The organism is Pseudomonas sp. 008, from assembly GCF_016861935.1.
Lineage (GTDB): Bacteria > Pseudomonadota > Gammaproteobacteria > Pseudomonadales > Pseudomonadaceae > Aquipseudomonas.
The window spans coordinates 1-114,730 of sequence record NZ_BOMA01000006.1 but is presented as its reverse complement, the minus strand read 5'-3'; the positions used below and the strand labels follow the sequence as shown (position 1 = coordinate 114,730).

Genomic DNA, 114,730 nt, shown 5'->3' with positions numbered 1-114,730 from the left:
TAAATCCAGACAACTCGGTCCGTCTGGACGGGCGCCGGGGGCCGCTTCGCGACCCAACGGGGGCAAGCCCCCTCGCCACACAAGCCCGCTCCCACAACATCCACAGATTCCAAACCATCGCGGCCTGGAAAGAGTTAAAACGCCGTAACCCCACCATCCACCGCCAGCGAATGACCGGTGGTGAACGCCGCGCCGTCGCTGCACAGGTACAGCACCGCGCTGGCAATCTCCTCGACCTTGCCGATACGTCCGACAGGGTGCATGGCATTGGCGAACTCGCCCTTCTTCGGGTCCGCTTCATAGGCACGACGGAACATGTCGGTGTCGATCACCGCCGGGCATACCGCATTCACGCGAATCTTTTTCTTGGCGTATTCGATGGCCGCCGATTTGGTCAGGCCGATCACCGCATGTTTCGAGGCGGCGTAGATGCTCATCTTCGGCGCAGCCCCCAGGCCGGCGACCGAAGCGGTATTGACGATCGCGCCGCCACCCTGGGCCAGCAGCAATGGCAACTGGTACTTCATGCACAGCCAGACGCCTTTGACGTTGACGCCCATGATCGCGTCGAACTCATCGAGCGTGCCCTCGGCCAGTTTGCCTTTCTCGATTTCGATGCCGGCATTGTTGAAGGCATAGTCGAGACGGCCGTAGGCATTCACTACCTCGTCCATCAGATTTTTTACATCGCTTTCCACAGTGACATTGCAGCGCACGAAGGTCGCTTCACCGCCGGCAGCGCGAATCAGCGCCACAGTGCCTTCACCACCGGCCACGTCCAGATCGGCCACCACCACTTTCAACCCTTCGGCGGCGAACGCCAAAGCGGTTGCGCGGCCAATCCCATTGGCCGCGCCCGTCACAACGGCGACCTGGCCGGAAAACGTCATGCTCATTGTTATGTCCTCGAAGAGAAGAATGTGGGGAGTCACGTGTTTTCAGTTAGCCACAGTGCCCTGTGACACGGCAGCACTATCAGAAGGCCGGTTGGGCGCCCATGAGTGGCAGTGATGGAACCACCGCCCTGACTATCACTGCACTGGATCGATGTGCATTCGCCGTGTCAGCCAACCTTGCAGCATCGTCAATGAAGGTCTATCAACAAGACTTCATTCACCTTGAGTGCCTGTCATGACTACCCAGACCAATCGCCAGTTCCTGCTCGCCAAACGCCCCGTGGGGCCAGCTACCCGCGAGACGTTCACCTATCAAGAAGTACCGGTCGGTGAGCCTGCGGCAGGTCAGATCCTGGTCAAAAACGAATACCTGTCCCTGGACCCGGCCATGCGTGGCTGGATGAACGAGGGCAAGTCCTACATCCCGCCGGTCGGCATTGGCGAAGTCATGCGCGCACTGGGCGTAGGCAAAGTCATCGCCTCGAACAATCCGGGCTTTGCTGTCGGGGACTACGTCAACGGCGCCTTGGGTGTGCAGGATTACTTCCTTGGCGAGCCGCGAGGTTTCTACAAGGTCGATCCGAAACTGGCGCCGCTGCCGCGTTATTTATCCGCACTGGGCATGACCGGAATGACCGCCTACTTCGCCCTGCTCGATGTCGGCGCGCCGAAAGCCGGTGACACCGTGGTGTTGTCGGGTGCGGCTGGCGCGGTGGGCAGCATTGCCGGGCAAATCGCCAAGATCAAAGGTTGCCGGGTGGTCGGCATCGCCGGCGGCGCGGACAAGTGCAAGTTCCTGATCGATGAGCTGGGTTTTGATGGTGCCATCGATTACAAGAACGAAGACGTGATCGCCGGCCTCAAGCGTGAATGCCCGAAAGGCGTCGACGTGTATTTCGATAACGTCGGCGGCGATATTCTCGACGCCGTGCTGAGCCGCCTGAACATGAAGGCACGGGTGGTGATTTGCGGTGCCATCAGCCAGTACAACAACAAGGAAGCGGTCAAAGGCCCGGCCAACTACCTGGCGTTGCTGGTCAACCGCGCGCGGATGGAAGGCTTCGTGGTGATGGATTACGCTGCGCAGTTCGCCGCTGCCGGGCAGGAAATGGCCGGCTGGATGGCCAAGGGGCAGCTCAAGAGCAAGGAAGACATCGTCGAGGGACTGGAAACATTCCCGGAGACGCTGATGAAGTTGTTCAGCGGCGAGAATTTCGGGAAGTTGGTGTTGAAGGTTTAACCCAATATCTGAAAAGAGCACAAAACCCTGTGGGAGCGGGCAAGCCCGCTCCCACAGGGTCCGTGACGCTTAAGCGATTTCTGCGACGACCGCCGCCAACGCCTTGGCCGGATCCACCGCCTGGCTGATCGGACGGCCGATCACCAGGTAATCGGAACCGGCATCCAGCGCCTGACGCGGCGTCAGGATGCGGCGCTGATCGTCCAGGGCACTGCCCGCCGGACGAATCCCCGGCGTCACCAGTTGCAACGACGGGTGGGCTGCTTTCAAGGCCTGGGCTTCCTGGGCAGAGCAAACCAGACCGTCCATCCCGGCCTTTTCCGCCAACGCAGCCAGGCGCAGCACCTGCTCCTGCGGCTCGATGTCCAGGCCGATACCCGCCAGATCCTCACGCTCCATGCTGGTCAGCACGGTCACGCCGATCAACAGCGGTTTCGGGCCGCTGCGCTGATCGAGCACTTCACGGCAGGCGGCCATCATGCGCAGGCCGCCGGAGCAGTGCACATTGACCATCCATACGCCCATTTCCGCAGCCGCCTTGACGGCCATGGCGGTGGTGTTCGGAATGTCGTGGAACTTGAGGTCCAGGAACACTTCAAAGCCCTTGTCGCGCAAGGTGCCGACGATTTCCGAAGCGCAACTGGTAAACAGTTCTTTACCGACTTTGACCCGGCACAGTTTCGGGTCCAGTTGATCGGCCAGCTTCAGTGCGGCGTCACGGGTGGGGAAATCCAGGGCGACGATGATAGGCGTCTGGCAGGCGGACATGAGTGGGCTCTCAGGCAAGTCGAAATCGGCGCGCATTGTAGCGGAACCAGCGCCGCTGCGGGACCCGATGATCGGTAATTCGTCGTCGCGGCTCAGGCAAGACTAGCTGCTGCAGCAATTGTGTCGACCCCGATACACACACGACACGCCCACAACACCCTTCAACGCTACCCTCGTCAGCCGCAACAAGTCCTACAGCACTTCCCGCCTCACGGCCGGACGCCTATGCTGAAGCCACAACCTCGCAGCCTATCTTTGTGGTTGGCAGCCTACCTGGCAGATGAACGCACGCATGCACAACTCCCCAGCACCTCTGAACGACGATCAAAAAGCGCCGGCCGATGACAAACGCTGGAGCATTCGCGCCCTGATCGTCGACGATGACGTTCCGATCCGCGAACTGATGATCGACTACCTGGCCCGTTTCAATATCCACGCCAGCGGCGTCTCCGATGGCGCCGCCATGCGTCAGGCGCTGCAAGCCGAGCATTTCGATGTGGTGGTGCTCGATCTGATGCTGCCGGGCGAAGATGGTTTGTCGCTGTGCCGCTGGCTGCGCGCCGAATCGGACATCCCGATTCTGATGCTCACCGCCCGCTGCGAACCCACCGACCGGATCATCGGCCTGGAACTGGGTGCCGACGACTACATGGCCAAACCGTTCGAACCACGGGAACTGGTCGCCCGAATTCAGACCATTCTGCGTCGGGTGCGTGACGACCGCACCGAACAGCGTGCGAATATTCGCTTCGACAACTGGCGATTGAACAGCGTGTTGCGCCAGTTGATCGCCGCCGATGGCCTGGTGGTGCCGCTGTCCAACGCCGAATTCCGTTTGCTTTGGGTGTTCATCGAACGGCCGCGCCGGGTGCTCAGCCGCGAACAACTGCTGGACGCAGCGCGCGGTCGCTCGATCGAAGCGTTTGATCGCAGCATCGATCTGCTGGTGTCGCGTCTGCGCCAGAAACTGGGCGACGACCCGAAAGCCCCGCAGTTGATCAAGACCGTTCGTGGTGAGGGTTATCTGTTCGACGCACGAGACATCAGCTGATGCGTGCGCGCTTCGATACGCTGTTCGGCCGCCTGTTCGGCGTGCTGTTGGTGGCGATCGTACTGGCGCACTTGTTAGCTTTTTTATGGTTCAAACATTACGGGCCGCCCCCTCCTCCCCCTCCGCCGCCGGGGTTTTCCGAGCACTTCGAGGGCCCTCCCCCACCAATGGACCCGCGTTTCGGCAATCGACCACCGCGGCCATGGTTCGGCGGGCCGCTGGTGCCACTGACCTTTCAGTTTGTCTCGCTGATCATCGCCGCCTGGTACGGCGCCAAGCTATTGACCCGCCCGATTCAGCGCCTGAGCGACGCCGCTGAGCGCCTGAGTGAAAATCTCGACAGTCCGCCGCTGGATGAGTCCGGCCCACGGGAAGCGCGGCAAGCGGCGCACACTTTCAACCTGATGCAGAAACGCATTCTTGAACAAATGCAGCAACGTTCGCGCATGCTCGGCGCGGTGTCCCATGACCTGCGCACACCGCTGTCGCGGCTCAAGCTGCGGCTGGAACAGATCGACGATGAGAAGCTGCAAGGCCAGATGCGTCAGGACCTGGACGACATGATCGGCATGCTCGATTCCACCCTCACTTACCTGCACGAACAGCGCACCAGCGAGGCGCCACAATGGATGGACGTGCAAGCGCTGGTGGAGTCCCTGAGCGAAAACGCCCAGGATCAGGGCGCCGACGTCCAGGCCCGCGGCCATTGCGCCCCGCTGCAGGTTCAACCGATGGCTTTGCGCTCGTGCATCAACAACCTGCTGGACAACGCCTTGCGTTATGCCGGGGACGCGCTGATCACGCTTGAGGACAGTCGCGAACAACTGGTGATCCGAGTCATTGACCATGGCCCGGGTATCGCGGCGGATAAACGTGAAGCGGTGTTTGAACCGTTCTTTCGCCTGGAAGGTTCGCGTAATCGCAATTCCGGCGGCGTCGGCCTGGGCATGACCATCGCCCGGGAAGCCGCGGAGCGTTTGGGCGGACAGTTGAGCCTGGAAGAAACCCCCGGCGGTGGTCTGACCGCCGTCATCCGCCTGCCCCGCGTCTAAGCCTGCCCCCACAGGATCGGGGGGCTAACTCGATAAGCTGTGTGTACCCATCGGTACAAATCCCACATACCCACGACAACTTGCCCCTTGAGGCTGCATAAACCGGTGCACCCACCGGTTTCCCATTCCAAGGAGTGAGCACAATGATCGGTAGTGTCAGCAGCTACACGAGCTATACCAGCACCAGCAGTACCGCCACCAACAGCGCCCGCAGCCAGCAATTCCAGAAAGAACTGCTCGCCAAACTCGACAACAACAGCGACGGTGCGGTGGATCAGGATGAGCTCAAGAGCGCCCTGTCGCAGAAATCCGACGATGGTCTGCTGGTCAGCCTGAGCAAGAACTTCAGCGACCTGGACAGCGACGAAAGCGGCAGCCTGAGCAGCGAAGAAATGGCCGCGATGGCCCCTCCGCCGCCACCGCCGCACGATCAGGCACCGAACACCGAGCTGGCCGATGCGCTGATCAGCGCGCTGGACACAGACGGCGACGGCGCCATCAACAGCGATGAGCTGAGCAATGGCCTGACCAGCACTGGCAGCACGGCCGACAGTTCGGAAATTTTCTCGGCCCTGGACAAGAATGAAGACGGCACCGTCAGCCAGGAAGAACTCGCCGCCAGCCTGACCCCGCCGCCACCGCCACCTCAGCAGATGTCCAGCGAAGAGCTGTTCAGCCAACTCGATACCGACAGCGATGGCAGTGTCACGGCCACGGAACTGAGCAGCGCGTTGCAGGCGAGCGACAGCACTTCATCGACCGCCACCGACACCAGCGCCGCGTTGCTCAAAGTACTCGATAGCGACAGCAGCGGTGGCGTCAGCAGCGATGAACTGAAAGCCGTCCTGCAAGCCGGCCGCGAGCAGAACTCCGACAGCTCCACCCATCAGTTCAACGTGACCGAAGCCCTGAACAAAATGATCGCCAACCTGAGCAAGCAGTATTCGCTCGACAACGTGGCGACCGTGGGCAAACACCTGAACGTGGCGACCTGAGTCAAAAAACTTCGCGGCCCTAAGACCCAACAAAAAACTTAGGGCCGGCGATCTTCAACCCGAGCCTGGCTCTTGCTCCAATCGGTCAACAGGCTGTAAGCCACTGCCAACAACGTCGGGCCGATGAACAGGCCGATAAACCCGAACGCAATCAACCCGCCAAACACCCCAAGCAGCACAATTACCAACGGTAAATTCCCGCCCCGGCTGATCAGGTACGGCTTAAGCACGTTATCGACCCCGCTGATAATGAACATGCCCCAGATCCCGAGGAACACCGCCATTCCGTACTCACCCTTCCAGGCCAGCCACGCCGTGGCCGGAATCCACACCAATGGCGGCCCCATCGGAATCAGGCTCAACAAGAAAGTCACGATCCCCAGTACCAGCGCCCCAGGCACGCCGGCAATCAGGAAGCCAATCAACGCCAGCACCGCCTGCGCCGCCGCTGTACCGATCACCCCGTTGACCACCCGTTGCACGGTGCCCGCCACCAGTTCGATGTAATACCCGGCGCGGTCGCCAATCAGCCGCTCCAGCAACCCATGGACAAACACCGCCAAACGCGGCCCGTCCCGGTAGAAAAAGAACACAAACACGATACTCAGCGTCAACTCGAGGATCCCGCCACCAATCTGCGCACTGCGTGCCAGCAACCAGTTACCGACCTGACCCAGATAGGGCTTGATCGCCAACATCATCGCCGCACCCTGCTGATCAATGCTGTTCCAGATCCCTACCAGCCGCTCGCCGACCAAAGGAATACTGCCAACCCAGGCCGGCGCTTCGGGCAGACCATCGACCTGCACATCCTTGATGAACGCCGTGGCATCTCGCACGTGATCCGCCAGGTTGAACCCCAGCCACACCAGCGGCACCGCCACCAGCAGCATCCAGCCGAGGGTCAGTAACAGCGCCGCCAGGGATTCACGACCATTGAGCCAACGAGTCAACAGACGCATCAACGGCCAACTGGCAAACGCCAGCACCGCGCCCCAGAACAGTGCCGACCAGAACGGCGCCATTACCCATAAACTCGCGCCAAACAGCACCAGCAGCAGGATCTGCACCAACAGCCGATCGTTATTGACCATGTAAGATCCCGAAAAAAGTCAGTCCGTAAAGAGTAGGCAAATGCGCAGAACGCATTTGCCAAATGAAGCTTATCGCAACAGTTCGAAGTGCAGGCCAGAGCCTTCGACGCTGCCGGTTTCCATCCGCGCCGTGCGCACGCCCTGGCCGATCAGCGCCTGGCGCCAGGCTTCGGCACTGGCTCCGGAAATGCTGACTCGCAGTGTGGTGTCCAGGTTCAGGCCTCGGGAAATCAAACGCAGCCAGGTGTCGTCAGGGTCGCCGTCGAGTTTGGGGAAATCGAGTTTCCCGGTGCTTTTGAGCTGGCGCAGCAACGTCGCGGATGTCGGCAGCAAATCACCCAACGGCGCCGAAGAATCGAACTGTTCGACGTGCAGATAAGCCCTGCGATTACCGCGAGTGATGCTGTAAAGCGCCACCAGGGTGTTGTCTTGAGGGGCCGCCAGACGCAGCAGCAAATAAGCCTGCTGATTATCGGCGCCATAGAGCTTGGCGTTACCGAAGACTTCATTGGCCCACAGGCTGCTTTCCCCACAATCCCGGGCCTGACACCAGAACAACAGCTCGGCGCCCTGCTTCTGCAAGGCTTCGCGGGCGGCGGTGAAGGCATCGGTGGAGGAATGCTCCGGTGGCAATTCGTAGGTGACCGAGGTGGTTTGACCGCGAGCGGTGACCTGGCCGTCGAAACGCAATTGGCCGCTGATCTTGCGGATCGAACCCAGCGGGTAAATCCGCTCGAGTTCCACCGTCGGGCGATAGTCGACGATCTGCGCATCGGTTATGCGCGGCACGATAGGCAGGTCCTGACTGCCAGGAATGTCAGCGGCCAATAACCAGGGACTGAAACTGCACAGCGCCAGCAGAGTGAGTGAACGCATGGATAGGTTCATCGGATCAACATGGCCTGGGCACCCTTGATGACACTGGCATCATCGATGCGCTCCGGCACCCGCAAACCGCGCTGCACCGCAGGGCGTGCTTCCATGGCGGCCAGCCAGCGTTGCAAGGCAGGCAAGCCGTCCACCGAGACACCGGACCAGTCATGGCCACGGACCCACGGAAAGGTCGCGATATCGGCGATGCTGTACTCGCCCGCCAGGAATTCCACGGTTTGCAGACGCGTGTCTAGCACTTCATACAAGCGTCGGGTTTCATGTTGATAGCGATCGATGGCGCCCTGGAGCTTTTCCGGGAAGTAGCGGAAAAATACGTTGGCCTGGCCCTGCATCGGGCCGATGCCGCCCATCTGGAACATCAGCCACTGCAACACCACCGAGCGCCCTTTCGGATCCTGGGGCAGCAGTTTGCCGGTCATCTCGGCGAGGTAAATCAGAATCGCGCCGGACTCGAACACGGCGAAATCGCCATTGGCGCGGTCGACAATCGCCGGAATCCGGCCATTGGGGTTGATCTTGAGGAACTCCTCGGACTTCTGTTCCTTTTTGTCGAAACTCAAGGCATGCACCGTGTAGGGCAGGCCGAGTTCCTCGAGCACGATAGAGACCTTGTGGCCATTCGGGGTCGCAGCGGTGTACAGATCTATCATGGTTGTCTCCCATTTCAACCCGCCCAGCCTCGACAGTTGCCCGACGCAAGTCAAGGAACGGCGAAGAACCGATTGAAACAGTCTGCGACAAGACCGGCACCGGGTTCGTCATTGAGGTGCAAGTGATGGCCGCCAGGCAACTGTTCATGGCTAAAGGGTAGACGTTCCAGCAACTCGGGATGTTTGGCGAGCATGCCGTCAGCCGCGACCACCAAGTGTGCAGGACAACTGACGCGCTGGACGAAAGCCATCGCCTGCTCAGTGGTCAGACGCAGCGGCGATGGCAGCGTCAGGCGGCTGTCGGTGCGCCAGGTATAACCACCCGGCACCGGCATCAAGCCGCGCTGGGCCAGCAGTTCGGCGGCTTCGCGACTGACCGCCACCAAGCCTTTCATGCGCGCTTCGATGGCCCGGTCGAGGGTGTTGTAGACCGGTTTGCGTTTTTCCCGCAGGTCCAGCTGCGCTTGCAGGGCCATGCCCATGCGTTCGGCAGCGTTTTCGCCTTTGTCTGTAGGAGGAATGATGCCGTCGATCAACGCCAGGTGAGTCACCCGCTCCGGCAACGACCCGGCCAGCACCAGCGAGACGATCGCTCCCAGGGAATGCCCCAGCAGCGCAAAACGTTTCCATCCCAACTGCTCGGCCACTTGCAGCACGTCGTGGGCGTAGTCCCACAGCGCATAACCGGCGCCGCTCGGCCGATGCCCCGAGTGACCGTGCCCGGCCATGTCCAGCGCGATGATGCGCAAGCCGTTGAGCTTCGGCGCCAACCGGGCAAAGCTGTTGGCGTTGTCCAGCCAGCCGTGCAAGGCAATCACCGGCAAACCGTCCTCAGGACCGAACAGGTGCGCCGCCAACTCGATATGCGGCAGGCTCAGGCGAACTTCTTCGACGACGCTACTCATGCGCAATCCTGTTGGCGGCGACCATCCCAGCGACTGAACAGGTTCTTCAGCAGCGTGGCCGTGTCGTGTGGACGTTCGAGGGGAAACATGTGGCCGCCGGGTACGGTCAAGGACTCGCCCAGTGGCATGCGCCCGACGGAGCGGGCGTGATGGCGCATCACCACGCGGCTCTTGTGCCCGCGAACCACTGCCAGCGGCACTTTCAACTGCCGCGCGCGGCCAGGGCTGGTGTGCGGTACGCCACGGTAGATGCTGATTTCCGTGGCCGGGTCGAAGCGCAGGCGCAGCTTGTCGCCGACCTTTTGCAAACCATGTTGAAGATAGGCTTCGAAGCATTCCGGGTCGAAGCCACGAAACAGGGTTTTACCGGCGAAATACAGGCGGGCCGCTTCCAGATCGGCGAACTCTTCCCGTCGTCCCAACGTGCGACCGGCCGGGGTCAGGCGATCGATGAATCCGAAGCGTTTGGCGGCACGGATTACCCATTGATCGGTGCGGGTCAGCACTGGTGAATCGAGCATGACCACACCGCGATACAACTCAGGGCAACGCAACGCGGCGTGCAGGTGCAGCACGCCGCCGAAAGAGTGGCCGACGCCCCAGACCGGCTCCGGCTGCTGCTGGAGGTGATGAATCAGCTCATCCACCAGATTGTTCCAGTTGTCGTCCGCCGGAAAACGCGGGTCATGGGCGTGCTGCTCCAGATGCGCCACCTGGTACTCGGGCGCCAGCGCCGCGAACAACTTGCTGTAGGTCCCCGAAGGGAAGCCATTGGCGTGGGCGAAAAATATCTGTTGCGGCATACCGGCGGATCCATGTGCGAAAAACAGACGTTGATTGTCCGTAAGACGGCGTCCTACAGCAATGACCGTAACTGACAGGAATGATGACAGTCGGGTCAGGGCTATGGCGGGGGAGCAAGAATGCCCCCTCGCCTTGCTACACAGAGCATGCCGAAACTCATCGCGCCGGCGGATTCTCCCCCAACGGCACCACCGCCATGGTCAGCCGCGACACACAACTGGCCTTGCCCTCATCACTGGTCAAGCGAATATCCCAGACATGGGTGGTGCGCCCGATGTGAATCGCCTTGGCCACCGCCGTCACCCGCCCGCTGCGCAGACCGCGCAAATGGTTGGCGTTGATTTCCAGGCCCACGCAATAAAACTTGCCGGCGTCTATGCACAGGAAACTGGCCATCGAGCCAACGGTTTCGGCCAGCACCACCGAAGCGCCGCCGTGCAGCAAGCCATAAGGCTGGTGCGTACGGTGGTCGATGACCATGCTCGCGGTCAGCGACTCGTCATCGAAGGCTTCGAAGCGAATATCCAGCACTTCGCCGATGGTGTTTTTCTGGATAGCGTTCAACTGCTCGATGTTGGGAGTGGTGCGCCACAGAGTCATCGTTGCGTTCCTTTGTTGGTGTTGTTCGTGACTCAATCCTGCCACAGCACCGCCTCGCTGCGCGCGCTCCATTCTTCGAAGCGCGCACCGTAAGCCGCTTCGATCATGTTGCGCTTGATCTTCAGGGTCGGTGTCAGGAAGCCGTTTTCCACCGCCCAACTGTCCTTGACCACCACCAGCCGATGCAAGCGTTCATGCCTGTCGAGGACGCCGTTGACCTCCTCCAGCAGTTGTTCCAGGCTTGAATGCAAACCCGCCCTCGCCGTCCCGCTGGCGTCCTGCTGACCGACCGCCGACAACACGCACAACCCCAGTGGCGCGCTCAAACCATCGCCGACCACGCACACTTGTTCGATCCGCGAATGCACCGCCAGACGATTCTCGATTGGCGCCGGGGCCACGTATTTGCCTTTGCTGGTCTTGAAGATTTCCTTCAGGCGCCCGGTCAGGCGCAGGTTGCCCTCGGCGTCTTCCTCGCCCTTGTCACCGGTGCGCAGGAAGCCGTCCTCGGTGAGGGTTTCGGCGGTTTTCAAAGGCTCCTTGAAATAGCCGAGCATGGTCGCGCCACTGCGCACCAGCACTTCACCTGATGGCTCAACCCGTACTTCGACCTCCGGGCATGGCTTGCCGATCCAGCCGGGGTTGTTTTGACCGGGCAGGCCGATGTGGGAGTAACCGCAGCTTTCGGTCATGCCGTACACCTCCAGCACGTCCAGCCCCAGTTTTTGGTACCAATGCAACAAGGTCTGCGGCACTGGCGCCGCGCCGGACAAGGCGATGCGCAAAGCGTCCAGCCCCAGCCCGGCGAGGACTTTGTGCCCTACCCGTTTGCCGATGAAAGGCAGGCCGAGCAGGAAGTCGAGGCGTTTTGCCGGGATCTTGCCGTACACGCCCATCTGGAATTTGGTCCAGATGCGTGGCACGCCGAACAGCGCGGTCGGTCGGGCACGCTGCAAATCGGTGAGGAAGGTGTCGAGGCTCTCGGCGAAAAACACCGTTTGCCCGGTGTAGATCGCTGCCAGCTCGACGAACATCCGCTCGGCGACATGGCACAGCGGCAGGTAGGACAGCAGGCGATCCGACTCATTCAGGCCAAACAACCGGGTGCCATGGGTGGTGGCAAATCCCAGCGTGCCGAAACTGTGCATCACGCCTTTGGGCTGGCCCGTGGTGCCAGAGGTGTAAATGATGGTCGCCAGTTGATCGGCGGCGGGTTTGGGGTCGTCCTGAATCGGTGAGCTGCGTTGCAGGTCGGCCCAGCTGAAATCGAAAGTGCCCGCCGGGCACAGCGGCAGGCTGATGGTCGGCAGGCCAGGCCTAATCCCGACGGACATGCCCGGCCAGTCATCCAGCTTGCCGATGAACGCCAGTGCAGCTTCAGAATGATCGAGCACCTGGGCCACGGATTCGGCGGTCAGATTGGGGTACAGCGGCACCGAGACATGCCCGGCCATCCAGATCGCCAGGTCGGCGATGATCCAGTGGGCACAGTTTTTCGAGATCAATGCGATGTGGCTGCCTTGCGGCAATTCACGAGCCCGCAGCCAGTGGGCGGCACAGCGCGCCTGATGACCGACGTCGGCCCAGGTCAGCGTCTCGACCTGGCCACCCCCTGTCGGCTGAACCAGAAAGCGCTGGCGTGGATGACGGGCTTCGCGCTCGTAGAAGACGTCCAGTGGCAAACGAAAAGCAGCAGACATGCGACTTGCTCCCATATTTCTGGTCTGGAGCAAGCGTAGTCAACCAAGCAAGTGCTTGGTTGACTATTTCACACAAAAATCAGCGTCCTGTGGGAGCCGGTTACGGGGTTTTGATGCCGTTGAGCTTCATCGCCCCAACCAGCAGTTCGTCGCCCTCAAGCTCCGCCAGCCCGGCGGTGCCGACTCTCTCAGGGTCTTGCACGTGACCATGCTGCAAATAGCCCAGCAGGTTACCGACCAACGGGTTGTGGCTGACCAGCAGCGCGTGATCCACGGAAACCAACTGCTCCGCCACCGCTTGCGGATTATTGTCGGGCGTCAGCCATTCGACGGTGCGAATCTCCGGTGCAAAACCCAGTTCCTTACGCACCAGCATTGCGGTCTCCTGTGCTCGCAGGTAAGGGCTGGCATAAATGGCTGTCAGGTGTTTGCCCTTCAATTTAGCCGCGATGCGCTTCACCTCTTTGCGCCCCTTGTCGGTCAGGGCCCGCTCGGAGTCCGGGCGGGTACCGTGAGGTTCGGCTTCACCATGACGCAATACCCAGAGTTTCATAGTTTCGGTTCCTCATCTCGGGCCGGATGCGGCGCCGGCGCCACAACGTGCGGGGCTTCACCTTCCGGTGTACGCGGCGCTGGCCAGTCGGCGAACGGCCAGGGCTTCTGGTCGCTGTGAAAGCTGCCGAAACGACCGATCTGCGCCAGAAACTGGCTCAGGCTGTCGCCGAAATTCATCAGGCTGGCGCTCGGTGCGCCATATATCAAACGATAGATCAGCTGCACCAGCACCACCGCGCCGAGGATCAATTGCGCCACTTGCCAGACCAGCACATAGACAATCATCCACAGCACTCGCAGCAGGATGGATTCGTACTTGCCTTCTACTTTCGGATCGTTCATGTCTGTCTCGCTCCCTGCTCGTATCGGTTAAGTGCTTAGAAACCACTGGGGGAAATAAAGTCCACGTCGGTTTTCGGTTCGCCACGCATCAACAACCCAATCACCTGATCAAGCGTGCGCCCTTCGAACAGAATCGCGTGCAATCCGGCGACCAGCGGCATATATACACCTACTTCCTGAGCCTTGGCCTTGAGCACCTTAAGGGTATTCACGCCTTCGGCCACTTCGCCCAGACGCGTCACCGCGTCCTCCAGGCTCAAGCCCTGGCCGAGGGCAAACCCGACCTGATAATTGCGGCTTTTCGGCGATGAGCAGGTGACGATCAAATCGCCGACGCCCGCCAGCCCCAGGAACGTCATCGGGTTGGCACCCTGACTGACCGCGAAGCGGGTCATTTCCGCCAGCGCCCGGGTAATCAGCATGCTCTTGGTGTTTTCGCCCATGCCCAACGCCACTGCCATGCCGGCGATGATGGCGTAAACGTTTTTCAGCGCCCCGCCCAGCTCCACGCCAAAGCGGTCGGCGCTGGCGTATACACGAAAGGTCCGGCCATGCAGCGCGGCCTGGACCTGCTGGCAAAGGTCTTCGTCTTCGCTGGCGACCACCGTGGCGGTCAGCGCGTGTTCGGCGATTTCACGGGCCAGGTTCGGCCCCGACAGCACGCCGATGCGCGCTTGCGGGGCGATGTCTTCAAGAATCTGGCTCATCAGCTTGAACGTATGGGCTTCGATGCCTTTGGTCAGGCTCACCAGCATTTTGCCGCTCAAAAGCTGAGCGTAAGGCGCCAGCACCGAGCGCAGCGCGCTGGAGGGCAACGCGACGAAGCACAGGTCGCAGGCTTCCAGCGTGGCTTGCAGGTCTGTGACTGCCTCCACCGCCGGAAGAATCTTGATGCCTTTGAGGTAACGCGGGTTTTCGCGATTGACCCGAATGGCCTCGGCCTGCTCGGGGTCACGCATCCACAGTCGCACCTGATGCCCGTTCTCGGCCAGCAGATTAGCCACGGCGGTACCAAAACTTCCGCCTCCCAGGACCGCAATTGGGCGCTGTTCAGTCATATGCAATCCGTTAATCCATACCAGTGGCGATGCCCGCATTATACGGAGCGGCCCAGTGGCGGCCAGCCCCGACATCAATTACCGGCACTTGTAGGAAGAAGACCAAGAAAACCGAGGAAAATGCCCACAACGTGACTGGAAAAGTCATTGCGCTCGGTTAACATGCGCGCCAATTAATCGCTATCAAGGCCGTGCCGTGTCTTTTGGCTCTCCCTCTCCTCGCTCGCCACTGGTGCTGGCGCTGATGTTCAGCTCGCCATTGCTGGCCGACGACCTGTTCCTGGACAACGATCCGTTGCCGCAAGTGCTCACCGCGACGCGCCTGAAGCAGTCGCCGGCGGCCGTGCCGGGCAGCATGACGGTGATCGACAGCGAACTGATCAACGCCAGCGGCGCGCGGGATATCAGCGAGTTGCTGCGGCTGGTGCCGGGGATGATGGTCGGCAATATCAGCGGCAACCAGGCGGCGGTGAACTACCACGGCACCAACGCCAGCGAAGCGCGGCGCATGCAAGTGCTGATCGACGGCCGCTCGGTGTACCGCGCGGGCCTGGCCACGGTGGACTGGAGTGATATTCCGGTGGCCATGGAAGACATCGAGCGCATCGAGGTTTTCCGTGGGCCGAACACCGTCAGCTACGGCGCCAACGCGCTGATGGCGGTGGTCAATATCATCACCCGCAAACCGGCCGACAGCCACGGCACGCGGCTGAAAATCACCCGAGGCCAACGCGGCATCAACGATTTCTACGCCAGCCAGGGTATGGGCTGGGACAGCGGCGACTTGCGCCTGTCGTTGTCCGGGCAACAAGACGATGGCTTCGACTCGGACCGCACCGGCGCCGATTACCGCGACAGCCGTCGCTTGAACCGCTTCAGCCTGGCCGTCAGCCAGACACTCAATGAAAACCAGAGCATCGACTGGCAACTGAACGCCAAGGACGGGAGCAACCAGCGGCCCTATACCTACCGCCCGGTGTTCTCAGGGATTACCGCCGCTGGGAACAATTCCGACGTCATCGCCAAGGACTACGCCGGCTCGCTACGCTGGAACCTGGACATCAACCCTGATCACAGCCTTTATATTCAAGGCTCGGCGCAACACTGGGATCGTCAGCAGACTTGGCGTGCCTGCGATGCCGAGATCTCGTTCAGCCCGGAGCTGACCCAACTTTGGCAGCTCAATCCCAATTACACCGAACGCCTGGCGCGCAACATCGCTCGTTTCACCGGCGCGCCCCCCGGTACAGCGGCAGAACAAGACTTGGCCAATCAGGTTCTGGCGCAATGGCGAAACGGCGCGAACAAAACGCTGTGCGGCGACATCGACCAGAGTGCCCGAGAGTCGCGCTACGACCTCGAACTGCAAGACACCCTCAGCCTGTCCGACACGCTGCGGCTGGTCAGCGGCATGAACTATCGTTACGACCGGGCCGATTCCGAGACCTACTTCAATGGCACGCTCGACGACACCACCTGGCGGGCGTTCGGCCAACTCGAGTGGCGCGCCACCGAGCACTGGTTGCTGCAAGGCGGGGCGATGTTCGAAGACACACAATTGACCGGCAGTTCGCTGACCCCGCGGGTGGCGGTCAACTATCTGATCACTCCGCGTCACGGTTTGCGCGCGGTGTATTCAGAAGCCGTCCGCTCGCCGGACATGTTCGAGAACAGCGTCAACTGGAGTTACCAGGTGACCAACCTGCAACCCAGTGCCTATGGCCAGACCAGCGTCCGCTATTTCGTCAGGACCCGTGGCCCGGGTGACCTCGAACAGGAACGCATGCGCTCCCGGGAATTGGGCTACAACGGCTACTTCACAGACTGGGGGCTGACGGTCGATGTAAAGCTGTTCTACGACGAAATCAACGGCATGATCAGCGAACCGCTGCGCAACAATCAGTACATTGCCAGCAACTCGAACAGCTCACGATTCTCAGGGACGGAAACCCAACTGGACTGGCGCGTCAGCAGCACCGATCGTCTGCGCCTGACGTACGCCTATGTCGATGCCGAGGCGAGCAACCCGCTGGATGCACAACAAACGGCGCGCAACAGCGGCTCCGCCGGTTGGCTGCGCAACTGGGGCCAGGGCTGGAACAGTGCGCTCTTCTACTATGGCGCCGATGCCCTCAACGGTTACCGCTTCGAACGGGTCGACACCCGCATCGCCAAACGCATCGGCCTGGGCAAGGCCAATCTGGAGCTGGCCGGGATCCTCCAGCAACGCCTCGACAATCAGCCCACCACTTTCGTCGACAACAACTACGACGAGCGTCGGGTGCTCTACTTCAGCGCGGAGCTGGAGTTTTAAGATGCCGTATTGCCTGCCACGGAAGACGCCAACCCTTGGCCGCCTGCTGGCCGGGCTGTGCCTGGTGCTTGCCGGGCTGCTGTGCAATCTGCCGGCCCGGGCCGCCGACATTCTGCTGACCGGCGCCGACGACAGCCCTGGCGTGCAGTCTTTCGTCCAGGCCCTGAGCGAGTTGCGCCCTACCGACAGCGTGCGCTTCCAGCCGGTCGCCAGCTTGCCGGCACCCGGCCAACTGCCCGCGGGCACCCGCCTGATTCTGCTCGATTTGCAAAGCCTCGACTGGCGCCTGCAAGACGCCCAAGGCCCGGCAACGCTGGTGCTGCGCATCAGCCGTCTGCAAGCCCACCAACGCTTTGGCGATGTTTCGCCACCGCACCTGAGCCTGCTCTGGAGCGATCCGCCGCTGGATCGACAATTGCGCCTGACCCGACTCGTCCTGCCCGAGGCTCGACGTGTCGGCGTGCTATTCGACAGCCACAGCGAATTCCTGCTGAAGGAACTGCATCAGGCTGCCCTGCCCCTGGGCCTTGAAGTGGTCACCGAGCGTTGGGACAACACCAATGACAGCCGCCCGTTGCAGGCCCTGCTGAAAAACAGCGATGTGCTGCTGGGCCTGGATGATCCTGATCTGTACAACCCCAAAACCGTGAAAAACCTACTGCTCAGCAGCTACGCACGGCAGTTGCCGCTGATCGGTCCCAATGCCGCCTTCGTCAGGGCGGGCAGCCTCGCCAGCACCTACAGCGATCAGAGCGATTGGCTGAAGATTCTCGACGAACTGCTCGACCGCCCCTCCAGCACCTGGCCGCGCACCCTTTATCCGCAGCACTTCAAGGTCTTGAGCAACCCGCAAGTGGCTCGTTCATTAAGCATTGAACCGATGAATGAAGCTTCTGTCGCAACACAGCTGGCCGAAGGAGAACATCGCCCATGACCTTCCATAGCGGTTGGGACATCAATACCCGTACCCAGATCATCAGCCTCGGCCCGGCGCTGCTGCTGACGTTGCTGCTGATCAGTTTTTTCACCTTCGTGCGAATCCAGGACCTGCGCCAGGAACTCAACCACACCGGTCAACTGATCGCCAACCAACTGGCGCCGGCCACCGAATACGGGGTGATCTCGGGTAATAACGACGTGCTCGAGAGTTTGCTCAAAGCCACCCTGGCCACGCCCAATGTGCGTTTTCTGGAGGTTCAGGACCGCACCAACCGGGTTCTGGTGTACGTCGAACAACCGTCGGAAACCCACAATCGTTCGCACCAGGTCGAAGTGTTCCAGGCACCTGTGCGGCTGCAACGCATCGCGCTCAACAATGACTTCTTCCAGAACAGCCGCACCGCCCCCACGAAGCCGGGAGAGGATTACCTGGGCCGGGTGATCGTCGGTCTGTCCAATGACGCCTTCAACCAGCGCCAGCAGGAAATCCTGTTCAAGGCCGGGATCCTGGCCCTGTTCGCCCTGCTGTTTACCTTTCTGCTGGCTCGGCGCCTGGCCAGCAGCCTGTCGCAACCGATCCACGACATCGGCAATGCGGTCAAGGCGATCCAGAAAGGCGACTACAAAACGCCCCTGCCGATTGTCGATGACACCGAACTGGGCGCCCTGTCGCAACACATCAACAACCTTGCCCAGGGCCTTGAACAAGCCAGCCGCGAACAGCATCAGGCCATGGCGCAATTGATCCAGACCCGCGAGGAAGCGGAAAAGGCCAACAACGCCAAATCCGAATTCCTGGCGATGATGAGTCATGAGCTGCGCACGCCGATGAATGGCGTGCTGGGCATGCTGCAACTGCTGGAAACCACCGCGATGACCGAGGAACAGATCGAGTACGCCGCGCTGGCTTCTGAATCGACTGAACACCTGCTCAAAGTGATCAACGACATTCTCGACTTCTCGCGCATCGAACGCTCGGAACTGGAGCTGGAGCACATTGCATTCAACCTCGCGGACCTGATCACCAGTTGCGCCCAGTCGTTCCAGCACAGCGCAGTGCAACGCGGGCTTGACCTGCAACTGCAGATCCCCGAGGACATGCGCGCCCTGCAGGTTCAGGGCGACCCGACGCGGATCCGGCAGATACTGGTCAACCTGGTCGGCAATGCGCTGAAATTCACCGAACGGGGCCGCGTCACGATCGAACCGCAGTGGCAGTCGCTGGATCACGAATTGCTGTGGTTCACCTGCACCGTGCGCGACAGCGGGATCGGCATCCCGGCCGAAAGCCTGGAATTGATGTTCAACGCGTTCCAACAGGCCGACAGTACTATTTCAAGACGTTACGGTGGCACCGGGCTGGGGCTGCCGATTGCCCGCACCCTGGCAGAACGAATGGGCGGCACCTTGCGTGCTCAGAGCGAAGAAGGCGTCGGCTCGGTGTTCACTCTGGAAATTCCTTTGGCGCTGTATAAGCAGTCGTTGCCGGTGCTGGCGCCGCGAGTACATACCGGCAATGGCCACGGCGAAGGTCGCAATGTGTTGCTGGTGGAAGACAACCCGGTCAACCGCACCGTCGTCGAAGCAATGTTGCGCAGCCTGGGCTTTACTGTCAGCGTCGTCACCGATGGCGCACAAGCGGTGCGCAGCGCCGAGAGCCTGATTTTCGAAGCGATACTGATGGATTGCCGACTGCCGGTCATTGACGGCTACGAGGCCACCCGACAGATTCGCCAACTGCCCGGCTGCGCTGACGTGCCGATCATTGCCCTGACGGCCAACGCCTTGCAGGGCGATCGTGAAGCCTGTTTGTCCGCGGGAATGAACGATTACCTGGCCAAGCCCTTTAAACGCACTGATCTGCAGCAAATTCTGCAGCGTTGGGTGCAGTAGTGCAGGCCTTTCGACGATCTGCGACTGGCGTGAAAGACGAAAGTGCGGCAGTCTTAGGCACCCGAACAGGCCCTAAAAGGGGCTTGAATAATAATTTCAGTGCACAAGTGTACATTCATGTCCTTGGTGCTGTGACTTTCACTACAACGCAATAGTCTATGAGTAGGCTGCTGACTCGAGGCATGAACGCTTCGATCGGCCGGGAAGATTCGCCCCCCTGCCGCATGGACTATTGAGGAGCTCGCATGACCAAACAAAACGCCTTTACTCGGGAAGACCTGCTGCGCTGCAGTCGTGGTGAGCTGTTCGGCCCGGGTAACGCGCAACTGCCCGCCCCGAACATGCTGATGGTCGATCGCATCACCCTGATCTCCGAAGAGGGTGGCAAGTACGGCAAAGGTGAATTGGTCGCCGAGCTGGATATCACTCCAGACCTGTGGTTCTTCGCCTGCCACTTCGAAGGTGATCCGGTGATGCCGGGCTGCCTGGGCCTCGATGCCATGTGGCAACTGGTCGGTTTCTTCCTCGGCTGGCAAGGCCTGCCGGGCCGCGGTCGCGCCCTGGGTTCGGGCGAAGTGAAATTCTTTGGCCAGGTACTGCCGACCGCCAAGAAAGTCACCTATAACATCCATATCAAACGCGTCCTCAAAGGCAAGCTGAACATGGCCATCGCCGATGGTTCCGTGACTGTCGACGGCCGCGAAATCTATACCGCCGAAGGCCTTCGGGTCGGCGTTTTCACCTCCACTGACAACTTCTAAGGGTTATCCGCATGCGCCGCGTCGTTATCACTGGTCTGGGCATCGTTTCGTGCCTGGGCAATGACAAAGAGACCGTCTCCGCTAACCTGCGTGCAAGCCGCCCTGGCATCCGGTTCAACCCGGAATATGCCGAAATGGGTCTGCGTAGCCAGGTTTCCGGCTCCATTGACCTTCCCCTCGAAGAGCTGATCGATCGCAAGATCTATCGCTTCGTCGGCCACGCGGCGGCTTACGCCTACCTGGCCATGAAAGATGCCATCGCAGACTCCGGCCTGACCGAAGAGCAAGTTTCCAACCCGCGTACCGGCCTGATCGCCGGTTCCGGTGGCGCCTCCACGCTGAACCAGATGGAAGCGCTGGACATCCTGCGCGAGAAAGGCGTCAAGCGTGTCGGCCCATACCGCGTAACGCGGACCATGAGCAGCACTGTCTCCGCTTGCCTGGCCACCCCGTTCAAGATCAAGGGCCTGAACTACTCCATCGCTTCTGCCTGCGCCACCAGTGCTCACTGCATCGGTACCGCCATGGAACAGATCCAGATGGGCAAGCAGGACATCGTATTCGCCGGCGGCGGTGAAGAAGAGCATTGGAGCCAGTCGTTCCTGTTCGACGCCATGGGCGCCCTGTCCAGCCAGTACAACGAAACCCCGGAAAAAGCTTCCCGTGCCTACGACGCCAAGCGTGACGGTTTCGTCATCGCCGGCGGTGGCGGCATGGTCGTGGTCGAAGAGCTGGAACACGCTCTGGCCCGCGGCGCGAAGATCTACGCGGAAATCGTTGGCTACGGCGCGACCTCCGACGGCTACGACATGGTCGCCCCAAGCGGCGAAGGCGCCATCCGCTGCATGCAGATGGCCATGTCCACCGTTGACGCACCGATCGACTACCTGAACACCCACGGCACCTCGACTCCGGTCGGCGACGTGATGGAAATGAAAGGTGTGCGTGAAGTGTTCGGCGACAACGCTCCGGCCATCAGCTCCACCAAGAGCCTGTCGGGTCACTCCCTGGGCGCCGCCGGCGTTCACGAAGCGATCTACTGCATGCTGATGATGGAAGGCAACTTCATGGCGGGTTCCGCCAACATCGACGAACTGGACCCGGAAGTGGCAGACATGCCAATCCTGACCAAGACTCGCGAAGACGCCACCATCAACACCGTGATGAGCAACAGCTTCGGCTTCGGCGGCACCAACGCCACGCTGGTACTGAAGCGCTGGCAGGGTAAGTAATACCCCGCCTACGCCACACATAAAAACGCCCCGACTGGTTCGGGGCGTTTTTTTTTGCCAGGTTTTATCTACGGCCAGACAGCCCTTGAAACATGAAACATTTGTCATGGAACTCAACAGCCTGCGACTGAATGTCGCGTATTTCGCGGGCTGCAGCACTTTCTCCGTTTTTGCAAAAATCCGTTACCGATTTCAGTCGTTTACTTAGCCAGCTAACAAAACTTATAACAAAGGCCTGCACACGCCTTGCTGCAGATAACAGAGATTGGAGCTAGCAGATGACTGTAAAAGTAACTGAACGCGACGATTCACATATGTCCCATGAAGGCATCGCCGCCGGTATCCGCATCTGGGATGTACATCAACAAGACCTGTTGGTCGGGATGTTCCACTCCGAGACCGAAGCCCACCAATACAAGGCCGAACTGGAATCACTGGAGCAGCAACGCGAAGCGCGTTCTGCATAACCACCGCATTGAAAATGACAAACCCCGCCATGAGCGGGGTTTGTCGTTGTTGCAGCAGCTAACGGCTTACCACATCAGATCGTCAGGAATCTGATAGGCCGCGTACGGATCGTCTTCGGTGCTGACTTCTTCTGTCTTCACATTCAGCTGCACGATGCGCTGTGGGTCGCGCTCCTGAATCTTCAGGGCTGCCTCACGAGGGATCACTTCGTAACCGCCAGCGTGATGCACGATCGCCAGGGAACCGCTGCTGAGCTTGTTGCGCATCAGGGTGTTGACGCTGATGCGCTTGACCTTCTTGTCGTCAACGAAGTTGTAGTAGTCCTCGGTGTTCAGCTTGGGCAGGCGCGAGACTTCGATCAATTGCTTGACCTGGGCGGCTCGGGCCTTCTGCTCGGCCTTCTCCTGCTGCTGACGGTTGAGCTCCTGGTCGCGCTTGACCTTCTCGGCCATGGCTTCCTGAGCCGCACGCTGCTGGGAGTCATCGAGTTCGATCTGGCCTTTGTGGGCCAGACGCTGTTGTTTCTGTTTTTCTTTGCCGACCTGTTTGGCCTGCTTTTGGTTGACCAGCCCTGCTTTGAGCAACTGGTCGCGAAGGGAAAGGCTCATGGTGCTTACTCACTTAGGCAACAGCTCAGCCGCAGCTGGGCAAATTCTTTTCCTGACGTTTGGCTTCGCCCCACAAGGCGTCCAACTCTTCGAGGGTGCAATCTTCTATGGGACGGTGGGTGTCGCGCAATGCCTGTTCGATAAATCGGAAGCGTCTTTCAAATTTTGTGTTCGCTCCACGCAGTGCGGTTTCCGGATCGACCTTGAGGTGACGCGCCAGATTGACCACGGAAAACAGCAGGTCGCCGACTTCATCGGCAATCGCCGCCGAGTCATTGTCGGCCATGGCTTCGAGCACTTCATCGAGCTCTTCGCGAACCTTGTCGAGCACCGGCAAGGCGTCCGGCCAATCGAAACCGACCTGCCCTGCGCGCTTCTGCAGTTTCGCCGAACGGGACAACGCCGGCAGCGCCGCGGGTACGTCATCGAGCAAGGACAACTGCTCCGGCGCCGAAGACTTCTCGGCGCGTTCTTCGGCCTTGATCTCTTCCCAGCGTTGCTTGACCTGCTCTTCATTCAGACGCGGGACGTCCAGCGGCGCGTACAGATCACCGGTGGGAAATACGTGAGGATGACGGCGGATCAACTTGCGCGTGATGCTGTCGACCACGCCAGCGAATTCGAAGCGCCCTTCTTCCCGAGCCAGTTGGCTGTAATAAACCACCTGGAACAACAAGTCGCCCAACTCACCCTGCAAGTGATCGAAATCGCCGCGTTCAATAGCATCGGCGACTTCGTAGGCTTCTTCCAGGGTGTGCGGGACGATGGTGGCGTAGGTTTGCTTGATGTCCCACGGACAGCCGTACTGCGGGTCGCGCAGACGGTTCATCAGGTGCAGCAGGTCTTCAAGTGAATACATCTTTTATCAATCTCTACACCATCAATTTCCGTGAAGGTTTCTCACGGTGTGCGGTTACGGCGGGTTTCGATGATGTTCGGCAACTGGGAGATCCGCCCCAGCAACCGCCCCAGCGCATCCAGCCCCGGAATCTCGATGGTCAGGGACATCAACGCAGTGTTGTCCTCTTTGTTCGAGCGGGTGTTGACCGCCAGCACGTTGATCCGCTCGTTGAGCAGCACCTGCGACACGTCACGCAGCAGACCGGAACGGTCGTAAGCGCGAATGATGATGTCCACCGGATAGGTGAGCACCGGCACCGGGCCCCAGCTGACCTGGATGATCCGCTCCGGCTCGCGCCCGGCCAGTTGCAGCACCGAGGCGCAGTCCTGACGGTGGATGCTCACGCCACGGCCCTGAGTGATGTAACCGACGATGGCGTCCCCGGGCAACGGCTGGCAGCAGCCGGCCATCTGGGTCATCAGGTTGCCGACGCCCTGGATCTGGATATCGCCGCGCTTGCCCGGTTTATAGCCGGTGGCTTTGCGCGGGATCAGCTCCAGCTGTTCGTTGCCGCGTTCCGGCTCGACCAGTTGCTGCGCCAGGTTCACCAGTTGCGCCAGGCGCAAATCGCCTGCGCCCAACGCAGCGAACATGTCTTCGGCGGTCTTCATGTTGGCCTTTTCGGCCAGCTTGTCGAAATCCACCTGCGGCAGACCGAGGCGACTGAGTTCGCGTTCAAGCAAGGTTTTACCGGCCGCGACGTTCTGATCGCGGGCCTGCAACTTGAACCAGTGAACGATCTTCGCCCGCGCCCGCGACGTGGTGATGTAACCCAGGTTCGGGTTCAGCCAGTCGCGGCTTGGGGTGCCGTGCTTGCTGGTGATGATCTCGACCTGTTCACCGGTTTGCAGGCTGTAGTTGAGCGGTACGATGCGCCCGTTGATCTTGGCGCCGCGGCAGTTGTGACCGATTTCGGTGTGCACGCGGTAGGCGAAGTCCAGCGGCGTCGCGCCCTTCGGCAAGTCGATGGCGTGACCGTCGGGAGTGAAGATATAAACCCGGTCCGGCTCGATATCGACCCGCAGCTGTTCGGCAAGGCCGCCGATATCGCCCAGCTCTTCGTGCCACTCGAGAACCTGACGCAGCCAGGAGATTTTCTCTTCGTAGTGGTTCGAGCCGGACTTGACGTCGGTGCCCTTGTAACGCCAGTGCGCGCAGACACCCAACTCGGCTTCTTCGTGCATGGCGTGAGTGCGTATCTGCACTTCCAGCACCTTGCCTTCAGGGCCGATTACCGCGGTGTGCAGCGAGCGGTAGCCGTTCTCTTTCGGGTTGGCGATGTAGTCGTCGAACTCTTTCGGGATATGCCGCCACAAGGTGTGGACGATGCCGAGCGCGGTGTAGCAGTCACGCATTTCCGGCACCAGCACGCGAACGGCGCGCACGTCGTAGATCTGGCTGAACTCCAGACCCTTGCGCTGCATTTTGCGCCAGATCGAATAGATGTGTTTGGCCCGGCCACTGATGTCGGCCTCGACGCCGGTGGCCTGCAACTCGTTCTTGAGCTGGGTCATCACATCGCTGATGAAACGCTCGCGATCCAGCCGTCGCTCATGGAGCAACTTGGCGATCTGCTTGTACTGGTCGGGCTCGAGGTAACGGAAGGACAAGTCCTCCAGCTCCCACTTGATGTGACCGATACCGAGGCGGTGAGCCAGCGGCGCGTAGATGTCGAAGACTTCACGGGCGACGCGGTTGCGCTTCTCGTCATCGGCGGTTTTTACCGCACGGATCGCACAGGTGCGCTCGGCCAGTTTGATCAGCGCGACGCGCACGTCGTCGACCATGGCCACGAGCATCTTGCGCAGGTTTTCCACCTGGCCTTGGGTGCCCATCACCATGGATTTACGCGGACTCAGACTGTCGCTGATCGCCGCCATGCGTTGCACGCCGTCAATCAGTTTGGCGACCACCGGGCCGAAGCGCTGGCTGACCGCCGGCAACTGGATCTGGCCTTCGCGCACGCCGCGGTACAAGACTGCCGCGACCAACGAATCCTGATCGAGTTTGAGGTCGGCGAGAATCTCGGCGATCTCAAGGCCGGTGCGGAAACTCGAGGTCCCTTCGGACCACAGGTTTTTCGCCGCATTGGCTTGTTGTTCGGCCTCGCGAGCGAACTCGCAGGCTTCTTTCAAGGCTTCGCGATCCAGTGCCGTATCGATACTGACCGCGTGATCGAGCCAAGCCTCGAGATTGATACTGCCGTCAGTGTTGATCGGCTGGTGTGCTCTCACCTGTACCATCTTGCTTTACCTTCCCTACGACGCAGATTCAATGCGTCAAATCGCTGACCTTCATTGTCCGGGCGCCCCGCCGGGCTGATGCGTGGCGGCACGGACGGTCAGTCGGACCAGACGAGCCATCCTAGCTCGCTTCAAATAACGCCATGGCCTCGACATGCGCCGTTTGAGGAAACATATCGAGAATCCCGGCACGTTTTAACCGGTAGCCCTGCTTGATCAATTCGACCGTGTCGCGCGCCAGAGTTGCAGGGTTGCACGACACATAAACCAATCGTTCGGCACCCAGGGACGCAAGCTTGCGCACCACCTCGAAAGCACCGTCGCGAGGTGGGTCCAAGAGTACCGCACAAAAGCCTTCGCTGGCCCATTCGGCATCAGCCAAAGGCTGGGATAAATCGGCCTGAAAAAATTTTGCGTTATGCAAATTATTACTAGCGGCGTTCGCGGCGGCCCGCTCGACCATGGCCTGCACACCTTCCACCGCCACCACTTCACGAACGGTTCTGGCCAGCGGCAAGGCAAAGTTGCCCAACCCGCAGAACAGGTCCAGAACCCGCTCATCGGCTTTCGGCGCCAACCATTCCAGCGCCTGAGCGATCATCGCTTCGTTGACCCCGGCGTTGACCTGGATGAAATCTCCAGGCCGATACGCCAGATTCAAGTCCCACGGTTCAAGGCGATAGCCCAGGGTCTGATCGGCGTCGACCGGTTGCGGCTCGCCGTCGCCATGCAGCCACAACTGGGCCTCATGGAGCGCGCAGAATTCCTTGAGGATCGTCATGTCGGCTTCGGACAACGGCGCCATGTGCCGCAGCAATACCGCCAATGACGAACCGCTGAACAATTCCACATGCCCCAGTGCCTGAGGTTTGCTCAAGCGCCGCAGCATATCCGGCAAGCCGGTCATGATCGGTTGCAAGGGCTGTACCAGCACCGGGCACTCGTTGATGGCGACGATGTCCTGGCTGCCAGCTGCGCGGAAACCGACTTCGAGTTTTTTCGCCTTCATGTCCCAACGCACCGCCACCCGGGCACGACGCCGGTAGCCGAATTCCGGACCGCTCAATGGCGCAGCCCACTCTTCGGGTTCGACGCCCGCAACCCGCGACAATTGCTCGGCGAGCATGCGCTGTTTCAGGGCGAGTTGTTCGTTGTGGGGCAGATGCTGCACGCTGCAACCACCGCAGCGACCGGCATGGGCGCACGGTGCCGGGCGGCGCAATTGGCTGGCCTGGAACACCCGCTCGGTACGCGCCTCGACCACTTTACCGTGGGCACCCAAGACCCGCGCCTCGACTTCTTCACCGGCCAAGGCGCCGATGACGAACCAGGTGCGACCTTCAAAAAACGCGATACCGCGACCGTCATTAGCCAGGCGCTCGATGGTCAAACGCTGCTTTTTGCCGGTCGGGACTTGCGGGGCCTTGCTACCGCCCGTGGGCTGGAAGCGCAGGCCTCTCTCTTGCTTGGCCATCAGTTGGGCGCGTCGAAAATGCCGGTCGACAAGTAACGGTCGCCACGGTCACAGATGATCGCGACAATCACCGCGTTTTCAACTTCTTTGGACAGGCGCAGCATCGCCGCCACGGCTCCGCCCGAAGACACGCCGCAGAAAATGCCTTCTTCGCGCGCCAGACGACGGGTCACGTCCTCGGCCTCGCTTTGCGCCATGTCGACGATCCGGTCCACGCGATCAGCCTGATAAATCTTTGGCAGGTATTCCTGGGGCCAGCGGCGGATGCCCGGAATTGCCGAGCCTTCCATGGGTTGCAGACCGATGATCTGCACGTTCTCGTTCTGTTCTTTCAGGTAGCGCGAGACACCCATAATGGTGCCGGTGGTGCCCATCGAGCTGACGAAATGCGTGATGGTGCCCTGGGTCTGACGCCAGATTTCCGGACCGGTGGTGGTGTAGTGCGCCTCGGGGTTGTCACCGTTGGCGAACTGATCGAGCACCTTGCCACGGCCTTCGGCTTCCATTCGCTGGGCGAGGTCGCGCGCGCCTTCCATGCCTTCTTCCTGGCTGACCAGAATCAGCTCGGCACCATAGGCCGTCATCGCGGCTTTACGCTCGGCGCTGGAGTTGTCCGGCATGATCAGGATCATCTTGTAACCCTTGATCGCGGCGGCCATGGCCAGGGCGATCCCGGTGTTGCCCGAAGTCGCTTCGATCAGCGTGTCGCCGACGTGGATCTGCCCGCGCAATTCGGCGCGGGTGATCATCGACAGCGCCGGACGATCCTTGACCGAACCCGCCGGGTTGTTCCCTTCGAGCTTGAGCAAAAGAGTGTTGCTGGTGACGCCAGGCAGGCGCTGCAAACGGACCAGCGGAGTGTTGCCGACGCAATCGGCGATGGTTGGGTACTGCAAGGTCATGGCGTATTCGCAATCCGAACTGCGGGGGCGCCTATCATACCGGCAAACGTGCGCAGGCCATATCACGCAAAGTAAGGGGCTTATGGCTTATGGGAATAAGCAGTTCACTCCTCTTCTCCTTGTGCAATATTCAATGCATAAAACTCATGCAATTTGGCCTGCAGCAGCTGTTTGTCCGGAAGCTGGACCTGGTATTCAGCGATCAACGCTGGCGACAGGCTGCGGTTAAGGGCGTATTCGACCACTTCGTCATCCTTACTGGCGCAGAGCAACACACCGATGGCCGGGTTTTCGTGGGGTTTGCGCTCCTTGCGATCCAGCGCTTCCAAATAGAAGTTCAGCTTGCCCAAATACTCCGGCTTAAAACGACCGACCTTAAGCTCAATGGCTACAAGACAATTAAGACCACGGTGGAAGAACAGCAGGTCCAGGGAAAAATCACACCCACCCACTTGAAGCGGATACTCGGAACCGACAAAGCAGAAATCGCGGCCAAGCTCGCTCAGGAATTCTTTGAGGCGCGCCATCAACCCTTTATGCAGATCAGTTTCGGCATGGCCACCCGGCAGGTCGAGAAACTCGAGCATGTAGGCGTCGCGGAAGATCTCAAGCGCTGCCGGGTGGGCTTGTCTCAGCACTGCTGAGATTTTTGCTGGTTGGGTCACGCTTCGTTCAAACAGTGCGGTTTTGAACTGACGCTCTAGTTCGCGCTTCGACCATTTTTCCTGAACTGCCAAACGCACGTAGAACTCCCGCTCTTCCGGCCGTTTACTCTGGCTGAAAATGATCAGGTTATGCGACCAGGACAATTGTCGCACCAGTGGTGCGACTTTCTCTTCAGCGTGATAAGTCTCATAGAACTGGCGCATGCGAAACAAGTTCGACCGGGTAAACCCGCGCAACCCCGGTTGAGTCTGAGCCAGATGCTCAGCCAGTTGGCTGACCACAGAATCGCCCCACTCAGCCTGTTCCAGCTTGCGGCTGATGTAAGCACCGACCTGCCAATACAGCTCGATCAACTGGGTATTCACCGCCTGCATGGCCTGCTGTTTGGCATTTTGAATCAGCGCAAGCACTTCATTGAAACGGTCGTCGTGTGCGTTGCCGGGGACGCTGGATGCATTCATACCGAACTCCTGGAGGACGAGGAAAAACGCGAGTCTATTCCGTCAAGTCAGGCTTAAGGTGTCGGCGATACCCTTTAAGAAAGGTCGTACAAAATAACGGGAACGCTCCGGCAAAATCAGCAAGCCTCTTCGCGGCCGGGGTTGATCACGCAATTTGTGGTCGACACATATCAATTGTGGGAGCGGGGGCGTCATCATTGTCGCCATGGAGATCAGCCAATAACAGCATATTCAGCCGTAAGCCCCGCCCTGCATTCTCCGCCCAAAGCCGCCCGCCCTGCCGCTGCACCGCATTCCTCGCAATGCTCAACCCCAACCCGAACCCACCCTCCCCCGGCCGTGAACCGTCGAGCCGGATGAACGGCGAGAAGATCCGCTCAAGATCCTCGTCAGCCACCCCACCGCCCTCGTCCTCCAGCCACAGGTGCCAAAAGTCGCCATCGCGCCTGCCATCGAGCGTCACGACAGCTCCCTTCGGTGAATGACGAATGGCATTGCGCAGAATGTTTTCCAGCGCCTGGGCCAGGGTATTGAGATGGCCGCGCACCCAGCAGGAGGCATCCACCGCACAGTGCAACTGACTCGCCGGCCAGTTGCTTTCATAGCAAGCGTTTTCCGTGAGCATTTCCCAGAAGGCCTGGACCTGGATCGCTTCATCGGGCAACGGTGTGCGCTCGGTGTCGAGCCAGGCCAGTTGCAGCGCATCCTCGACCAGGCGCTGCATGCCATCGACTTCCCGGCTAATGCGCTCGCGCAATTGCTCCAGGTCCTGCTCGCTTTCGCAGGCCACCCGTAACCGGCTGAGCGGCGTGCGCAATTCGTGGGACAGATCGCGCAGCAGTTGCTGTTGCAGGACCACCGTGCGGCCCGGCGCGTCAGACCACTTCATCGACCGCACTCAATACGTACCCTTTGCCCCAAACCGTGCGCACTTCACGCTCGGCGTAACCGATGGCCTTGAGCTTGCGGCGAATCTGGCTGATGTGCATGTCGAGGCTGCGGTCATGGGGCGCATAACCGCGCTGCAATACCTGCTGATAAAGGAACGCCTTGCTCAACACTTCATCGTCGTTGCGGTTCAGCGTGTCCAGTAAACGGTACTCGCTGCGGGTCAGGCCGGCCGCGTACTCGCCCCAAAAGACCTCGCCCAGTTCATCGTCAAAACGCAGGCAGTCCGTCGCAGGGGGCGTCGGTATCGGCACTGGTCGACGGTCGAACGCCACCCGCCGCAGGATCGCTTCGATGCGCACCCGCAACTCGGCCATGCTGAAAGGCTTGGGCAGGTAATCGTCGGCCCCGAGGCGAAAACCACTGATGCGATCCGCCTCGGCACCCAGCGCCGACATCAGCACCACTGGCGTGGAATGGCTCTGGCGCAATTGGGTCAACACCGCCAGGCCATCGAGCCCCGGCAACAGAATATCCATCAACACCACATCGAAGGCCTGCTGGCGCGCAATCGCCAGGCCTTCCTGCCCGTTCTGGCACCAGGTCACCTGAAAACCGCAGCGCCCCAGATGCTCATGAACATAAGCACCGAGCACTGGATCGTCTTCGATAGAGAGGATGCGAGGATGGCCAATCGCGATGGGAGTCATGAGTATCTGCAAATAATTCTCAATTGCTGATTATTCAAGATTGCCTCTCCAGGGGCAACCCAAGGTTTGTCTCCCTGGGCCAAAGCATTGAACTGACCGACGAATGACGACATCAATTTTACGAAGATTGCCCGCATGCAAATCGCTACACTGCGCAGGTGGCGCGTGCCGGACGCATGTGCAGGTCAATAAACAGCTGGATGCAGGAGAGATGCGTGCTCAAGAAACTGGGAATTAAAGGCCGCGTGCTGTTACTGACCCTGTTGCCGACCACCCTGATGGCGTTGGTCCTGGGCGGCTATTTCACCTGGATGCAGCAATCGGACCTGCAAGCCCAGCTCATGCAACGCGGCGAAATGATCGCCGAACAGCTGGCACCGTTGGTGGCCCCGGCCATGGGTCGCAAAGACAACGAGCTGCTGGAGCGCATCGCCACCCAGTCCCTGGAACAGACCGACGTGCGCGCGGTGACCTTCCTCGCCCCCGACCGCACGCCGCTGGCCCATGCCGGCCCGACCATGCTCAATCAGGCGCCCCTGGGCAACGGTTCACAGTTGCTGCGCCGCAGTGGCAATGACGCCACGCGTTACCTGCTGCCGGTGTTCGGCAAGCACCGCAACCTGGCCGGCGACCTGATCCCCGATGAAGCCGACCGCCTGCTGGGCTGGGTCGAACTCGAACTGTCCCACAACGGCATGCTGCTGCGCGGTTACCGCAGCCTGTTCGCCAGCCTGCTGCTGATCGGCGGAGGCCTGGCCGGTGCGGCGCTGCTGGCGTTGCGCATGGGCCGAACCATCAACCGACCACTGAGCCAGATCAAACAAGCCGTGGCGCAACTCAAGGACGGCCATCTGGAAACCCGCCTGCCGCCCCTCGGCAGCCAGGAACTGGATGAACTGGCGTCCGGCATCAACCGCATGGCCGGGACGCTGCAGAACGCTCAGGAAGAATTGCAAAACAGCGTCGACCAGGCCACCGAAGACGTGCGTCAGAATCTGGAAACCATCGAAATCCAGAACATCGAGCTGGACCTGGCGCGCAAGGAAGCCCTGGAGGCGAGCCGGATCAAGTCCGAGTTCCTGGCCAACATGAGCCATGAAATCCGCACGCCGCTCAACGGCATTCTCGGCTTCACGCACCTGCTGCAAAAAAGCGAACTGACGCCGCGCCAGCTCGATTACCTGGGCACCATCGAAAAGTCCGCCGACAGCCTGCTGGGGATCATCAACGAGATTCTCGATTTCTCGAAAATCGAGGCCGGCAAACTGGTGCTCGACCATATTCCGTTCAACCTGCGCGACCTGCTGCAAGACACCCTGAACATCCTCGCCCCGGCCGCCCACGCCAAAGAGCTTGAGCTGGTGAGCCTGGTTTATCGCGATACGCCACTGTCGCTGGTGGGCGATCCGTTGCGACTCAAGCAGATCCTCACCAACCTTGTGAGCAATGCGATCAAGTTCACCCGCGAAGGCACCATCGTCGCCCGGGCGATGCTCGAAGAAGAGCATGAAGACAGCGTGCAACTGCGCATCAGCATTCAGGACACCGGCATCGGTCTGTCGAACCAGGACGTGCGCGCCCTGTTCCAGGCCTTCAGCCAGGCCGATAACTCGCTCTCCCGACAACCCGGCGGCACCGGCCTCGGATTGGTGATTTCCAAACGGCTGATCGAACAAATGGGCGGCGAGATCGGCGTCGACAGCACGCCGGGCGAAGGCTCGGAATTCTGGATCAGCCTGAGCCTGCCCAAAACCCGCGACGACGCCGAAGACCTGCCCGGCCCACCGTTGCTCGGGCAGCGGGTGGCTGTCCTGGAAAACCATGAACTGGCCCGTCAGGCATTGCAGCATCAACTGGAAGACTGCGGCCTGAGCGTCACGCCGTTCAATACCCTGGAAAGCCTGGCCAATGGCGTGACCGGCGCTCACCAGACCGATCAGGCAATCGGCTTGGCGGTGCTCGGCATCACCAGCAACGACATGCCGCCGGAGCGCCTCAACCAGCACATCTGGGACCTTGAACACCTGGGCTGCAGAGTGTTGGTGCTGTGCCCGACCACCGAACTGACGCTGTTCCATCTCTCGGTGCCCAACCCCCACAGCCAGCTCCAGTCCAAACCCGCTTGCACCCGCAAGCTGCGTCGGGCCCTGTCTGATCTGGTCAACCCGCGCCAGCAGCGCAGCGACCCCGCCGAACCGGTTTCCAGCCGCGCGCCGAAGGTCCTTTGCGTGGACGACAACCCGGCCAACCTGCTGCTGGTGCAAACCCTGCTCGAAGACATGGGCGCCAAGGTGCTCGCGGTAGAAAGCGGTTACGCCGCGGTCAAGGCCGTACAGAACGAGACTTTCGATCTGGTGCTGATGGACGTGCAAATGCCCGGCATGGATGGGCGCCAAAGCACCGAAGCCATTCGCCAATGGGAAAGCGAGCGGCATTGCACGCCACTGCCGGTCGTGGCCCTCACCGCCCATGCGATGGCCAATGAAAAACGCGCATTGCTGCAAAGCGGCATGGACGACTACCTGACCAAACCCATCAGCGAACGGCAACTGGCGCAAGTGGTGTTGAAATGGACGGGCCTGGCGCTGCGCAATCAGGGTCCGGAGCGTAATAGCGATAACAACAGCGGTCATGAATTGCAGGTGCTCGACCACGAAGAAGGCCTGCGCCTGGCGGCCGGCAAGGCCGATCTGGCGGCGGACATGCTGGCCATGCTGCTGGCCTCCCTGGAAGCCGACCGCGAGGCCATCCGCGTGGCCCGTGAAGCCAACGATCAGAATGCCCTGATCGAGCGGGTCCATCGCCTGCACGGGGCAACCCGTTATTGCGGCGTCCCGCAACTGCGCGCCGCCTGCCAGCGCAGCGAAACCCTGCTCAAGCAACAGGACCCGAAAGCCCCCGTCGCGCTGGAAGAACTCGAACGCGCCATCAATCGCCTCGCGGCCCATGCGCGCATCAATGCCTGATGCAGCGCAATAACGCAGGAAGGCCTGAACGCTAAACTTAAACCCTGTAGCAGCTGCCGAAGGCTGCTACGGGGTTTGAGACTTCCAGGAGGACAGCATGCGCACGATTCTTTTCAGCAGCCAGACCTACGACCGCGAGAGTTTTCTCGCCGCCGACCTGCCCGTCGGCATCGAACTGCATTTCCAGCCGGCACGACTGAGCCTCGACACGGCGGCGCTGGCCGAGCATCACGAGGTGGTCTGCGCCTTCATCAACGATGACCTCAGCGCCCCGGTGCTTGAACGCCTGGCAGCAGGCGGCACACGCCTGATCGCCCTGCGCTCGGCCGGTTACAACCATGTCGACCTCGCGGCGGCGAAGCGCCTGGGGCTGACGGTTGTGCGGGTCCCGGCCTACTCGCCCCACGCCGTGGCCGAACACGCGGTGGCGTTGATCCTGGCGCTCAACCGCCGTCTGCACCGCGCCTACAACCGTACCCGCGAGGGCGATTTCAGCCTGCACGGGTTGACCGGTTTCGATCTGGTGAACAAGACCGTCGGCGTGGTCGGCACCGGGCAGATCGGCGCGACCTTTGCGAAAATCATGCACGGCTTCGGCTGCCAATTGCTGGCCTATGACCCCTATCCGAACCCTCAGGTCGAAGCCCTCGGCGCGCGCTACCTGAGCTTGCAGCAATTGCTGGCCGAGTCTCAGATCATCAGCCTGCATTGCCCGCTCAACGAGCAGAGCAAACATTTGATCAACCGCGAGTCACTGGCGCACATGCAGCCCGGCGCGATGTTGATCAACACCGGGCGTGGCGGTCTGGTGGACACGCCGGCGTTGATCGACGCATTGAAAAACGGCCAATTGGGCTATCTGGGGCTGGATGTCTATGAAGAAGAGGCGCAGTTGTTCTTCGAGGACCGCTCCGACCTGCCACTGCAAGACGATGTGCTGGCGCGCCTGCTGACCTTTCCGAACGTGATCATCACCGCACACCAGGCCTTCCTCACTCGCGAAGCCCTGGGCGCGATTGCCGCGACAACTTTGCAGAACATCGCGGCCTGGGCGGCCGGTTCGCCACAGAATCAGGTCGAGCGCTGAACGGCTCAGGCCTTGGACAAGAGGATCATCAGGCCCAGCCAGCCGAAGCCCAGCAAGCGCTGCCCCGTTGAATGCCCGCGACGCAGCAGGAACCAGACAAAAAACGGCGGCAGAAAGAAAATCATCAGTTTCAGCCAGAGTTCCACCGGACGCGGCCCATTGAGCACCGGTGCCGGGACCTCAGCCTGGATTTCGGTTTTTCGTTTATGCCCGAATGCAGCCGGGGTCACCCGAGGCACACTCTCATTGCTTGGCAAACGCCCGAAAGAAAGCGGTGCTTCCACAGGCGCTGCCGTCGAAGTGGCCGCGTGCACCGTTGCCGCAGGCGCACCGCAATGAATGCAAGCAGGCGCCACGGAACTGATGCGTTGCTTGCACTCGTAACATTCGATCAACGCCATTTCTGTTCCTTAGAGATGCAAAAGTGGCAGTTTGCCATGGTTCAGCAGTCAATTTGAACCTGATCGAAGGTCACATGCCCGCGCCATGCTGCGTTGATGCCCGTGCTAGCATATCGCGCATATTTGGAGGACCCATGGTCGAACACGATTTCCGCTACAGCCTGATGAACCCACAACACACCCTCACTGAATGCCGCGCCCTGGTGCCGGGGCGTTATCAAGTCACCGGCAACGGCGGTTCGATTCGCAATAACGACGTGCTGGTAGTGACCCTCAAAGGCAGCAAGGACTTGTCCATGCGCCTGACCGTCGAAACGGTTCGCCACCTGATCAACCCGCCCGGCCAATGGGTCGCGGTGGCCAGTGGTCCGGTGTTCGGCGAACTGGCGATCCACACCTGGAAAGTCAACTGCGACAGCTGCGCCAAAGAGCTGAGCTTCGAGTTCGCGGTCGACGCCAAGCTGGGCAACAAGGCTGAAAAACCGGCCGCCACCGCACGGATTGCCGAACTGGGCTGGACCGCAGCCGGCGAAAAACACCTGTGCCCGAAGTGCCAGGAGCCTGCGTGATGAAACGCCTTGCTCTGACCACGATGGTCGGTGCCAGCCTGCTGGGCTGCGCCGCCGAGCCGGTAAAGTTGCAACAGAACCGCAGTTACATTCTGGAGTGGATCGGCGAACGTCCGCTGATGGACTACAGCCACCTGACCATCACGCTCGGTGACGATGGCCGGGCCTACGGTAACGGCGGCTGCAACCACTGGTTCGCGCCGTATTCCCTGGAAGGTGAAAAGCTCAGCTTCGGCAAGATCGGCAGTACCCGCAAACTCTGCGCGCCGGCGTTGATGGAGCAGGAAAAGCGCTTCCTGCAGGCGCTGGAAAACGTCCAGCGCTGGGACGTCTCACCGATTGATCAGATGCGCTTCTGGCCGGCCGAAGGCAAGCCATTGCGTTGGTGGCTTGAAGAGGGGTGATTGCCCCTCAGTTGTAGCCAAGTGACTTGTGGCGAGGGGGCTTGCCCCCGTTCGGCTGCGCAGCAGTCGCAAAACGTACACGCGCAATGTTGTGATGAAACGAGGTTTCAGGGTTTAGGGCTGCTTCGCAGCCCAGCGGGGGCAAGCCCCCTCGCCACAAAGCTCCCTTGCCACAGGCGGTGCTCAGTCAGTTGGTCGCCTGCAACGCCTCAAGCTTCGCCATCACCCCCGCCGCCGTCTGCTCGCCCATCAACTGTTCCCGCACCTTGCCCTTGTTATCAATGATGTAAGTCACTGGCAGCGCTTCACTGCGCGGCAATTCGAAAAGGTCGGCCGGATCCTGGGCCAGCACGGTGAACTTGATCCCCAGTTTCTCGCTGGCGCCTTTCAGCTCTTCGCCCTGTACATTGTCGAAGTTGACCCCGAACACGCCGATCTTCTTGCCCTGGAGCTGCTCGGCCAACACATTCAGCTGTGGGATTTCGGTCCGGCACGGGCTGCACCACTCGGCCCAGTAATTGAGCACCAGCCATTGTTTGTCCAGACGCTCGGCGGCGACCTTGTGACCATTCTGGTCGATGCCATAGTCGTTGCCACAGCCCCCAAGCAATAACGCCCCCATGATCGCCAATGCCGCTGCCAGTCGCCTTGTCATGTCTCAATCCTTGTCAAAAATAGAATGCACCTGCGACCCATCGCCTCCCAAGGTTCTGGATTACGCGCCGCACAGTTAGAATAGCCGCCACTTTACGCAAGAAGCGACCCGCATATGACCGATCTGACGCTTTATCACAACCCGCGCTGCTCGAAATCCCGCGGTGCGCTCGAACTCATCGAAGCCCGTGGCCTGACGCCAACGGTCGTCCGCTACCTGGAAACGCCGCTGGACGCCGTGCAAATCCAGAGCCTGCTGAGCAAACTCGGCATCAGCGCCCGGCAATTGCTGCGCACCGGCGAGGACGAGTACAAAACCCTCAACCTGGCCGACAGCAGTTTGAGCGAAGCGCAATTGATCGCCGCCATCGCCGCGCACCCGAAACTCATGGAGCGGCCGATTCTCGAAGTCGGCGACAAAGCCATCATCGGCCGTCCGCCGGAGAATGTGCTGGAGTTGTTGCCGTGAGCGCGCCATACATTCTGGTGCTGTATTACAGCCGTAGCGGCTCGACCAATGAAATGGCCCGGCAGATTGCCCGTGGCGTCGAGCAGGCCGGCCTTGAAGCCAGGTTGCGCACGGTGCCGGCGATCTCCACTGAATGCGAAGCCGTGGCGCCGGACATTCCCGATGAAGGCGCGCTGTACGCCAGCCTCGACGATTTGAAGAACTGCGCCGGCCTGGCCCTGGGCAGCCCGACCCGCTTCGGCAACATGGCCGCACCGTTGAAATACTTCCTCGACGGCACCAGCAACCTGTGGCTGACCGGCGCCCTGGTGGGCAAACCGGCCGGGGTCTTCACCTCGACCGCCAGCCTGCACGGCGGCCAGGAAACCACGCTGCTGTCAATGATGCTGCCGTTGCTGCACCACGGCATGTTGATCACCGGCCTGCCTTACAGCGAATCGGCGCTGCTGGAAACCCGTGGCGGCGGCACGCCATACGGTGCCAGTCATCACGCCGGGGCCGACGGCAAAAGCGGTTTGAACGAACATGAAGTCGCGCTATGCCGAGCCTTGGGCCTGCGCCTGGCGAAGACTGCGCAGAAACTGGAGAGCCATCGTGGCTAAGAAGCCTAAGGTGTTGCCTGCCATCGAATGGCTCGAACCGCGTGTACGGGCGATGCGCGTCATCAGCCTGCTGTGCTTTTTCGGCCTGGCGGGGCTGCTTTGCGCCTACTACCTGGTGTTCGCCGACCTGCATGGCGCGCGGCCGTGGGTGATTCTGCTGATCGAACTGGTGCCGCTGCTGTTGCTGGCACCGGGAATGATCGTCGGCAGTGCCCGTGGACATTCGTGGATGTGTTTTGTGGTGAATCTGTATTTCATCAAGGGCGCATTGGCCGCCTATGACCCGAACCGGCAGCTGTTCGGTTTGCTGGAGATGGGCGCGAGCCTGGCAGTGTTCTGCTCGGCGATGCTGTATGTGCGGTGGCGGTATCAGTTGAACCGCAAGTTGGCGGGGGAAGGCGAGATTTCCCCCGCCTGATAGCCCCGCAGTGATCGTTCCTACGCTCTGCGTGGGAACATCATCTTCGTCAATGATTGACTGTGTAGGCCAGCATCATCGAAATCTGGCTCATCGGCCGTCCACCACTCTCTTCGTGCCATTGGTTGAACGCATTCTGCACCGTGGCCAGGTCGCGCAAACTGCTCGGCACCTTGTCGATGATCTGCTGTGCATTCAGCGCCGCCACCACGTCGTAGCTCGGCACGAAGGTGTCCTTGCCGACCATCCGCAAGAATCGCGGCGCGGATAACCCGCCCAACTGATGGCCGTGTTTTTTCAGGTAGGTCCACAAGCCGACGATATCGGTTACAGGCCAGTCGGCGATCAACGCACCGAAACTACCCTTCTCATGGGCCACGTCCAGAATGAACTGCGCATTGCGCGGCACACTCTTGAGCTTGCCCAAGTGGCGGATGATTCGCGCGTCCTGCATCAAGCGCTCCAGATGTTCGGCGCTCATCAGCACGACTTTTTCCGGGTCGAACTTGAAGAACACTTCTTCGAACGCCGGCCACTTGGCATCCACCAGGCTGTGCTTGAGCCCGGCACGGAATACCCGCAACGCCATGGTCGAGAGGTAGCGGTCGTCGCTGATCTTGCGCAATTGCGCCGGGGTCTTGGGAACCGGCAGATGGGCTTCCAGTTCAGCCGCCGAACCGAAACGGTTCAGACAGTATTCGTGCAGCCACTTGTAATCGCGCATGCCCTCTCCTATGGGATGAAACGGATCTATGGGAGCCCTGTGGCGAGGGGGCTTGCCCCCGTTTGAGTGCGTAGCACTCACAAAATCTTTGGTGCATCAGCGATTTTGGGGCCGCTTCGCAGCCCAACGGGGCGATGCGGCGGTCCGACAAGCCCCCTCACCACAGGCTCGCTCCCACACAATTTGTTCAGAGGTTCACTACGTTGACGAAGCGCGATGCGGCGCTTTCGTCGATACGCAGGTTGGTGAAGTCGAACAGGTTGCGGTCCGCCAGTTGCGACGGGATCACGTTCTGCAGGCTGCGGAAAATGCTCTCGGTACGGCCCGGGGTCTTGCGTTCCCACTCCTGCAGCATCTCTTTAACCACCTGGCGTTGCAGGTTTTCCTGGGAGCCGCAGAGGTTGCACGGGATGATCGGGAATTGCTTGAGGTCCGAGTAGGCCTGGATGTCTTTTTCGTTGCAGTAGGCCAGCGGGCGAATCACCACGTTGCGCCCGTCGTCGGCGCGCAGCTTTGGCGGCATGGCCTTGAGCGAACCGTTGAAGAACATGTTCAGGAAGAACGTCTCGACGATGTCGTCACGGTGGTGACCGAGGGCCATTTTGGTCGCGCCGATTTCGTCGGCAAAGGTGTACAGCGTGCCGCGACGCAGGCGCGAGCACAGCGAGCAGGTGGTCTTGCCTTCCGGAATCAGCTCCTTGACCACCGAGTAGGTGTCTTTCTCGACGATGTGGTACTCGATGCCCAGTTCTTTGAGGTAAGCCGGCAGTACATGCTCGGGGAAGCCTGGCTGCTTCTGGTCCATGTTCACGGCGACGATCTCGAACTTGATCGGGGCGACTTTCTGCAAATGCATCAGCACGTCGAGCATGGTGTAGCTGTCCTTGCCACCGGACAGGCAGACCATGACCTTGTCGCCGTCTTCAATCATATTGAAATCGGCAACAGCCTCACCGGCCTGGCGGCGAAGGCGCTTTTGCAGTTTGTTCTGGTTGACCGTAAGAGTGCCCATGACGCGAAATCCGTGAGGTGTGACGAAAGGCCGGCATTTTACGCAAAAACCCTTCAAGGGCGAAGAGCCCGAACTTACCAAAGAAATTATGCGCCATCGCACCCTTTGTAGCAGCTGGCGAAGCCTGCGTTCGGCGGCGAAGCCGTCGTAAACCATCCACCTCGGTGTGTCAGGCAAACCTCATAGACCGGATTGGCGACGGCTTCGCCGCCGAACGCAGGCTGCGCCAGCTGCTACAACAACAGACCTTGCGGCGATTAACAAGATTGTTTACAGCGCGATTTGCTCTAAAGCCCTCGCACTATTGCAAGTAACTCCTTTCTATACTGCGACATAAGGTCGCACACGTATTCAGACCTGTTCTTACTTGGCCACTTTGGCCCGTAAGCGCTCCGCTGGGGGGCGATGGCAACAACAAGAGGAGTGACTGGCATGATCCATCACGTAGTGGGACTCTTTACCCACCCTGACCAGGAATGGAAAGAAATCCGTGGCGACGAGGAAGAAAGCATCAGCCACATGTACCTGACGCACACCCTGATTCTGGCGGCGATCCCTGCCATATCGGCGTTTATCGGCACTACGCAAGTCGGCTGGGTCATCGGTAACCGAGCGCCGGTCATGCTGACTATGGAAAGCGCGCTATGGATGACCATCATGTCGTACCTGGCGATGCTCGGCGGTGTCGCGGTGATGGGCGCCTTCATTCACTGGATGGCCCGTACCTATGACGCCAACCCGAGCCTGGCGCGCTGTATCGCATTCGCCACGTACACCGCCACCCCGCTGTTCATCGGCGGCCTGGCGGCGCTGTACCCGCACTTGTGGCTGGGGATGATCGTCGGCACCGCGGCTGTCTGCTACACGGTGTACCTGCTGTATGTAGGGCTACCAACGTTCATGAACATTCCATCTGACGAGGGCTTCCTGTTTTCGAGCTCGGTGCTCGCCGTAGGACTGGTGGTGCTGGTAGCCATCATGGCGTTTACCGTGATTGTCTGGGGCCTTGGCGTGGGACCGGTCTATACCAACTGACAAACAAGCGCCAACATAAAAAACACGTTCCGCCACTACAGGCCGCCGCAAGGCGGCCTTCTAATGCGAGCAACGACCATTCGGCGCCTGAGCGATTCGCAAGCCCTCGGGGTTGCGGCATACTCGACATCCTTGGAGATCCATCAAGCATGCCCGAGCAACTCAATACCCGCGTCGAAGACTGTTTCCTGCAAGCCGAATCCTTTTTCAAACGACCTTTCAAACGCCCCGTGGTGAGCCTCAAGCTGCGCGGGCAAAAAGCCGGTGTCGCGCATTTGCACGAGAACCTGTTGCGCTTCAACCCGCAGCTGTACCGGGAAAACACCGAAGACTTCCTCAAGCAGACAGTGGCGCATGAAGTCGCGCACCTGATCGCCCATCAACTGTTCGGCGACCGCATCCAGCCCCATGGCGAAGAATGGCAACTGATCATGCGTGGCGTTTACGAACTGCCGCCCAACCGCTGCCACACCTATGACGTCAAACGCCGCAGCGTGACCCGCTACATCTACAAATGCCCCTGCGCCGACAGCGATTTCCCGTTTTCGGCCCAGCGTCATAGCCTGGTGCGCCAGGGGCGGCGGTATTTGTGCCGGCGTTGTCGCAGTACGTTGGTGTTCAGCGGGGAAATGCGGGTCGAATGAGTTGAGTTTCGGCCGGGACAGACGCTAGATAACTACCTTGGCCCGCCGCAGCGCTTCAATCCGCTCAACACTAAACCCCAGTTCACCCAACACCTGATCCGTATGCTGCCCCAGCCAGGCGCCAATGTGCCGCGGCTCAGGCAACCCCGCTGAAAACTTCAACGGACAGGCCATCTGCGCCTGAGTCGAGCCATCGCCCCGCGGCACCTCAGCCACCAATTCCCGCGCCTGCAACTGCGGATGCCCGACCGCTTCGCCCAGGCTCAACACCGGCTCGACACACGCATCGGCCCCGGCAAACAGCTCACACAGCCAGGCAAAGTCGTGTTTTTCGAATTCAATGTTCAGCGCATCCTTGAGCGCCCGTTGCCGGGCGGGGTCGGACGACAGTCCCTCGGCCGCCAGTTCCGGACGGCCGAGCACCGTGCACAGTTGCTGCATGAACCCCGGTTCCAGACTGCCCACCGACAACCAGCGGCCATCGCGCGACCGGTAGTAATCGTAGAAGCTGCCGCCGTTGAGCATCTGGTCTTCCCTGCCCGGCTCAACGCCGCAGGCCAGGTAGCCGGCACCAGCCATGGCGTTCAGGCTGAAGGCGCAGTCAGTCATGCTCACATCCAGATGCTGCCCCTGCCCGGTCTGTTGCCGCGCGATCACCGCTGCCAGCAGCCCGATCACCCCATGCAACGAACCGCCCGCGACATCCGCCACCTGCATGCCCAACGGCAACGGGCCGCTGTCGGCACGGCCGGTGTAGCTCGAAAGGCCCGCCAGCGCCAGGTAGTTGATGTCGTGGCCGGCGCGGTCCTTGTAAGGGCCGGTCTGGCCGTAGCCGGTGATCGACACATAAATCAACCGTGGATTGATCGCCTTCAAGGCTTCATACCCCAGGCCCAGCCGTTCCATCACGCCAGGGCGGAACTGCTCCAGCACAATGTCGTAGTCCGCAAGCAATTGCGTGATCACCTCCAGCGCCTCGGGCTGCTTGAGGTCCAGCGCCAGGCTGCGCTTGTTGCGATTGAGGTACGCGTGGCTGGCCGACACGCCCTGATCATGGGGCGGCAGCACCCGCAGCAAATCCATGCGGGTCGGCGATTCGATGCGTAGCACCTCGGCGCCCATGTCCGCCAACAGCAACGAGGCGAACGGCCCCGGCAACAATGTCGAGAAATCCAGAACCTTGAGTGATGCCAGTGGACCGAGCATGAGCGTTCTCCAGTGCAGTCCCCCAAGCCTAGGCAGCCCGGGACATTGCAGCAATCACCTTATGTGCCAGTGACGCTGACCGTTACGCTCAAATCGCAGGCAACAAAAAAGTGCCGGTGTCAAGTCTTCGGCTCAAATCAAGAAGGGCTTGAAACCGTATATGGGACAGTAGGTTAGCTCCTTTCGGGGCCGCTTTAAAGAAGAGCGGCGTCGTCGGCTAGGAGCGACATAGGAGCTTTGGGAGAGAAAGCCGCATCGCACTGTGTAGTGCTCGATTGCCGAGGAACGGCGGGCCTGTCGCATCATCATAGCCCAACAGGCTCGGCGGCATCCAGAATGAAGAACGCGCAGCCTGGGCTGCGCGTTCGATGGATGCCGTTGAATAGTATGCTGTGCAATCATGGCGGCTTCGGTGGTGCGCTGCGGGTCGTCGTGCCCTTCCTGAATCCTCGATCGCCCGCCATGAACGCTTCCAGCATATGCGGGATCAGCGTCGCCGCATCGACTGCCTCGCCATACGCCTGCGCGTGTAGCGCGGCGTAGCGGTCGAGGTCGGCTTTTAAACTGGTCGGGCAAACGAAAGTCAGCTTGGTGCTCTCGGTCTTCGGCAGCGGGCCAAGCCGCAGCTTCTTGGTCGTGCTCATCGTGAAGTCCCCCGGTTGAAGAACAGCGGCTGGTACGGCCGCAGCACCAGATCCCGGTTGACGATGATGCGAACCGGCAGGCCCGGTCGTTGCGTCAAGGTCGGCTGAATGTTGAGGTTGCGCCGGGTCATCTCCTGGCCGACCTGATTGATGCTGTCTTGCGCGCTGTCGCGCCCAGCGATGATGACGCGATCACCATCCTGCCGGTTCTCCGGCGCGGCCAGCTCGGCACCGACGCCCAGCAGCGTGGTGAGTGCCGCACCGGCAAAGATGCGGCCCCAGTGGTAGTCCACATCGTCCTCCAGCCCGGCATAGCCGGCTGGGTCGGTGCCGGCCAGGTTGTCGAGCGTGAGCGAAGACGTGTCCGGCAGGATGATCCGGTTCCAGACGACTTGAACGCGGCTCTGCCCGTAGCTGACCTGGCTGTTGTATTTGCCCAGGATGCGCGAACCCTGCGGAATCAGCAGGAAGCGCCCGGTGGCTGTGTCATAGACCGGCTCCGTCACCGTGGCGATCACGTCGCCGGGCAAGTCCGACTTGATGCCCGTCACCAAGGCACCTGCGACCACCGTTCCGGCCATGACCTGATACGGCGAAGTTGGCAGGGTCAGATTGCCGGAATTACGGGTTTCAGTGGAGCCACCTTTCAGGAAAGCCTCTTTCTGGTCTTGCCGGTTTTGCACCGCTGTCGGGTCAGCAGGCTGGGCCGCCGTGGAGGCCGGCCCGGCCGCCAGCGGGTCAAACGCCGCATTGGCGGCGAAGCCCGGCGCAGCGGCCACCTGTGTCTGCGCCACCGGCGCCGCATTCTGCCCTCCCGAGCGGAAGAACACGGACGAGGCCGCGGCCGCTTCGGCTTCTTTGCGCAGAGCATCGTTCGGGTCGTGGCCGGGGGCCGCGTAGGCGGCCGTCACCGGCTGCTGCGACTTCACGATGGCAGGGCCAAGATCGCCCGGCAGCGGCGGCCCCAGTTCGGGAACGGCAGGCGGCAACGCCGGCGGCAGCTTGGAGTAGTCCGTCGGCAGCGCATCCAGTCCTTCCGACTTCGAGACACGATCGACGTTGTAAAGCTCGGTCTGCTCGCCCGCACCGCGCCGCTGAGGTTGCAGCGACCACATCAGCGCGCCGAGCACGGCCACCGCCAGGACGCCGGCGAGGATGGCCAGCGTGCGCCGATTCAGGCGCGTGACCGGGCGCGGCTGGGCGCGCAGCGCCACCGCCTCGGGAGCGATCTTGCCCGCCGCCTGCGGCGCGGCAAGGTCGGGAGTGTCATCCTGGCTCATGGTCAGTTCCTCCGCGCAACGCCATCGGTGCGCTCGATCCGCACCAAGTCGCCGCCGTCGCCGCCCAGCCGCAGTTCGGCCGCGCCGAACAGGCGATCCACGACGTAGTACGGCGCGCGGAAACGGTAGTTCACCAATTGCCCGTCGCCCTGCGCGCCGATGACAAACAGCGGCGGCAACTCGCCCTGAGCAATGCCCGCCGGAAACTGGATATAGACCTTCTCTCCATCATCGAAGGCGCGTAGCGGCTTCCACGGCGGGTTGCTGCCCGATACCGCGTAGCGGAAGCGGATCTTGTCCAGCGACAGGCCCGTATCGACAGGCGTTGTCGCCTGCGCAGCCTGCGCCTGGCGCTGCAACGCGAGCATCCGGTCTTTCGGGTAGTCCCAGGATACCGACGCCATCCATGCCTTCTCGGTCGAGGTCAGCTCCAGCAGGTAGGTGCGCCGACTGGTGGTGATGACGAGATTGGTTTTCAGACCGGAACGGATGGGCTTGACCAGCACATTGACGCGCAGATCGGCCCCGCCGCCGCTGGACGTGTCGCCCACGATCCAGCGCACGGTATCGCCGGCGGCGACCGTCACCAGTTCCTCGCCCGGTTGAAGCGAAACCACCGTCACGCGCCCCGGCGACGCATAGACCTGATAAAGCGCGCCATCGGTGAACGGCCACACCTGAATCGCGTTGACGTAGCCCTCACGGGTAGGCGCGATACGCGCTTCTGCATTGGCACGGGAAACGCGCACCTTTTCGTCGGCCGGCTCCGGCGCAGCGGGGGCTTCATCGACTTCCGGCAGCGGCTTCAACTGCGCTGGCAGCGCCAGCGGTTCAGGGACGGCGACGACTTCGACGGGCTTGGGCGGTTCGGGCAACGGCTGGGCCAGCACCGGCTCGTCGAGCGAGATGGACGGCGGCGGCTTGCCCTGCGAGGCGCAGCCCGCGAGGGCCAGCAGCGTCAAAGGAAAAACGTAAAGGCGGAAACGAAGTTTCATGGTTTGGCTCCTTCGGAAGAATCCAGTTCGCGGCTCCATGACAGTCCGTTGACGTAGATACCCAATGGGTTCTTGCGCAGGCGCTGTTCGGTACGCGGGGTTTGCAGGACGGTCGAAAGCACGGCGTTCCAGCGTTCGGTGCCGGCGGGCGCACCGTTGACGTAGCGCTGCTCTGTCCAGCGCACGTTGAAAGACGTGTCGCTGGCGCGAACCACGCTGGTGATCTGCACCGTCACCGATTCCTTGCCGATGCGGGCGAATGGGTCATTGGTGCGGGCGTAGTCGTTGAGCACCGCCGCGCCCTTGTCGGTGGTGTAGTCGTAGGCATCGAGCCAGTTCTGCCGCACCACGATGGGATCGATGGACAGCGAGCGAACCAGCGTCACGAAGCGCGCCAGGTGGTGCGCGATCTGCGCGTCGCCGGGCCGGTACGGCGTGGCGGCCTCACCTACGGCGCGCACCTGCCCGGCCTGATCGACCTCGATGACATAGGGCGTCACGATGGACTGCGCCGAGCGCCACACCAGGCCGCCGGCCATCAGCAGCGCGAGCACCAGGCAGCCGAAGGCCATCAGTCGCCAGTTCTTGGCCTGCATGCGAGCCGAGCCGATACGGTCGTCCCATACCTGGGCGGCGGCTTGATACGGGGTGGCAGGCTGCGGCGTATCGGCGTAGCGCACCTGCGGGCGTTTGAATCGCATGGGTGTTCTCCTTGAAGGTTAGGTATCGGAATCCCGCAGGCTCGGGCCTTGCCCGGAGCCGCCGCCGTCGCCGCCGCGCAGCGTGTGGGCAGCAGTGGTCGCGGCATGGGTGGCCTGCTGGCGCCGGTGCATCCGCTTGGCCCAGGCCGGTTGCTCTTGCCTCTGCGAGCCTGCGGCGCCGTCTGCGGTCTGGCCGGGGCCAGCACCGTCGCTGCCGGCTTCTGTGCCGTTCCAGCCAGCGCGGAAGAAATCGGCCATCTTCTGCCCCGCAGCGGAAGCTCCAGAGGCGACGCGGCGGCCTGCGGCTTGTGCGCCGGTCTTGGCGACATTGCCGAGGCCAGCCGCCGCGCCCTTGGCACCGCCGCCGGCCGCAGTGGAACCGGCCTGGAACGCCGATCGGGCACTGCCGGCCGCCGAAGTCGCGGCACGCGCCCCGGCACCGGCCAGCTTTGCGGCCGCCGGGGCCATTCGTGCACCGGCCATGACGGCGCCGCCCACGCCCGTTGCGGCGGCGCCGATGGCAACGCCGGTGCCGACAGCGCCGACCGCAGCACCAGCCATCGCGCCCGCACCAAGCTGCGGCGCACCGGACACCAGGCCGGTGGCGATACCGGGTCCGAAAATGCCCAGCGCAAGCAGCGCGAGCGAGGCCAGCATCACGACCAGCGCGTGGTCGATGGATGGCTCGTCGGGATGCACCTGGAACTCGGCGAACAGGCCGGAACCGATGCCGACGATGACGGCCAGCACCAAGACCTTGATGCCTGACGACACCACGTTGCCCAGCACCTTCTCCGCGAGGAACGAGGTCTTGTTCCAGAGTGCAAACGGGATCAAGACGAAGCCGGCGAGCGTGGTCAGCTTGAACTCGATCAGCGTGATGAAAAGCTGTACCGCCAGCACGAAGAAGCAGAGGATCACCACCAGCCAGGCGATGAACAGCACCACGATGGGGTCGATGTTCACGAACACCTCGGGGAACCCAGCCATGTCCCCGATCTGTTCCAGAATCGGCGCGGCAGCGTCGATGCCGGTCTTCGCCAGCCGGCCAGGCTGAAGGAAGTTCTCCATCGTGATGGCCGAGCCGGTCGCGGTGATCCCCAAGCCGGCGAACGAGCGGAACACGATGCTCGCCAGCCAGTTGAAGTTGCCGATGATGTAGGCGAACGCGCCGACATAGAGCACCTTGCGCAGCAGCTTGGCGATCACGTCATCGCCCTGGCCGGTGGCGTGGCTCATGGCCCAATAAAGACCAGCGATCGTCATGTCGATGACGATGAGTGTGGCGGTGAGAAACGCCACTTCGCCCTGCAACAAACCGAAGCCCGAGTCGATGTAGCGCGAGAACGTATCGAGGAAACGGTCGATGATGGTCACGTCGTTCATGGCGAATCCTCGGACGGAGTGAGCAGAACGGCGCCCTCTGGCAATTCATCTGCGGGCGTATCGAAGCTCGGCGGAATCGGCGGAAGTTCAGCCAGCGAGTTGTATTCGTCCGGCCCGGTATGGCCGGCGAAAAAGCGCCGCCGGAAGGCTTCGGCGGCGGCGCGGCAGGCATCCTCGCCCACGGCCTGCCGGTCGGCCGCGCATTGCCCGCGAAATGCCTTGAGCCGCACCGGATCTGCGGCCAGGGCGTCGGCCAGGTTCTCGGCCGGCTGCTGGCCGCACGCGGTCAGCAGCACGGCCAGCAGGACGGAAGCGCTTCGCATGGCCGCCTCCGGTCAGTTGTTGTAGAAGTTGACGGACTGCGGCGTGTACGGCGTGCCGGTGCCGAGGAAGCGCCGCCGCACTTCGCGGGCGCGCTCCATAGCCGCCGCTTGCCGCGCCAGTTCCAGCGAAGCGGCCCGGTCTTGCGTGATCTGGAGCTGCTGCCCCTGGATCGACTGCTTGGCCTGCAAAGCCAGGAGCTGGTTCGTCGCCTGCATCGCTTGCAGCGCGCCGGTCGCCGATTGGCTCTGGTTCACGAGGTCGGCCAGCGCGCTTTCGTCTTGGGCGAGGTTCTGCGACACCTGCGCCTGCATCCGCATCGCGGTGTGCAGGCCGTTCAAGGTGTTCTGCCAGCGTTCGCGGGCGTCCTGCGCCATGCGGTCGCCGCTGATGGTGGCGGCGTACTGTTCCGGGTACAGGCGGGCGAACGTGGCATCCATGCTCTGCACGTCGTAGGCCAAGCCGCGCGCCTCGGCGATCAGGCGCTCGGTGGTGGCGAGCGTCGAGCGCAGGCGGTTGACGATGTTGAAGTCGAGGTTTGCCAGATTCCTGGCCTGGTTCATCAATATCTGCGCCTCGTTCTGGAGCTGGTTGATCTGGTTGTTGATCTGTTCCAGCGTGCGCACGGCGGTCAGCGTGTTCTGCACGAAGTTGGACGGGTCGAACACCGTCAGCGCGGATGCGGGCTGCATGGCCAGCAGCAATACCGACAACACAGCAGCGAGTGAGACAGAGAGCAAACGGGGCTTGGTCTTCATAGTGAAACCTCCAGCGGTTGAGAAGCGAGAAAGGAAGCTGCCGCCGGAGCGGACGGCAGCAGGTCGGCGGCCCAGCCGAGGCCGCGATGGCGCAGCCACGCGCCGGCGAAGCCGGGAGCGCCGGCCTGCGTCAGCACGCGGTCAATGTCGCGTTGGTCTTGAGGGGTGGATGCGCCCGCGAATGCGAGCGCGACAGGCCCCAGGTCGAGGTCGAATAGGCGGTTGCCGAGGCGCGACTGGTAGTAGTAGTCGCGCTTGGGCTGCGCGGTGGCGACGATCTCGATCTGCCGGCTGTTGAGCCCGAAGCCCTCGTAGATCGTGCGAATCTGCGGCTCGGTCGCCTGCGGATTAGGTAAGAAAATCCGACTGGCGCAACTCTCGATGATCGCGGGCGCGATGGTCGAATCCTTGATGTCGGCCAGCGACTGCGTGGCGAAGATGACGCTGACGTTTTTTTTCCTGAGCGTCTTGAGCCATTGCCGGATGCGGGCCGCGAAAGATGGCTCATCAAGGAATAGCCACGCTTCATCGAGGATCAGCAGCGTCGGCGCACCGTCGAAACGCTCGTCGAAGCGGGCGAACAGGTAGCGCAGCACCGCTTGCACGGCGGCGGGGCTGTGCATCAGTTCTTCCATCTCGAAGCCCTGCACGTCGGCCATGCCCAGCCGGTCGTGGTCAGCGTCCAGCAGCTTGCCGTGTGCGCCGCCCAGCACATAGGGCGCGAGCGCTTGGCGCAGCGCGTTGGACTGCAATAACACCGACAAGCCGGTCATGGTGCGCTGCTCCACCGGCGCACCGGCAAGGCTTCTCAGCGCCGACCAGATGGCAGCCTTCTCGTCCGGGCCGACCGTCACGCCTTCGTGCAGCAGCCGGCCCTCCACCCATTCCGCGGCCCAGGTGCGGTAGCCCTCGTGGGCAATTCGCGCGAGTGGCTGGAAGGCGATGCCGCCATCGGCACCGAGGTCGTAGTGCTCACCGCCAAGGCCGAGGATGGTGGCGCGCATCGAGCGCCCCATGTCGAAGGCGAAGATCCGCGAGCCGAAGTAGCGCCGGAACTGCATGGCCAGGATGGCGAGCAGCACCGACTTGCCCATGCCAGTCGGCCCGGCGACAAGGGTGTGGCCCACGTCGCCGATGTGCGTTACCAGCCGGAACGGCGTCGCACCATCGGTGCGTGTCACGATCAGCGGCGGGCCGTCGAGGTGGTCGTTCTTCTTCGGCCCGGCCCATACCGCTGACATCGGCATCATGTGCGCCAGGTTCAGCGTCGAAACGATGGGCTGACGCACGTTCGCGTATGCGTTGCCGGGGACGGACGACAGCCAGGCATCGACCGCGTTGAGGGTTTCGGGGATCGTCACGAAGCCCCGGCCTTGGATAACGCGCTCCACCATGCGCAGCTTCTCGTCGGCCACGGCCGGGTCGGCGTCGAGCACCGTCACCGTGGCGGTGAGGTAGCCGAAGGCGACTTGATCGCTGCCCAGCTCCTGCAAGGCGGCATCGGCGTCGGCGGCCTTGTTGCTGGCATCGGTATCGACCAGCGGGCTTTCCTGCTGAAAGATCGTTTCGCGCAGCAGCGCGATGACGTTCTTGCGCTTGGCGAACCATTGGCGCCGCAAGCGCCCCAACTCCCGTTCCGCCTCGGCTTTGTCGAGACACAGGAAGCGCGTATTCCAGCGATACGCAAAGCCCAGGCGGTTGAGGTCGTCCAAAATCCCCGGCCAGGTCGAGGTCGGGAAGCCTCGTACCGACACCACGCGCAGGTGCTGATCGCCCAGCATGGGCGCCAGGCCGCCGACCAGCGCGGCATCGGCCAGCAGCGCGTCGATATGGAACGGCACGTCGGGCACGCCGACGCGATAGCGGCGCGTGGAGACTGTGGCATGCAGGTAGGTCAGCGTCTGGCTGTCGTCCAGCCAGGCAATCTCCGGCATCACACCATCGAGCAGGTCGAACACGCGATCGGTCTCTGCCACGAAGGAATCGAGCCGACCGCGCCAGTCCACGCCCTCGGTGGGCCGGTTCTCGTACAGCATCCCAGCCGCACGGGCGCGAGACTCTTGCGGCGGTAGGTGTTGCAACGTGAAGTGATAGACGCTCTCGAAATGGCCATCCGACTCCTCGAACGCCGCGCGTCGCTCCTCATCCACCAGCCAGGACAGTGGTTCGGGAAAGGAGGACTGCGGATAGCTCGATGCCCGCATTCGCTCGGCCTCGATATAGAAGGCCCAGCCAGACCCGGTACGGCGAAGCGCGTTGTTCTGCCGCGCCGACGTGGCAATCAGTTCGCCCTGTGTCGCACTGTCCAGGTCGGGACCGCGAAACTGGAACGTGCGTTGAAACGAACCATCTTTGTTCAGTACAACGCCCGGCGCGACCAGCCCGGCCCAGGGCAGCCAGTCGGCAAGCAAGGCCGGGCGCTGACGATATTCGGCAAGGTTCAGCATGGCGTCCTCCCCTCACACGTCCAGAAGCGGGCGGTGTTTGATATGCCGCGCGAAGACCTGCATGAACTGCGGATCGACGCGAGCACCCCATACGGCCAGCGAGTGGCCGACGATCCAGAGCACCACGCCGGGAATCCACAGTTGCAGGCCCAGTCCGACGGCGGCGGCCAGCGTGCCGTTGGCAATTGCCACGGTGCGCGGCGCGCCGCCCAGCAGGATTGGCTCGGTCAGCGAGCGATGCAGCGGCACCTCGAAGCCCGGAAGGTCGCTGGCCGTACTCATACGACGGCCCCGCCGGAGAACGAGAAGAACGACAGGAAGAACGAGGAAGCGGCGAACGCGATGCTCAACCCGAACACGATCTGGATCAGCTTGCGAAAGCCGCCGCTGGTGTCGCCGAAGGCCAGCGCCAGGCCCGTGGCGATGATGATGATGACCGCGACGATGCGTGCCACCGGCCCCTGGATCGACTCCAGAATCGACTGCAAGGGCCCCTCCCACGGCATCGAGGAACCGGCGGCTTGCGCCGTGCCCGCCAGCAACAGCAGCAGCGCGGCCAGCAGCAGCCCTTGCCCCGCAGGGCGGGCGAGGCTGCGCAGTCGCGCTAGGCCGGACAGGTGAGGAAGCGGATTTACGGAAAAGCGGAAAGAATCAACGTGCGTCATGGCAGTTCTCCAAGTTGGTTGGGGGACGGGGATGTGCAGCGGCGTCGGCTGCGAGAGGAGCCGGCGTCAGCTCGGGAAACGGCGTTTCCAGCGCGTCCGCCAGGCGATAGCCGGTGCCGTCGAAGCCGACGACACGGGCGATGGTTTCGACGTGGCGCTTGCGGCCGCGTCCGGCGATGTGAATGACGATGTTGACCGCCTCGGCGATCAGCGCCCGCGGCGGATTCACAGCGACTTCGAGAATCAACTGTTCGAGGCGCAGCAAGGCGCCCAGCGCGGAGCCGGCGTGGATGGTTGCAATGCCGCCGGGGTGGCCGGTGCCCCACACTTTGATGAGGTCGAGGGCCTCGCCGCCGCGCACCTCGCCGACGATCACGCGGTCAGGCCGCAGGCGCATCGTGGCCCGCACCAGCTCGGTCATGGTGACGACGCCGGCGCGGGTGCGCAGCGGCACATGGTCGCGGGCCGCGCATTGCAGCTCGATGGTGTCTTCGAGCACCAGCACGCGGTCGCCTGTGGCGGCGATCTCGGCCAGCAGCGCGTTCGCCAGCGTGGTCTTGCCGGTGCTGGTGCCGCCGGCGATCAGGATGTTCTGCCGCTCGCGCACGGCGCGGCGCAGGAACTCGGCCTGCCCGGCGGTCAGGATGCCGTCGGCCACGTAGCGATCCAGACCGATGATGCTCACGGCCCGCTTGCGCAGCGCGAAGGCTGGCCCCGGGGCGGCCGGTGGCAGGATGCCCTCGAAACGCTCGCCGGTTTCCGGCAGCTCGGCGGTCAAGAGCGGCTGGCTGCGATGCACCTCCGCACCGACATGCGCGGCTACCAGGCGGATGATGCGTTCGCCATCTGCTTCGGGCAGTTCCACGCCCAGCGGCGAGCGACCCGACGACAACCGATCCACCCACAGGGTGCGATCCGGGTTGAGCATGATTTCCACCACGTCCGGGTCTTCGAGCGCAGCGGCGATCAGCGGCCCCATCGCCGTGCGCAGCATCTGGATGCGGCGATCCTGGGACGCCGCTGCGGATGACCGGGGTTCGGGCGGGATCTGCGGAACGGCACTCATGATGCACGCTCCGCAGTTCGTTCATGGGCGGACGCCATCGCTGCTGCGTCATCCATCCGCATCGGATCGGGGTGCAATTCCTCCACCACGTCGCGCACCAGACTGCGGCCACGCAGCAGGTGACGGCCCAACTGCTCGACGAACTGCTCGAAGCGCGCCTTGCCCTGGGCGCGGGCCGCGTCCTGGTGGGCTTCTGGCACTGGCGTGCTGACGGTCAGGAAATAGCGGATGAACAGCGCCAGCGTTTCGATCTGGATGTTCTGGTCGCGCTCCAGGCGTTCGGTCTGCCGCGACAGTCGATCCAGCCGCTTGGCAATAGCGGCCTCACGCTGGTCGCCAGCATCCGGTGACAGCCAGGACGCCAAGGCCGCTGCGACGATGGAGGACTTGGACACACCTTTCTTGGCGGCCAGTTCGTCCAGGCGCTTGGCGTGCTCGGGCTGGATGAAAAGGTTGAGGCGGTATTGGCTCATAGGTCGATTCCGTCGTTGGGGTCGAGGGAAGCCAGCCGGGCCGTGCGCTGCATGGACGGGTCGAGCTGGCCGGGAAGTGGCAGCACCAGGTCGTCGTCATCGAGCAGAGCCAGGTCGTTCGCATGTGCGTCAGGCTCGGGGTCGTAGGCGACGGTTTCGGAGAGTTCGGGCTGGCGGCGCGGGCCGCCGTCATCGGTGCCGCCCAGGCCATCGGCGGATGCCGAGGCCGGCGCCGCAGGTACGGCCGGGATCGCCAAGCCGCTCCAGTCGTCGGGGCGGGCTGGCGGCGCGTCGGCGTACCTCCCGACTGCGAGCGCGGGCGGTGGCAGGACGCGATTCTTGAAATTGGCGTCGGCGTAGTAGCGCAGCTTCTTCGCGCGGATCGGGGCGACGCTGGACACCATGACCACGGCGTCATCGGGCGGAAGCTGCATCACCTCGCCGGGCGTCAGCAGCGGACGCGCGGTTTCCTGACGCGACACCATCAGGTGCCCCAGCCATGGAGCGAGCCGGTGGCCGGCGTAGTTGCGCTGCGCGCGAAGCTCGGTGGCAGTGCCGAGGGTTTCGGAAATCCTTTTCGCCGTCCTTTCGTCGTTGGTGGCGAAAGTCACCCGGACATGGCAGTTGTCGAGGATGGAATGGTTCTGCCCATACGCCTTGTCGATCTGGTTCAGGCTCTGAGCGATGAGAAAGCTGCGGATGCCGTAGCCGGCCATGAAGGCAAGTGCGGACTCGAAGAAGTCCAGACGACCCAGCGCCGGAAATTCGTCCAGCATCAGCAGCAGCTTGTGGCGGCGCGCGATGCCGTCGCTGCCATCGAGCGATTCGGTCAGCCGCCGCCCGATCTGGTTCAAGATGAGCCGGATCAGCGGCTTGGTGCGGCTGATGTCGGAAGGCGGCACGACCAGATAGAGCGATACCGGATGCTCGGCGGAAATCAGGTCGGCGATGCGCCAGTCGCAGCGCGACGTGACTTCGGCCACGGTCGGGTCGCGGTACAGACCGAGAAACGACATGGCGGTGGAGAGCACGCCCGACCGCTCGTTGTCTGACTTGTTCAGCACTTCGCGCGCAGCGGATGCGACAACCGGGTGAGGCGCATCGCCCAGGTGCTTCGTCGTCATCATCCGGTGCAGCGTCAGCTCGAAGGGACAAGCAGGGTCGCTGAGGAAGTTGGCGACGCCGCGTAGCGTTTTGTCCTCGCCCGCGTAGAGCACATGCAGGATCGCGCCGACCAGCAGCGCATGACTGGTCTTTTCCCAATGGTTCCTGCGCTCAAGCGCACCATCGGGATCGACCAGAATGTCCGCCACGTTTTGCACGTCGCGGACTTCATGCGCGCCGCGCCGGACTTCGAGCAGCGGGTTGTAGGCTGCCGACTGCGCATCCGTGGGGTTGAACAGGAGGCAGTGGCTAAACCGCGAACGCCAGCCTGCGGTGAGCGTCCAGTTCTCGCCTTTGATGTCGTGAACGACGACGGATGCGGGCCAACTCAACAAGGTGGGAACGACCAGGCCCACACCCTTGCCCGAGCGTGTGGGGGCGAAGGTCAGGACGTGTTCCGGGCCTTCATGGCGAAGGTACTGGCCGCGATGCAGCCCGAGGAAAACCCCGTCGGGCTGGATCAGACCGGCTTTGCGTATGTCGTCCGCATCGGCCCAACGTGCCGAACCGTAGGTGGTGACAAGGCGCGCTTGCCGCGAGCGCCACACCGACATGGCGATGGCGACCCCCACGGCCACCAGACCGCTGCCACCCGCGATAGCCCCGCCGATATCGAAGACGTGCGGCGCGTAGGCGTCAAAGAAGAACCACCACTCGAACAGCCGCCAAGGGTGATAGACCGGAGTTCCAAAGAAGTCGAACCACGGCGAGCCAAGGCGTAGTTGATAGCCCAGGGCGGCGGCTGTCCATTGCGTTGCACTCCACACGCCGGCGATCACGATGCCGAATACGGCGGCGATCTGCCCGAACAGTACGCCCTGAGCTTGCATCGACTGGCCTCCGATTTCCCTGCGCTGATTCCTCGTTCAAAAGCGGCACAGGGACGTGCCGCATAGAGGGAGGATCGGTGCCGGGTGGGTGCCGGTCAAAGACCGTTATCGGAAGCAAGATGATGCAAAAAGCATCGTTCCAGGCTGGAGCGAAACCAATAGAAACGCCGCAGGCGCGAGCGCGCTGCGGCGTGTTTGGTTAAGAGGGAAAATAATTTGTGAAGGACTAGCGACTAGAACTTAGGTGGCGCCTCCGGCGGGGTATAGGGCGTGTTGCCGTCGCCATAGAACCGCTTGCGCGTGGCTTCTGCCACGCGGTTGCAGAGTACGTCGCCAAGCGTCGCACGGTCGGTCTTGCACTGCTGACGCAACTCCTTCAACCGTGCAGGATCGGCAGCCAGTTCCTCGACGGTCGGGATGTTGGCCTGCTTGGGCGTCTCAGATGGGCCGCAGGCCGTGAGCAAGCCGGCCAGCAGCAATAGCGTCATTCGCTTCATAGCTCGATTTCCTCCTGTGGGTCAGATTCGGCTGACGGCACGGGCCTTGCGCCTTCGGGCAAGTCGATTGCCTGTACCCGTTCGACGAATCGAGTCAGCACTTCAGACTCTTCCCCTTCGCGCCGCAGAAGGTAGGTGGTCAGCATAGGGGAGCGCCCGGCCAATGGCCGGGCCACCACGCCGCATTCCCGGCTCGCCACGATATGCGGCAAGCCGGCTAGACCCAAGGCGAAGCCAGCGGAAACCACCACCATCATCAGCTCGAACGAAGCGACACGTTCTGCGATCAGCGGCTCGCGGTCGGATCGACGCAGCATGCGTTCCACCTGGCGAGCATGGCCCTCGCACGCCTGCGGATCGCAGAGCACCAGCGGAAATTGCAGCAATTCATCCAATGGGATTCGCTTGTGCTTGAGCAGGTGATGCCGCGCGGGCACAGCCACCATGAGCGGATCGCTCCATACGGCCTCGGCGGTTATGCCGTCACCCACTTCATCGGATTGAGCAAACCCCAAGTCGTACAGATCGTCTTGCAGGCCCTTGAGTTGCTGTGACAGCGGCACTTGGAAAAGCCGAATATCCACCTCGGGTTCCTCCTGCCTGCACATCGCCAGCAAGCTCGGGAGACGCGAAGACGTGATGCCGTCGGAAACGGCGATTCTCAACTGGCCGTGGAAGCCGTTGGATGCTGCTTTCACACTGTCGCGCGCTTGCTGCAAGGCCGTGAACACGCGTGGCACATGCTCTAGAAACAGCTTGCCTGCCCGTGTCAGGCGCGTGCTTCGGCTGGAGCGGATGAACAACTGTTCCCCTAGTTCTTCCTCCAGCTCCTTGATTGTGCGCGACAGGGGCGATTGCTCGATGTGCAGCTTTTCCGCTGCACGAGCGAAGTGGAGTTCTTCCGCAACGGCGACAAAGCAACGCAGGTGCCGTAGTTCCATTTTATAGTCCTTACTTTGGTTAGCGCACAGCCGGAGGTGGCATATGTTTCCTATCGGCTGGCGCCTGTGCAGTTGTCACGTCCGAAAGTGTACTGTATAGTACGTTACATAAACGATGAAGCCAAGGACAATCGAAGTGGTAAAGGATCAGCGCACATCACCGACGAAGCATCGAACCGCAAAGGGCGCACAGCGCCTTCAGGATCTAATCTCCGTTGCGGCTGAGCTATTCCTCGAACGCGGTTTCGACAGCGTCGCCGTGGATGACTTGATCGCCCGCGTGGGAGGTTCACGCAGCAACATCTATAGCCACTTCGGCGGCAAGGAAGGACTGTTCAAGGAGGCCATGATCAGTCTGTGCGCAGACGTGGCGAAGCCGCTGGAGCAGTTGCGAATCGGGAATGGCGGGCCAGAAGAAGTGCTTCCATTGCTCGGCAAGCGGCTACTACAGTCCGCACTGTCCCCACGCACGCTTGCCCTGCACCGTCTCTTAGTCAATGAAGGCAGGCGCTTTCCCGATGTTGCACAGGCAATGTGGGAAGTGAGTTACGGCAAGGCCATCGAGATCCTCTCCGACTGGATCGAGACGCAACAGCAATCGGGAAAAGACCTGTCTGGCGCGGTTCCAGCCAAAGTGCTTGCCGAACATTTCATTGGCCTGGTAGCCGGCCATGCCAAGCTGCTGGCAGCTTCAGGACTCCGTTCGTCACCTTTGTCCAACAGCGAGATCGACCGAATTGTGGGCCACGCCGTCCAGACCTTTCTTCATGGCTCATTGAGCCGTGGAGTGGAGCGTAGAGAGAAGAAATAACAACTGAATTTTTCTAGTCCGGGGTTAGCACTCACTCCATGAATCGGTCCTCTACCTCCAACGGAGAGAGCGATCCGGCCGAATCCAAGGCGAGATCAATTTGTCAACATTAAGGATGAGGTACACACATCATGATCGATCAGAAAGATAAACTTGACACTAAACAAGTACACGGCGCAAAGGCCAGCGCGGCGACTTCAGCACAGGTCGGAAAGCATTGGGCAGACCCTGGTTTTTTCAATGACAACGTACTGCTTGACGCACTGATCAAGCACATCCTGAGCCTGATGCCCTACGGCATGACCGATTTCGGCGAGGTCATGGACGTGGTGCACCAGCTCAAGGGCAGCGACGAAGAGGCTTGGGTCAGTGCCTGGGCCGCGCTGGCAGGCCGGCTGCAGGACAGGGCCGAAGCGGCTGACCAAAAAGGCAAGCGCGTCACCGCCGCCAGCGCCTTTCTTCGGGCCTCCACCTACTGGCGCTGCGCGCTCCTGTATTTCAGCGACTTCGAGGACAAGCGCATGAAGGAGTACGCGGTCGCCAGCGCCTCGTGCTACGAGCGCTACATCAAGCTGTCGGGCTACCCCGGCGAGCGCATCGAAATCCCCTACGAGGGCGACTTCCTTCCCGGCTACTTCTACCGGTCGCCCCATGCGGGCGCAAAGGCACCACTGCTCATCGTCACGCCTGGCCGGGATACCTGGGCCGAAGACACCCGCTGGGTGTGCGAAGGCGCGCTGCAACGGGGTATCCACTGCCTGACCTACGATGGTCCGGGCCAGGGATTCGCGCTGCGACTGAACAATCTCACCTTCCGCCCGGATTGGGAAAAGGTCGTCAGCCCGCTGATCGACTTCGCGCTGGAAAAATTCCCGGAAATCGACGCCTCCAACATCGCGCTGATGGGACTGAGCTTCGGCGGCTATCTGGCGCCGCGCGTGGCCGCGTTCGACAAGCGCATCAAGCTCTGCATCACCGATCCCGGCAACATCAGTTGGGGCCGCCAGATCATCGCGCAACTGGAGCGCTTCGCTGACCACCCGCTGGACCAGATTCCGGAGCAGATGCGCAACCTGGTGCGTGACTACGCCTGGAAGCACGGCGTGCCGAACACGATCAAGGATGTGGTGCAGGCCCTCCAGCCCTACGACAACTCGGCCGTTCTGGACAAGGTGACCTGCGAGACGCTCGTGCTGGACGGCACCGGCGAGGTCTTCCATGGAGCCAAGCCGTTCTACGACGCCTTGCAAGGCCCCAAGGAATACCTGTTGTTCGACGAGACCTCGACGGCGCAGTCGCACTGCCAGATCGGCGGTTATGCGACGGCCACCGAATACATCTTCGACCGGATCGCCGAACGGTTGAGTTGCGCGTGATCCGCGCGTCCCGCTCGACCTGACAACCTCACGCAACTCCCATCAGGAACACGAAATGAATTCTTCGCTTCCCAGTACCAATGAGTTCCGCCTTGGCGGAGAGCTGCCCATCAACCGGCTGGGCTTTGGCGCCATGCGCCTGCCTTGCAACGGCTTCCGTGGTCCGGCGCGAGACCCGGAAACCGGGCGTGCCGTGCTGCGCCGCGCAGTCGAACTCGGCGTCAACCACATCGATACTGCCGAGTTCTACCAGAGCACCGATGGTTCGGTACGCGCCAATGCGCTCATCCGTGAGGCGTTGTATCCCTATCGGTCCAACCTGGTGATCGCGACCAAGGTCGGGGTCGTGTTCAACCCGGATGGCAGCCATCGACCGGCCACCGGTGCCGACATGCGCAGGCTCGTCGAAGAGAACCTGTCGAGTCTTGGCCTGGACCGTCTCGATCTGGTGTACCTGCGCATCGGCGAGATGACGGTGCCTCACGGCGAGTCGCTGGCCGAACGCTTCGAGGCGCTGGCCGCACTGCGTGCAGAAGGCCTGATTCGGCATCTGGGCATCAGCAACGTCGATATCGGGCACTTCAACGAGGCCCGCACCATCGCCCCGATCGCGGCCGTGCAGAACAACTTCCATATCGCCAAGCGCGAGGACCTGAGCCTGCTGAAGGCCTGCGAAGAAGCCGGCATCGCGTTCTGCCCGTTCTTCCCGCTCGGTGGGGGCATGGGGGAGATCGACGACGGGCGGCTGGCCCGGGTCGCCGGAAGGCATGGTGCCACGCCGTCCCAGATCGCGCTGGCCTGGTTGTTGGCATCCTCCCCGGTGATGCTGGCGATCCCCGGCACGGGCTCCGTCGAGCACCTTCAGGAGAACGTCGCCGCCGGTGGCATTTCCCTCAGCGAGGAAGACCATGCCGAACTGGCATGAATTCGGCGTCCGCTCGGTCATCTCGCGCTTAGCGCGAGGTGCCGCGCTGCTCGCCGTGGTTCTCGGAGCAGTCAGCCTGTCGTCCGGGTGCGCAACGGTGGATTTCAGCGAGTCTCCGGTCGGCTCGGTGAGCTTTGAAAAGTATCGACGCGACACGATCGCTCAAATCCAGGCCGGCCGCAGTTTCCAGCTTGCCGACCGGGATGCCGAGTTGGCGTGGAATGCCCCACAGGAGTGGCGGCCCGCTGAATCCGAGGCGGGAGCGCGTCCGCGAAAAGGGATTCTGTTCGTGCATGGCCTCGGCGATTCGCCCTGGTCCTTCCACGACGTGGGGCCGCCACTGGCGAGCCAAGGATTCCTCGTGCGAACGGTGCTCCTCCCCGGCCACGGCACGCGGCCCGACGACTTGCTGACGACAACGGCGGAGCAATGGCGCCAAGTGGTCTGGGAACAGGCCATGGCGCTGCAGCGCGACGTCGATGGCGAGGTGTACCTAGGAGGGTTCTCCACGGGAGCGAACCTGGTCCTTGACTACGCGTATTCGCATCCCGAGATCGCAGGACTGGTGCTGTTCTCGCCCGGCTTCAAGAGCATGCCCTTCGATTGGCTTGCGCCGCTGGCGGCCCGTGTCCGGCCCTGGCTCATCAAGCCTGACGGGACGATTCCGATGCAGAACGCCGTCAAGTACTTCAACGTCCCGTCCAACGGGTTCGCACAGTTCTATCGGACCAGCGCCAACGCACGCCGGCTGCTGCGCGACCGGGCCTATGAGAAGCCGGTCTTCATGGTCGTTGCCGAGCACGATTCCGTGCTGGATACCGACTATCTGTTCGATGTCTTCCAGCAGCGCTTCACGCACCCGGACAGCCGCTTGGTCTGGTTCGGAGGCGAGCCGGACGGACTGACGGATCGCCGGCGCGTTCTGGTCCGGCAGGACCGGCTGCCCGAATGGCGCATCAGCCAGTTCTCGCACATGAGCGTCACGTTCTCTCCCGCTAACACTGTTTATGGGGACGGCGGCAGCCTGCGCCTGTGCCTGAACGGCTTGCGTGAAGGCGACACGCAGGCCTGCGAAAAGGGGGAGCCCGTCTGGTACTCGGACTGGGGCTATCGAGAGGAAGGGAAGATCCACGCACGGCTCACCTTCAACCCGTATTTCGAGTGGCAGACCTCGGTGATGCTGGCGATGCTTGACACCGCAACCACATCCGTCATCTCGCAGGACGTCACGTCGAAGACCTCCACGAGCGAACGCTCCCGGCCAGCATCGCCCCCTCGATCCATTGACATTCCAAAAGCAGCCGAAAGGTAAAGAGACACCATGAAAAGAGTGCAGTTCAGCAGCTACGGCGGCCCCGAGACGATGGCATTCGCCGAATATACACTTCCCCCACTCGAAGCCCGACGGGTGCGCGTGCGCGTGAAAGCCGCTGCGATCAATCCGCTGGATTGGAAGCTGCGGCGCGGTGTCATGAAGTTCGTCACCGGACGGAAGTTTCCCCAGGGTATGGGTTCGGACTTCGCTGGGGTAGTGGAAGAAGTCGGCACCGATGTCACCGACTTCCGTGTGGGCGACGAAGTTTTCGGCACGGTCGAGATTAAGAGGCAAGGTGCGTTTGCCGAGGTCGTCGATGCCGACGCCAAGCTCATTGTCCGCAAGCCCGCCTCGCTCACGTTCAGCGAAGCCGCGTGCCTCCCCATCCCGGCGGCAACCGCCTGGGCGGCCGTCGTCGGCGTCGCGCGCGTGGGCCACGGTTCGAGAATCTTCATCCACGGCTGCAGCGGCGCCGTAGGCAGCAGCGCGGTCCAACTCGCGCAGGCGCATGGCGCGCAGGTGTGCGGCGCATGCGGCGATGCTTCGATCGCTGCAGCGAGGGCTGCTGGCGTCAATCCGGTGTTTCCTTACTCGGAAAAGGCCTCGTTTGCATCCGACGGCCTCTACGACGCGGTGTTCGACACGCTCGGTACGCTGGCCGTCGCTGATGGACTGGCGATGCTCAAGCCCAAGGGCCGCTTCATCGACATCAATCCGACTCCGGCCAGGATGCTGCGCGGCCTCATCTCCGGGCGCTACCGGATGACGTTCTCGACAGGCGGTTTCAAGAATCTGGAGGAAATCGCCAAGTTAGCCGGCGACGGAAAGCTGCGTTCTTCCATTGGTCTGGAAGCGCCGTTTGCCGATGCGCTGTCAATGATCCAGGACGCGGAAGTCGGCCGGCGCCCGCCAGGCCGAATCGTGTTGATCATGTAAGCGTACCTAGAGTGAAAGCCAATTTTCTGATTTTGCCGAATCTATAGATCGCGCTTGAGGCTATCCGCATTTAATTTCTGAGGGTGAGAACGCCAAAGTGTGCGGAGTCAATTCTCCGGGCACTTTTTATCACACGAATCGACCAACCTCTCAGGGTCGCTCTGCTTCGTCAGTTCCAGTGGAAACGCTGCTTTAACCGAGAAAACCCCCGTATCCGGGCGCGTTCCGAACCGCGCATCCCCAACAGTGACGTTGGTGTTCTCACCATTTCCTTTGATCATCGCGAAGGGGAACCGAGACCAGTACAGGAAATCGGCCATCTGCTTGCTCTGCCCAGCCGCTAGAGCAATCGCCGACTGGTCCATGTGAGAGGAAACAAGTTCCTGGTCCAGCGATACATGAGGATTGGGAAGCCAGCGGAAATCACCAAAGCCATACTGATGCTCTGTCTGCACGACGATCCTCCGCCTGAACGGGTCGGCGAATACCGGATTCGCCAGGACCTGCTGCGGTTGACCCAGACCAGACTCCTTGAACTCGCGGGCTACACGTTCTTCCACCGCTCGCCCACTCGCGACCATTGCGCCGCTATAGAGTGTGGTTACCAGAAGGGCCAATATCGCCGGGCTGGATGTTCGACCTGCGTCCGAGCGCTCGCGGCGCCGTGATAGCCAGATTCCCATGCCAAGGGCGAGCCAGATCCATGGATCGGCGATGAAAAGCGCATCGCCATAAAACCAACGCTCCGAGAACGGCATCAGAAGCCGGATGCCCCAGCTATTCATCCAGTCCAGCAAGGGGTGCGAAAGCGCGCCGATATAGCTGAGCAACAAGAGCTGGCCCGGCTGAACGGCGGGGCGCGCGCCTGGTCGTGAACCTCTACGGGTTTGCCATCTGTCGAACCACAGCAGCACGAGCGTGAGAACCGCTGGCAGCACGAGCAACCCGATCGGGCCATGTGTCCAGCCACGCCTGCACGAGAGAGCCTCGCCGAAAGCGAGACACAAGACATCCACGTCGGACAGATTCGCGCCGATCATCAATGCCGGCATCGCGAGCGCCGTTCGGCGCTTGAGCCCGGCCTGCCCCAAAGCGGCGCCGACCAAAGTGTGAGTCAGGTTGTCCACTACAAGAAGCTCCCAGTTTGGTTGTCTATTGGGCGAATCGGGCCTCTCAAGAAGCTCATGGACACGACTCCTCCAAGCCCACCATTACGGCACTCTCGCGCCACAAGCGCTCCTGGGCCTCACGGTTGCGAGCCAGCTCCGAGGGATCGGGAAAGGTGGGATTTCCCTTGACGAGGGAGATGTAAATGCGTCCCTCCGGCAGGGAAAGCGTTCCGAGCGCCACGTCGGCCAGCATCCGACCCGAGTGCTCGGGCGCATTCATCACGAACTTGGGGCGGAAGATACCGACCAGAGGGAAGATCGTGCGCATCACGATGCTAAGGAGCGCCTTCTGCAACGCAGACGCCTCGCGGCCGGCAGCGCCACCCGTTAGGCCCGGGTTGAAGGCAATGACCTCGATCTGGCGCGCCACCACCGTGTCATGCCGGGCCAGGGACAGTGCCGTCATGAGGTTGCACAATTTCGAGGCCGTGTAGGAGCGTATGCCGTCACCCGAACCGCCTTTCGACGGATACGCCCACTCCTGAAGGTCGAGCGTCTTGGGACCGATCGCTTTGATGGGCGGGTTGTGCATGTTGCTCGACGTGATCACCACTCGACCCTGCTCAGCGATATGCGGCAGCAGCAGACGCGCCAGCAGATAGTGAGCAAGGTGATTCACGGCGAACGTGAGGCCAAAACCCTCGGCGCTACGCTGATCGGCGGGTGTGCCATGCAGGCCTGCATTGAGGACAAGGATGTCGATACGTTCATCCCCAAGCTGCCGTATCACGGCGCCGGCAAAGTCGCGGACGCTGGCCAGAGAGGCAAGATCAAGCGGCAGGACATCAACGCCTTTCGGCACGGCGCGATTTTCTCCACGAGCGCCTATGATGACCCTTGTGTCAGGGGAAGCGGCCAGATCCTGCAGCGTGAATTGGCCAAAGCCACTTGTGGCTCCGGTCATCACGACGACGTACTTCGAGTTCATCGGTCTCACCTCGTTTCTCCTTGAGTCAGGCCATCTGCGCGACGGTCTAGTCGCTGTAACGAGAACGCGATTTCTTCCATCAGAACCGCCTGCCAATGGTGAAGCTCCCAAAGGCCGGTCGCTCGCGCTGTCCATCGAACTCGCGGGCCCGGTGGTAGCGCGCGAAGGCGAAACGCCAGTGGCCATGGGTAAATGCGAAACCGAAGCCGATGTCTGCAACCAGTGGGCGCTTGTCCACGCTGTGGCTGGAGCGGAAGGTATTTCCGTCAAGCGTGATGTCGCGCAGGACCCAACGCGCATCGGCAGCGACGAAGAAGTGGCCGCGCCAGCCCTGTGTCGGGCTCGTGCGGATCGGCGATGTGTTCTCACCCGCCGGCCGCAATGGCGCCGTACCGAAGTCGTCCGGCAGCAAGTAGCCGAACCGAAACTCAATCCCGGTATTGGCGTAGGTGGCGAAGTTGCCCAGACTGCCGCCCCAATGGGCTATCGCATCCCACCGCCATGGACCAGCAGGCTGCTGCAACGCGAAGCGCTTGCGCCGCTCGTGAATGAACTGGACCACGGGTTCGTTGTGCAGTTGGTTGTCCCAGCCATTGAACCTGTCCACGCCAATGACGCCGTGCCACCAGTCCTGAACTTCGCCGGCTTTGGCCGCAGGCCCCACGATGCCCAACCGTAGTTGCGAAGTCCGCAGGTCGTCGCCTTTTCGAGCGTTGTAGCCCACGCTGAACATCAATGCGCCGGCGTAAGGCCGGTCGTCTGCAATCAGTTCGTGCGGCTCGCGGTCGGTGGGCGTGTACATCGTCTGACCGAGCCCAATAGTCATGTTCAACTCATCGAACCCGCCAGGCTGCAAGCCGGAGAACGCGTGGTTCAACCGCCTGGCGATATCGGGCAGGCACGGGTCATCCGCACGGTGGATTAGATTCGGCGAAACCAGCGTGAGCAGGAAGCCATTGGAGTACCCCTGGTCCTGCCCGAGGCCGCCGAACATGTCGTTGTCGATTCGCAGATTCACCGTGGATTCGGCCGCAATGCCTTTGCGGTCGCAGCGCTCTTCAGCCAGCGCCGAGCCACTCCAGAGCATTGCCCCAATCGCCATCCAGCCTTTCCACGCAGGGGATTCACTCGCTACATGCGGCAAGCGGCCAGAGCGCTTCGCCGCCAAGCGAACGGAACACAGCGTTTCCAGCCCTGGCACTTCTGCCTGGCACATGGCAGGTTCGCATGCGCCGTCGATAGAGCGTTGTTGGCGTGGCGTTGCAGAGGGTGACGGCGTGGGTCGCCGCTGTAGAGCCGGCTTATTCATTTGGACGTCGCACTTCTGCGGTTTCGCCAACGGCGAGAACCCGCTTTTCTGATGCAGTCAGTCCAAGCCTTTCCCACTCCGCAGCCAGGCGAACCGGAGGTTCATCGAGCGGTTCGTAGGTCAACTTGAACGTCCCCCAGTGCATGGCGAAAAAGCTCCGCGCACCCAGGTCCAGATAGGCCTGGACGGCCTCCTCTGGATTCATGTGCTGCGCCCGCATGAACCAAGCCGGTTCGTAGGCGCCAATCGGGAGAAGCGCCGCGTCGATCGCCGGAAAGCGACGGCCGATCTCCCGGAAGCCGTCGAAATATCCCGTATCGCCCGAGTGATAAACGCTGGCGGATGACCCCTCGACGACGAATCCGCCCCATAGCGTTTCGTTGGCGTCGGTGAGGCCACGACGGCTGTAGTGGCGAGCAGGCACAAAAGACACCTTGGCGGAGCCAAGTTCGGCGGATTCCCACCAATTCAGTTCGCTTGCGGGAATGCCCTTCTTCGCCAGGAACGCCTGCATGCCCAGCCCGGCGATCACCGGTGCTCCGACCTGCTGTACGGAGGGAAGATCGAGGTGGTCGTAGTGGTTGTGCGTGATCAGCACGGCATCGATGGGCGGCAGGTTTTCGGGCAGCACGCCGGCCGGAACATTTCGTCCCCCCGGGCCCAGGGCAAGGTCGCCAAAGATCGGATCGATGAGGAACGACTTGCCCTCTAGCTGCACCAGCCAGCTTGCATGTCCAATCCAGGTGAGGCGAGCGCCTTCGCCCGGTCCCGGCGGACTGGCGATCGCTACGAGGTCGGTCTCGACACATGGGACGGGTGCTTTTCTTGGAACACCGCGGCCACGCCCGGCTAGGCTGTCCAGGACCAACATGCGAAATGCCGGCAGCACAGTACCAGGGGCCGCGCTGCCGTCGAGATTCCTGAAACGTCTGGAGCCATTGCGAGTTGCCATAGCTACCCCTCCCACAAAAAGAAGATCGAGATGAACGCAGTTGGCAATGGCTGGCCAGATAACGCGCTCCAGCACACATTCCCAATGCCCTGCGTCCCGCTCATTTCGAGTCGAATCCGAAACACAGCAAAAGCCCAGCAACGGGCCATGCCATGAATCGCCTTCTCAGAACCGATACAGGTAGCCGAGTCCCACGCCGTACTGCGTGCTCTTTTCGACCAGCGGGCTGTTGCGGATCGAACTGCCCATGTGCTTGGCGCCCATATCGAGGAACACCGTGTGCTTGGGCACAGGCTGCCAGTCAACGCGCAGTCCGATTTCGGTATTGACCGAGGAACTGCCGCTGTAGGCCGGGCGCCAGCTTTGCGCTTCGTCCGACCTCACGCCGTAGTAGTAATCCACGTACTTGCTGTCCACCCACTCGGCCGCGAGCCGCGGTGTCAAACCGATCGGGCCTGCGGTGAAACGCCGATCGATCTGCAGCGTCGCCCGCGTTCCCTTGCTGTTGCTCATGGCATCGGTCAGCACTTCGGCAGACAGGTTGGCAATGCCGCTGCGCCAGATGGCGGCACCGCCGACCCAGAAGCTGGAATCCCGGTCGCGCATACCCGCGAAGTACGGCGAGTCGCCAGAATCGAACTCCTCCATGGCATACCGGCCACGCAGCCTGAAAGACACCGGCCCCAACGACGGGAGCTTGACGTCCAGGCCAGGGCCGGCCACCTGAATCCACTTATTCTCATAGGTGATCATCGGCAAGCCACGCACGCGGTTATCGAAGTCCCGGTAAACGCGGTACTGCATGCCACCGGCGACGCCGATCCCCCATGTCGATTCACTGCGCTCGGCTTCGGCCATGGCCTGGCCTCTCGCGGACCTCTTCGTATCGTCGGTCTGAGCAACGGCGGCGGGAGTGGAGAAAATGCCGGCGACCAGAATCGGCAGCGCCGCATAAGACGGCTGGCGTCGCAGCCGGGCTGCGCAATGAAGGCGTGATGACATGATTGATCCCTTTCAAGGAGAACGTGAAGAATGCCTCTCCCCATGCAGGGGATCGGCTGCTGGCGGACCGCGCCATCGAACTGCGCCGATAGGCTCGCGGACCGTCGGCAGACGGCCGCACTTCACCGTCTGCCTGACTTCCATCTCGTTTTGACGACCCGACGTCGTCTCGCACCAGTCCGGCCACACGCTGCTCGCCATGAAGGGAGGCGACGGACGTGCCGCGGGAGTGCTGCATCGTGGCGAGGGCCGCTGTGTCATCGTTCAAGCGCCTTCCGCGCCGGCGGTGGCGCGCTCGGTGTGTCGAAAGAATCCGAGCGATGCCAGCCATTTCTCGAACTTGTCCACGTACAGGAACACGGCAGGCACGACGAGCAAGCTCAATGCGGTCGATGTGATCAGGCCGCCGATCACCGCCATGGCCATGGGCCGGCGGAAGCTCGAATCCGCGCCAAGCCCCAGCGCGATGGGCAACATGCCGGCGATCATCGCGATGGTGGTCATCACGATGGGGCGCGCGCGCTTGTGGCACGCGTCCAGCAAGGCATCGTGAACAGACAAGCCGCGATCGCGCATGCCGATGACCGCGTACTCGACGAGCAGAATGGAGTTCTTAGTGACGATCCCCATCAGCATGACCAGCCCGATCATTGAAGGCACGCTCAACTGGCTGCGCGTGACCAGCAGCGCGAGAAACGCGCCGCCGATGGACAGCGGTATGGCCGAGAGAATGGTGATCGGCTGAAGAAAGTCCCTAAACAGCAGCACCAGCACGCAGTAGATGCACAGGACACCAACCACGAGCGCCATACCGAAGCCCGCGCCGAGTTCGGCGACGATCTCTGCATCGCCGGCCTCGACCACCTTCACGCTGGATGGCAGGGACTTAATCGAAGGCAGGTTGGCGGCTGCTGCTTGCGCCGTTCCAAGTGCGGTGCCCCCCAGGTCAGCCGAAATGGTGACGTTGCGAAGGCGGTCGTGGCGGTCGATCTGCGCAGGACCACTCTCCACGGACAGACTGGCAACGCTGGCAAGCGGCACCGGCCCGTCGCGGCCCGGTACGCGCATGTTGCCGATCGTGTCAATGTCCTGCCGTGCTGCATCGGGAATGCGCGCACGGATATAGACCTGCCGGTTGTCCAGGTTCAGGCGCGCGACCTGCGAATCGAAATCGCCGCTCGTGGCCACCCGTACCACGTCGCCGATCGCTGCGGTCGTCACGCCACGCTCGGCCGCGCGTTCCGGGTCGGGGCGGATGATGATCTCGGGACGTTCCAGGCTTGCGGTGGAGGCGATGCCCGTGAGGCCCTTGACGTCGCGCAGTTCGGATTCCACTGCCTCTGCGCTCGCCTTGAGCACCTCGGCATTGTCGCTGGCGAGGATGATCGAAAGTTTCTCCCCCGGCCCTCCACCACCAACAGCGAAGCGCGCGCCTGCAACGTTGAGCAGGCGCTCTCGCACAGCTTTCTCAATGACCTGCTGCGATGGCCGATCGCCACGCGGCCCCATCGTGAGCGTGAGCGACGCCCGCCGAACCTCGCCAGCACGCGTGCCTCCTGGCCCGGCACTCTGCGCAGTGCCCACCGTGGCGAAGACGTGGGCGATGCCATCCACATCGCTGACGGCCTTGCGCGCAGACTCGGCAACCGCCAATGTGTCCGCCATCGAACTGGCCGGCGGCAACTCGATGCTCACGGTCGTCGTGCCACTGTCGGAGGCCGGGATGAAGCCCGTCTCGATGAAGGGTACAAGGGCGAGCGAAGCGGCCAGAAAGATGACCGCGCCGCCCAAGGTGGTCTTGCGGTGCTTCAGGCACCAGCGCGCCGTTGCCATGTACCAGCGCATGACCCGGCCATCTTCCTTCTCGGGAATCGGCTCGGGCTTGAGCAGGTAGGCTGCCATCATTGGCGTGAGCAAGCGCGCGACGAGCAGCGACGCGAGCACGGCGATCACGGCGGTCCAGCCGAACTGCTTGAAGACCAAGCCGCCAATGCCGCTCATCATGGCGGTCGGCAGGAAGACGACCACCAAGCTCATGGTGGTCGCCATGACGGCCAGGGCGATCTCGGTCACGGCATCCTCTGCTGCCTTCCGGATCGATTTGCCCATGTGCCGGTGGCGCTCGATGTTCTCGATCTCGACGATGGCGTCATCGACCAGGATGCCCACGACCACCGCAAGCGCCAGCAGCGTGACGGTGTTGAGCGTGAAGCCCAGCCAGGCCATGGCCGCGAACGCGGGCAGGATGGACAGCGGTAGCGCGGTCGAGGCGATCAGTGTCGCGCGCCAGTCGCGCAGGAAGAGCCAGACGACGATCATCGCCAGGATGGCGCCTTCGTACAGCATCGCCATCGAACCTTCGTACTGCTCCAGCGTCTGGCCGACCGACCCAGAAATCTCCGTCAGGCTGAGCGCCGGATCGGCCTGCTGGAGGCCGGCCAGGGCCTCGCGAACGCCCTCGGCCAGCCGCACTTCGTCAAAGCCCCTGGCGCGATACACGCTGAAGCCGACCACGTGCTTGCCATCGAGCAAGGCCGCGTGCGTGGGATCAGCCTGACCATCGATTATGGTCGCGATCTGGTCCAGCCTGAAGCTCGTGCCGTTCGACAGCGAGATCCGCAGGCCCGCAAGCTCCGATGCTTGGCGAACCGTGGCGATCGTGCGAACCGACTGCTCCTCGCCGCCGAGCTGTCCGCGGCCACCCGAGGACTGCTGCTGTACCTGGCGCAACGCTCGGGAGACATCCGCCGCGGTGATGCCAAGGGCAGACATGCGCAGCGGATCGACCTCGATCCGAACCTCGCGTTCGATGCCGCCAAGCCGCTCGAACCGGCCAACACCGGACACGCCGAGCACGGTCTTGGCGACTGTATCGTCCACGAACCAGGAAAGCTGCTCCTCGCTGAGACGGGAGGAAGCGATGGCATAGGTGAGCACCGGAGCACCGACGCTGTTGGACGCGCTGACCGTCGGTTGCAGCAGATCAGGCGGGAGGTCGGAGCGAATGCCGTCCACCGCGTTCTTGGTCTCGATCAGCGCGTCCGACAGATTCTTTTCCAGTACGAATTGCACCTGGATCGACACCAAGCCATCCGTGACTGATGTGGTCAGATGGTTCAGCCCGCTCAAGGTCGCGAGCGCGTCCTCGACCTTGCGTGCGACCTCCGTTTCGAGTTGAGCGGGGGCCGCCCCCGGCTGCGACAACGCTACCGTAACCATCGGCAGATCGAGGTCGGGCAAGTCCTGCGTGGGCAGCTTCTGGAATCCCCACAATCCGGCGAGCGCCAGCAGCGCGAACAGCAGGATCGAGGGTATGGGATTGCGAATGGACCAGGTGGCGAAGTTCATGGCTTGGCCGCTCCTGCCGGACGGCCTTGGGAGATGCGCACCAGATCACGGTCCTTGAGGAACCCTGCGCCCTGGACGACGACGTGTTCATCTTTGCCAAGCCCGTCGGTGATCTCGACCTCCCGGCCATTGCGCCGGCCGACAGTGACGCTTCGCAGCGACACCCGGGGCGTTGCGCTGGCGTCGGCCAACGCGAGCACATGGCTGCGCCCATCGCGAATGACGACGCTCTCGGCGGGCACGACCAGCGCCGCGCCGCTCCCCAGCCCAAGGCTGCCGCTGGCGTACATGCCAGCCCGGGCCGAGCTACCTGGTCGGAGGTCGGCATAGACGATGGCCAGGCGCGAGGCGCTGTCCAGCACGGGCGAAGTCTGTCGAACGGTCGCCGTCGCGGTGTTGCCGTCGGGAAGTTCAAGCGTGACTTCCTGGCCGATCTTGACTTGGGCCAGTTGTCCCGCCGTCAGCTCGCCACGCCATTCCAGGCGCCCCTGGCGAATCATCCGGAACAATTCCTGGCCCACCGGGACGACGGTGCCAAGGGTCGCCGTTCTGGCGCTGATGACACCATCATCGGGCGCCCTGACGTCGGTGTAGCGCAGCCGTAGCGCATTGGCCGCGAGCAAGGCATCGGCGGTCTTGGATTGGGTCACGAGCTGCAGCACGTCCTGATCGCTCATGGCGCTGCTACGCTGCAACGCCAGACCGCGCTGGCGGTTGGCGGCCGCTTGATCGGCATTCGCCTTCAGTTGCGCGTGTTCCGCCTCCAACAGCGCGCGATCGAAACGGGCGATCACCTGGCCCTTTTTCACAACGTCCCCGACGTTGACGCGAACGTCGATGAGTTGGTAGCCGCCGATCTGCGAGCCGATGCTGGCTTCTTCCCATGCGGCAATCGCGCCGGTGGCTTTGATTTGCAGCGGCCAGGACACCTCGCGTGGCGCGGCGCTTGTCACGGTGAGCGCTGGCGTGGCGGCGGGAGTAACTTCGGCCGGGCTACGGTCGCGCTGCACGAAGACGAGCGCCAGCGCCGCCGCAACGACGGCGATGGCCCCGATGGCATACGCGACCCGGTTCCTGCGCAGGTGACCAGGAGTGGGCGAATTGCGGGGGTGCTCTTGTTCTGGGCTCATCTGCGAATACTTTCGTTGCGGGCGATAGGGGTATCGGTCGTCTTTCGGGTCACCGGCGGCTCCGGTGCCGCCGCCGACAGTGGCGGATTCCCTGCGGCGCGCACGAGGGAAACCCAGGATCGAGCGCGATCGGAAGCAGCCGAAATGGCGCTCTCTTGCGCGCTGTTGAACTGCCGTCGCGAGCCTTCCAGCTCGAACAGGCTGATGGCGCCGGCGCGATATCGGGCTTCGTTGGCTTGCAAAGCAATGCGAGCTGCATCGGTAGCCTGTCGGGACGTGCCCACGCGCTGCTGCGCCGACGACAGCGCAGCCAGAGCGTCCTCGACATCACGGGTCGCTGTACGCAGGGTGTCTGCCAAGGTCGCCAGGGCCGCGCGATACCGCGCTTCGGCGACATCGACGTTGGCCGCCCCCAGCCCCGCATCGAAGATGGGCACGGACACCGCGGCGCCGGCGGACCAGGTATCGAAATTGACCGTGGACCCCAGTGCGCGAATCCACTGGCCCGTCAGGAGCGCAGACAGATCAACACGCGGCAGACGCTCGGCACGGGCAACACCGATCTCGGCATATGTGGCGGCGAGTTCCCGCTCGGCTGACCGGACCGCAGGATGCTGGAGAAGAACGGTTGCCGGCAGATCCAGTCGGGATGACGGCGCGATGGGTACGATGGCCGCGGGATCATCGAGATGTTCGACTGCAGCGGATGCCGACGAATCACTACTGGGCGGCACGGAGGGAGATGACATCGCGAGGCGCCGAGCCTCGCCGTGCTGGAGGTGGACAATGGCCTGAAGGTCCAGGCGCGACGAGCGCGCGAGGGAGGCGGTGGCCGCGGGACCAGCCGGGCGGCTGATGGCTGCGGCTTGCGACGAGTCACCGCTAGGCGATACAAGCGGCGGCTGCATCGCAAGCTGCCGTACCGTCGCGGCCTCCCGGCCGCTAAGCGCGACAAGCGCGTCCACCAGGGTCGTGCAGGCCTCTTCCTGGCTGAAGCGATTGGTTCTCGCGGCGGCAAGATTGCTCAGTGCGCTGGCTTCTTCCACGGGCGCGACATTGCCAACCGCGAGGCGCTGACGGATCAGCGAAAGCTCGGTTTCACGAGAGGCGATGTCCTGGCCGCGAATCGCGAGGGAATAGTTGCAGGCGCGCAGGGCCACGACGCCGTCGGCGATCTGCGCGGCCAGGGACAGCCGGGCGTCATCGGCGTCCGCGTTGCGCGCATCGAGCCGGCTGCGGGCCGCGTCTTCCGTCGCACGGGCACGGCCCCAAAGATCAAGCTCCCAAGCAAGGCTGGCGCCCAAAGAACCCGTAGTGGCGTTGATTGTCTCGGCGCCGCCCGTCTGGCCCTGCGACTTGCCGCGCGACAGCGATCCGTTGCCACCAAGCTGGGGAGCGCGCCGGGCACGGCTCGCTCCCAGCCCCGCACGCGCTTCATCGACACGTGCGGCTGCTTGTGCAAGCGTGGGGTTGTCGATCAACGCCGAGGCGACGAGGGTGTCGATGGCGGGATCGCCCAGATGCGTCCACCAGTCCTCGCGCAACTCGGCGCCACCGACTGGCGTACCTGCCTTGGCGTTCGCCCAAGCCGTCGGCACATCGACGTGTGGCGTCGCATAAGGCGGCTGCGTCGCGCAACCACCGACGCAAAGCGCTGCGGCCATCACGCACGCCCCAAGCCGCGGTCCAGGGTGACCTTGGCGATGCGTCAGATCGTGCAGCGTCGCCATCACAGCTCGCGCACCAGTGAGAACGCTCTTGCCATGATCGGCCGCAGATTTGCCTGCCCACCGTCGGCGTACCATTCATCCAGGGCGGCCGTCCATGCTGACGTCGCCGCGCCCACGATGATGCGCGCCTCCAGCAGGCTCAGGCCCCGTTCGCCGTATCGCTCCACCAGCACGGCGGCAAGCACCACTTCTCGCTCCATCCGCTTCTCGCACTCCTTCGCGAGCAAGGGCGGTGCTTCCTTCAGGAGGCGCACCAGAGCAAAAGCCATGTCGGGATTGGCGTCATAGAGTTTGAGCACCGTCCCCAGCGTTTCGCAGACCGCATCCAAGGGGCGCTCCTCGGCGGGCCTGCCCCTCAACTCGTCGGCCAACTGAACGGTCTTTTCTTCATGCCAGGCAAAGACCAGATCCTCTTTGGTCTTGAAGTAGCGAAAGAAGGTGCGCCGCGCGATGCCCAGAGGGTCGACGATCTGCTCGATGGTGGTGTGGGTGAAGCCTTGCTTCAGAAACAGCGCGAGCCCGAGGTTGGACAACTCCCTGCGGGTGCTCTCCTTGTGTCTTTCGCGAAGGCCAGGGTTTTTCTGTGTCATGGGTGCATTCTGCCTTAACTGGCACTTGGTGCCAATACTGCATTATGCGCCAATTGGCACTTTGTGTCACAATGACTGAAGTTTTGGCTGAACCGCCCCTGTCGGCGTTTCATTGGCTTCAGGGGAGAGAAGCGCTATGGAAGACGTATCCCGAGCCACGGTTGAGCCGTGCGAACCCGGTCGCGCGCAGGCCACCAACGCCGACCCTCTCGGCTGCCGAGCCGCGCGCTGCGACCTTTCCGATATGCAGGAGGCGGCTTCATGAGTCGCCTTCGGCCCCCGTTTCACATACTGCTGTGGGTACTGCTCGTCGCGCTGCTGCCAGGCTGCGCGGTGGTGTCCGTTTCATCCATCTCACCCAAGGAGTACCTGGCTGAGCGACGTGGCGACGTGCTCACCACGGGCCGGCTGAGCACGGCCGCGCAGGAGGTGCTGCGCGTGGTCGGCATCGACGACTGCCGTGAACGCCAGGAGGCCTGCCGACAGACCCTGGCGCAGGCGAGCGGCATCACCGAGGAGCAGCGCCAGTCCGCGCTGTCCGAACTGTGGCTGGAAGCGGCACTCGCGGCCGACCAGGCGCCTGCCAGCTCGACCCGGCAAGCCCCGGCGCTGGACGCGTGGCTTGAAGCAGCGCGGCACGCCTGGGCCTACCTGTTTTTCACCGAGCGGCGCCCAGGAGAACGCGCGTTCGAGGACCGCCAGACCCAAGTGCGCGACTACTACAACTACGCCGTCGAGCAGACCGTGACACGCCTGTTCAACGCCCGCTGGCGCGAGCGGGTTGCCGCCACCCGCAACACCGGGGCTTCTGTCCTCCATCTTGGACAGTGGCGTCTAAGCAGCCACGTCGAGGGGTTTGCACGCACGCAGGGTGCGGCGCTGCCAGAGGCGCTGGTGACCGCTTCCTCGCTGCGCTTCTCCGGCCTGCGCAACACCTATCGGCGCGACGGCTTCGGCGCCCCGCTGGTGGCGGTCCTCCCGCCGCTACCAACCAGTCCCCCGGTGCCTTATACCGAGATGCGGTATCCCGCGATCACTGCGCTGATCACCTTCGAGGGCCGGAACCTGCAAGAGGTGCTGGGCACCCGCCGCGTGGATATTTGCCTCTACGATCCTTACCGCGCGAAGCAGATCGACACGGCCGGGGTACAGGCTCCGCTCGCGGCCAACTTCACTGCCGGTTATGGCCTTTGGCTCGCGCGCTCGGGCTTCGCCACACAAGCGCTGCGTACCCTGTTCGGCATGAGCGACGGCATCGTGCGACCGCAAGTCCAGTTGATGCAACCGTATGACCCGGAACGGGGGATCGTCGTCATGCTGCACGGACTGGCGAGCAGCCCGGAAGCATGGGTCAATGTGGCCAACGAGGTGCTGGGCGACGAGACGCTGCGTCAGCACTATCAGATCTGGCAGGTCTATTACCCAACGAACGCCCCCCTGGCCCTGAACCGGCACGCCATCGAGCAGGCGCTGACACAGACACTGGCCCACTTCGACCCCCAGGGCACGGCCCGCGCCTCACGCGACATGGTGCTGGTCGGCCATAGCATGGGTGGCGTGTTGTCGCGGCTGTTGGTGTCCGATGCAGGCCAGGCAATGTGGCCGTTGTTACCGTCGGGAGCGAAAACGCGCATGGCATCGGACCCGGAACTCCAGCGCGATCTGACCGCATATGTGGAGTTTCAGCCGATGCCGCAGGTCACACGCGCCGTTTTTATTGCCGCACCGCACCGCGGCACGCCCTTCGCCGAGAACCGGCTGGCACGCCACGCCGCCAATCTCGTCACCTTGCCTCTGGCCATGTTGGAGCAGGCGGGCGATCTGACGAGACGGCTGGCCCGGCTTTCTCCCCAGGGTCAGGGCAGCGAACCGCTGCATATCCCGAACAGCATCGACAACCGGAGCGACCGCGATCCATTCGTGCGTGCGGCTGCGCAACTGCAGATCAGCCCGAGGGTGCGCTACCACTCGATCATTGGCCGCGAACGTCCCGAGGACATACTGGCGCAGTCCAGCGACGGCGTGGTGCCCTATGCCAGTGCGCACCTGGAGGGCGCGTTATCCGAGAGGGTCATCACGTCATGGCACAGCGTGCAGGAAACGGCAGAGGCGATATTGGAGATACGCCGCATCCTGCTGGAGCATCTCCTGTCGGCCGCAGCCGATCTCCGCTGCGAGGGCTGTTGATAGGAAATGCAAAGGCCTTCGGCACGACACGAAACAGCCGGCGTGGAAAGCGCCGCCTTCGGAGCACATGCATACTCCAAGGCAGTGCTCCACGGTCAATGACAATACGGCGCGTCGCCCAGGATGATGATCACAGCTCGTGAACCAATGCGAACGCGCTTGCCATGATGGGCCGCAGGTCTGCCTGCCCGCCGTCGGCATACCACTCATCCAGCGCTGCCATCCACGCTGACATGACCGCACCAACGATGATGCGCGCTTTGAGGGGGATCAGACCCTGCTTGCCTTCTCGCTCCACCAATGCAGCAGCAAGCGCCAGTTCCCGGTCCATCCGCTTTTCGCATTCCTTGGCGAGCAAGGCCGGTGTCTCTTTCAGAAGGCGTACCAGAGCGAAGGCAAGCTCTGGATTCGCGTCGTAGCGCTTGAGGGTCGTCGCCATGGTTGCGCAAACCGCGTCCAAGGGGCGCTCCTTGGCGGGCCTGCTCTTCAACACCTCGACCAACTCCACAGTCTTCTCTGCGTGCCACGCGAAGACCAGTTCCTCCTTGGTCTTGAAGTACCGAAAGAAGGTACGCCGCGCGATGCCCAGGGGTTCGACGATCTGCTCGATGGTGGTATTGGCGAAGCCTTGTTTCAAGAACAGTTCCAGTCCGAAGTTGGACAAGTCCGTTCGAGTGCTTTGTTTGTGCCTTTCACGAAGGCTGGGGTGCTTCTCTGTCATTCAAATCGCTCTGATTTATGGCATTTAGCGCCATTAGAGCACAATGCGCCAACTGGCACTCGGTGCCACAATGAAGTAAAATTGGTCTTAGCACCGCTCTTCAAAGCCCCGCTGGGTAAACCATAACCCAGAGAAAGGACCTATGGAAAAAACACCGAAAGCCGCGGCTGAGCCGTGTAAGCATCCGCCTGGCAAGTTTGTGCCGGTCATCGATCGCAACCGCTGCGAGGGAAAAGGCGACTGCATCAGCGCCTGTCCGAAAGACGTGTTCGTGCTCGGTGTCCTTCCCAAGTCCGATCGAGACGGCCTCTCCTGGATTGGCAAGGTGAAGGGCTTTGCCCACGGTTGGAAGCAGGCCTTCATGCCGAATGCCAGTGCATGTGAGGCATGTGGCCTATGCGTCACTGCCTGCCCAGAGCGTGCAATCAAACTTGAGCGAGCTTGAACTGCTGTAACGTGCTTTGCTCCTATATTTCTTATCGCAAGCGCCTTAGCAAAAAGGTCCGCTAATTTTTCCCTTGCTGATCTAGATGTAGATATGGGCGCCGCTCGAAGAGCGGCAGATGTGCCGCTTAGAGCAGGGCATTGCTGCCGAAAGTGGCGCGAAGTAGTCAGCGAAGCGAGGAGCGTCAGTGTGGCGCTGTGTTCATCTCCGTTCGGCCCTGTGGGACAGACCCGCAAACCATTCCAGCGCGTCTTCCCAGTGCGATGTCGCTGATTGGCGGAAATAGCCCATATGTCCGAGCGCGCCGCCGGATTGGGAAGGATTTAGGTCCTTGCACGTTAATGGTGCATTCCGATAAGCCTCCATGAAGGCATCCCGCGAGGCTGGCATCGCCCACCGGTCGTCAAGCGCATTGGCAGCCACGATCGGCGTGCGCACCTCGGCGTAATTACGTTCGATGCCAGACATGGCAGGGTCGTCGAAAAAATAACGGGGAAAGCGGCACCAGTGCCGCCACTGGCGGTAGACATCAACGGGAAGATCCTCACCCATGCCCAGCATCTTCCAAGGGCAGTACCCCTTCCACCACGTCAGGACTGGAAGAACGAGGTTCCACATCGCCAGTACCCGCAGGCGTTCACCCATCGGCATGTAGCCATGCCAGCCCGCCCCCGTACCAAACACATAAAAGCCTGCCACTTTCTGGTGGTTGGGGAGCAACCCGAAGGCATGGCCGCCAAATGAGTGCCCGACGATGAATAGCGGCACCTGCGGATGGGCCATAGCATCGACCGCTGCTGCCAGATCGAGTCGCCCCCAGTCCAACAAGTCCATGCGGAAGTCCTTCAATGATCCGGGATGCGAGCGGCCGATCCCCCGATAGTCGAAGGTCAGGACCTCAAAGCCCCGGGAGGTGGCGAACTCGGCGAAGCGCTTGTAGAAGCCTTGGGGTACGGCGGTGGCGCCGGCAACGACCAGACATGCATGGGGTGGGATGTCTGGCACATACCGAGTGGCGCCGAGTACGTAGCCATCGGCGGCGGTCAGTTCAATCAGGTTCGAAGTCACGGCCATTTCACGTTATCTATGACGACTGTCATACTTGAATTCGCGAGGCTAGACTATGACGACTGTCTTAGCAAGGTTTTTGCCATGAGTCCTCGTCAAACTGACGGCCGCCAGCGTGTCGTGGCCGTGGCCGCCGAGATGCTGGCCCGGCACGGCTTGAACGCAACCAGCATCCGGGAGATGGCCAAGCGTGCCCAGGCGCCCCTCGGCTCGACCTACCACTACTTTCCGGGCGGCAAGCAGCAGGTGATTTCTGAGGCGGTGTTGCAGGCGGGTGCGCGAGTGCAGCGGCAGTTGGAAGGTCATTTACGCGACGGGCTCCGGCCGGGGTTGCGTGCGTTTTTGGGTTTGTGGCGCGAAATCCTGCTGCACTCTGATTTTCGCCAGGGTTGCCCGGTCATGGCCGCAGCGGTCGAACAACCGATTGAGGGTGAAGCGGTAGAAGCACTGGAGGCCGCTGCGCTGACGTTTGGCCAGTGGAAGGCGATACTGTCTGCATCACTGCAATCTCACGGACACACGTCCGTCGATGCATCCCAATTGGCCACTCTCATCGTCGCCAGTATTGAAGGTGCGATCGTGCTATGCCGCGCGGAGCGCAGCGTCGCGCCTTTCGATCATGTGGCACGACAGTTGGAAATCTTGGTGCACCCCAAAGGTTCAGGTTGATATCGTGAAGTATTCGCACCTAGCCCCGACGATCTTGCAACATGCAGAAGATGATGTGCGCTATCAGAGTTCAGGCCCGCGCTGCCGGCTAATCTCCCACAACGCGCCACCGCCGCGCACTGTCGCGGCGATCTGCTGCCCCAGCCGCTGTTCGATCACCGGCCGCCACGGCACCAGGCTGAATTCCTTGCCGTCATCAAGCATCGCGTAGCGCCCGCTGGCGAGCATGACGGAGCGCCGGTAGATGCCGGCCACGCGCTCCCCGTCCGTGACGGAGCGATGCTCCAGGCCGGTGTCGGCGGCAATGTCCTTCGCTGCCTGCGCCAGCTCCCGATTGCGCAACGTTTCCAGCAGATTCTGGGCAAGAATCACCCGCTGCCCGCGCCGCTGGGCCAGCCCCTCTTCTTCGAGGAAGTTGGCGCGCTGCTGCAAGGCTTGCTTGGCATCGCCACCAAAGCCCAGGTCGCCCAGCCCCTTGCCGCCGCCGATCAATTGCTGATCCAGCCAGGTCGCGCCGATTACCCGCGCCTGCCGCTCGATCGACAGATGCGATTTCAGCTCCACAGCCACGCCGCCCAGCCGTTGCGCGTCGTACTGGCGGCCACGCTCCGCCAGATCGTCCGGCACCTTCCATAGTCCGTCCGCCACACGTTCCACAATGCAGGCCCGGCGCAGGGATTCCAGCCGGCGAACGTGGGCCGCGACGACCTCCTGCGGGTCGCGGCCGGGCTTGGCTCGGCCTCGCTCGATCGCCAGGTGATGATCGGTGCGATACAGGCCATCGCTCGCCAGCGCGGCGATGTTCTTGTCGGCCGACCGCATCTCGGCGGCACCGCGTACCTCCACCACGGCTCCGGTCGCGTAGTTCGCCAGCTCGTCGCGGGCATTCAACGCGACGTAGTGGGCCTTGCCATCCACGCCGTCGATGACCAGATAGCCGCGGTCGTGCAGCTCGTCGGCCAAGCCCTTGCCGGCCACGCGGCCGATGATGGTGCGGCCATCGTCGCCCGGCTCGAACACCGACAGCTCGCGCGGCTGGCCGCTCATCGCCCGCTGCATGGTGCGGATGATGTCGCCGCGCTCGCCCAGGGCGCGCAAGGTCTTCTCCGCATCCGCATGGATGGCCCAGGTGCCAGGCTGCACTTCGTCGGCCAGGCCCAGGCGCTGCAAGCGTTGCAGGCGGCCGATCAGCAGCAGGCGCTGGCGTTGCAGCCGGGGTTCGTTCAAGCGCTCGATCCGCACTCGGCCATCGTCGCCGACCTCGCGCTGCAATGTGCGGTCGATGCTCGTCCACCGCTCTTGCTCCACTTCGCGCTGCAAAGTCTGCTGGATCTCCAGTTCGGTGCGCGGCCCCAGCCATTCCGTCGCTAGCTCGGCGGCCCGATGGCGGAAGCCGTGGGCGATGTAGTCGCCCGCGATGATGAGGTCTTTGCCCGTGTCGTCGCGCCCGCGCACGATCAGGTGGGTGTGCGGGTTGTCGGTGTTCCAGTGATCGACCGCCACCCAATCCAGCCGCGTGCCCAGGTCGGCTTCCATGCGATCCACCAGATGCCGGGTGTAGGTGCGCAGGTCGTCCAGTTCAGCCGCGTCCTCCGGCGAAACGATGAAGCGGAAATGGTGGCGGTCATTGGAGCAGCGTTCCTTGAAGGCATCGAGGCCGGCGGTGTCGGTCTGCGGCCCGTAGGCTTGGCCCAGTTCGCCGTCGCGGCCCACGCCATCGCGTTCGACGTAGCGCAGGTGCTTGGCGAGCGATTGCGGACTGGCCCGTTGGTGATTGACCAGCAAGGTCTTGATGGTCACGCGCCGCGACATGGGCGTTAGCTTCGCCCCGGCAAAGCGCGCCGCCGTATGGCCGCGCCCCAGGCGCGAGCCAGGCCGCTGGCCGGTGCCGGCCGCCCCAGGACGGCGCACCGCCGACTTGCCGCTGCTGGCTTTGCCGGCCTGCTTGAGCACCTTGGAAACGAAGCTCTGCCCCTGGCCCTTGCCCCGGTTCTTCGGGGCACTGGGGCGCACCCGGAAATCGTCGTCGCGGCGGTCGGTCATTGCCGTTCTCCCTGCAAGCCCTGACGAGTCCTGTCGTGCGAAGCACGCGGACATGCCTGCATTGGCGCGACCCTCGCGCCCCACGCGGCACGGCGGCGAAGCCGCTCCGTGCCGCGCCCCCCCCATGTGCAGACAGGCTTTCGACGCGGCCCGGTGCCGCGTCCTTTTGTCTTGCCTTCCGCCTTTGCCCCTCGCTCCCGCTCCGGGCATCGGCGGCCCGGCGGCGCTGCTGTACCAGCAGCCAGCCCGCCGGCGAACACGCCAATGGCCGCAGGCCAAGCGCGTTCGAGGCAAGACGCCTGCACGTTGGACGGCTGCGCCGAAGGCAGCGCGAAGTGCGGTGCGAATGCACCCGCACTGCACGCGCGACGACACGGCGACGAACCGTAGAACGACATGCCCGATGGCACGATGAGAGGCACGGCCACGTGCAGCGAGTCGGCGGCCATTATGGACACGACTCCAGCCAGATCGGATGCGCAACGCCGATCGCGGCGGATGCACTGACCGGCCCGAAATAGCGGCTGTCGAACGACGCCGGATTGGTCACGCTCAACAGGAACAGCTCGCCCGGTTCGAGACGGCGGCAGAGCTGCAAGGATGGCAGCGGCCGGCCCAGCCGGTCGGCAGGCAGTGCGGCGGCCACCGGCACGCCGTCGATGCGAACCTGGCCGGCGACGATGCAAACGTGTTGTGGCGCGACTGCACCTACACGTTTGAGCAGCGGAACGCGGGTCGGCAGGTAGCCGCGCTGCGCAGCCAGCATGGCGGCCCTGTTGGGCAGCGGCACCAGCACGATGCTGTCCACGGACAACGGACGTGGCAGCGAGGCGGTGCGCGGGTCGAACGGTTCGATGCGATACCAGCCGACCGCCACGCTGTCGGACGGGTTGTAGGTCAGGCGCGGCAGCGGCGACACGAACGCCGCCCAGGCCAGCGCAGCGAGGCCGACGGCGGCGAAGCCGGCCAGCACGAGGCGAGCGCGCAGGCGCGAGCGAGGATGCGGCACGGGGCCGGTCGTGGAAATCGTGGTCATGGCAATGTCCTTCCGGCCAGCCAGGCGGCGTGCCGTTCTGCGGTGTATGTGGGTAGCGGCGAGCGCGCTGCGAGCCGGTTCGCGAGCGTGCGCCAGTACGCGGGCGATGTGTCTGCGGCTGCGATGCCCAGCGCCTCGATGCCGTCGATGCGTTCCAGCACGGCGCGCACGTTGGCATCGCCTTCGGCGTGCAGCAGCAGACGCGCGCCCGGCTGCACGCCGGGGATGCGCTGAACGGCGTCCAGCGGCGTGGCGGTCTGCATCACCATGAGCTGCCAGCGGATCGTGCCGTAGTCGTTGGCCTGCCAACGGATGCGGCACAGAACCGCGTTCGGCAGGAACACGGCGCAGCGCCGCCAGCGGTCGAGCTGGAGCGTGCGCGCCGGTTCGCCGAAGCGCAGGTAGAGCTTGAAGCGCGGTTCGATGTAGGCCAGCGCCACGCGCGTCAGCGGCACGTTGCCGGCCTGGCCGGCGAGTGTCGAAGGCGCTGGCGGCGGTGCAGCCGTGGGCGCACTTGCTTTGGGGGTGTGGGCGGTCGAAGCGGATGCGTTCACGGCGTGCCCTCCGTGGGAAACTCCCGCTCCAGCAGGCCGCGCAGCAGTTCGGCTACGGTCACGCCTCGCGTGAAGGCCGACACCTTGATGCGCGCCCGCATGGCGGGCGTGATGTCGAGCGTCAGTCGAGCGGTGTAGAGGTCGCCTTTCTGCAAGGCATCTGCGTCGCCCTGGCGAATCCACGCTTCGGCGTGCGGATTCGCTGGGGGGCGCGCACCGATGCCGACGCGCTTGCTGCGTGGTGATGGCTTTCCAGTCATGTCGGCCACCGCAGCAGTTCGTCGGTGAGCGCGGCAATCTCGCGGGCAGCGGCGCTGTCGGGCGCGGTTTCGCGGGCAAGCCGGCCAGCGGCCACGCTGTCGGCAAAGACGATCCGCTGGTGGATCTCCGAGCGCAGCGCGGGCAGCGGCTGTTCGGCGAGTGATTGCCGCGCCTCCCTGCCGATGATGGTGGTGCTGACGCGCCGGTTGATGACGAATGCCGCGCGCAGCGCTGGCCGGAACACCTGCGCTTCGCGGATCAGTGCGACCATCTCAGCGGATGCCCATACGTCGTAGGGGCTGGGCTGCACGGGGATCAGCACGCGCTCGGCCGCCAGCAGCGCGGAGCGCGCGAGGGCGGCGATGCGCGGCGGGCCGTCGATGATGATGTGATCGGCCCGCCTAGCGAGTTCTGGCGCTTCCTGATGCAGCGTTTCGCGGGCAAGGCCCACGGCGCTGAACAGACGGGGCAGGCCCTGCTGGCTACGCCGCTGCGTCCAGTCGAGCGATGACCCCTGCGGGTCGGCATCTAGCAGGATGACATGCAGGCCGCGCATCGCCAGTTCGCCGGCGATGTGCGTGGCGAGCGTGGTCTTGCCTACGCCGCCTTTCTGGTTGAGAAACGCGAAGATCATGGCGCGGCCCTCCGAGCTGGAAAGCCGGCCTGGCCGTGCCGTTTCGTGGTTGTCCACCGAAACGGCGCGCTTCTACTAAAAGTTATGTATTTCTTGTTAGGTAAGTTAGAGGGAACGCAAACCCGCGCCGTTGTTGGCTTTCCGGCGTTTTCGTACTCCTGATAGCACGAGAGTCGTACTCCTGATAGCACGATACCCGGTACTCCTGATAGCACGAGGCCGTCCACAGGTTCTCCCGCAGTTATCCCCGTGCCGTATGCGGCACGGGCCGGAAGGTCAGCAACTCGGTGTTGTCGTCCGGCATCCGCTCGATGCCGAGGACGTAGCCGGGCAGCGACTGCCGCGCTACCAGGGCGCGCACGTCGTAGGCGAAGTCCGAGAAGCGGGCCGCGCTGCCGGATTTGCGGTACAGGTGTCGGAAGTCGAATTGCCAGCCGTGCTCCTGCCGCCCGCCATGCTTGCGCACCAGGCGGTACAGCCAGCGTTCGATACCGCCCTTCAAGCGGAAATAGGCCGGGTCGATGGTAAGCACCAGGGCGGCGTCGAGCACGCCGGCGTAGAACCAGTCCGGCAAGATCAGCTCGATGCCCAGCGGCGTGCCGCTGGCGTCGGCCAGTTCCTTCCACTCGTTGATCCACGAGAAGCGATGCAAGCGCCTTCCCGTGGTTTCGCGGATGGACGTGGCCACCGTGGTCGATTGCAGTCGGTCGAGGGCGGCCTTCAGGCGCTGGTAGTCGTTGAGGGACGTGCCGCGCCCGATGAAGCGCAGAATCTCGTAAGGCGTGGCGCGTATCCAGCGCGACGGGCGCAGGCCCGCGTCGCGCGCCTCTACGATCTGCGAGGCGGCCCATATCAGCACGTCGGCATCCCATATCGTTGCGATGCCGTGCTCCTTCGTGCCTTCCACGCGGATGGTGACGTTCCCGCTGCGGAAGTCGATCGGCGCCGTGCGCCGCGACTTGGCAAGCGAGAAGAACGGAAAGGCCATCAAGTCCTGGGAATCGCGTGGCGCCATGTCGCCCGGCAGCGCTCGGAACAGATCGAGCTGTTCGCGCTGCGGCAAGGCTTGCCCTGGCGGGCTGGACATGGCGAAGGCCACCCACGCGCCGACGGTCAGCGGCCATCACGGTAGTCGCCCGCGTGGCGCTCGGCGTATTCGGGATCGGACGTGGCCTCGTAGCTGCGCTGGTCGGCCCAGGCATCGAGGTCGGACACCGCGTACATGACGCGGCGGCCGAACTTGCGGAACTTGGGGCCGCCGCCGATCACCCGCTGCTTCTCCAGCGTGCGCGGCGACAGCCGCAGATAGTCGGCGGCTTCGTCGTTTGTCAGGTAGCGTTGAGGCTGCGAGGTCGCAGTGACGGCAGCGGCGGCAGGCCGCGAGGGAGCAGGTCGCATGGGATGTACCTCCATCAAACCCGGCCACACCACGCGGCCGGATAGAGGCACTCTCAAGAAAGCAAGGCTTCTTGCTAAGGGACGATTCGCACGGGTCGAGAAACGTCCCCCCCCTAATGCGACGGGAACATTGGAAGCTGCGCTAGTCGGCGGTAGCCGCCGTGCATCAGCTCATCGCCGCGGCATACCAGCCGCCGCACGCGGGCACGCAATGCACTGTCTTTGTGCCAGTCGGCCGCGACGGCATCCGCGCCGAACAGACCTTCGGCCACCTCGCGCAAGGAGGCTCCCGCGAGGGTCGCGTCGAGCGCTTGCAAGGTATGCAGTTCCAGCAGCGCGGCGGGCGTGGGGCGAGAGCGGGCTGTTGCCACAGGCGCGGCCACGGTTGCGGCAGATAGCGCATCCAGCTTGGCAGCGAGCGTGCGGTAGCGCGCACAGGGCGTAGCGCAGGCACGTGCGGCGTAGAGGTAGGCCGAGCCTTCCTCCAAATCGGGCGCGAGTGCCAGCCGAACGCAGCAGCCTGGCCAATGCGATACGAGCATCAGGCGCTTGCCGTCGTGGGTCAGTTGCTTGCGCCCAGGAATGCGCCAGAACTCGAAGGTGTGCGCATTGGGCGGTGGGTCGGCGTCGGGGTATAGCTGCACCACGGCATCGTGATCGGGGAACCAAGCAGGATGTGCATCGCGCGCATCCAGGCCGGGATCTTCCAGCAGACGCAGGCCCCAGGCCTGCGCCGCGTCTGGCTTGCGACGCCGGCGTAGCCAGTCGCGCCGGTAATTTGGATTCCTGCGCAAATACTCCCAAGCCAGCGCCGGGCCATCTAGGTGCAGCGTGTAGAGATACGCCGCCGTGGGATACCAGTGTTGGCTGCTGCGGTCAGTCATGGCGAAACCTCCCTGTTTCTGGGAACGTCGCCACAATTCCGCTGTGCGGGAGCTATCGAATCGCCATCAAGTGGTCATCAAACTCGGGTTACGCTTTAGCTGCTGGTGTCAAGACAGATTCGCTCCAGTGCATTGCTGAAATCGTCTAAGTGCGACGACTGCACCGCCCGGAAATGGGGTGCAGCATTGAACACCGTGCCGGATCGCGCGCCTGGGATCATGACTGTTTTGGTCAGGGGTGCACCACCCTGGTGCAAGCATGCGGATCAAGACTTGCCAGGTCTTGGCTAAGACCGAAATAGTCACAATGCGATACTTTTGGCCTGGTCGCGCTGGAATGTGTCAATCGGTGATTGAACCGTTCTCCTGAGCCAGTCGAACGTATTCCGACAGCGGCCGCGTCGGCTGGAAATACCGATCTCGCATCACCGGCTGCTTGTGCGGCCCGATGATGGACGCCAGATCAGACAGCTTTACCGTCCCCAGCACCGGCATTCCGATCCCGAGGTCGATCAGGCCGTAGGCCGTATCGCCATCGGTCGGATCGAGCGCGGCCAGTAGCCACGTCGCATGTGCGTCCGGTGTGAACAGGCGCACCACTGGCAGCGGGTCGCATTCCTGCCCTGTGGTGCGTGTGAGGCCGTGGGCCAGCAGCTGCACCCGGTCTTCCTCGGTGACAAGCGTGGTCAAGGTCGCGCCCCTTCCACGAATACACGCAATCGCCGAGGCGCATCTGTGCGTGCGTGCGGACGGACGCACAGATGCGCAAGTGCACCAATCCGCAAAAGCGGAGAGGCACGAAGGCGTATGGGTGGAAGTCAGGAAAGACACGGATGCGGTTCCCTGGGTCTGAGGAAATCCGCAGATGCGGATCTCTGTAAAAGCACGGAAAAGGAAAACAACATCACCAAATGAACACTATAGATTGTAGCACTATAGGGCGCAATGGGCTGTCATCTTGTTTTTTGGGGGAAACCATAGGTGGCAGCGAAGAACTCATTGGCAGCGGCGATTCGGACGGTAAGGAAGGCGCGTGGTTTGAGCCAGGAAGCGTTCTCCAACGTGTCCAGTCGCACCTACATGAGTACGCTGGAGCGCGACCTGAAAAGCCCAACTATCCAGAAGCTAGCCGATCTGTGCGAGGTCATGGAAGTGCATCCGCTCACGCTGCTGACATTGGCTTATGCCGGCGACAGCACCCGCGAAGCCGACCTTTTGCTGGCACAGGTGCGCCAGGAACTTGGGGCGCTATGGGAAGAGCCCGACACGCCGTAGCGCGTTGGCGTGTGGCGCTGAATTGCAGCAAGCGGAGCGCGCAGCGCCACAGGCGCGGAGACGTGAGGGATTGAAGCCGTATGGCGGTGACGGCTTGCCGGCACGGGGCGAAGCCCGAAAGCCCGGCGGCGCTTACAGCGCCGACACGCCATAGATCGCTCGTTGACACGGATTGCGAGCCACAAGGCACCCATGCAGGCCCGCCCTGATGGGCGTGTCCAGCACGCGGCAGCGGCAGAAATCCTGCGCGAGCGGTGCTGCAATCAGCAGCATCGCGCCCCGCCGCAGTGGGCGGGGCGCGCTAAGCGGCTGTCAGGCCGCCTTGGGCTTGTTGCGCGACCAGATCAGGTCGTGCGTGCCATCCTCGTTCTCGATCAGGCGGGCATAAACGGTTGCCGGGAACGAAGGATCGTCGAGGCTCACTGACAGGTAATCCCGCCCAGCCTCGCTGGTCTTCTTCCACGCCGCGCCGATGTCGTGGCCGACCGCCTGGAGGCGGAAGTCCGGGGCGCTCTCGGCGTCGCCCTTGTCGTTGGGAACCAGCTTGACCTTGACGTTGAGCGTCAGGGTGCGAAGCGTGCCGGTGAAGCCGTCTTTCTCTGCGGTGAAGGTGCCGATGTTAGCCATAATGTTTCTCCTTTCGGGTTGAACAAGGTCGCGCCAGTGCGTCCTTGCTGTGATCCGGCCGGTGGGGGATGGGCTGGTCGCACCGCGCAGCGGTCGCAACAACGTGGAGAACCCGGAAGCGAAAAGAATTTGTCCCGCGAGGAATGCGCGCAGCGCAGGGGAAATTGTTTTCGCTGCAAGGTTGCGGCCATGAAGCCCAAGGCGCAGCCGCGCCACCGCCAGGATTCACAACAAGACAAGGACGCACAGGCCGCCCGCTCCCGAATGGAGACGTGGCCAACTCGGCATCCCCGCGTGACGGCTGCACCGGCTTGCGCCCTGACGCGGGCCAGTCAATGCCCCGACGACAAGGCCAGAGCGCCCCTGCCGCAGCTCACGGCCACATACTGAGGCGTGGTGTGGAAGCTCCATTGAAGCGAGGCCGGGCGGCGTGTCGGTGAACCGTCTTTCGTGACGTACAGACAACGAACCGCCAGCGTCGGGGACGGCACGCTTTCGTGCAACCTGCCGCAGCGAGCCGGGGCGTAGCCACACCAGCCCCGCCCATTGCGGCGGGGCTCGGTCGAATCGTTGGCGGCGCGATGCGCCGCCACACTTGCTGGCTTCGTGGATTTCGCGCACAAGCGCCCTTGTGCGCGGCCCCATCGCCGCCTGTCCGAAGGCGGCGATGGGGCGTTTTGGCTTTGAGCAGTGAAACCGGGCGCGGCCACCGCCGCGCCCGGAGTTTTCGAGCACCGGCCCCAAGGCGGCACGGCTTGGGGCCGGTGCGGCTCGTTATTCCTTGGTTTCGATGATCCACCACACGGCGCGCGGCAAGGCGCGGCCCGTGAGGGGATGCAGATCGGTCAGGTCGGCGCGGGCCGTCCAGCCACGCGGCGGACGGTAGCCGCGCACGTCGCCGTGCCAGCGGCGGGCGCGCACCGTGCCGGAGGCATAGGTCGCAGCCATGCGGCGGCGGTTTTCGGGTTGGTGGGTCATGACAGGTATCCTCAACATGAAGCGCCCCGGCCGGAACCGGGGCGCTATCTACGGTGCGAAGTCACGCGGCCAAAGCCTCGGCCTGCGGCTGGTCATCCGCCACGGCGGCCGCTTCTTCCTGTGCTTCGGCTTCGCCATCCGCCGGCGCGTCCTGCACGGCCTGCTGCGGGCCTTCGATGCGGAAGATGGCGGGCATCCAGCCGGTGCCAGCGGCCAGCCGTTCGGCTTCGCTGGCAATGTCGCCCTTCTTCAACTTCGCCAGCCGGGTGGCGTGCGAGGGCGCGAACTCGCGCACGGCTTCAAGAATCGTGGTCTTCGGCACATGCCGGAAATAGCCCTCATTGGTGGGCTGCCACCACGCGGCCATATCCAGCCCCACGGCACGCGCCAGTTCCGCGCCGGGCTGGTGCGGCGTGGCGCGAGGCGTCACCACGTCCGCCGTGGAAGCTACGCACACGGCCAGCAGCCGCACCAGTTCATCCTGTGACTTCACCAGCAGCGCGGCGAACAGTTCGGCGCTGTCCTCCGGCAAGGTTTCGCCTGCCACCTGTTGCAGTTCGCGCAGCGCCACGGCGGCGGGTGATTCCGGCCAGTCCGGGGCCATGCCTTCCAGCCGGTCTTGCACCGTGAGGCGCACGCCCAGCGGCAGCTCGTGGCCGTAGTGGCTTTCCTGCAAGACGGTCTGCACCATGCCATGCACCACGGCGGCCAGCGCGGCTTGCGGATGCCGGGCCACTTCGATTTGCAGCGCGGCGGTACGGTGCGCGCTCAACCGCTGCGCCAGTCGGTCGGACATTGTGGCGGTCTTGGGCTGCTCGTCGTCCTCGCCTTCGCCTTCGTCCTCGTTCGCGGCTTCGCCTTCGCTGCCGAAACCCTGCCGCAGCCGTTCCAGCGTGCGCAGTGCCTTGGCCTCCGCTTCGCGCAGCAGCCCGCGATGAATCGCGGCCTGCCCGTCGCGGTCGATGGTGACGATGGCACCGGCTGCGGCTTTGACATTGGCCGCATAGTCCAGCAAGCTATCGTCCAGCGCCTGCAACTGCTCGCCCAGGCGTTCGCCTTCTTCCTGCAAGGCATCGGCCTTTTCCTCGTCCTCGTCATCCAGCGCGGCATCCACCGCCTCGGCCAGTTCGTGCAGCTTGGTTTGCAGCTTCTCGATGCGCTGCGCGTCGCGCTTGTTCGGGCTGCGGCGTTCCCTTGGAGCACGCTGGAAGGCTTGCAAATCCGCATGGGTCATGCCCGGCGTGGCATCCACCCACGCCCAGCCCTCGGCCTTCACCATGGCGGCGATACCTGCCAGCTTGTCTTGCGCCAGCCGTTCCAGCAGTGCGGCATCGGTCAGATACACGCCTTTGTCGCCCTCCGCGAACAGGTCGCGGCGAATGCCACCGCCTTCCTGCTCGTAGCCGTCCAGCCCGACAAAGCGCACCAGCGGATGCCGGTAGGCGTCGATTTCGCGTTCGGTCAGACGGTCGCGCAGGTTGTGCGGGCTGCGCTGCCATGTCGGCGCACCGTAGAACGCGGCTTCCTGCGCGGCGTGGTCGTCGGTGATGGCAAGGGCCATCAACTGGTCAAGGCTCACGACCTCGGCGCGATAGTCGGCCAGCAGGCGCGGCGAGACGTTGGCAAGTTTCAAGCGGCGCTGCACCACCAGCGGCGTGACGGAAAAATCCGCTGCAATATCCTCGATGCTGCGGCCTTCGCCCACCAGCGCGGCGAACGCCTCGAACTGGTCGGCGGGGTGCATGGCTTCTCGCTGCACGTTCTCGGTCAGGCTGGCCGTGCGTGCGGTGCCATCGGCCACCAGCAGGCAAGGCACCTCCCATTCCTTGCTGATGCGGTGCTTCTTCCCCAGCAGCTTCAACGCTGCGAGGCGACGGCCACCGGCCACGACTTCGTAATGCTCGCCATCGGCGGCGGCAATCACGATGAGGTTTTGCAGCAGGCCGACACGCTGGATGCTGGCGGCGAGTTCGGGAATGGACATGCGCGGGGTCTTGCGCACGTTGCGGCCAGTGGGGCGCGACACCAGCCGCGACAGCGGAACCAGAATCAGGTTCTTGGTCGGATCAGCGGCTTCCAGCGGGATAGCGGCGGCGGTGTTGATGGCGCGGGCTTCGGTTTGGGTAACGGCGTTCATGGTGATAACTCCTATCTGTTCAGGGATGCAGCAGCGAAGAAAGCGACAAGGGCTGCTGCCTGCCCTTGCCGCGTAGGGATTCAGGCTTTCAACTGGCACATGCCATCGGCCAGCAGCCAGAGGGCACGATTCAGTCGGATGTTTTGGTCGATGCCCTGCACCGGGCGGGTTTGCTGGCGGCGCCCGTTGGCGCTGCGGCCACGCAGTCCGCCTTGGGTCAGGTTTTCTTGGGTGCGGTTGAACACGCTCCACAGGTCGGGGCGGCGGTCGTCGAAGCGGCGCGGCATCAGGATTTGCGATTCCGTGATGGGCGCGGGCTTGTCCGGGTCGTCGTACTTGAGGGCGAGCGCGGCGCGGGCGAACACTTCGGATTCGCCATCGTCCAAGGTGATGCCGCGCATGGCATCGCGCGATTCCTTCACCCGGTCGAAACCGCTCAAGACTTCGTAAGCGCCCTCAATGACCAGACCGGCCACGTCGCCTTTATGGGGCACTCGCACATCGGCCACGGCGTTGCCGCAGACAAGGCCATTGCTGCACACGAACCGGAACATTCCGGCCAGCATCTGATAGCTGCTGGTGCCGTCGTGCGAGTTCAGCAGCACGATTTCGTTGGCCTCCGCGCCGTTGATCTGGCTGGCGTGGCGCAAGCGAATCATGTGTTTGGTGTGCTCGCGCTTGCCTTCATCGCGCACGCGGGTTTGCGTCACCATGAAAGGCTGGAAGCCTTCTTTGCGAAGCTCGGTCAGCACGGCGGCGGTGGGGATGTAGGCATACCGCTGCGAACGGCTCTCGTGCGGCGCGTCCGCGAAGATGGACGGGGCCACGCGGTGAATCTGGTCGTCGGACAGCGGGTAATCGCTGCGCAGCGAGGGGGAGCGGGAAGCGAAACGGGATGCGAGTTGCATGGTCTTTCTCCTGACAAAAGAGGTTTGCTGTTCACACCGCACACCGGATTCCTAGATTCGGAGCCCAGCCTTTCGGCTGTTCGGTGCGGTCGGCACGAGGAACCCGGTTGGCCCTGTTGCCACCGTCTTTCCTGAGTTCATCGCCCGCGACGGTCAGGAGCGCGCGGACGGGGGCTGTCAAGGAAACAAGCGCAGGGTTGGTGCGGCCCGCAGGCGCAGCCGAGGACACGGCCCTGCGCGCCTTGACGGCCCCCGGCCGCGGGCTACAGTCGCGGACAAGGTGATGAAGTCAGGGAAGACGGCTGGACATGGCAACGGCCTCCCCTGTGTGCCGAACCGCACGGCAAGCGCAAGCGCGCAGGCCCGAAGCTGGAAGCCGGGCCGCAGGCGTCAGCGATACGGAAGGCTGGCAAAGCCAGTCCCGCCAGGGATGAGCGACTAGCGAACCTGGAGCAGCGCGATCCGCGAAGCGGAGACGCAAGAGGACTCTTCGTTTACCATTTGTTTCGCAAGCAAATGATGGGAAAGCAAGAACACGGAGATCTAGAAATGATTGTCTGCATCAACCGCCTCAAACAGTTCGGAATCTTCAGCGACTTCAATGGAACGAAGATCCAAAAGTTCGGCCGGTACAACCTGGTCTATGGTTGGAATGGAACAGGCAAGTCAACGCTATCGAATCTATTCTCTTGCTTTGAGCTTCGCTCGATGGTTCCCCGCTTCAGCACGGGCCAATTTTCAGTAGTTCTGGAGGATGGCTCAACGATCACGGAATCCACACTCCACTCATCCCAATTGAATATTCATGTTTTCAATCAACGCTTCGTGCATGAGAACATTGATTGGGACAAATCCGTAAAAAGCATCCTTCTTATTGCGAAAGAGAAGATTGATGACTTGCAGAAGCTGGAGAAGCTGAAGAGCGAGCTTCAGTCGAAAAAGAAGGCTCACGACGACAAGCAAAGCGATATCAAGAAGCAACGTGAGTCATTGGAGAAATTCCTGACCAATGCTGCCAAGAAAATGAAGCTTGGACTTCAGGCGATTGATACGAGCGACAGTTATTACTTGAATTACGACCGCCGCAAGCTCTCCAACTTCATACAGAATAATGGCGAGACAATTATCAAGGCGGAGTCGGTTCTTCCAGATGAGAGGGTTATCGACCTTACGAATGCCGCCAAGCCAGATCAGCTTCCAAGCATTGCTTTCGCCTCAACGGCCATTGAGCCGGACTATTTTAAGAAAGCGGCGGGCCGCATCAGAGATTTGATTGGGACTACGGCGGTCAATCAAGCAATCCAGCGGCTGACCGATAACCCGGACATCCGCGAATGGGTTCAAGCAGGCTTGGAAATCCATAAAAACCACGACTCGCAATCCTGCGAGTTCTGCGGCGCTACGTTTACCCAGCTTCGTGCCGAGGCGCTTGCTGCCCACTTCAGCAAGGAGTTCACGGAGTTTCAGAGCCGACTTCAGAACGCGGCGACATGGATTGAATCTCAAGGCGCTCCAGCTAATCAGCTTCCCGCATCGACCGAGTTTTATAAAGAACTATCGGCCGAGGCAGAGAAGCTTCAAAACGACTACGCAACTGCTGCTGAAAAGATCGACCAGCAAATGGACGGATGGCGGGAAGCCCTGAAGGCCAAGATCACAGACCCTGGGAAGACAGACATTCAGATCTCGGATGTGGTTGAAGACGATGTCACCAATTTCAATGACATCCTGAAGTCGATTGTTTCTCTCGTCGGAAAGCACAACAATAAGACTTCAAATTTCAAATCTGAGACCTCAAAAAGCAAGGTGGCACTGGAGCTTCACTTTGCTGCGGCTGAGGTGCAAGAATTTGACTATGCTGGAAGTGAGAAGAAGTGCAATGACCTTGAGTTAGAAGCAAAGAACGACCATAAGGAAATTGAAAAAATTAGTCTAGAGGTCGGAGCCATAGAAGCGATGCTCTCGAATGAAACGGTCGGGGCAAAGGAGTTCAATGACATCCTACATCGCTTCATTGGCCGCTCTGAGCTTTGCCTGAACTTCAATCAGAAGAAGAAAGGCTATGAGATCATCAGAAACGGGGTTGGTGAGCACGATGGGAATTTGAGCGAAGGTGAGAAGACTGCGATTGCATTTGTCTATTTCATCACGAAGCTCAAAGAAAATGGAAATAACATCAAGGATACGATCGTCGTCGTTGATGATCCGGTCTCAAGCTTTGATTCTAATCACTTGTTTCACGCCTACTCGTTCCTGAGAACGCAATGCACTGAAGCCAAGCAGCTTTTTGTGCTGACTCACAACTTCACGTACTTTAAGCTAGTGAGAGATTGGTTCACTGGCACCAATAGGAATCGAGTCAAAAAAGGCAACACCGAGAATTGCTTCTTTTATCGCCTGGATGCGCCACCTGGCTCCCCTCGTCATTCCCAACTTGTGGATGCCGACGACTCACTGAAGAACTACGGTTCCGAATATCACTATATCTTCAAGAAGCTCTACGAATACAGGGCGCACACGACACTCAATCGAGATGAGGCGTTCTTGACCGCCAACCTCGCCCGAAAGCTTGTTGAATCGTTCTTCACCTTCAAATATCCAAGGCGGCGAAGCGACATTAGTCAATTGATGGAGGCTGGCCTAAAAGATTGCACCATCACGACACCAGAGCTTAAAGAAAAAATATACCGCTTTATCAATAAGTATTCACATAGCGACGTTATTGAGATAACAGAGGAATCCGCAGAAAACTTGGCAGGCGAAAGCCACAGCGTCATCGGGCACATCTTCCAGTGGCTGGAAGAGGTGGACAAGAGACATTACGACGAGATGATTCAGGTTGCGACGGCCTGAGCATCAGGCCGAGGGCCATAGCTATGCCACCAGGCGCAGCAAAAAGGGGCCGAAGCCCCTTGGGCTAGATCAGCCCATGCTCGGCGAACGATGCCGTTTCGTTGCCCGCAACGATGATGTGATCGAGCACGCGCACGTCCACCAGACCCAACGCTTCCTTGAGCCGCTGGGTCAGCGCCCGGTCAGCCGCGCTCGGCTCGGGGTTTCCGCTCGGATGGTTGTGCGAAACGACGACCGCCGCCGCATTGAGTCGCAGCGCCTCCTTGACCACTTCGCGCGGATACACCGATGCACCGTCAATGGTGCCGTGGAACATCTCCCTGTATTCGATCAGACGATGGCGCGTATCCATGAACAGCACTGCGAACACCTCATGCTCGAAGCTGGCCAACTTTGTACGCAAATATTCCTTGACCGCCGCCGGCGAAGTGAACTCTGCTCTGCGCTGCATTTTCCGGTCAATGACCTGGCGCGCAGCTTCCAGGATGTCGTCGGCCGATGCCGGTAGATAGCGCCCATGCGCGTCGCGCACCAGCAGAGTGGAATCGAACGAGGGAAAGGACAGTTGCGACATGATCGTGCTCCGGTTGCTCGGGCGGAATTGCCCGGAACCGGCGACAGCACGGCGCAGCGCAAGCAGTCAGGGGTCGCAGACGGCCGCCAGGACGCAAGCGCGCATGGCGCGCGCCGCCCTTGACGGCGAGAACGCCGTGATACGGTGAAGGGAACAGCAAGACCGCCCACACCCGCCCACTGCACAGAGTCGATTTTTGGCAAGCGGAGCGCGCAGGCCCGGATCAACGAGCCGGGACGGAGGCGTCAGTGATGGAAGCCCGACAGGGGCGAGACTCGCGCAGCGAAGCTCGATGCGCAGCACGACAGCACGACAGCGCGACGGCGGCACGCCGGGACGCCCGACTGCTTGGGACAGGACTACTCGTTGTCGGTCTTGCGCTGCTCGATCTGCAACTGCGCCCGTTGCGTTGCCTGTTGCAGCCGCTCCACCAGCACGCCCCTCGGCGGCAAGGCGGTCAGATACTCGGCAACGTGGATGCCGGACTTGTCCAGCTCCAGCAATTCGATCTGCTCGCGCTTCTTGCCGGTGCAAAGGATGATCCCGAGCGGCGAGGCTTCCTCCGGCTCCCGTTCGTGCTTGTCTAGCCACCGAAGGTAGAGCTCCATCTGCCCTTTGTAGGCCGCCTTGAAGTCACCTACCTTCAACTCCACCGCCACCAGCCGCCGCAGCTTGCGGTTGTAGAACAGCAGGTCAAGGTGGAAATCCTCGTCGTCGATCAGAATGCGCTTCTGCCGGGCGACGAATGAGAAGCCCGCGCCCAGCTCCAGCAGGAAGGACTCCATTTCACGGATGATCGCCGCTTCCAAGTCGCCTTCCTGCCAAGTGTCCCGCAGGCCCAGGAAGTCGAGGATGTACGGGTCGCGCATGACCAGGGCCGGCGACATGCGCTGCGCATCGCGCAGGGTCGCCAACTCCTGCGCTATGGTTTCTTCGGGCTTTTGGGAAAGCGCCGTGCGCTCGTACAGCATCGAGTCGATACGCTCGCGCAGCGTCCGCACGCTCCAGCGTTGGGTGCTGGCCATCTGTGCGTAGTAGTCCCGCTGGAGCGGGTCTTTCAGCGGCATCAGGGCGATGAAGTGCGTCCAGCTTAACTCTCGTATCAGTGATACGAGAATTCGCTCGTCGGGGAAGGTGGCGGCGAACTGCACCATGCGGCGCAAGTTCTGCTCTGCAAAGCTGCTGCCGTACTCCTCCACCAACTGCGCAGCCAAGGTGGGCAGAACTTCCTTACCGTAGGCGCCCCGGCGCCCGTCCAAGACCTGCGTGTGGATGCACTGGCCGATGCGCCAGTAGAGCATCGTAAGCTCGCTATTCACCGTCGAGGCGGCGCGCTTGCGCGCCGCCTCGATCAGTGCCCGAATGTCGCCCAGCAGCGCCGCAGGAGCTGCGAGCGATGCTGCTGATGACCGGCGCCCGTTCATGCCACCGCCTCCGCAAGCTGCCGCGCGCCCGTGATGGCTTGGCGGCGGCTGGCCACCAACTCGGCCGCCTCGCGCACCGGCTTGTCCTCGGTGTGGACGTAGTGCATGAACATCGCCACGGTCTTGTGGCCCGTCAGCTTCATGCCCACTTTGGTCGGCACACCGGAATTGGCAATGTCGGTGGTCGAGCGATGACGGATGCCGTGCGTGCCAACGTGCGGCACGCTGGCGGCCTTGAGCGTCCGGCACCAGCCGCCATAGTGCTCGCCAAAGGTTAGGTGCTTCGCCGGGTCGTTCGGCGACGGCAGGACGTAAGGGCAGCCTTCCAGCCGCGGCGCCGTCGAAAGCAGCCGATAGGCTTCCTCGCTCATGGGCTTGGAAATGCCGCCAACCTTGCTGTCGGGCCACACCACGCGCCGGTTCTCGAAGTCCAGCCAGCTCCATTCGAGCGGGCAGATTTCGGAGCGCCGTGCCGCAAACTCGAATTGCAGCCGGATCGCCAACGGGATGACGTAGTTCTCCAGCCCCTCCGCCTCCAGTTTCTCCAACTGGCGGAAGATCCGCACCATTTCCTCGTCCACGATGAGCCGGGTTTCCTTGCCAGGCGGGTACATCGGGACGTGACGGCACGGGTTCGTGCCGTCCGGGCGGAAGCCCCACACTTCGGCCAGGTTGAACATCTTGCGTAGCACGCCGAAGGTCTTGTTGGCCTCGGTCGGCTTGTAGGCCAGCTTTTCCATCAGCCCCGCAATGTCGGGCCGCTTCACGTCATGTGCCTTCTTGCGGCCCAGCAGTGGGATGATGTTGCGGTCGATGACGCCCTGGTAGCCGTCCTGCGTGCTGACCTTGTTGCGCTTCTTGGAGTAGTCCTCCATGAACTTCTTGCACAACTCGGCCATTGTGGGCGCCTTGCGCGCCTCGGCCTTGGCGCCGCCGGGGTCGCCACCCCGGCGAACCTCGGCCAGCCAGTCCTGCGCTTTGACCCGCGCCTGTTCGACGGTTAGTTCCCCGTAGAGTCCCAGCGAGGGCTTGCGGGGCTGGCCAGAGTTCGTGCGGTACTGGAGCATGAACACCCGGCGCCCCGTCGGGGTAATCTTGCAAAGGAAGCCGGGCACGACGGTATCCCGTAGTTCGATGTCCTTCGCCTGGGGTTGCGCCGACTCTACGGCGGTCTTGGTGAGCTTGATCTTTGCCATGATGACTCCTTGGAACGACCCGGATTCCAGGAGCCAGATAGGAGCGGCGCGAGGGAGAACCGGGTCAAGTTTCAGAAAGCACCGGCATATGATGAACGCGCGTAAGTTATTGATAAACCTGCTGTATAGGGCTACGTCGCAGTCCAGCGAACTACCGGGCTGGAGTCATCGTGAAACAAAAAACCCGCCGAAGCGGGTTTTTCATTACAACAAGGCTTACTTGGCGTTCGTCGGGGTTGCCCCTTCGACGTGGCCCAAAACATCATCTTTAGGCTCGTCGGCAATGCCGCGACCGCCCGAGGCCAGCTCGGATTGCAGCACGTCGGTGTCCAGTTCCTTGACCCACTTGGCCACAACAATAGTGGCAACCGCGTTACCGATCAGGTTGGTCAACGCGCGGGCTTCGGACATGAAACGGTCGATACCCAGGATCAGCGCCAGGCCGGCAACCGGCAGGTGGCCAACAGCGGACAAGGTAGCGGCCAGTACGATGAAGCCACTACCGGTCACGCCAGCAGCGCCTTTGGAGGACAGCAGCAACACCACCAGCAGAGTGATCTGGTGAGTGATGTCCATGTGGGTGTCGGTTGCCTGAGCAATGAACACTGCCGCCATGGTCAGGTAGATCGCAGTACCGTCGAGGTTGAACGAGTAGCCGGTCGGGATCACCAGACCTACCACGGATTTTTGCGCCCCCAGACGCTCCATTTTGATCAGCATGCGTGGCAGTACCGACTCCGAAGAGGAAGTACCCAGCACGATCAGCAACTCTTCGCGGATATAACGGATCACTTTCAGCACGCTGAAGCCGTGAGCGCGAGCAATACCGCCCAGCACGATCAGAATGAACAGCAGGCAGGTGATGTAGAAGCAGGCCATCAGTTGACCCAGCTGCACCAGCGAGCCAACACCATAAGCACCGATGGTGAACGCCATGGCACCGAAGGCACCGAGTGGCGCGAGCTTCATGATCATGTTGATGATGTTGAACATCACGTGGGCGAAGCGATCGATGAAGTCCAGGATCGGCTTGCCGTAGGCACCCAGGCGATGCAGGGCGAAACCGAAGATCACCGAGAACATCAGCACTTGCAGGATATCGCCCGTGGCGAACGCACCAATGATGGTGGTCGGGATCACGTTCAGCAGGAAGCCAACGACGCTTTGATCCGCACCGGCAGCCACGTAGGTTGCGATTTTGGAGGCATCCAGCGTGGTGACATCGATGTGCATGCCGTTACCCGGCTGCACAATGTTGACCACCACCAGACCGACCAGCAGTGCAATGGTCGAAACGATTTCGAAGTAGAGCAGCGCGTAACCGCCGGTCTTGCCAACCGACTTCATGTTCTGCATGCCCGCGATACCGCTGACGACGGTGCAGAAAATGATGGGAGCGATGATCATTTTGATCAGTTTGATGAACCCGTCACCCAACGGCTTGAGGGCTACACCGGTCTGCGGGTAGAAGTGACCGAGCAGGATGCCGATGGCGATGGCAACGATCACCTGGAAATACAGGGATTTGTACAGTGGCTGACGAGTCGTCATTGCAAAGTTCCTCAAGAGCGCCCGGTGACAACATCCATCTGTTGCCCAAGACACTTCAATTGCGAACCCTCCTGCACTGGAGGGATTTGTTTTGTCGAGCTGCGCAACGGCAGGCATCTGCTGGTTGTATCGCAAGGCCCGTGCCACATTCGCCAAAAAGCCTGCGAGCCTTTTGACATCAAGGGTTACAGGTTTTTTTTGGTCACCAACCAGTTACAACTATGTGGCGGATTTCCGCCAACCCGTCTGACCTCGTCCTGTAATTTGGCGGATATCCGCCTTGTTCATCGTCGATGGGCACCGCTACCATCCATTGCTCAGTGGACGGACCTGCCCCATGCGTGAACGCACCATCGCCAGCCATTTCGCCCGTGCCGCCCTCGGCGGCGCGCGCCGACGTGGCTATGACTATTCGAGCCTGCTGCAGCAACTGGGGATCAGCCCCGAGTTGCTTGAAGAACCACGCGCCCGAATCGCGCCTGAACAGTTCACCCGGTTGATCCAGGGATTGTGGCTGGCCCTGGACGACGAATACCTGGGCTTCGGGCAGGCCCCGAGCAAACCCGGCAGCTTCGCGATGATGTGCCATGCAGTGATCCACTGCCGCACGCTGGAGAAAGCACTCAATCGCGGCCTGTTGTTTTACAGCCTGTTTCCCGGGGCGCCGCGTCTGACCCTGAGCCGCGAAGGCGAGATGATTCGCCTGAGCCTCGACGATTCGCCGCTGTGGGACCCGGACCACTTCCTCAGCGAAAGCCTGCTGGTGATCTGGCATCGGTTCGGCAGCTGGCTGATCGGCCAGCGCATTCGTCTGGAGCACGCCACATTCAGCTACCCGAGGCCCGAGCACGGGGCCGAATACGACTTGCTGTTTTCCTGCCCGCTAACGTTCGATACTACTCAGAGTAGCCTGCTGTTCCACAGCCGCTACCTGAACATGCCGCTGTTGCAGGACGAACGAACCCTCAAGCACTTTCTCGAGCGCTCCCCCGCCGACCTGCTGTCACGCCCCGACGAAGGCGACAGCCTGAGCAGCCAATTGCGGCGCTTGCTCAGCCGCGACAGCGCACGCTGGCCGGACCTGGAAGCGGTGGCGGCACACCTGCACATCAGCCCGCAAACCTTGCGTCGGCATTTGCGTGAGGAAGGTACGAGTTTTCAGGAATTGAAGGATCAGTTACGCCGGGACATCGCGATTTATCACCTGGGGCGGGCGGATCTGTCGTTGCAACAGATTGCCGAGCAGTTGGGGTTTTCCGAACCTTCGGCGTTTCATCGGGCGTTCAAGAAGTGGACGGGGTTGACGCCGGGGGCTTATCGGGCTCAGGAGAATTGATGGTGTACTCACCGCATAACTATGCAGCTAGACAGGCTGTTGTGGCGAGGGGGCTTGCCCCCGTTGGGTTGCGAAGCGACCCCAAAATCTGCAACCGCAGGTATTCAGGTACACCGCATACACCGGTTTTGCGACTGCTGCGCAGCCGAACGGGGGCAAGCCCCCTCGCCACAACAAGCCCCTTTGCCACAGATCCTCGCTAGCCCTGCGGATCAAGGTTATCCAGCACTCGGTTGACGGCCAGCTCGCCGAGCATGACCACCGATTGAATCCCCAACATCATGTTGCGATGTGGCATGTCCATCAACCCGGCGAACTCACTGAGCATCACGCTGGCTGATGCCAGGGATTCGCAGGCGTTGACCAGCAGGGTTTCGTTATCGACCTTCGCACCCACATGGTAAATGGTGCTGGGTTTGCGCTTGGTGTCTTTGGGAGTGGGTGGTTTGAGGTAGTGGTCGAGGGCGCGGTCGGCGGCTTCGTGGAGTTTTTTGGAATCGAGGGATTCGTAGGGGGAGACGTCGTCGGGTGCTGGTGGATTAGGTGTTGGTTTGAACATGGATAAAGCCTCCTAGAGTCATGGAGCCGCCACTGTTCGCTGCGAGACGAAAGAAGGTGGCAGCTATACGCGGGTCGCAGACCGGGACTCTAGAACCGGCAGACCCGAAGGTCTCCCACGTACAGCCGCCATAATGTGAACGGAGGATGTTGTGCGTCTAGAGATACACGGGCTGCGAGACCCGATCGCTGATTCGTCAACGACAGGGAAACGATATAGCCCACGCCCCAGGCGCACTAGCCGGCGGATTCTGGCGTAGTCGTAGGCAGCGGCGCAAGGATGTGTAGGTTGGGTGAGTTTCTGGAAGTGTCGTTTAAACATCGCCGTTTAAGATTTTCGGCCAGGCACCCACATCAAACCACCGGAAAATGAATCCGGAATGCCGCCCCGCCCATCGGCGAATCCCCCAGCGTCAGCTTGGCGCTGTAGCTTTCGATGATGTCCTTGACCACCGCCAGGCCAATTCCCTGCCCCGGATGCTGGCGGTCCAGGCGCTCGCCGCGCTCGAGAATTCGCGCGCGTTGGTCCGGTGGTACACCGGGGCCATCGTCTTCAATGCAAAGCTCAATGCCACTGAGGGTTTCGCGCACGCTGATGCGTACTTCGTTCAGGCACAGGCGATAGGCGTTTTCCAGCAGGTTGCCCATCATTTCCAGCAAGGCGCCCTGCTCGATCGGCACGTAGCACTGCTCCGGCAGATCGAAGACGACCCGCACGCGCTTGTCGCGGTAGACCTTGTCCAGAGTGTCGCAGAGGCTTTGCAGCACCGGCCGCAGGCGCACCTGATGGCGCACCAGGCCGCTTTTGCGCAGGCTGGCCCGTTGCAGTTGATAGCTGATCTGCTGGCTCATGCGCTCGATCTGGGTTTGCAGCACCCAAGCCTGATCGCGCTCTTGCGGCTTTTGCGCCATGTCTTCGCTGACCCCTTGCAGCACCGCCAGCGGAGTTTTCAGGCTGTGGGCCAGGTCGTCGAGAGAGTCGCGATAACGGCTGCGCTGTTCACGCTCGCTGTGCAGCAAACGGTTGAGCGAGCCGGTCAGGCGCAGCAGTTCGCGCGGGTGTTGTTCGCTGAGGCTTTCGCGGGTGCCGCTTTCGATCTGGTCCAGCTCCTGGCTCAGGCGGCTCAACGCCTGCAAGCCCCAGGTCAGGCCAACCCAGAGTAAAACGAGCAACACCAGCAATGCGGCACCGAAGCCCAGATAGAGGTTTTCCCGCAGGCCTTCGAGGGTGGCTTCGTATTCGCGCACCGGTTGCAGCGCGACGATGCTGAACGCCGCGCTTTTGCCGCCGAGCAGCTTGACCTCGACGTCATAGACGAAAAACTCTTCACCATTGGCCTCGCGAATCCTCGCGAACTCGTTGCCGCGTCCGTCGTAACGCGGCTTGTAGTTGATGTTCTCTTCCTGGGTGGCCTTCGAGCGCCAGACCAGGTGACCTTCGCGGTCATAGATGTAGCCGAGCAATCGGCTGTCGGCGAGGTTGAAACGCTCATCGGGCAACTGCGCCGGCATCTGCAAGCGGTTGTTATCCACCCGGGCGGCGGAGATCAGCGTGGTGACGTCCGACGCCAGGCGCTGCTCGATGGAGTCCTGCAACGCCAGGCTGAACGCGCCCTGCATCGCCGGCAGTAACGCCAGCATGAACAATACCGCCAGGGTGGTGGCGGCGAGCATCAAGCGGACACGAAGGGAACGAATCAAGTGCAGCGCTCATTGAACAGGTAGCCGAGGCCACGCACGGTATCGATCGGCTTGAACCCGGACGGGCCTTCGAGTTTGCGACGCAAGCGGCCGACCAGCACTTCGATCACATTCGGATCGCGTTCGTCGTCATCCGGGTAGAGCTGCTCCATCAAGCGGTCCTTGGCCACCACTTGCTGGTGATGGCGCATCAGGTATTCGAGGATCCGGTATTCGTAGGCGGTCAGCGCCAGCGGCTGGTCATCGAGGGACGCCTGTTTGCGATTGAGGTCCAGCAGTAAGGGACCGGCGACGATGGTCGACTGGGTGAAACCGCTGGAGCGACGCAGCAAGGCATTGAGCCGGGCGTCCAGCTCTTCGAACTGGAACGGCTTGACCACGTAGTCGTCGGCACCGGCGGCGAGGCCTTCGACCTTGTCTTGCCAGTTGCCGCGCGCGGTGAGGATCAGGATCGGAAACGTCTTGCCTTGGGAGCGCAGCTGACGAATCAGGTCGAGCCCGCCCATGCCCGGCAGACCGAGGTCGATCACCGCCAGGTCATGGTTGAACTGCTCGGCCTGATGCAACGCATCGATGGCGTTGGCCACGGCCTCGACCACGTGGCCGCTGTCCGTCAAACGGGTCTGCAGGTGATGGCGCAACAGCGCTTCATCTTCGACAACCAGCAATTTCATAAGGCTCTCCGGGGCAAATCAACATCTCCAAAGGTCAGTTAAGCCTGCTCCCACAGGTTGCGAGGCTTAACTGACTGGCAACCAAACGCTGTTTAGAAAGCGTAGTTGGCGGACAAGTACGTCTGGGCGCTGCTGGTCAAGTCCAGCGAACCCTGTTTGCTGCCGCCGCGCTCGCTCATCTCGGTGCTGGCGTTGCTACGCAGGTAACGGTAACCCAGCTCGACCGAGGTGTTTTGCGTAACTTGCTGCAACACGCCGACCTGGCCGCCAATGGCGTAACCGATGTCGCTGTCGCGGCTGAAGCCTGGCGATTCCTGGGTCATTTTGGTCAAACCGGCCGTGGCACCGCCGAACAGTTTGGTGCTGCCACCCACTGGGTAAAACAGATCGTAGCTGCCCAGCAGGTTTTCCTGACGCAGTTTAATGCCATTATGCGAGCCCGACACGTTGTCGTAAGTGGCGTAGTAGCGGCCCTGGCTGTCTTGCTGGCCCACACGCAAACCCCAGGTGTTGTCCTTGCCGATCACACCGTCGGCGTTCGGGTGGTTGAGGTTGTCGTTCAGGGCACTGGATTTTTTAACCTTGTCGCTGGTCTGGCCAAAGGTCAGGCCGGCAAAATTGGTGGTGTCGGCGTGGGCGGCAACACTGGCGCCCATCACGGTGAAAGCCAGGAGCAGTTTTTTCAAAGTAGTCATTGGGGAACTTCCTCATGCGCTATGTGCTTTTTGGGTACGGGGCAAGGTTACTGACCTCACCCTGTACAGCCCCTGAACGCACTCTGAACCTGAGCTGAATCAAATCGACTACGCTTTCTTGACGTTTGTTTATAAGGAGATTCAGCCATGCGTGTGTTGCTCGCCCTTGTATTACTGGCCGTGAGCGGGGTCAGCCAGGCCGCCATCAAGACCCAGGAAATTCCCTATCAGAGTGCCGATGGCACCAAGCTGATTGGCTATTACGCCTACGACGACGCCATTAAAGGTCCGCGTCCGGGTGTGGTGGTGGTACATGAATGGTGGGGGCTCAACGACTACGCCAAGCGACGCGCCCGCGATCTGGCCGGCCTGGGCTACAGCGCGCTGGCGATCGACATGTATGGCGACGGCAAGAACACCGAACACCCCAAGGACGCCATGGCGTTCATGCAAGCCGCGACGAAGGACAGCGCAGCAGCCAGCGCGCGGTTTCAGGCCGGGCTCGATTTGCTGAAGAAACAGCCACAGACCGATCCGGCCAAACTGGCGGCCATCGGCTATTGCTTCGGCGGCGCAGTGGTGCTGAATGCCGCACGCCAGGGATTGCCGCTGGCGGGCGTGGTGAGTTTCCACGGTGCACTGGCGACCAATACGCCGGCGGCGCCTGGTAGCGTGAAAGCGAAAATCCTGGTGGAGCATGGCGCGCTGGACAGCATGGTCACGGCAGATAATGTGGCGGCGTTCAAGGCGGAAATGGACAAGGCCGGTGCCGACTATAAATTTGTCAGCCTCGAAGGCGCCAAGCATGGGTTCAGCAACCCTGATGCGGATCGTCTGAGCCACGGCGATCATGGCGGGCCGGACATTGGTTACAACAAGGCCGCCGATGAGAAATCGTGGGCGGACATGCAGGCGTTTTTCAAGAAGATCTTTGGCTGATCAGATAGACCTCTGTGGCGAGGGGGCTTGCCCCCGTTGGGCTGCGAAGCAGCCCCAAAACCTGCAATCGCATGTCGACAGACACACCACGTTGACCGGGTTTACGACTGCTTCGCAGCCGAACGGGGGCAAGCCCCCTCGCCACAAAAGCCCTGCTGCCACTACCCAGCCATTGAGCTAAACGGCAAAATGCCCGTCATGAATCCCGTCCCCGCCCTACCCGCCTGCTGCACCCCGCTCGACGCCCATTGGCCGCTGCCGTTTGTGCTGCCCGATACGGTCCTGCTGGGCACTCACTTCGATACCAAGCAATTGGCCAGCGATGATTTCCAGCGCAGTGCCATCGAGCCGCCCGCGAGCATCCAGCGTTCGGTGGCCAAGCGTCAGGCCGAGTTTCTCGCCGGGCGGATTTGCGCTCGGGCCGCGTTGCAACAGCTGGAAGGGTTGAGCTTCATTCCGGCCATAGGTGAAGACCGCGCACCGGTGTGGCCAGCGCATATCACCGGTTCGATCACCCACAGCACCGGCCGGGCCGCGGCGATTGTCGCGAACAAGGCCCATTGGCGCGGCTTGGGAATGGACCTGGAAAATCTGCTCGACGCAGAACGGGCCGAACGCCTGGCCGGAGAGATTCTCACCGGGCCTGAGTTGCGGCGCATGGCCGCCGGGGCTCGCGATCAGTTGGCGATGGTGGTGACGCTGACGTTTTCGGTGAAGGAAAGCCTGTTCAAGGCGCTCTACCCGATCGTCCAAAAGCGCTTCTATTTCGAACACGCCGAAGTGCTGGAGTGGAGCGAGGGCGGTGAAGTGCGGTTGCGGTTGCTGACCGACCTGTCCAGTGAGTGGCGCAGCGGCACCGAACTGGACGCGCAGTTTGCGGTGATGGATGGGCAGTTGTTGAGTCTGGTCAGTATCAAGGCCTGAAGCCCCCTGTCACGTGCCCAACCTCAACGCCGCTCCTGATTCCTCGGCCAGCTCAAACTGAAACACGCCCCGCCCAGGCTTTTGCTCTTGCTGATCAGCGCTCGCCCGTCGTGCCAATGGATGATCCGCCGCACAATCGACAACCCCAGCCCATGCCCACCCGAGGCGCGGGTGCGGCTGTCGTCGAGGCGCAGGAACGGGGTGAAGATTTTCTCCCATGCCGTTTCCGGCACGCCCGGCCCGTCATCCTCGACATCCACCCGACAGCGCTGCTGCCCCACCTGATAGCTGACAGTCACCCGTGAATGGGCATGGCGCATGGCGTTGCTCACCAGATTCTGCAACGCCCGGTGCAGGTAACGCGGCTCGGCCTCGACCCAAGCCCCGTCGCAATCGGCGGCCGACAGGCACAAGCCGCGCTGTACCGTGACCTCGGCGCGCAACGGTGCCAACTCCTCGATCACCTGATTGACCAACGCATCCAGATCGATCCGCTGGAAATTCAGCGCCGGCGAGCCCTGTTCCAGCCGCGCATAAGTGAGCATCTCGTCGACCAGTCGATCGAGGTCTTCGATGTCGTGATCCATCCCTTCGCGGTATTTCTCCAGCGCCTCAGGCGTGGTGGCCGAGCCGATCATCTCCAGGCCAAAACGCAGGCGCGCCACCGGTGTGCGCAATTCATGGGACACGGCACGCACCAGTTCTCGCTGAATCGCCAACAATTGCTGCAAGTGCTCGGCCATGCCGTTGAACGCCGAGGCCAGCCGCCCCACCGAGTCGGCGCCGCGTGCCGGTACGCGGGTTTCCAGGCTGCCCTTGGCAATGCGTGTGGCGGCAGCTTCGAGACCGCGCAAACGACGCTCCAGTTGCCGCACCAACAGATAGACAATCAAACCAATCAGGCTCAAGCCAAGCGCCGCGATCAGCACCAGCCACTCGGGCGGGTAAGGATTCATCTGATACAGCGGACCGATTTCCAGCACCCACGGTGTACCGACCATGCCGGCAAACACCCGGATCGAATCGCCGCCCTTGCCCAGCGCCATCACCGTGTCGCCTTCTGACACGCGGCGGCTCTGGTCTTCGTCCATGTCGGCTTCATCGACCGTCACCAGCCGCAGATCGAAGCCGAAGCCCTTATCTTCCTTTAACTGCTCCAGACGCTTGGGCTGCTCGGCCACCGGGTAGCGCACCAGTTCATCGGCCAGCAGGTAAATGGTCGCCCGCGCCAGTTGCTCGCTGATCTGCTGGACTTCACCGGTGAGCACCAGTTGTTCCTTGTCGCTGACCAGACGATAAACCTTCGCCGCGTGCGGGCCGGTCTGCTCCACCAGTGCCTGACCGCGCAGTACACGGGTACGCTGGGTCAGGTCGAGGTCAGTCTGGGGGAACGTCTTCAGCGCCAGTGGAATCCCGAGCAAGCGCTCCCACAACAGCAACGCCCGATGGCGCTCGGTTTCGTTCATCGGTTGCAGGTTATCGGCCATCAGTGAGAACGTGCCGTGGGCCAGGCGCTCGCGGTACTGCTCGCTGCGTACCTGATTAAGCAGGTGCAAGGCCAGCACACCGAGCACCGCCACCAGAATCAGCGCCGCGCACATGCCGCCATAAATACGCAGGAAGATCGAGTTCACAGGGTGCAGGCTTCCGGCACGAACAAATAGCCTTTGCTGCGGACGGTCTTGATCAGCCGCGGATGCTCCGGGTCATCGCCGATCTTGGGGCGGATGCGCGAGATGCGCACGTCGATGGAGCGGTCCTGGCCGTCATAACCGATACCGCGCAGCGCGGTGAATATTTCTTCGCGGGACAGGATTCGCCCGGCGTTGGCCACCAGCAGCCAGAGCAGATCGAACTCGGCGCTGGTCAATTCGATGCCTTTGTCATGCAGCCAGGCTTCGCGCAATGCGTTGTCCACCACTAGCGGGCCGAACTGCAGGCGCCGGAGTTTTTCCGGGGCCACCTCCGGGGCTTCGCTGCGGCGCAGCAGGGCTTGAATACGCGCGAGCAATAAACGTGGACGCACCGGTTTGCAGACGTAGTCGTCGGCGCCCAGGTCCAGGCCAAGAATCTGATCGGTGTCATCGGTGCGCGCGGTGAGCATCAGGATCGGCCCGTCATAGCGGTCGCGAATCTTCCGGCAAATGCTCAAGCCGTCTTCGCCGGGGAGCATCAGGTCGAGAATCACCAGGTCCGGCTTCTCCTTGATGATGCGTGCTGCGGCCAGGGCGCCATTACCCTCGATCGATACGCGCAGGCCATTGGCTTCCAGGTAATCGCGGGTCAGTTCGGCCAGACGCTGGTCGTCCTCGACAATCAATACCTGCCAGGCTTCTTGCTCCACGATGACCTCTGCTTGCCAACACCATCAATAAGGAAGGATCCACCCGTCTTTTTGTAATGATTGGGGAGGATAAGAATGCATCTGCATGGGCCGATTGTATAAACGCCACACGTCTGGAACACAAGCCGGTAAATGCGTTCGGACACAACGGTTTTTTGTGATAGGGTTCGCGCCCTTAAAAATCCGGATGACTGTTTTCTGTCGCTGAAAATCAGTGAAAAATGGTCGGCTCCAGCTAGGTCGCGGCCTACACGCCTGTTCCCTCTTTCACACACAATTTACGCACAGGTTTATCCACAGGTAGTACGTTGCAACACCCTCAAAAACGCATTATCTTGTACCTCGGCGCAAAAAAAACCCTACATGTAGGGTTTTACGCCAAAAACCAAACACAAACCGGACACCGATTTCAAGCGCTTTTATTGCCTCTTTCCGGTTGAACCAAACGTATTTTCGAAAGACCAAACCGCGCGTGCGGATGGCTACTGTTTTTAAGCCCGAAACGGCGATAACGGTACGGGTGTTGCAGTCATTTACTGCCGCCCAAAACGGAATTCGGTTTCAGGCCCAAGGCGTGACACCAAAGACTTCGGCATGGAAGCGGCGCCCGATAGCCCCTTCCTGATCTGTCCCGAAGTTGGTATGCCCGGCCCCCGCCGGTTGTAGTGCTTCAGGACAGAACGGTGGGCACCGTGATGGTGCCCAAACAAACATAGAGAATGTGGAGATACCCCCCCATGCAAACCGACACAACTCGCGAGAACCCGCAGGGCACCTTGCCGCAGGCCACCGATTCGAATTCGGATCTGTCCGCCACCGCGCCTGGCCAACTGCGCGTGATCAAGCGTAACGGCACTGTCGTCCCTTACACCGATGACAAGATCACCGTCGCCATCACCAAAGCGTTTCTCGCAGTTGAGGGCGGCACCGCTGCCGCTTCGTCGCGAATCCACGACACCGTTGCCCGCCTGACCGAACAAGTCACCGCGACTTTCAAGCGTCGCATGCCTTCGGGCGGCACCATCCACATCGAAGAAATCCAGGACCAGGTCGAACTGGCCCTGATGCGTGCCGGCGAGCAGAAAGTCGCCCGCGACTATGTGATCTACCGTGACTCCCGCGCCAAAGAGCGCGCAGCGCACTCCCCTGCCGAAGAAGCCGTCAACGCTCACCCATCGATCCGCATCACCCGCGCCGATGGCAGCCTCGCACCGCTGGACATGGGTCGTCTGAACACCATCGTTACCGAAGCGTGCGAAGGCCTGGAAGAAGTCGACGGCGAGCTGATCCAGCGCGAAACCCTGAAAAACCTGTACGACGGCGTGGCCCTGACCGACGTCAACACCGCTCTGGTGATGACCGCCCGTACGCTGGTCGAGCGTGAACCGAACTACTCGTTCGTGACCGCCCGCCTGCTGATGGACACCCTGCGTGCCGAAGGCCTGGGCTTCCTCGGTGTCGCCGACAGCGCGACCCACCACGAAATGGTCGACCTGTATGCCAAGGCACTGCCTGCGTACATCGCCAAAGGTATCGAATTCGAATTGCTGAACCCGGTTCTGGCGTCCTTCGACCTGGAAAAACTCGGCAAGGCGATCAACCACGAGCGCGATCAGCAGTTCACGTACCTGGGCCTGCAAACCCTGTACGACCGTTACTTCATTCACAAGGACGGTATCCGCTTCGAACTGCCACAGATTTTCTTCATGCGCGTGGCCATGGGCCTGGCGATCGAAGAGAAGCAGAAAGAAGACCGTGCGATCGAGTTCTACAACCTGTTGTCGTCCTTCGACTACATGTCCTCGACCCCGACCCTGTTCAACGCCGGTACCCTGCGTCCACAGCTGTCGAGCTGCTACCTGACCACCGTGCCGGATGACCTGTCGGGCATCTACCACGCGATCCACGACAACGCCATGTTGTCGAAATTCGCAGGCGGCCTGGGCAACGACTGGACCCCGGTTCGGGCGCTGGGTTCGTACATCAAGGGCACCAACGGCAAATCCCAGGGCGTCGTGCCGTTCCTGAAAGTGGTGAACGACACCGCCGTCGCCGTTAACCAGGGTGGCAAGCGCAAAGGCGCTGTCTGTGCCTACCTGGAAACCTGGCACATGGACATCGAAGAGTTCATCGAACTGCGCAAGAACACCGGTGATGACCGTCGTCGTACCCACGACATGAACACCGCCAACTGGATCCCTGACCTGTTCATGAAGCGTGTCTTCGATGACGGCAAGTGGACCCTGTTCTCGCCGTCCGAAGTTCCGGACCTGCACGACCTGACCGGCAAGGCCTTCGAAGAGCGTTACGAGTACTACGAAGCCCTGACCGAGTACCCGGGCAAGGTCAAGCTGTTCAAGACCATCCAGGCCAAAGACCTGTGGCGCAAAATGCTGTCCATGCTGTTTGAAACCGGCCACCCATGGCTGACCTTCAAAGACCCGTGCAACCTGCGCAGCCCGCAGCAGCACGTGGGCGTGGTTCACAGCTCGAACCTGTGCACCGAGATCACCTTGAACACCAACAAGGACGAGATCGCCGTTTGCAACCTGGGCTCGATCAACCTGCCGAACCACATCGTCGACGGCAAGCTGGACACCGCCAAGCTGCAACGCACCGTGAACACCGCCGTGCGCATGCTCGATAACGTGATCGACATCAACTACTACTCGGTGCCGCAGGCGAAGAACTCCAACTTCAAGCACCGTCCGGTCGGTCTGGGCATCATGGGCTTCCAGGACGCTCTGTACCTGCAGCACATCCCTTACGGTTCCGACGCTGCCGTCGAATTCGCCGACAAGTCGATGGAAGCGGTCAGCTACTACGCGATCCAGGCTTCCTGCGACCTGGCTGACGAGCGTGGCGCCTACGAGACGTTCCAGGGTTCGCTGTGGTCCAAAGGCATCCTGCCGCTGGATTCGCAACAAATCCTGATCGAGCAGCGTGGCCAGAAGTACATCGACGTTGACCTGAACGAATCCCTGGACTGGGCACCGGTTCGCGCCCGTGTACAGAAAGGCATTCGTAACTCCAACATCATGGCCATCGCACCGACCGCAACCATCGCCAACATCACCGGCGTGTCGCAGTCGATCGAACCGACCTACCAGAACCTCTATGTGAAATCGAACCTGTCGGGCGAATTCACCGTGATCAACCCGTACCTGGTTCGCGACCTGAAGGCTCGCGGCCTGTGGGACTCGGTCATGATCAACGACCTGAAGTACTACGACGGTTCGGTGCAGCAGATCGAGCGCATCCCGCAAGAACTCAAAGAGCTCTACGCGACTGCCTTCGAAGTGGACACCAAGTGGATCGTCGACGCCGCCAGCCGTCGTCAGAAGTGGATCGACCAGGCTCAGTCGCTGAACCTGTACATCGCCGGCGCTTCGGGCAAGAAGCTGGACGTGACCTACCGCATGGCTTGGTACCGTGGCCTGAAAACCACCTACTACCTCCGTGCCCTGGCCGCGACCAGCACCGAGAAGTCGACCATCAACACCGGTAAGCTGAACGCTGTTTCCAGCGGCGGCAACCACGGTGACGACTCGGTCCTGGCAGCCCCAGCCGGTCCAGCTCCAGTGCCGAAGGCTTGTGCCATCGACGAGCCGGATTGCGAAGCTTGCCAATAAGCTGAGCCGGTAAGCGCTCCAGGGCGCTTACCTGAAACCCCCGATGAGCCACTGGCTGGTCGGGGGTTTTCTTTTGCCTGCTTTTAAGGTCAGAAGATCGCAGCCTTCGGCAGCTCCTATACCGATATTGCATACATCTGTAGGAGCTGCCGAAGGCTGCGATCTTTTGATCTACCCTGCCTGGAGAAATCCACGGCAAAAAAAACGGCAAAACCTGAAACGCAGGTTTTGCCGTTTGTGTTTTACAACCGCAGCCTCCATCGACATCCGGTGGAGGCTGTCACCGGGTTAAACCGGTATGGTGAAAGAGTCTCCGTTGTTGGTAATGAACGTCTCGATGGTGTTGGCCCCGGCATACCAGTCCTTCAGGAACACCCCGGAGTCCAGATTGCCGCTGGACAGGTCGGCGGCATTGAAGATGTAGGCACCCAAGTCGTTTTTGACCACACGGACATCGCTGAGGCTCTGGATGTTTTTCAGGGTGACAGTATCCACACCGGTGGTACCGTCATCGAAAATTGCGACCATGGTTTTGGAGGAAACGAAGTACGCATCGCTACCCTCACCGCCATACCCGTCACCCGATGCGCTCAAATACAACTTATCGGCACCGGCACCGCCACGAAGTTCATAACCACGGCTCAACCCCATCAACGTGTCGTTCCCATCGCCCCCGTCAGCAATGCCCGACAGGACCGTGATGTTGTCATTCCCCGCTTCGCCGTAGAAGACCGAACCGACGTCATGGTTGTGACCGATGATGTAATCATCGCCATTACCGCCATAAATGGTGTCGGCCTGATCGGCACTTGAAGACGTTACCGCCAGCGCCCCCGTTACAGTGAAGCTGTCGCCGTACAGAATGTCATTGCCATCACCGCCATAAAGGGTGTCGTTACCGGCACCACCTTCCAGCATGTTGGCGTAGGCATTGCCGGTCAGCGTATCATTGAAGGTAGAACCGACCAGGTTATCGATGTTGCTGAGCACATCGCCCTGAGCGTCGCCCCCAGTTCCGGTCCCGGTCAGCAGGTTGACCTGGACCGCATCGGAGCTGTTCACATACCAGGCAGCATCACCGCGACCCACGCCGGTCAAGACGTCCGCACCGCCGCCGCCCACAAAACTTTCGACCGCGCCGGCGCTGCCGGTAAAGGTGTCGTCGTAATTGGAGCCCAGGAACGCTTCGATGGAGGTGTAAACATCGCCTGCTGCAATTCCGGTCAGCACTGGCACACTCAAATCGAGGGTGACGCCGGAACCTTCGTTTGCAAAACTCAAGAAGTCGGTGCCTGCACCACCATCGATTCGGTCCGCACCATCCCCGCCGATGAAGATGTCAGAGAAGTTCGAGCCGCTGATCTGCTCAATGCTGTTGTAGGTATCACCCGCAGCAATGCCGGTATGAATACCGGTTTTGAGATTGATTGTCAGACCTGAAGCACTGTCGCTGTAGCTCACCGTGTCTGTACCGGCACCACCGATAAACTGGTCAGCACCGTCACCACCACGCAGGGTGTCATTACCCGCACCGCCAGTGATGATGTTGTCGCTGGCGTT

106 protein-coding genes and 2 pseudogenes are annotated in these 114,730 nt (G+C 62.1%); 33 read left to right on the top strand and 75 right to left on the bottom strand.

What is annotated here, in order from left to right; all coding sequences use genetic code 11:
* Positions 1–134 precede the first annotated feature (134 nt).
* Positions 135–896: an SDR family oxidoreductase gene (locus JUI81_RS14165; RefSeq protein ID WP_018926266.1), complete on the bottom strand. Its 762-nt coding sequence runs from the start codon at positions 894–896 to the stop codon at positions 135–137.
* A 235-nt stretch (positions 897–1,131) separates the two neighbouring features.
* On the opposite strand from JUI81_RS14165, the gene JUI81_RS14160 reads away from it, so the two are divergent.
* Positions 1,132–2,136 carry an NADP-dependent oxidoreductase gene (locus JUI81_RS14160; protein ID WP_018926267.1) on the top strand — a complete coding sequence of 335 codons (1,005 nt, stop codon included), beginning with the start codon at positions 1,132–1,134 and terminating at the stop codon, positions 2,134–2,136.
* Between the two features lie 69 nt (positions 2,137–2,205).
* Here JUI81_RS14160 and pyrF read toward each other — a convergent pair whose 3' ends face one another.
* Positions 2,206–2,904, bottom strand: a complete 699-nt coding sequence (pyrF, locus tag JUI81_RS14155) for an orotidine-5'-phosphate decarboxylase (RefSeq protein ID WP_204124520.1) — start codon at positions 2,902–2,904, stop codon at positions 2,206–2,208.
* 292 nt (positions 2,905–3,196) lie between these two features.
* Here pyrF and JUI81_RS14150 point away from each other — a divergent pair, with 292 nt between their 5' ends.
* The 3 genes from JUI81_RS14150 (at position 3,197) to xopAW (ending at position 6,002) form a co-directional block, all read left to right on the top strand.
* On the top strand, positions 3,197–3,955 hold the full coding sequence (locus JUI81_RS14150; protein ID WP_019581208.1) for a response regulator: 759 nt from the start codon (positions 3,197–3,199) through the stop codon (positions 3,953–3,955).
* Positions 3,955–5,007: a HAMP domain-containing sensor histidine kinase gene (locus tag JUI81_RS14145; protein WP_204124519.1), complete on the top strand. Its 1,053-nt coding sequence runs from the start codon at positions 3,955–3,957 to the stop codon at positions 5,005–5,007. The genes JUI81_RS14150 and JUI81_RS14145 overlap by 1 nt, the downstream gene beginning before the upstream one ends.
* 143 nt (positions 5,008–5,150) lie before the next feature.
* Complete coding sequence (xopAW, locus tag JUI81_RS14140; RefSeq protein ID WP_019581210.1) at positions 5,151–6,002, top strand: XopAW family type III secretion system calcium-binding effector; 852 nt, start codon at positions 5,151–5,153, stop codon at positions 6,000–6,002.
* 38 nt (positions 6,003–6,040) lie between these two features.
* Here the strand turns inward: xopAW and JUI81_RS14135 are convergent, their stop codons facing one another.
* From JUI81_RS14135 to JUI81_RS14090, 10 genes are all read right to left on the bottom strand, one after another.
* A complete protein-coding gene (locus JUI81_RS14135; protein WP_019581211.1) occupies positions 6,041–7,096 on the bottom strand; it encodes an AI-2E family transporter in 1,056 nt (351 codons plus the stop codon).
* A gap of 69 nt (positions 7,097–7,165) precedes the next feature.
* Positions 7,166–7,972 carry a DUF4892 domain-containing protein gene (locus JUI81_RS14130; protein ID WP_204124518.1) on the bottom strand — a complete coding sequence of 269 codons (807 nt, stop codon included), beginning with the start codon at positions 7,970–7,972 and terminating at the stop codon, positions 7,166–7,168.
* An 8-nt stretch (positions 7,973–7,980) separates the two neighbouring features.
* Positions 7,981–8,640, bottom strand: coding sequence for a glutathione S-transferase family protein (locus tag JUI81_RS14125; protein WP_018926274.1), 660 nt, complete (start codon positions 8,638–8,640; stop codon positions 7,981–7,983).
* 50 nt (positions 8,641–8,690) lie between these two features.
* Complete coding sequence (locus JUI81_RS14120) at positions 8,691–9,545, bottom strand: alpha/beta hydrolase (RefSeq protein WP_204124517.1); 855 nt, start codon at positions 9,543–9,545, stop codon at positions 8,691–8,693.
* The gene (locus tag JUI81_RS14115; RefSeq protein ID WP_204124516.1) at positions 9,542–10,348 is read right to left on the bottom strand and encodes an alpha/beta fold hydrolase; all 807 of its coding nucleotides are present in this window, start codon (positions 10,346–10,348) and stop codon (positions 9,542–9,544) included. The genes JUI81_RS14120 and JUI81_RS14115 overlap by 4 nt, the downstream gene beginning before the upstream one ends.
* Positions 10,349–10,505: 157 nt before the next feature.
* Positions 10,506–10,949 (bottom strand): hotdog fold thioesterase, encoded by a 444-nt coding sequence (locus JUI81_RS14110; RefSeq protein ID WP_204124515.1) that lies wholly within the window; start codon positions 10,947–10,949, stop codon positions 10,506–10,508.
* A 32-nt stretch (positions 10,950–10,981) separates the two neighbouring features.
* Entirely contained in the window at positions 10,982–12,649 is a 1,668-nt protein-coding gene (locus tag JUI81_RS14105) for an AMP-binding protein (protein ID WP_204124514.1), read from the bottom strand.
* A gap of 100 nt (positions 12,650–12,749) precedes the next feature.
* The gene (gene sixA, locus JUI81_RS14100; RefSeq protein ID WP_018926279.1) at positions 12,750–13,202 is read right to left on the bottom strand and encodes a phosphohistidine phosphatase SixA; all 453 of its coding nucleotides are present in this window, start codon (positions 13,200–13,202) and stop codon (positions 12,750–12,752) included.
* Complete coding sequence (locus JUI81_RS14095) at positions 13,199–13,546, bottom strand: DUF4389 domain-containing protein (protein WP_007937595.1); 348 nt, start codon at positions 13,544–13,546, stop codon at positions 13,199–13,201. Before JUI81_RS14095 ends, sixA begins: the two co-directional genes overlap by 4 nt.
* Positions 13,547–13,581: 35 nt before the next feature.
* Entirely contained in the window at positions 13,582–14,604 is a 1,023-nt protein-coding gene (locus tag JUI81_RS14090) for an NAD(P)H-dependent glycerol-3-phosphate dehydrogenase (RefSeq protein ID WP_018926281.1), read from the bottom strand.
* A 196-nt stretch (positions 14,605–14,800) separates the two neighbouring features.
* Here JUI81_RS14090 and JUI81_RS14085 point away from each other — a divergent pair, with 196 nt between their 5' ends.
* From JUI81_RS14085 to JUI81_RS14060, 6 genes are all read left to right on the top strand, one after another.
* Positions 14,801–16,918, top strand: a complete 2,118-nt coding sequence (locus tag JUI81_RS14085; RefSeq protein WP_028938912.1) for a TonB-dependent siderophore receptor — start codon at positions 14,801–14,803, stop codon at positions 16,916–16,918.
* A gap of 1 nt (position 16,919) precedes the next feature.
* Positions 16,920–17,852, top strand: coding sequence for an ABC transporter substrate-binding protein (locus tag JUI81_RS14080; protein WP_204124513.1), 933 nt, complete (start codon positions 16,920–16,922; stop codon positions 17,850–17,852).
* Positions 17,849–19,750 carry an ATP-binding protein gene (locus tag JUI81_RS14075; protein WP_204124512.1) on the top strand — a complete coding sequence of 634 codons (1,902 nt, stop codon included), beginning with the start codon at positions 17,849–17,851 and terminating at the stop codon, positions 19,748–19,750. Before JUI81_RS14080 ends, JUI81_RS14075 begins: the two co-directional genes overlap by 4 nt.
* Before the next feature lie 245 nt (positions 19,751–19,995).
* Entirely contained in the window at positions 19,996–20,511 is a 516-nt protein-coding gene (fabA, locus tag JUI81_RS14070) for a 3-hydroxyacyl-[acyl-carrier-protein] dehydratase FabA (protein ID WP_018926285.1), read from the top strand.
* Positions 20,512–20,522: 11 nt separating this feature from the next.
* Positions 20,523–21,743, top strand: a complete 1,221-nt coding sequence (gene fabB, locus JUI81_RS14065; protein WP_007937568.1) for a beta-ketoacyl-ACP synthase I — start codon at positions 20,523–20,525, stop codon at positions 21,741–21,743.
* A 278-nt stretch (positions 21,744–22,021) separates the two neighbouring features.
* Positions 22,022–22,210: a hypothetical protein gene (locus tag JUI81_RS14060; protein WP_018926287.1), complete on the top strand. Its 189-nt coding sequence runs from the start codon at positions 22,022–22,024 to the stop codon at positions 22,208–22,210.
* Between the two features lie 66 nt (positions 22,211–22,276).
* Here the strand turns inward: JUI81_RS14060 and JUI81_RS14055 are convergent, their stop codons facing one another.
* The 8 genes and pseudogenes from JUI81_RS14055 to JUI81_RS14020 form a co-directional block, all read right to left on the bottom strand.
* Entirely contained in the window at positions 22,277–22,819 is a 543-nt protein-coding gene (locus JUI81_RS14055; RefSeq protein ID WP_018926288.1) for a DUF2058 domain-containing protein, read from the bottom strand.
* Positions 22,820–22,844: 25 nt separating this feature from the next.
* Positions 22,845–23,678 (bottom strand): nucleoside triphosphate pyrophosphohydrolase, encoded by an 834-nt coding sequence (gene mazG, locus JUI81_RS14050; RefSeq protein WP_018926289.1) that lies wholly within the window; start codon positions 23,676–23,678, stop codon positions 22,845–22,847.
* Positions 23,679–23,719: 41 nt separating this feature from the next.
* Positions 23,720–25,963, bottom strand: a complete 2,244-nt coding sequence (gene relA / locus JUI81_RS14045) for a GTP diphosphokinase (RefSeq protein ID WP_019581222.1) — start codon at positions 25,961–25,963, stop codon at positions 23,720–23,722.
* 121 nt (positions 25,964–26,084) lie between these two features.
* Positions 26,085–27,437, bottom strand: coding sequence for a 23S rRNA (uracil(1939)-C(5))-methyltransferase RlmD (gene rlmD / locus JUI81_RS14040; RefSeq protein WP_204124511.1), 1,353 nt, complete (start codon positions 27,435–27,437; stop codon positions 26,085–26,087).
* Complete coding sequence (gene cysM, locus JUI81_RS14035) at positions 27,437–28,339, bottom strand: cysteine synthase CysM (RefSeq protein WP_018926292.1); 903 nt, start codon at positions 28,337–28,339, stop codon at positions 27,437–27,439. Before cysM ends, rlmD begins: the two co-directional genes overlap by 1 nt.
* A gap of 104 nt (positions 28,340–28,443) precedes the next feature.
* Positions 28,444–29,466 (bottom strand): YhcG family protein, encoded by a 1,023-nt coding sequence (locus JUI81_RS14030; protein ID WP_018926293.1) that lies wholly within the window; start codon positions 29,464–29,466, stop codon positions 28,444–28,446.
* A 145-nt stretch (positions 29,467–29,611) separates the two neighbouring features.
* A pseudogene (locus JUI81_RS14025) lies at positions 29,612–30,328 on the bottom strand (sensor histidine kinase); the annotation flags it as partial.
* Positions 30,329–30,341: 13 nt separating this feature from the next.
* Positions 30,342–31,064, bottom strand: coding sequence for a response regulator transcription factor (locus JUI81_RS14020; RefSeq protein ID WP_204124509.1), 723 nt, complete (start codon positions 31,062–31,064; stop codon positions 30,342–30,344).
* Between the two features lie 215 nt (positions 31,065–31,279).
* Between JUI81_RS14020 and JUI81_RS14015 the strand changes: the two genes are divergently transcribed.
* On the top strand, positions 31,280–34,030 hold the full coding sequence (locus tag JUI81_RS14015; protein ID WP_018926296.1) for a response regulator: 2,751 nt from the start codon (positions 31,280–31,282) through the stop codon (positions 34,028–34,030).
* A 97-nt stretch (positions 34,031–34,127) separates the two neighbouring features.
* On the top strand, positions 34,128–35,117 hold the full coding sequence (locus JUI81_RS14010) for a 2-hydroxyacid dehydrogenase (RefSeq protein WP_204124508.1): 990 nt from the start codon (positions 34,128–34,130) through the stop codon (positions 35,115–35,117).
* 5 nt (positions 35,118–35,122) lie between these two features.
* Here the strand turns inward: JUI81_RS14010 and JUI81_RS14005 are convergent, their stop codons facing one another.
* On the bottom strand, positions 35,123–35,518 hold the full coding sequence (locus JUI81_RS14005; RefSeq protein WP_019581228.1) for a hypothetical protein: 396 nt from the start codon (positions 35,516–35,518) through the stop codon (positions 35,123–35,125).
* Positions 35,519–35,652: 134 nt separating this feature from the next.
* On the opposite strand from JUI81_RS14005, the gene JUI81_RS14000 reads away from it, so the two are divergent.
* Positions 35,653–36,087: a hypothetical protein gene (locus JUI81_RS14000; RefSeq protein WP_018926299.1), complete on the top strand. Its 435-nt coding sequence runs from the start codon at positions 35,653–35,655 to the stop codon at positions 36,085–36,087.
* The gene (locus JUI81_RS13995; protein WP_007937547.1) at positions 36,087–36,491 is read left to right on the top strand and encodes an META domain-containing protein; all 405 of its coding nucleotides are present in this window, start codon (positions 36,087–36,089) and stop codon (positions 36,489–36,491) included. The genes JUI81_RS14000 and JUI81_RS13995 overlap by 1 nt, the downstream gene beginning before the upstream one ends.
* A 187-nt stretch (positions 36,492–36,678) precedes the next feature.
* Here the strand turns inward: JUI81_RS13995 and JUI81_RS13990 are convergent, their stop codons facing one another.
* Positions 36,679–37,146, bottom strand: a complete 468-nt coding sequence (locus JUI81_RS13990; protein WP_018926300.1) for a TlpA disulfide reductase family protein — start codon at positions 37,144–37,146, stop codon at positions 36,679–36,681.
* 114 nt (positions 37,147–37,260) lie between these two features.
* On the opposite strand from JUI81_RS13990, the gene arsC reads away from it, so the two are divergent.
* Genes arsC through JUI81_RS13975 form a run of 3 tightly spaced genes read left to right on the top strand, consistent with a single transcriptional unit; the run spans position 37,261 to position 38,634 of the window.
* Positions 37,261–37,614, top strand: a complete 354-nt coding sequence (arsC, locus tag JUI81_RS13985; RefSeq protein WP_019581229.1) for an arsenate reductase (glutaredoxin) — start codon at positions 37,261–37,263, stop codon at positions 37,612–37,614.
* Entirely contained in the window at positions 37,611–38,216 is a 606-nt protein-coding gene (gene wrbA / locus JUI81_RS13980) for an NAD(P)H:quinone oxidoreductase (protein WP_018926302.1), read from the top strand. Before arsC ends, wrbA begins: the two co-directional genes overlap by 4 nt.
* Positions 38,209–38,634 carry a DUF2069 domain-containing protein gene (locus tag JUI81_RS13975; RefSeq protein ID WP_019581230.1) on the top strand — a complete coding sequence of 142 codons (426 nt, stop codon included), beginning with the start codon at positions 38,209–38,211 and terminating at the stop codon, positions 38,632–38,634. Before wrbA ends, JUI81_RS13975 begins: the two co-directional genes overlap by 8 nt.
* A gap of 49 nt (positions 38,635–38,683) precedes the next feature.
* Here JUI81_RS13975 and JUI81_RS13970 read toward each other — a convergent pair whose 3' ends face one another.
* Entirely contained in the window at positions 38,684–39,358 is a 675-nt protein-coding gene (locus JUI81_RS13970; RefSeq protein WP_007937540.1) for a DNA-3-methyladenine glycosylase I, read from the bottom strand.
* 187 nt (positions 39,359–39,545) lie between these two features.
* Positions 39,546–40,370, bottom strand: a complete 825-nt coding sequence (ttcA, locus tag JUI81_RS13965; RefSeq protein WP_007937538.1) for a tRNA 2-thiocytidine(32) synthetase TtcA — start codon at positions 40,368–40,370, stop codon at positions 39,546–39,548.
* A 432-nt stretch (positions 40,371–40,802) separates the two neighbouring features.
* Here ttcA and JUI81_RS13960 point away from each other — a divergent pair, with 432 nt between their 5' ends.
* Both JUI81_RS13960 and JUI81_RS13955 read left to right on the top strand, forming a co-directional pair.
* Entirely contained in the window at positions 40,803–41,405 is a 603-nt protein-coding gene (locus tag JUI81_RS13960; RefSeq protein ID WP_019581231.1) for a Yip1 family protein, read from the top strand.
* A 149-nt stretch (positions 41,406–41,554) separates the two neighbouring features.
* Positions 41,555–42,049, top strand: coding sequence for a SprT family zinc-dependent metalloprotease (locus JUI81_RS13955; protein ID WP_007937535.1), 495 nt, complete (start codon positions 41,555–41,557; stop codon positions 42,047–42,049).
* A 24-nt stretch (positions 42,050–42,073) separates the two neighbouring features.
* Here JUI81_RS13955 and JUI81_RS13950 read toward each other — a convergent pair whose 3' ends face one another.
* The 16 genes and pseudogenes from JUI81_RS13950 to JUI81_RS13875 all read right to left on the bottom strand — a co-directional run bounded on the left by JUI81_RS13950 (position 42,074) and on the right by JUI81_RS13875 (position 57,423).
* Positions 42,074–43,255, bottom strand: coding sequence for a CaiB/BaiF CoA-transferase family protein (locus JUI81_RS13950; RefSeq protein ID WP_028938902.1), 1,182 nt, complete (start codon positions 43,253–43,255; stop codon positions 42,074–42,076).
* Positions 43,256–43,653: 398 nt separating this feature from the next.
* Positions 43,654–43,899: a DUF2274 domain-containing protein gene (locus tag JUI81_RS13945; RefSeq protein WP_204124507.1), complete on the bottom strand. Its 246-nt coding sequence runs from the start codon at positions 43,897–43,899 to the stop codon at positions 43,654–43,656.
* Positions 43,896–45,179 carry a TrbI/VirB10 family protein gene (locus JUI81_RS13940; protein ID WP_204124506.1) on the bottom strand — a complete coding sequence of 428 codons (1,284 nt, stop codon included), beginning with the start codon at positions 45,177–45,179 and terminating at the stop codon, positions 43,896–43,898. Before JUI81_RS13940 ends, JUI81_RS13945 begins: the two co-directional genes overlap by 4 nt.
* Before the next feature lie 2 nt (positions 45,180–45,181).
* Positions 45,182–46,174 (bottom strand): P-type conjugative transfer protein TrbG, encoded by a 993-nt coding sequence (gene trbG, locus JUI81_RS13935; RefSeq protein ID WP_038858346.1) that lies wholly within the window; start codon positions 46,172–46,174, stop codon positions 45,182–45,184.
* Positions 46,171–46,875 (bottom strand): conjugal transfer protein TrbF, encoded by a 705-nt coding sequence (gene trbF / locus JUI81_RS13930; protein ID WP_007704357.1) that lies wholly within the window; start codon positions 46,873–46,875, stop codon positions 46,171–46,173. The genes trbG and trbF overlap by 4 nt, the downstream gene beginning before the upstream one ends.
* A gap of 18 nt (positions 46,876–46,893) precedes the next feature.
* A complete protein-coding gene (gene trbL / locus JUI81_RS13925) occupies positions 46,894–48,261 on the bottom strand; it encodes a P-type conjugative transfer protein TrbL (RefSeq protein WP_204124505.1) in 1,368 nt (455 codons plus the stop codon).
* Positions 48,258–48,584 carry a hypothetical protein gene (locus JUI81_RS13920; RefSeq protein WP_204124504.1) on the bottom strand — a complete coding sequence of 109 codons (327 nt, stop codon included), beginning with the start codon at positions 48,582–48,584 and terminating at the stop codon, positions 48,258–48,260. The genes trbL and JUI81_RS13920 overlap by 4 nt, the downstream gene beginning before the upstream one ends.
* 12 nt (positions 48,585–48,596) lie before the next feature.
* Positions 48,597–49,340: a P-type conjugative transfer protein TrbJ gene (gene trbJ / locus JUI81_RS13915; RefSeq protein WP_204124503.1), complete on the bottom strand. Its 744-nt coding sequence runs from the start codon at positions 49,338–49,340 to the stop codon at positions 48,597–48,599.
* Positions 49,337–51,787 (bottom strand): conjugal transfer protein TrbE, encoded by a 2,451-nt coding sequence (trbE, locus tag JUI81_RS13910; protein WP_038862369.1) that lies wholly within the window; start codon positions 51,785–51,787, stop codon positions 49,337–49,339. The genes trbJ and trbE overlap by 4 nt, the downstream gene beginning before the upstream one ends.
* A 12-nt stretch (positions 51,788–51,799) precedes the next feature.
* On the bottom strand, positions 51,800–52,069 hold the full coding sequence (locus JUI81_RS13905; RefSeq protein ID WP_006378802.1) for a VirB3 family type IV secretion system protein: 270 nt from the start codon (positions 52,067–52,069) through the stop codon (positions 51,800–51,802).
* Entirely contained in the window at positions 52,066–52,452 is a 387-nt protein-coding gene (locus tag JUI81_RS13900) for a TrbC/VirB2 family protein (RefSeq protein ID WP_150012741.1), read from the bottom strand. The genes JUI81_RS13905 and JUI81_RS13900 overlap by 4 nt, the downstream gene beginning before the upstream one ends.
* Positions 52,449–53,518: pseudogene (trbB, locus tag JUI81_RS13895) on the bottom strand (P-type conjugative transfer ATPase TrbB). The gene JUI81_RS13900 and the pseudogene trbB overlap by 4 nt, the downstream one beginning before the upstream one ends.
* Positions 53,515–53,991, bottom strand: a complete 477-nt coding sequence (locus JUI81_RS13890; RefSeq protein ID WP_007704373.1) for a ribbon-helix-helix protein, CopG family — start codon at positions 53,989–53,991, stop codon at positions 53,515–53,517. The pseudogene trbB and the gene JUI81_RS13890 overlap by 4 nt, the downstream one beginning before the upstream one ends.
* On the bottom strand, positions 53,988–55,985 hold the full coding sequence (locus JUI81_RS13885; protein ID WP_204124501.1) for a conjugal transfer protein TraG: 1,998 nt from the start codon (positions 55,983–55,985) through the stop codon (positions 53,988–53,990). The genes JUI81_RS13890 and JUI81_RS13885 overlap by 4 nt, the downstream gene beginning before the upstream one ends.
* Before the next feature lie 233 nt (positions 55,986–56,218).
* Complete coding sequence (locus JUI81_RS13880) at positions 56,219–56,482, bottom strand: EexN family lipoprotein (RefSeq protein ID WP_038862368.1); 264 nt, start codon at positions 56,480–56,482, stop codon at positions 56,219–56,221.
* Entirely contained in the window at positions 56,479–57,423 is a 945-nt protein-coding gene (locus JUI81_RS13875; RefSeq protein ID WP_007704377.1) for a LysR family transcriptional regulator, read from the bottom strand. Before JUI81_RS13875 ends, JUI81_RS13880 begins: the two co-directional genes overlap by 4 nt.
* Positions 57,424–57,559: 136 nt before the next feature.
* Here JUI81_RS13875 and JUI81_RS13870 point away from each other — a divergent pair, with 136 nt between their 5' ends.
* From JUI81_RS13870 to JUI81_RS13850, 5 genes are all read left to right on the top strand, one after another.
* Positions 57,560–58,234 carry a TetR/AcrR family transcriptional regulator gene (locus JUI81_RS13870; RefSeq protein WP_032805120.1) on the top strand — a complete coding sequence of 225 codons (675 nt, stop codon included), beginning with the start codon at positions 57,560–57,562 and terminating at the stop codon, positions 58,232–58,234.
* A 131-nt stretch (positions 58,235–58,365) separates the two neighbouring features.
* Entirely contained in the window at positions 58,366–59,610 is a 1,245-nt protein-coding gene (locus JUI81_RS13865) for a S9 family peptidase (RefSeq protein WP_204124500.1), read from the top strand.
* Between the two features lie 55 nt (positions 59,611–59,665).
* Complete coding sequence (locus tag JUI81_RS13860; RefSeq protein ID WP_204124499.1) at positions 59,666–60,535, top strand: oxidoreductase; 870 nt, start codon at positions 59,666–59,668, stop codon at positions 60,533–60,535.
* Positions 60,519–61,847, top strand: coding sequence for a carboxylesterase (locus JUI81_RS13855; RefSeq protein ID WP_204124498.1), 1,329 nt, complete (start codon positions 60,519–60,521; stop codon positions 61,845–61,847). The genes JUI81_RS13860 and JUI81_RS13855 overlap by 17 nt, the downstream gene beginning before the upstream one ends.
* A 9-nt stretch (positions 61,848–61,856) precedes the next feature.
* Positions 61,857–62,786, top strand: a complete 930-nt coding sequence (locus tag JUI81_RS13850; RefSeq protein WP_204124497.1) for an NADP-dependent oxidoreductase — start codon at positions 61,857–61,859, stop codon at positions 62,784–62,786.
* 107 nt (positions 62,787–62,893) lie between these two features.
* On the opposite strand, the gene JUI81_RS13845 is transcribed toward JUI81_RS13850, so the two are convergent.
* The 9 genes from JUI81_RS13845 to JUI81_RS13805 form a co-directional block, all read right to left on the bottom strand.
* Positions 62,894–63,913 carry a metal-dependent hydrolase gene (locus JUI81_RS13845; protein WP_204124496.1) on the bottom strand — a complete coding sequence of 340 codons (1,020 nt, stop codon included), beginning with the start codon at positions 63,911–63,913 and terminating at the stop codon, positions 62,894–62,896.
* A 55-nt stretch (positions 63,914–63,968) separates the two neighbouring features.
* Positions 63,969–64,883, bottom strand: a complete 915-nt coding sequence (locus tag JUI81_RS13840) for an SDR family NAD(P)-dependent oxidoreductase (RefSeq protein ID WP_204124495.1) — start codon at positions 64,881–64,883, stop codon at positions 63,969–63,971.
* A 79-nt stretch (positions 64,884–64,962) separates the two neighbouring features.
* Positions 64,963–65,985: a lipid A deacylase LpxR family protein gene (locus tag JUI81_RS13835; RefSeq protein ID WP_204124494.1), complete on the bottom strand. Its 1,023-nt coding sequence runs from the start codon at positions 65,983–65,985 to the stop codon at positions 64,963–64,965.
* A 199-nt stretch (positions 65,986–66,184) separates the two neighbouring features.
* Positions 66,185–67,144 carry an MBL fold metallo-hydrolase gene (locus tag JUI81_RS13830; protein WP_204124493.1) on the bottom strand — a complete coding sequence of 320 codons (960 nt, stop codon included), beginning with the start codon at positions 67,142–67,144 and terminating at the stop codon, positions 66,185–66,187.
* Positions 67,145–67,309: 165 nt separating this feature from the next.
* On the bottom strand, positions 67,310–68,146 hold the full coding sequence (locus JUI81_RS13825; RefSeq protein ID WP_223811651.1) for a MipA/OmpV family protein: 837 nt from the start codon (positions 68,144–68,146) through the stop codon (positions 67,310–67,312).
* A gap of 264 nt (positions 68,147–68,410) precedes the next feature.
* Positions 68,411–71,494 (bottom strand): efflux RND transporter permease subunit, encoded by a 3,084-nt coding sequence (locus tag JUI81_RS13820; protein WP_204124492.1) that lies wholly within the window; start codon positions 71,492–71,494, stop codon positions 68,411–68,413.
* The gene (locus tag JUI81_RS13815; protein ID WP_007704425.1) at positions 71,491–72,624 is read right to left on the bottom strand and encodes an efflux RND transporter periplasmic adaptor subunit; all 1,134 of its coding nucleotides are present in this window, start codon (positions 72,622–72,624) and stop codon (positions 71,491–71,493) included. Before JUI81_RS13815 ends, JUI81_RS13820 begins: the two co-directional genes overlap by 4 nt.
* Entirely contained in the window at positions 72,621–74,354 is a 1,734-nt protein-coding gene (locus JUI81_RS13810; RefSeq protein ID WP_204124491.1) for a TolC family protein, read from the bottom strand. The genes JUI81_RS13815 and JUI81_RS13810 overlap by 4 nt, the downstream gene beginning before the upstream one ends.
* Positions 74,354–74,944: a TetR/AcrR family transcriptional regulator gene (locus tag JUI81_RS13805; protein WP_032805134.1), complete on the bottom strand. Its 591-nt coding sequence runs from the start codon at positions 74,942–74,944 to the stop codon at positions 74,354–74,356. Before JUI81_RS13805 ends, JUI81_RS13810 begins: the two co-directional genes overlap by 1 nt.
* A gap of 261 nt (positions 74,945–75,205) precedes the next feature.
* Between JUI81_RS13805 and JUI81_RS13800 the strand changes: the two genes are divergently transcribed.
* Positions 75,206–77,131, top strand: a complete 1,926-nt coding sequence (locus JUI81_RS13800) for a triacylglycerol lipase (RefSeq protein WP_204124490.1) — start codon at positions 75,206–75,208, stop codon at positions 77,129–77,131.
* A 130-nt stretch (positions 77,132–77,261) separates the two neighbouring features.
* Here the strand turns inward: JUI81_RS13800 and JUI81_RS13795 are convergent, their stop codons facing one another.
* Complete coding sequence (locus JUI81_RS13795) at positions 77,262–77,795, bottom strand: TetR/AcrR family transcriptional regulator (RefSeq protein WP_239077699.1); 534 nt, start codon at positions 77,793–77,795, stop codon at positions 77,262–77,264.
* A gap of 199 nt (positions 77,796–77,994) precedes the next feature.
* Between JUI81_RS13795 and JUI81_RS13790 the strand changes: the two genes are divergently transcribed.
* The gene (locus JUI81_RS13790; protein ID WP_032805136.1) at positions 77,995–78,297 is read left to right on the top strand and encodes a ferredoxin family protein; all 303 of its coding nucleotides are present in this window, start codon (positions 77,995–77,997) and stop codon (positions 78,295–78,297) included.
* A 201-nt stretch (positions 78,298–78,498) separates the two neighbouring features.
* On the opposite strand, the gene JUI81_RS13785 is transcribed toward JUI81_RS13790, so the two are convergent.
* Positions 78,499–79,371, bottom strand: a complete 873-nt coding sequence (locus JUI81_RS13785; RefSeq protein ID WP_204124488.1) for an alpha/beta fold hydrolase — start codon at positions 79,369–79,371, stop codon at positions 78,499–78,501.
* A 78-nt stretch (positions 79,372–79,449) separates the two neighbouring features.
* On the opposite strand from JUI81_RS13785, the gene JUI81_RS13780 reads away from it, so the two are divergent.
* Entirely contained in the window at positions 79,450–80,034 is a 585-nt protein-coding gene (locus JUI81_RS13780) for a TetR/AcrR family transcriptional regulator (RefSeq protein WP_160924335.1), read from the top strand.
* A gap of 63 nt (positions 80,035–80,097) precedes the next feature.
* Here the strand turns inward: JUI81_RS13780 and JUI81_RS13775 are convergent, their stop codons facing one another.
* The 9 genes from JUI81_RS13775 to JUI81_RS13735 all read right to left on the bottom strand — a co-directional run bounded on the left by JUI81_RS13775 (position 80,098) and on the right by JUI81_RS13735 (position 87,534).
* A complete protein-coding gene (locus JUI81_RS13775; protein ID WP_204124487.1) occupies positions 80,098–82,077 on the bottom strand; it encodes a relaxase/mobilization nuclease and DUF3363 domain-containing protein in 1,980 nt (659 codons plus the stop codon).
* Positions 82,078–82,525: 448 nt separating this feature from the next.
* The gene (locus JUI81_RS13770; protein ID WP_204124486.1) at positions 82,526–83,113 is read right to left on the bottom strand and encodes a S26 family signal peptidase; all 588 of its coding nucleotides are present in this window, start codon (positions 83,111–83,113) and stop codon (positions 82,526–82,528) included.
* Entirely contained in the window at positions 83,110–83,667 is a 558-nt protein-coding gene (locus JUI81_RS13765) for a DUF2840 domain-containing protein (protein WP_204124485.1), read from the bottom strand. The genes JUI81_RS13770 and JUI81_RS13765 overlap by 4 nt, the downstream gene beginning before the upstream one ends.
* Positions 83,664–83,927 carry a chromosome partitioning protein ParB gene (locus tag JUI81_RS13760; protein ID WP_204124484.1) on the bottom strand — a complete coding sequence of 88 codons (264 nt, stop codon included), beginning with the start codon at positions 83,925–83,927 and terminating at the stop codon, positions 83,664–83,666. Before JUI81_RS13760 ends, JUI81_RS13765 begins: the two co-directional genes overlap by 4 nt.
* On the bottom strand, positions 83,924–84,562 hold the full coding sequence (parA, locus tag JUI81_RS13755) for a ParA family partition ATPase (RefSeq protein WP_003092312.1): 639 nt from the start codon (positions 84,560–84,562) through the stop codon (positions 83,924–83,926). The genes JUI81_RS13760 and parA overlap by 4 nt, the downstream gene beginning before the upstream one ends.
* A 241-nt stretch (positions 84,563–84,803) precedes the next feature.
* Positions 84,804–85,649, bottom strand: a complete 846-nt coding sequence (locus JUI81_RS13750) for a replication initiator protein A (protein ID WP_204124483.1) — start codon at positions 85,647–85,649, stop codon at positions 84,804–84,806.
* 26 nt (positions 85,650–85,675) lie between these two features.
* Positions 85,676–85,960, bottom strand: a complete 285-nt coding sequence (locus tag JUI81_RS13745; RefSeq protein ID WP_001247107.1) for an AlpA family transcriptional regulator — start codon at positions 85,958–85,960, stop codon at positions 85,676–85,678.
* A 113-nt stretch (positions 85,961–86,073) separates the two neighbouring features.
* On the bottom strand, positions 86,074–86,844 hold the full coding sequence (locus JUI81_RS13740) for a DUF2285 domain-containing protein (protein WP_204124482.1): 771 nt from the start codon (positions 86,842–86,844) through the stop codon (positions 86,074–86,076).
* A gap of 342 nt (positions 86,845–87,186) precedes the next feature.
* Positions 87,187–87,534 (bottom strand): DUF2958 domain-containing protein, encoded by a 348-nt coding sequence (locus JUI81_RS13735; protein WP_071602570.1) that lies wholly within the window; start codon positions 87,532–87,534, stop codon positions 87,187–87,189.
* Between the two features lie 291 nt (positions 87,535–87,825).
* Between JUI81_RS13735 and JUI81_RS13730 the strand changes: the two genes are divergently transcribed.
* Positions 87,826–88,119 (top strand): helix-turn-helix domain-containing protein, encoded by a 294-nt coding sequence (locus JUI81_RS13730; RefSeq protein ID WP_071602569.1) that lies wholly within the window; start codon positions 87,826–87,828, stop codon positions 88,117–88,119.
* Positions 88,120–88,431: 312 nt separating this feature from the next.
* Here the strand turns inward: JUI81_RS13730 and JUI81_RS13725 are convergent, their stop codons facing one another.
* From JUI81_RS13725 to JUI81_RS13710, 4 genes are all read right to left on the bottom strand, one after another.
* Positions 88,432–88,746, bottom strand: a complete 315-nt coding sequence (locus JUI81_RS13725) for a DUF736 domain-containing protein (protein WP_038862364.1) — start codon at positions 88,744–88,746, stop codon at positions 88,432–88,434.
* A gap of 774 nt (positions 88,747–89,520) precedes the next feature.
* Positions 89,521–89,724, bottom strand: a complete 204-nt coding sequence (locus JUI81_RS13720) for a hypothetical protein (protein ID WP_204124481.1) — start codon at positions 89,722–89,724, stop codon at positions 89,521–89,523.
* Positions 89,725–89,785: 61 nt separating this feature from the next.
* Complete coding sequence (locus JUI81_RS13715) at positions 89,786–91,861, bottom strand: ParB/RepB/Spo0J family partition protein (protein WP_204124480.1); 2,076 nt, start codon at positions 91,859–91,861, stop codon at positions 89,786–89,788.
* A gap of 80 nt (positions 91,862–91,941) precedes the next feature.
* Positions 91,942–92,769: a DUF932 domain-containing protein gene (locus JUI81_RS13710; RefSeq protein WP_204124479.1), complete on the bottom strand. Its 828-nt coding sequence runs from the start codon at positions 92,767–92,769 to the stop codon at positions 91,942–91,944.
* A gap of 549 nt (positions 92,770–93,318) precedes the next feature.
* On the opposite strand from JUI81_RS13710, the gene JUI81_RS13705 reads away from it, so the two are divergent.
* Positions 93,319–95,622, top strand: coding sequence for an AAA family ATPase (locus tag JUI81_RS13705; RefSeq protein ID WP_038862326.1), 2,304 nt, complete (start codon positions 93,319–93,321; stop codon positions 95,620–95,622).
* 64 nt (positions 95,623–95,686) lie between these two features.
* Here the strand turns inward: JUI81_RS13705 and radC are convergent, their stop codons facing one another.
* The 4 genes from radC to JUI81_RS13685 all read right to left on the bottom strand — a co-directional run bounded on the left by radC (position 95,687) and on the right by JUI81_RS13685 (position 100,367).
* Positions 95,687–96,196, bottom strand: a complete 510-nt coding sequence (gene radC, locus JUI81_RS13700; protein WP_007704454.1) for a DNA repair protein RadC — start codon at positions 96,194–96,196, stop codon at positions 95,687–95,689.
* A 359-nt stretch (positions 96,197–96,555) separates the two neighbouring features.
* Entirely contained in the window at positions 96,556–97,620 is a 1,065-nt protein-coding gene (locus tag JUI81_RS13695; protein ID WP_204124478.1) for a YhcG family protein, read from the bottom strand.
* On the bottom strand, positions 97,617–98,816 hold the full coding sequence (locus tag JUI81_RS13690; protein WP_038858310.1) for a site-specific integrase: 1,200 nt from the start codon (positions 98,814–98,816) through the stop codon (positions 97,617–97,619). The genes JUI81_RS13695 and JUI81_RS13690 overlap by 4 nt, the downstream gene beginning before the upstream one ends.
* 216 nt (positions 98,817–99,032) lie before the next feature.
* A complete protein-coding gene (locus JUI81_RS13685; RefSeq protein ID WP_019581233.1) occupies positions 99,033–100,367 on the bottom strand; it encodes a dicarboxylate/amino acid:cation symporter in 1,335 nt (444 codons plus the stop codon).
* A gap of 337 nt (positions 100,368–100,704) precedes the next feature.
* Here JUI81_RS13685 and JUI81_RS13680 point away from each other — a divergent pair, with 337 nt between their 5' ends.
* Positions 100,705–101,703: an AraC family transcriptional regulator gene (locus tag JUI81_RS13680; protein WP_018926307.1), complete on the top strand. Its 999-nt coding sequence runs from the start codon at positions 100,705–100,707 to the stop codon at positions 101,701–101,703.
* 199 nt (positions 101,704–101,902) lie between these two features.
* Here JUI81_RS13680 and JUI81_RS13675 read toward each other — a convergent pair whose 3' ends face one another.
* The 4 genes from JUI81_RS13675 to JUI81_RS13660 form a co-directional block, all read right to left on the bottom strand.
* The gene (locus JUI81_RS13675) at positions 101,903–102,262 is read right to left on the bottom strand and encodes a DUF6124 family protein (protein WP_019581235.1); all 360 of its coding nucleotides are present in this window, start codon (positions 102,260–102,262) and stop codon (positions 101,903–101,905) included.
* Between the two features lie 353 nt (positions 102,263–102,615).
* Positions 102,616–103,962 (bottom strand): ATP-binding protein, encoded by a 1,347-nt coding sequence (locus tag JUI81_RS13670; RefSeq protein WP_028938901.1) that lies wholly within the window; start codon positions 103,960–103,962, stop codon positions 102,616–102,618.
* Positions 103,959–104,636 carry a response regulator transcription factor gene (locus tag JUI81_RS13665; protein WP_192379480.1) on the bottom strand — a complete coding sequence of 226 codons (678 nt, stop codon included), beginning with the start codon at positions 104,634–104,636 and terminating at the stop codon, positions 103,959–103,961. The genes JUI81_RS13670 and JUI81_RS13665 overlap by 4 nt, the downstream gene beginning before the upstream one ends.
* 92 nt (positions 104,637–104,728) lie before the next feature.
* On the bottom strand, positions 104,729–105,331 hold the full coding sequence (locus tag JUI81_RS13660; RefSeq protein WP_019581238.1) for a membrane protein: 603 nt from the start codon (positions 105,329–105,331) through the stop codon (positions 104,729–104,731).
* Between the two features lie 147 nt (positions 105,332–105,478).
* On the opposite strand from JUI81_RS13660, the gene JUI81_RS13655 reads away from it, so the two are divergent.
* A complete protein-coding gene (locus JUI81_RS13655) occupies positions 105,479–106,270 on the top strand; it encodes a dienelactone hydrolase family protein (RefSeq protein ID WP_204124477.1) in 792 nt (263 codons plus the stop codon).
* Positions 106,271–106,468: 198 nt separating this feature from the next.
* Positions 106,469–107,194, top strand: coding sequence for a 4'-phosphopantetheinyl transferase (locus tag JUI81_RS13650; protein WP_204124476.1), 726 nt, complete (start codon positions 106,469–106,471; stop codon positions 107,192–107,194).
* Positions 107,195–107,217: 23 nt separating this feature from the next.
* On the opposite strand, the gene JUI81_RS13645 is transcribed toward JUI81_RS13650, so the two are convergent.
* Complete coding sequence (locus tag JUI81_RS13645) at positions 107,218–108,828, bottom strand: ATP-binding protein (RefSeq protein WP_019581241.1); 1,611 nt, start codon at positions 108,826–108,828, stop codon at positions 107,218–107,220.
* Entirely contained in the window at positions 108,825–109,538 is a 714-nt protein-coding gene (locus tag JUI81_RS13640; protein ID WP_019650367.1) for a response regulator, read from the bottom strand. The genes JUI81_RS13645 and JUI81_RS13640 overlap by 4 nt, the downstream gene beginning before the upstream one ends.
* 737 nt (positions 109,539–110,275) lie before the next feature.
* Between JUI81_RS13640 and JUI81_RS13635 the strand changes: the two genes are divergently transcribed.
* Positions 110,276–113,170: a ribonucleoside-diphosphate reductase subunit alpha gene (locus tag JUI81_RS13635; protein ID WP_192379470.1), complete on the top strand. Its 2,895-nt coding sequence runs from the start codon at positions 110,276–110,278 to the stop codon at positions 113,168–113,170.
* 288 nt (positions 113,171–113,458) lie between these two features.
* Here the strand turns inward: JUI81_RS13635 and JUI81_RS13630 are convergent.
* Positions 113,459–114,730, bottom strand: a 1,272-nt coding sequence (locus tag JUI81_RS13630; protein ID WP_204124475.1) for a calcium-binding protein, incomplete at its 5' end; no start/stop codon positions are given.

Bases quoted from the DNA above. Each gene is read 5' to 3' on its own strand.
- JUI81_RS14165 (WP_018926266.1), bottom strand. From the start codon at position 896: ATGAGCATGACGTTTTCCGGCCAGGTCGCCGTTGTGACGGGCGCGGCC.
- JUI81_RS14160 (WP_018926267.1), top strand. From the start codon at position 1,132: ATGACTACCCAGACCAATCGCCAGTTCCTGCTCGCCAAACGCCCCGTG.
- pyrF (WP_204124520.1), bottom strand. From the start codon at position 2,904: ATGTCCGCCTGCCAGACGCCTATCATCGTCGCCCTGGATTTCCCCACC.
- JUI81_RS14150 (WP_019581208.1), top strand. From the start codon at position 3,197: ATGCACAACTCCCCAGCACCTCTGAACGACGATCAAAAAGCGCCGGCC.
- JUI81_RS14145 (WP_204124519.1), top strand. From the start codon at position 3,955: ATGCGTGCGCGCTTCGATACGCTGTTCGGCCGCCTGTTCGGCGTGCTG.
- xopAW (WP_019581210.1), top strand. From the start codon at position 5,151: ATGATCGGTAGTGTCAGCAGCTACACGAGCTATACCAGCACCAGCAGT.
- JUI81_RS14135 (WP_019581211.1), bottom strand. From the start codon at position 7,096: ATGGTCAATAACGATCGGCTGTTGGTGCAGATCCTGCTGCTGGTGCTG.
- JUI81_RS14130 (WP_204124518.1), bottom strand. From the start codon at position 7,972: ATGCGTTCACTCACTCTGCTGGCGCTGTGCAGTTTCAGTCCCTGGTTA.
- JUI81_RS14125 (WP_018926274.1), bottom strand. From the start codon at position 8,640: ATGATAGATCTGTACACCGCTGCGACCCCGAATGGCCACAAGGTCTCT.
- JUI81_RS14120 (WP_204124517.1), bottom strand. From the start codon at position 9,545: ATGAGTAGCGTCGTCGAAGAAGTTCGCCTGAGCCTGCCGCATATCGAG.
- JUI81_RS14115 (WP_204124516.1), bottom strand. From the start codon at position 10,348: ATGCCGCAACAGATATTTTTCGCCCACGCCAATGGCTTCCCTTCGGGG.
- JUI81_RS14110 (WP_204124515.1), bottom strand. From the start codon at position 10,949: ATGACTCTGTGGCGCACCACTCCCAACATCGAGCAGTTGAACGCTATC.
- JUI81_RS14105 (WP_204124514.1), bottom strand. From the start codon at position 12,649: ATGTCTGCTGCTTTTCGTTTGCCACTGGACGTCTTCTACGAGCGCGAA.
- sixA (WP_018926279.1), bottom strand. From the start codon at position 13,202: ATGAAACTCTGGGTATTGCGTCATGGTGAAGCCGAACCTCACGGTACC.
- JUI81_RS14095 (WP_007937595.1), bottom strand. From the start codon at position 13,546: ATGAACGATCCGAAAGTAGAAGGCAAGTACGAATCCATCCTGCTGCGA.
- JUI81_RS14090 (WP_018926281.1), bottom strand. From the start codon at position 14,604: ATGACTGAACAGCGCCCAATTGCGGTCCTGGGAGGCGGAAGTTTTGGT.
- JUI81_RS14080 (WP_204124513.1), top strand. From the start codon at position 16,920: ATGCCGTATTGCCTGCCACGGAAGACGCCAACCCTTGGCCGCCTGCTG.
- JUI81_RS14075 (WP_204124512.1), top strand. From the start codon at position 17,849: ATGACCTTCCATAGCGGTTGGGACATCAATACCCGTACCCAGATCATC.
- fabA (WP_018926285.1), top strand. From the start codon at position 19,996: ATGACCAAACAAAACGCCTTTACTCGGGAAGACCTGCTGCGCTGCAGT.
- fabB (WP_007937568.1), top strand. From the start codon at position 20,523: ATGCGCCGCGTCGTTATCACTGGTCTGGGCATCGTTTCGTGCCTGGGC.
- JUI81_RS14060 (WP_018926287.1), top strand. From the start codon at position 22,022: ATGACTGTAAAAGTAACTGAACGCGACGATTCACATATGTCCCATGAA.
- JUI81_RS14055 (WP_018926288.1), bottom strand. From the start codon at position 22,819: ATGAGCCTTTCCCTTCGCGACCAGTTGCTCAAAGCAGGGCTGGTCAAC.
- mazG (WP_018926289.1), bottom strand. From the start codon at position 23,678: ATGTATTCACTTGAAGACCTGCTGCACCTGATGAACCGTCTGCGCGAC.
- relA (WP_019581222.1), bottom strand. From the start codon at position 25,963: ATGGTACAGGTGAGAGCACACCAGCCGATCAACACTGACGGCAGTATC.
- rlmD (WP_204124511.1), bottom strand. From the start codon at position 27,437: ATGGCCAAGCAAGAGAGAGGCCTGCGCTTCCAGCCCACGGGCGGTAGC.
- cysM (WP_018926292.1), bottom strand. From the start codon at position 28,339: ATGACCTTGCAGTACCCAACCATCGCCGATTGCGTCGGCAACACTCCG.
- JUI81_RS14030 (WP_018926293.1), bottom strand. From the start codon at position 29,466: ATGAATGCATCCAGCGTCCCCGGCAACGCACACGACGACCGTTTCAAT.
- JUI81_RS14020 (WP_204124509.1), bottom strand. From the start codon at position 31,064: ATGACTCCCATCGCGATTGGCCATCCTCGCATCCTCTCTATCGAAGAC.
- JUI81_RS14010 (WP_204124508.1), top strand. From the start codon at position 34,128: ATGCGCACGATTCTTTTCAGCAGCCAGACCTACGACCGCGAGAGTTTT.
- JUI81_RS14005 (WP_019581228.1), bottom strand. From the start codon at position 35,518: ATGGCGTTGATCGAATGTTACGAGTGCAAGCAACGCATCAGTTCCGTG.
- JUI81_RS14000 (WP_018926299.1), top strand. From the start codon at position 35,653: ATGGTCGAACACGATTTCCGCTACAGCCTGATGAACCCACAACACACC.
- JUI81_RS13995 (WP_007937547.1), top strand. From the start codon at position 36,087: ATGAAACGCCTTGCTCTGACCACGATGGTCGGTGCCAGCCTGCTGGGC.
- JUI81_RS13990 (WP_018926300.1), bottom strand. From the start codon at position 37,146: ATGACAAGGCGACTGGCAGCGGCATTGGCGATCATGGGGGCGTTATTG.
- arsC (WP_019581229.1), top strand. From the start codon at position 37,261: ATGACCGATCTGACGCTTTATCACAACCCGCGCTGCTCGAAATCCCGC.
- JUI81_RS13970 (WP_007937540.1), bottom strand. From the start codon at position 39,358: ATGCGCGATTACAAGTGGCTGCACGAATACTGTCTGAACCGTTTCGGT.
- ttcA (WP_007937538.1), bottom strand. From the start codon at position 40,370: ATGGGCACTCTTACGGTCAACCAGAACAAACTGCAAAAGCGCCTTCGC.
- JUI81_RS13960 (WP_019581231.1), top strand. From the start codon at position 40,803: ATGATCCATCACGTAGTGGGACTCTTTACCCACCCTGACCAGGAATGG.
- JUI81_RS13955 (WP_007937535.1), top strand. From the start codon at position 41,555: ATGCCCGAGCAACTCAATACCCGCGTCGAAGACTGTTTCCTGCAAGCC.
- JUI81_RS13950 (WP_028938902.1), bottom strand. From the start codon at position 43,255: ATGCTCGGTCCACTGGCATCACTCAAGGTTCTGGATTTCTCGACATTG.
- JUI81_RS13945 (WP_204124507.1), bottom strand. From the start codon at position 43,899: ATGAGCACGACCAAGAAGCTGCGGCTTGGCCCGCTGCCGAAGACCGAG.
- JUI81_RS13940 (WP_204124506.1), bottom strand. From the start codon at position 45,179: ATGAGCCAGGATGACACTCCCGACCTTGCCGCGCCGCAGGCGGCGGGC.
- trbG (WP_038858346.1), bottom strand. From the start codon at position 46,174: ATGAAACTTCGTTTCCGCCTTTACGTTTTTCCTTTGACGCTGCTGGCC.
- trbF (WP_007704357.1), bottom strand. From the start codon at position 46,875: ATGCGATTCAAACGCCCGCAGGTGCGCTACGCCGATACGCCGCAGCCT.
- trbL (WP_204124505.1), bottom strand. From the start codon at position 48,261: ATGAACGACGTGACCATCATCGACCGTTTCCTCGATACGTTCTCGCGC.
- JUI81_RS13920 (WP_204124504.1), bottom strand. From the start codon at position 48,584: ATGCGAAGCGCTTCCGTCCTGCTGGCCGTGCTGCTGACCGCGTGCGGC.
- trbJ (WP_204124503.1), bottom strand. From the start codon at position 49,340: ATGAAGACCAAGCCCCGTTTGCTCTCTGTCTCACTCGCTGCTGTGTTG.
- trbE (WP_038862369.1), bottom strand. From the start codon at position 51,787: ATGCTGAACCTTGCCGAATATCGTCAGCGCCCGGCCTTGCTTGCCGAC.
- JUI81_RS13905 (WP_006378802.1), bottom strand. From the start codon at position 52,069: ATGAGTACGGCCAGCGACCTTCCGGGCTTCGAGGTGCCGCTGCATCGC.
- JUI81_RS13900 (WP_150012741.1), bottom strand. From the start codon at position 52,452: ATGACGCACGTTGATTCTTTCCGCTTTTCCGTAAATCCGCTTCCTCAC.
- JUI81_RS13890 (WP_007704373.1), bottom strand. From the start codon at position 53,991: ATGAGCCAATACCGCCTCAACCTTTTCATCCAGCCCGAGCACGCCAAG.
- JUI81_RS13885 (WP_204124501.1), bottom strand. From the start codon at position 55,985: ATGCAAGCTCAGGGCGTACTGTTCGGGCAGATCGCCGCCGTATTCGGC.
- JUI81_RS13880 (WP_038862368.1), bottom strand. From the start codon at position 56,482: ATGAAGCGAATGACGCTATTGCTGCTGGCCGGCTTGCTCACGGCCTGC.
- JUI81_RS13875 (WP_007704377.1), bottom strand. From the start codon at position 57,423: ATGGAACTACGGCACCTGCGTTGCTTTGTCGCCGTTGCGGAAGAACTC.
- JUI81_RS13865 (WP_204124500.1), top strand. From the start codon at position 58,366: ATGATCGATCAGAAAGATAAACTTGACACTAAACAAGTACACGGCGCA.
- JUI81_RS13860 (WP_204124499.1), top strand. From the start codon at position 59,666: ATGAATTCTTCGCTTCCCAGTACCAATGAGTTCCGCCTTGGCGGAGAG.
- JUI81_RS13855 (WP_204124498.1), top strand. From the start codon at position 60,519: ATGCCGAACTGGCATGAATTCGGCGTCCGCTCGGTCATCTCGCGCTTA.
- JUI81_RS13850 (WP_204124497.1), top strand. From the start codon at position 61,857: ATGAAAAGAGTGCAGTTCAGCAGCTACGGCGGCCCCGAGACGATGGCA.
- JUI81_RS13840 (WP_204124495.1), bottom strand. From the start codon at position 64,883: ATGAACTCGAAGTACGTCGTCGTGATGACCGGAGCCACAAGTGGCTTT.
- JUI81_RS13835 (WP_204124494.1), bottom strand. From the start codon at position 65,985: ATGGCGATTGGGGCAATGCTCTGGAGTGGCTCGGCGCTGGCTGAAGAG.
- JUI81_RS13830 (WP_204124493.1), bottom strand. From the start codon at position 67,144: ATGGCAACTCGCAATGGCTCCAGACGTTTCAGGAATCTCGACGGCAGC.
- JUI81_RS13825 (WP_223811651.1), bottom strand. From the start codon at position 68,146: ATGTCATCACGCCTTCATTGCGCAGCCCGGCTGCGACGCCAGCCGTCT.
- JUI81_RS13820 (WP_204124492.1), bottom strand. From the start codon at position 71,494: ATGAACTTCGCCACCTGGTCCATTCGCAATCCCATACCCTCGATCCTG.
- JUI81_RS13815 (WP_007704425.1), bottom strand. From the start codon at position 72,624: ATGAGCCCAGAACAAGAGCACCCCCGCAATTCGCCCACTCCTGGTCAC.
- JUI81_RS13810 (WP_204124491.1), bottom strand. From the start codon at position 74,354: ATGGCGACGCTGCACGATCTGACGCATCGCCAAGGTCACCCTGGACCG.
- JUI81_RS13805 (WP_032805134.1), bottom strand. From the start codon at position 74,944: ATGACACAGAAAAACCCTGGCCTTCGCGAAAGACACAAGGAGAGCACC.
- JUI81_RS13800 (WP_204124490.1), top strand. From the start codon at position 75,206: ATGAGTCGCCTTCGGCCCCCGTTTCACATACTGCTGTGGGTACTGCTC.
- JUI81_RS13790 (WP_032805136.1), top strand. From the start codon at position 77,995: ATGGAAAAAACACCGAAAGCCGCGGCTGAGCCGTGTAAGCATCCGCCT.
- JUI81_RS13785 (WP_204124488.1), bottom strand. From the start codon at position 79,371: ATGGCCGTGACTTCGAACCTGATTGAACTGACCGCCGCCGATGGCTAC.
- JUI81_RS13780 (WP_160924335.1), top strand. From the start codon at position 79,450: ATGAGTCCTCGTCAAACTGACGGCCGCCAGCGTGTCGTGGCCGTGGCC.
- JUI81_RS13775 (WP_204124487.1), bottom strand. From the start codon at position 82,077: ATGACCGACCGCCGCGACGACGATTTCCGGGTGCGCCCCAGTGCCCCG.
- JUI81_RS13770 (WP_204124486.1), bottom strand. From the start codon at position 83,113: ATGACCACGATTTCCACGACCGGCCCCGTGCCGCATCCTCGCTCGCGC.
- JUI81_RS13760 (WP_204124484.1), bottom strand. From the start codon at position 83,927: ATGACTGGAAAGCCATCACCACGCAGCAAGCGCGTCGGCATCGGTGCG.
- parA (WP_003092312.1), bottom strand. From the start codon at position 84,562: ATGATCTTCGCGTTTCTCAACCAGAAAGGCGGCGTAGGCAAGACCACG.
- JUI81_RS13750 (WP_204124483.1), bottom strand. From the start codon at position 85,649: ATGTCCAGCCCGCCAGGGCAAGCCTTGCCGCAGCGCGAACAGCTCGAT.
- JUI81_RS13745 (WP_001247107.1), bottom strand. From the start codon at position 85,960: ATGCGACCTGCTCCCTCGCGGCCTGCCGCCGCTGCCGTCACTGCGACC.
- JUI81_RS13740 (WP_204124482.1), bottom strand. From the start codon at position 86,844: ATGACTGACCGCAGCAGCCAACACTGGTATCCCACGGCGGCGTATCTC.
- JUI81_RS13725 (WP_038862364.1), bottom strand. From the start codon at position 88,746: ATGGCTAACATCGGCACCTTCACCGCAGAGAAAGACGGCTTCACCGGC.
- JUI81_RS13720 (WP_204124481.1), bottom strand. From the start codon at position 89,724: ATGACCCACCAACCCGAAAACCGCCGCCGCATGGCTGCGACCTATGCC.
- JUI81_RS13715 (WP_204124480.1), bottom strand. From the start codon at position 91,861: ATGAACGCCGTTACCCAAACCGAAGCCCGCGCCATCAACACCGCCGCC.
- JUI81_RS13710 (WP_204124479.1), bottom strand. From the start codon at position 92,769: ATGCAACTCGCATCCCGTTTCGCTTCCCGCTCCCCCTCGCTGCGCAGC.
- JUI81_RS13705 (WP_038862326.1), top strand. From the start codon at position 93,319: ATGATTGTCTGCATCAACCGCCTCAAACAGTTCGGAATCTTCAGCGAC.
- radC (WP_007704454.1), bottom strand. From the start codon at position 96,196: ATGTCGCAACTGTCCTTTCCCTCGTTCGATTCCACTCTGCTGGTGCGC.
- JUI81_RS13695 (WP_204124478.1), bottom strand. From the start codon at position 97,620: ATGAACGGGCGCCGGTCATCAGCAGCATCGCTCGCAGCTCCTGCGGCG.
- JUI81_RS13690 (WP_038858310.1), bottom strand. From the start codon at position 98,816: ATGGCAAAGATCAAGCTCACCAAGACCGCCGTAGAGTCGGCGCAACCC.
- JUI81_RS13685 (WP_019581233.1), bottom strand. From the start codon at position 100,367: ATGACGACTCGTCAGCCACTGTACAAATCCCTGTATTTCCAGGTGATC.
- JUI81_RS13680 (WP_018926307.1), top strand. From the start codon at position 100,705: ATGCGTGAACGCACCATCGCCAGCCATTTCGCCCGTGCCGCCCTCGGC.
- JUI81_RS13675 (WP_019581235.1), bottom strand. From the start codon at position 102,262: ATGTTCAAACCAACACCTAATCCACCAGCACCCGACGACGTCTCCCCC.
- JUI81_RS13665 (WP_192379480.1), bottom strand. From the start codon at position 104,636: ATGAAATTGCTGGTTGTCGAAGATGAAGCGCTGTTGCGCCATCACCTG.
- JUI81_RS13660 (WP_019581238.1), bottom strand. From the start codon at position 105,331: ATGACTACTTTGAAAAAACTGCTCCTGGCTTTCACCGTGATGGGCGCC.
- JUI81_RS13655 (WP_204124477.1), top strand. From the start codon at position 105,479: ATGCGTGTGTTGCTCGCCCTTGTATTACTGGCCGTGAGCGGGGTCAGC.
- JUI81_RS13650 (WP_204124476.1), top strand. From the start codon at position 106,469: ATGAATCCCGTCCCCGCCCTACCCGCCTGCTGCACCCCGCTCGACGCC.
- JUI81_RS13635 (WP_192379470.1), top strand. From the start codon at position 110,276: ATGCAAACCGACACAACTCGCGAGAACCCGCAGGGCACCTTGCCGCAG.